The following is a 109909-nucleotide window of genomic DNA, read 5'->3' on the forward strand; positions in this document are numbered from 1 at the left end:
GCAGCTCCATCAGGCGATCGGCGTAGTACATCCAGGACACCGAGCCGGCCGCCAGGAAGGAGGCGAAGATGGTGTTGATGATCAGCGAAATCTGGCTGACCGAGACCCCGAGGATCGCCGGCCCCATCTGCTTCATGACCCGCCAGACGCCGCTGTCACGCAGATTCAGTCGCGGCAGCACCAGCATGCCGATGCGCTTGAGATGCGGCAGCTGATAGAGGAACTGCGCCAGGCCACCCACCAGGGTCGCCCAGGCCATGGCCATGATCGGCGGATCGAAATAGGGGGTCAGGAACAGCGCGAAGACGATCATGCTGACGTTGAGCAGGGTCGGCACGAAGGCCGGCACGCTGAACCTGTTCCAGGTGTTGAGCACGGCCCCGGCCAGGGACGCCAGGGAGATCAGCAGGATGTAGGGAAAGGTCACCCGCAGCAGGCTGGAGGTGAGGGCGAATTTCTCCGGGGTATCGGCGAAACCTGGCGCGGTGATCCAGATCACCAGGGGAGCAGCCAGCATGCCCAGCAGCGTGACCACCGCCAGCACCAGGGTCAGCAGGCCACTGACGTAGGCCAGAAAGGTGCGGGTGGCCTCCTCGCCCTGCTGGGCCTTGTACTCGGCGAGGATGGGGACGAACGCCTGGGAAAAAGCCCCTTCGGCGAAGATGCGGCGCAGCAGGTTGGGCAGCTTGAAGGCGACGAAAAAGGCGTCGGTGGCCATGCCGGCGCCAAAGGTGCGGGCGACGATGGTGTCGCGCACGAAACCCAGCACGCGGGACAGCATGGTCATGGAGCTGACGGCGGCCAGGGACTTGAGCAGATTCATGGCAGGGAGAGGACTCGGTGAACGCAGCGGGACGTGACAGAGGATGCGCGTGAGCGCAGTCGCGCGATGGGCACAAGCGATCGAGTGTAACGAGGCCCTTCATCGGCGACCAGCCGGATATCCATCCAGACAGCCTTGACAGGCGCCGCCAGGGACGTCAAGATTCGCGACCTTAATTTAGCTCTGTACTTGCTACAGAGTTCGCTCTGTACCCAATACAGTCTTTTTCGAAGGAGCTCCACGGTGGCTAACTCCCCCTCCGCCAAAAAACGCGCCAAACAGGCTGAGAAGCGTCGCAGCCACAATGCGAGCCTGCGCTCCATGGTGCGTACCTACATCAAGAACGTCGTCAAGGCGATCGAAGCCAAGGACCTGGAAAAAGCCAAGTCCGCTTATGTTGCTGCCGTTCCGGTCATCGACCGCATGGCCGACAAGGGCATCATCGACAAGAACAAGGCCGCTCGTCACAAGAGCCGCCTGAACGCTCACATCAAGGCCCTGGCTACCCCCGCCGCTGCCTGATAAGCGTTCAAGTAAAAAACCGGCTTCGGCCGGTTTTTTATTGCCTGGGATTCGGGAATCCAACGCCTCCGGAGAGGCGCCAGGATCGACGATCGTCAGACCAGGACGAGGTTGTCCCGGTGAATCAGCTCGGGCTCGTAGACATAGCCCAGCTCAACCACGATGGCATCCGAAGGCCGCCCCAGGATGCGCTGCGCCTCGGTCGCACTGTAGTTGACCAGGCCACGCGCCACCTCGCGCCCGTCCGGACCGACGCAGGCAACCATCTCGCCGCGCCGGAAGTTGCCTTCCAGCGCTCGCACGCCCACCGGCAGCAGACTGCGATGACCGCCCACCAGGGCCTCCACCGCACCGGCATCCAGGCGCAGGGTGCCACGCACCTGCAGATGCCCCGCCAGCCACTGCTTGCGCGCCGCCACCAGGCCACGCTCGGGTGACAGCAGGGTACCCAGCTGTTCGCCCCGCTGCAGGCGACTGAGCACCTGCTGGATCCGCCCGCCGACGATGACGGTATAGGCGCCGGAGCGCGCCGCCAGACGCGCAGCACGCAGCTTGGTCTGCATGCCGCCACGCCCCAGGACACCGCCGGTACCGCCGGCGACCAGATCCAGGGCCGGATCGTCGGCGCGCGCCTCGCTGATGAGACTGGCGTCGGGATTGTTGCGCGGATCGGCATCGAACATGCCATCGCGATCGGTGAGGATGACCAGCAGATCGGCTTCGACCAGGTTGGCCACAAGGGCAGCCAGGGTGTCGTTGTCGCCGAAGCGGATCTCGTCGGTGACGACGGTATCGTTCTCGTTGATCACCGGCACCACACCCAGGCTCACCAGGGTGCGCAGGGTGCTGCGGGCATTGAGGTAGCGCTTGCGATCGGACAGGTCGTCATGGGTGAGCAGGATCTGCGCGGTCTGCACCTGATGCTCGGCGAAACTGGATTCCCAGGCCTGCACCAGCCCCATCTGCCCTACCGCCGCGGCCGCCTGCAACTCGTTGATGGCGGTCGGACGCTGCGCCCAGCCGAGCCGACTCATACCGGCCGCCACCGCACCCGAGGACACCAGCACCAGCTCGATGCCCGCCTGGTGCAGGGCCACCATCTGCTCGACCCAGCCAGCCATGGCCCCGCCATCCAGACAACGCCCGTCGTCGGTCAGCAGGGCACTACCGATCTTCACTACCCAGCGCTGGGCGCCAGACACCTGATCACGCATGGGCAAGCTCCTTTCTTACCGTACGTAGAAGATTTCCGGACCGTCGCCGTCGTCTTCGTCATCATCGAAGTCGTCGTCTTCGTCCACCGCCTTGACGCCCGAACGGCGCAGGGCCCGCTGGTCGTCCAGCGCCTGCAGACGCGCCCGCGCCTCGTCCTCGATGCGCTGATCGAGTTCTTCCAGCGCCTCGGCATAGGCCGGGTCCTCGGCGAGACGCAGGGTCCGCTCGTCGAGATACTGCATGATGGCCTGACAGAGCTGCTCGGTGCCTTCCCGCTCCAGGGCGGAGATGACGAAGACCGGACCCTGCCAGTCCAGACGCTCGACCACCGCCTTGAGGCGCTCTTCGCGCTCGTCATCGAGCAACTGGTCGGCCTTGTTCAGCACCAGCCAGCGGTCACGCTCGCCCAGCGCCGGGCTGAACTTGGTCAGCTCGTTGATGATGGTCTCGGCAGCCTCGGCCGGATCGCTTTCATCCAGGGGCGCCATGTCGACGAGGTGCAGCAGCAAGCGGGTCCGCGCCAGGTGCTTGAGGAAGCGGATTCCCAGGCCGGCGCCTTCGGACGCTCCTTCGATCAGCCCCGGGATGTCGGCGACCACGAAGCTCTTGAAGCGCCCCACGCTGACCACGCCCAGGTTGGGCACCAAGGTGGTGAAGGGATAGTCCGCGACCTTGGGCTTGGCAGCCGAGACCGCGCGGATGAAGGTGCTCTTGCCGGCATTGGGCAGGCCGAGCAGACCGATGTCCGCCAGCACCTTGAGCTCCAGCTTGAGATCGCGCTCTTCGCCGGGTTTGCCCGGGGTGGTCTGCCGCGGTGCGCGGTTGGTACTGGACTTGAACCGGGTGTTGCCCAGGCCGTGCCAGCCGCCCTGGACGACGCGGATGCGCTGACCGGGCTGGGTCAGGTCACCGATGATCTCCTGGGTCGCCGCATCGATCACCGTGGTGCCCACGGGGACCGGCAGCACCAGGTCTTCACCCTTGGCGCCGGTGCACTCGGTGCTCCCGCCCTTCTCACCGTTCTGCGCGGTGAAACGTCGGGTGTAACGGTAATCGACCAGGGTGTTCAGGTTGATGTCGGCTTCGAGCCAGATCGACCCGCCATCGCCGCCGTCACCGCCATTGGGACCACCCTTCTCGATGAATTTCTCCCGGCGGAAACTCATCATGCCGTTGCCGCCGTCACCCGCTTTTACGTGTATGGATACTTCATCGACGAATTTCATCTGGACCTCCCGCGCTCGCGGGCCGCTGCAAACAAGGAAATAGCTTAGCTACAAACGAAAAAGCCCCGTCGGGTAGACAGGGCTTTTCTTTCGTCACGGGCCTTAGGCGGCGGCGACGATGCTCACGTAACGACGGCCGAAGGCGCCCTTCACGTCGAACTTGATCACGCCGTCCACTTTCGCGAACAGGGTGTGATCCTTGCCGAGGCCCACGCCGTAACCGGCATGGTACTGGGTGCCGCGCTGACGCACGATGATGTTGCCGGCCTTGACGACCTGGCCGCCGTACAGCTTCACGCCAAGGCGTTTGCTTTCGGAATCGCGACCGTTACGAGTAGAACCACCCGCTTTTTTGTGTGCCATGAGTCAATTCTCCGTTAGAGGCGAGATCAGGCCTGGATGCCAGTGATCTTGATTTCGGTGAACCACTGACGGTGGCCCTGACGCTTCATGTGATGCTTACGACGACGGAATTTGATGATGGTGACCTTGTCGTGACGGCCCTGGGCGGTCACTTCGGCGGTCACTTTGGCACCATCAACGACCGGCAGACCGATCTTGACGTCGTCACCGTTGCCAACCAGCAGAACCTGGTCGAAGGTGACGGTTTCACCGGTGGCGATGTCGAGCTTCTCGACCTTCAGGTATTCGCCTTCGGCGACCTTGTATTGCTTGCCACCGGTAACGATAACTGCGTAGGACATGGTAAATCTCCGTTAAACCTGCTCACCCGGTGCTTTATAGGAGGTATCGTCGACCGGCATGGCTGCACGGGACCGGAAGGACCACCGCGCAATTGCGTAAGACAGGGGGTTAACCCTAGGAATGTTCAGGGCCCGCGATTCTACGCAAGCCGGGGCCGGGAGGCAAGAGCCGCCCGCCCGCGCCTTGACAGCCCCCCACCCCACCCCTAGCATGCCGCGCAACCTCGTTCAGCGGCCATGCCGGGCCGGTGCCCAGCCGAATCGGCATGAGCGGCGAGCCGCGGGAGCGCGATGGCAATCCCTGGGCATGGCACTTGTGCCGGTCCCTAGGGCATAGTCTGGCGGTCATGCGCCATCCGGCCGCTTGAATATTGCCCGGACCTCCAGTGGACACCTCTCAATGACGCAGCAATCCCAGTCCTTCTATCGCGTGGTGACGGACGATTTCGCCGCCGTAGACGGCATCATCCGCCAGCAGCTGACCTCGCGCGTGCCGCTGGTCGAGAAGATTGGCGACTACATCGTCTCCGCGGGTGGCAAGCGCCTGCGTCCGCTGCTGGTCCTGCTGGCCGGCAAGGCGCTCGGGCGCGCCGATCACGATCTGCAACTGCTGGCGGCGACCATCGAATTCCTGCACACCTCCACCCTGCTGCACGACGATGTCGTCGATGCCTCGGGAATGCGCCGTGGTCGCTCCACCGCCAACGCCCTCTGGGGCAACGCCCCCAGCGTCCTGGTGGGCGATTTCCTCTATGCCCGCTCCTTCGAGATGATGGTGGCGCTCGGCTCCATGGAAGTGATGCGCATCATCTCCCAGGCCACCCGCGTCATCGCCGAGGGCGAGGTGCTTCAGCTGTCGAAGATCCGCGACGCCAGCACCACCGAAGAGATCTACATGGAAGTCATCCGCGGCAAGACCGCCATGCTCTTCGAAGCCTCCACCCACAGCGCGGCGATCCTGGCCGGCGCCAGCGCCGAACAGGCCGACGCCCTGCGCCGCTATGGCGATCATCTGGGCGTGGCCTTCCAGCTGGTCGACGACCTGCTCGACTACCAGGGCGACGCCGTCGCGTTGGGCAAGAACGTCGGTGACGATCTGGCCGAGGGCAAGCCGACCCTGCCGCTGATCGTGACCATGCGCGAAGGCACTGCCGAACAGGCCGCCCTGGTACGCCAGGCGATCCGCCAGGGCGGCAGCCAGGACCTGGAAGGCGTGCGCGCCGCCGTCGAAGCCGCTGGCGCCCTCGACTACACCGCACGCAAGGCCCAGGAATTCGCCGAGCGGGCGATCGCCTGCCTGGACGCCCTGCCCGCCAGCGAATATCGCGATGCCCTGGCCGACCTGGGTCGCTTCTCGGTGGCCCGTACCCACTGACGCCTGCACCGTTCGATCAAGCCCGCCGTCGCCAGACCGCGGGCTTTTTCATGTCCGACCAAAAAAGTCAGGTAATCCCTTGCTATTTATTGAATAAGAATTATTCTCATAAATAGCACAGCAGGAGCCCTTGCCATGACTTATCTAATCGACGCCTGGCTGGACCGGCCGCACCCCTATCTGCGCATCCTCAACCGGGAAACCGGCAAGGTCTGCGCGGAGCTGGACGAGACGGCCCTGGAAGAACTCAAGGACCTGGGCGAGCTGGATCTGCACAGCCTCACCTCCAGCGAGCCGCGGGTGGTGAAGGAGCAGATCCGCCAGGTCTTCCTGTTCAGCTACGCCCTGGCGCTGCGCCCGGACAACGAGGCGCTGCGCCTGGACTGCTAGCCTCAGAGGACGTCGAGCAGCTCGACGTCGAACACCAGCACGCTGTGCGGCGGGATGCCGCCGACGCCCTGGGCGCCATAGGCCAGTTCGCTGGGCACATGCAAGCGCCACTTGCTGCCGGCAGGCATCAGTTGCAGGGCTTCGGTCCAGCCGGCGATCACGCCGCCCACCGGAAACTCGGCCGGCTGGCCGCGCTGGTAGGAGCTGTCGAACACGCTGCCGTCGATGAGGGTGCCGTGGTAGTGGGTGCGCACCTGGTCTTCACGGGTCGGCGTGGCGCCCTCCCCCTGGGTGAGCACCTCGTATTGCAGACCGGACGGCAGCACCACGACGCCAGGGCGCTCGGCATTGGCCTTGAGGTAGTCGACGCCTTCCTGGGCCGCCGCAGCAGCCTTGGCCTGGGCTTCCGCCTGCATGCGCTCGCGGATGACGCGGAAGCTGGCGTTCAGCGACTCGACGTCCACCCGGGAATCCTGGCCGTCGAAGGCCTCGGTCAGGCCGGCGAGCACGGCCGCCAGTTGCATGCCGGGGACCGGATTCTGGCGCAGCTGATCGCCCAGCTGGCGGCCGATGCCGTAGCTGACGCGGGCTTCGTCGGTGTCGAGCAGGATGTCGTTCATAGCAGCCTTTCCATCGTGAAAAAAGGAGCCGAGCCTAGCACATCAGGGTCCCGGCTCGCCGCCGAGGCTGCCGCGCTGCCGCGCTGCCGCGCTGCCGGCGACAGCGCTCGGAGCAATAGCGCACCTCGTCCCAATTGCGCTCCCATTTCTTGCGCCAGGCGAAGGGCCGCTGGCAGACCGGACAGACCTTGGTGGGCAGATCGCCCTTCTTCATAGGGATTCTCCCGCGTCGAGACGCGCCAGCAGGGTTTCGCCACGCTGCCAGAGGGCCTGCTGGCGCTCCGGGGCCTGGCGATCGAGATTGCGATAGAGATTGAGCATGCGCGGATAGTGGGCGAAACGCTCGCGATGGCGGATCAGGAAGTGCCAGTAGAGGGCATTGAAGGGACAGGCCCTGTCGCCTAGCGCTTCCGTGACCTGATAGTGGCAGCCCTTGCAGTAGTCGGACTGGCGACGGATGTACTGGCCGCTGGCGCAATAGGGCTTGCTCGCCAGATAGCCGCCGTCGGCATGCATCACCATGGCCTGGGTATTGGGCAGCTCGACCCACTCGAAGGCATCCAGGTAGACCGCCAGATACCACTGGCCGATGGCCTGGGGCGCGATGCCGGCCAGCAGGGTGAAGTTGCCGGTGACCATCAGCCGCTGGATATGGTGCGCATAGCCCAGCGCCAGGGTCTGGCCGATGGCCTCGCGCATACAGGCCATGCGGGTATCGCCGGTCCAGTAGAACTCCGGCAGCGCCCGGGTATTGCCCAGTGCATTGAGCTCACGGTATTCGGGCATGCGCAGCCAATAGACGCCATGGACGTACTCTCGCCAGCCGATCAGCTGACGCAGGAAGCCCTCGGCACTGTTGAGCGGCACCCTGCCCTCGCGATAGGCGGCATCCACGTCGGCGCAGAGCTGACGCAGGTCCAGCAGCCCGATATTGAGCGCCGCACTGATCCGGGCGTGATGCAGATAGGGCTCGCCACGGGCCATGGCGTCCTGATAGCTGCCGAAGTCGCGCAAGCCCGTGCCCAGGAAGTGCTGCCAGAGGCGCTCGGCATCCGCCCGGGTCACCGGATAGTCGAAGCCTTCCAGCCGGCCATAGTGATGAGCGAAGCGCTGCCCGACCAGCTCGAGCACGTCCCGGGTACAGGCATCGGGCGGACAGCTGAAGGGCTCGGGAACAGGCTGGTCTTCAGGCAGCGCCTTGCGATTGTCCTTGTCCAGATTCCAGACGCCACCGCAAGGCTCGTCTGGTCCCGCCATCAGCCAGCCGTGTCGCCTGCGCATGCCGCGGTAGAAGGCCTCCATGCGCAGCTCGGTGCGCGACCCGGCCCAGCGGGCAAAGGCGGCGCGACTGCAGAGGAATCTGTCATCGCCATGCCAGCGTACCGGTATCGCCAGGTCCAGCGCCCGCAGCGCCTGCTCCAGTCGCCACTCGCCGGTCTCGGTCAGCCGAATCTCACGCGCGCCCGTCGTCTTTGCCCAGAACGCGATCTCGGCCGGCAGCGAGCCCTGGTTGTCGGGGTCGTCCAGGGTGCGATAGAGAACCCGGAAGCCGCGCGCGCGCATCTCGCTGGCGAAGTGGCGCATGGCGCTGAAGATCAGGGCGATCTTGCGCGGATGATGAGGGACATAGCTGGCTTCGCCCATCACTTCGGCGAGCAGCAGCACGTCCTGCGCGGGATCGGCGTCGCGCAGGGAGGCCAGGCGAGGCGAAAGCTGATCGCCGAAGACCGGCAGCAGGCGCCGAACGGCGCCTTCGCTCAAGAGGCGTTCCGGTAGTTCAGCGGGATCTTCAGGGGTTCGGCCGAGCGTGGCGCCATGCCGACCATCTCGTCGTAGGCACTGTGCTGGATGAGAAAGCACGGGAGTGCCGGCAGATCGGCCAGCAGGCGGCGGGCCTGGGCGGCCGAGCCCAGCCGGTAGAAATGCCCATCCCGTCCGGTCAGGCGCGTGCGACCGCTCTGGGTGAGCACCTCGAGCACATAGAAACCGCCCTCGATGGAAAGCAGATTGAGTTCACGAACCTCACCGGCCTGGGCGCGCTGGGTCAATTCCGGCAATTGCATGGAAACCTCCGGGTCGAGATCGACGCCGGGGATGGCGTCGATAGGCAGCTGGGAGCCTTCGACAACCTAGGACAAGCAAGCGCAGCGGTGCAATCCACAAAGCGTAAGCGAAAGCTGCCGGCGGCAGACGAGTGGCCGCCCGGCCCATCAGTGCTTGGTCAGGCGATCCAGATAGCCCATGGCAAAGGCCGAGACCACGAACACCAGATGGATGATCACGTACCACTTGAGGTACTCGGGATTGGTGTTCTGGGCATCCATGAAGATGCGCAAGAGGTGAATCGAAGAAATGGCGACGATGGACGCGGCCACCTTGTTCTTCAGCGAGCCCGAATCCATCTTGCCCAGCCAGCTGAGCTTTTCCGAGCCCTCGTCGATATCCAGCTGGGAGACGAAATTCTCGTAGCCGGAAATCATCACCATCACCAGCAGGCCACCCACCAGCGCCATGTCGATCAGCGACAGCACCAGGAGGATCAGCTCGGCCTCGGTGGATTCGAAGATGTGCGGCAGGACGTGGAAGACTTCCTGAAAGAACTTGAGCGCCAGCAGGACCAGGGCCAGGGACAGACCTAGATAGATGGGTGCCAGCAGCCAGCGGGAGGCGTAAAGGGCTTTTTCGATCAGACGTTCCATGCAGACTCGCTCGGATTACCAGGGCCGGGCGAGTATACCGGGGCGGTGCAGGCGGACCAATGCGGCAGGTTGTACCTGACTCAGGCGTCGGGGCCGACTTGGAAACGCACCTGCTGATGGGCACGCTCGCCATTCATCTTGCGCAGTTCGCTCTGCATGTGCAGGCGCCAGATCTGGGTCTCTTCGACCTGGATATAGCCCTGCTCGACCAGGTTCTCGGCGATGGCGGTCATGACGCCTTCGGCCGCCTTGGGACCATGGAAAGGTCCCTGGGCCTTGATGGCGGTGGGCTGCTGACCGTTCAGGCCGGCGGCGCACAACAGGGTCCACAGGCCCTGCTCCTGACCGAGCGGCTTGATTTCGCATTCGATACGGGTGACGAGGCCCAGGCAGGGACGGATCAGGGTAATGGTGCGGGACATGGCGTCATCCTCTCGAAGCGCTCAATGCTCGCCGGTCCTAGGCCAGAGGTATCCACAAAGGCTGTGGACAACCCTGTTGGTCAACAGGGGGCAAGCGGGTCTGGGCGCCGTGCTACTTGGGCTGCGGCACCTTGTACAAAATCCGACCTGCCCCCTGGACCTCAGTTCTCCGCCGCTTGGTTGTTTTTCCCTTTTGCCTTGGAGTTATCACTGAGTTTGTCGGCCAGTTCATCTTCCAGCTCGAGCTCGGCGATTTCCTTGAGACGCTGCACCACGCGCGCATTGACGCTGCCGTCGGGGAAGCGACCCTTGGCATCCGGCGCCCCGGCGGGCTCGCCCACCAGCAGCGACAGGGCCTCGTCCGCCTGACGTACGGCATAGACATGGAACAGCCCCGCGCGGACCGCTTCCAGCACGGTTTCGTCGAGCATCAGGTTGGTGACGTTGGCACGCGGGATGATCACCCCCTGCTCGCCGGTCAGGCCACGGGCCTGGCAGAGACGGAAGAAGCCTTCGATCTTCTCGTTCACGCCCCCGACCGGCTGCACCTCGCCGAACTGGTTGATGGAGCCGGTGATGGCGAAGCACTGCTTGAGCGGGGTGCGCGACAGCGCCGAGATCAGGGTGCAGGCCTCGCCGAGGGAGGCGCTGTCGCCATCGACATAGCCATAGGACTGCTCCAGGGCGATGCTGGCCGAGATCGACAGCGGGAATTCCTGGGCATAGCGACTGCCCAGGTAGCCGGTCAGGATCATCACCCCCTTGGAGTGGATCGGCTGACCCAGGCTGACTTCGCGCTCGATATCGAGGATGCCGCTGGCGCCCGGGTAGACGGTGGCGGAGATGCGCGCCGGCATGCCAAAGGCGGAGTCGGCGACCTCCAGTACGGTGAGGCCGTTGCACTTGCCCACCGCCGCGCCCTGGGTGTCGATGAGGATCAGCCCGGTGAGCATGTCGTCCAGCACCCGGGCGCAGACGCGACCAGTGCGGGTCTCCTTGGCCTTGAGCGCGCGCTCGACATGGCCCTTGTCGGTCCGCTCGTCGCCCGCCAGGTGGCGAATGAAGTCGGCTTCGCTGACCAGCTGGAACAGATCGCCGATACGCGCCGACAGCCGCCCCTGGTGTTCGGCTAGGCGGGCGCTGTAGGTGGCCAGGCGGGCCACGGCCGCCGAGGTCAGGGGCGCCATGCCCTCCTCCGAGGTACGCGTCTTGAGCAGCTGGGCGAACTGCTCCAGGCTCTCGTCGCGCAGCGGCAGTTCTTCGTCGAAGTCCACCAGCACCCGGAACATCTCCTGGAAGTCCGAATCCAGCTCCTGCAGGGTGTAGTAGATGTTGCGCGAGCCGATGATGATGACCTTGAGCTGCAGCGGGATCTGCTGCGGCGCCAGGCTCATGGCGGTGAGCCGCCCCAGCTCGGCCAGTGGCGATTCCATCTTCAGCTGACGCGAATGCAGGGCGCGCTTGAGCGCGTCCCAGACGAAGGGCTCGGTCAGCAGCTTGTCCGCCTCGACGATGAGGAAGCCGCCATTGGCGCGGTGCAGCGCCCCCGGGCGCAGCTGGCGATAGTTGGTGTAGAGCGCGCCCTGATCGGACTGGTACTCGATGCGCCCGAAGAGGTTGTCGTAGGTCGGGTGGGACTCGAACACCACCGGTGCACCGCCGGTGACGTGGTGACCGATGATCAGATTGGGTTCGTACTGCTCGCGCAATTCCTTGCGTCGCTGCATGTCGGGCTTGGCGTCGTCGGCCAGCTGCTCGACCACCGTCTTGAGCAGATCCACCTGCATGGCCTGCAGGTAGGCGCAGACCCCGGGATTGTCGTTGTACTTCTCCGACAGCGGCGCCAGCAGCGGCTGCAGGGCCTGGATGATGGTGTCTTCATTCAGGGCACGCAGCTGGTTGCTCGATTCGCGCCGCCACTGCGGCAGGCTGGCCAGCTCTTCGTTGAGGCGCTCTTCCAGGCTGGAGATGTCGGCGTGGAAACGCTCGCGCTCGGCCTCGGGCAGCTGGGCGAAGTCGGCCTCATCCAGCGCCTTGCCCTCCTTCATCGGGGTGAAGGCGACATTGTTGGCATCGCGATAGAGGGCGATCTCCTTTTCCAAGGCGAGCTTTTCCACCACGTCCAGCGCCTGGTCGTAGCGCTGGTTGAAGGCGCGCTCGATGGCGCTCTTCTTCTGCTGGAAGGCCGGGTGCTCGAACACCGCCGGAAAAGTCGCCAGCAGGTTGTCGATGAAATGCGCCATGTCGGCCACGAAAGCCTCGCCTTCACCAGGCGGCAACTCCAGGGCGCCCGGGGCGCGGGGCTCTTCGAAGTGATTCAGGTAGACCCAGTCGTTGGGCGTCGGTTGGCGCTTGGCCTCGGCCTTGAGATAGCGCTGGACGAAGGAGAAGCGACCGGTGCCCGGCTCGCCCATGACAAAGACGTTGTAGCCGGGCCGCGGCATGGCCACCCCGAACTGCAGGGCTTCCACCGCGCGTTCCTGACCGAGGATGCCGCGGAAGGGTTCGAGCTGATCGGTATCGGCAAAGGAGAATTGTTCGGGAGCGAAGGGGCGGGTCAGCTCATCGGGAGCGAGCCGGAGACCGGCCGCGACGGGATCGTGCATCGTAAGTCCTTGTCAGGCATGCAAGCAGTGTCCGCATTCTGCGACCGGGATGACAGCCGAAGCAAGGCAAGCGGCGCACCCCTGCGCATTTAAGCGCAGCGGTGCGCGGGGTTAGCGCAACGTCTGTCGGTATTTTCCGGCGCCCGCGTTTTTTGACGAAATTCTCACCAGACGCCTACTAAGCTCTCTACATGGGGATCAGGCGTAGGATCCCGTGAGGAGGCCCCATGGCTGGCTCTCGTCGTTTCATTCCGCTGTTGTTTCTGCTGTCCGCGCTCGCGGCCTGCACCAGCTATCACGACCAGTTGATCGCCAAGGGCTATCCGCCGGCCTATGCCGACGGCTTCAGCGACGGCTGCCAGACCGGCAAGCAGGCGGTCAACGGGATAGGTTACGAGCACAAGGACGCCCGTCGCTTCGCCGCGGAAAAGCCCTATCAGCTGGGCTGGGACGCGGGCTATGCGCAATGCGTGCAGGTGGCCCAGCGCGAAGAGCAGCAGCGGTTCCTGGACCAGGTCCGGGAAAATCGCGAAGGCGCCGAACAACTGCACCTGCGCTCCAAAACACGTTGAGGTCGTAGCCAACCTTGCGGCGCGGATAGGATGACCTATGCTGGCGGGCCCGCTTGTCGAGCCCTGCCGATGTCTGTCCGTTCGCCGCTGTTCGCCGTTGCCCTGCTGCTGGTCGCCATGACCTCGATCCAGACCAGCGCCAGCCTGGCCAAGACCCTGTTCCTGCGTCTCGACCCGGTGGGCGTCACCACCCTGCGATTGATCTTCGCCGCGCTGGTCCTGCTGCTCGTGCTGCGCCCCTGGCGCAACTTTCGCCGCGAGGCGCTGGGCAGTCTGCTGGGCTATGGCATCGCCATGGGCGTGATGAACCTGACCATCTACCTGGCCATGCAGCGGCTCCCGATCGGCATCGCCGTCGGCCTGGAATTCGTCGGCCCCCTGGTGGTGGCACTATGCGCCCTGCGCCGCTGGCTGGACCTGCTGTGGATCGTGCTGGTGGTGGCCGGCCTGGCGGTACTCCTGCCGTTCGGCCACAACGCCTCGGCGCTGGATCCACTGGGCACCGCTCTGGCCCTGGGCGCCGGTGCCTGCTGGGCGCTGTACATTGTGCTGGGCAAGCGCGCGGGAGCGGTGCACGGCACCGGCACGGTAGCCTTTGGCGCGACCATCGGCGCCCTGGTGATCCTGCCCATCGGCATCGCCCACAGCGGCAGCAATCTCTTGCAACCGGAAATCTGGCCACTGGCACTGGCCCTGGCGCTGATGTCCACGGCCATTCCCTACGCCCTGGAGATGGTGGTGCTGACCCGCCTGCCGGCGTCCACCTTCGGCACCCTGATGAGTCTGGAGCCCGCGCTGGGCGCTCTCTCCGGCTGGGTGTTCCTCGGCGAAATCCTGGGCATCTCCCAGTGGTTTGCCCTCGCCTGCATCATCGTCGCGTCCATCGGCGCCACCTGGAGCAGCCGCCTGACCCCGGAGCAAACGCCGCTCTAGGCACTCTATAGCGAGGCGAATCCTCACGCGGAGTACCGACGATGATCTATCTGATAATGGGCGTCTCGGGCAGTGGCAAGACCACCCTGGGCGAACTCCTGGCCAGCCGGCTTGGCTGTCGTTTCGACGATGCCGACACCTTTCACAGCCAGGCCAACAAGGACAAGATGGCCAAGGGTATCGCCCTCACCGACGAGGATCGCTGGCCCTGGCTGGACGCCATCCACGATGCCATGCAGCAGGCGCAGGCCGAGGGCACCACCCGGGTGTTCGCCTGCTCGGCGCTGAAAAAGATCTATCGCGACCGCCTGCTGAGCGGCCTCGAAGGGGTCCGCCTGCTGTTTCTCAAGGGCTCGCCGGAGCTCCTGGCCGAGCGCATCGGCAGTCGCCGCGGACACTTCTTCGATCCCAAGCTCCTGCAGAGCCAGCTCGATACCCTGGAGGCGCCCGATCACCTGGAAGCCCAGGTGCTGGACGTGCGCAAGTCGCCGGAGCAGCTGGTGGACGAGGTGCTGGCGTCTGGCCACGGCGCCTGAGCGCTGCGGCCAGCGCTTCAGACCGCGACGGGCGCCTTGATGTGCGGATGGGCCTGGTAGCCTTCCAGCTCGAAATCCTCGAAGCGGAAGGCGAACAGGTCGGTGACCGCCGGATTGAGCTTCATGGTCGGCAGCGGCAGTGGCTCGCGGGTCAGCTGCAGATCGGTCTGCTCCAGGTGATTGGCATAGAGATGGCAATCACCGCCGGTCCAGATGAATTCGCCCGGCTGCAGCCCGGTGACTTGGGCCACCATCAGGGTCAGCAGCGCATAGCTGGCGATGTTGAAGGGCACGCCGAGGAAGATGTCGGCGGAGCGCTGATACAGCTGGCAGCTCAGGCGACCATCGGCGACATAGAACTGGAAGAGCGCATGGCACGGCGGCAGCGCCATCTCGTCCACCAGGGCCGGATTCCAGGCCGAGACGATCAGGCGGCGCGAGTCGGGCTTGGCGCGGATCATGTCCACCACCCCGGCGATCTGGTCGATATGGCGACCATCGGGTGCCGGCCAGCTGCGCCACTGGTAGCCGTAGACCGGACCCAGCTCGCCATTCTCGTCGGCCCATTCGTCCCAGATGGACACGCCATTGTCCTTCAGGTAGCGGATATTGGTCTCGCCCTGCAGGAACCACAGCAGTTCATGGATGATGGATCTCAGATGGCACTTCTTGGTGGTGACCAGGGGAAAGCCCTCGGCCAGGTCGAATCTCATCTGGTAGCCGAAGACGCTGTAGGTCCCGGTGCCGGTGCGGTCGCTCTTGAAGGTGCCGTGTTCGCGCACGTGGCGCATCAGGTCGAGGTACTGTTTCATGGCGGAAGCGCTACCTGGCAAAAGGCAAATGGTATCAAATCGTGCCCCGTTGCAGCGGTCGCACTTGTCGCAGGCTTGATCATCGGACATAAAAAAGCGGCCCTGAGGCCGCCCTTTTCTTCCCGTCCTCAGCTGTTGGCTGGCGGCGCCGTGAGGGTCGCCGTTTCGCGCTCGCGCTGGGTGATCTCCGAGGCCGTGGCATCCATGGCTTCCTGCAGCCCCTGCAGGCGCTTCTTCTCGGCGCGGCGGGTGAAGTACCAGGCGAAGAAGGTGAACAGCGAGACCGCCAGCAGGATCAGGCTGGCGATGGCGTTGATCTCCGGCTTCACACCCAGGCGCACCGCCGAGAACACCTCCATCGGCAGGGTGGTCGAGCCGGGGCCCGACACGAAACTCGCCAGCACCAGGTCGTCCAGCGACAGGGCGAAGGACATCATGCCGCCCGCCGCCAGCGACGGCGCGATCATGGGAATGGTGATCAGCAGGAACACCTTCCACGGCCGGGCGCCCAGGTCCATGGCCGCCTCTTCGATGGACAGGTCCAGTTCGCGCAGCCGCGCCGACACCACTACCGCCACATAGGACGAGCAGAAGCTGGTGTGGGCAATCCAGATGGTGGTCACGCCGCGATCCTGCGGCCAGCCGATCAGCTGGGCCATGGAGACGAACAGCAGCAGCAATGACAGACCGGTGATCACCTCGGGCATCACCAGCGGCGCCGTGACCATGCCGCCGAAGACGGTGCGGCCGCGGAAGCGCGGGATGCGGGTCAGCACGAAGGCCGCCAGGGTTCCGAGGATCACCGAGGAGATGGCCGTGTAGAAGGCGATCTCCAGGGAGCGGAACACCGCGCTCATCAGCTGGCTGTTGTCCAGCAGCCCGACGTACCACTTCACCGACCAACCACCCCAGACGGTCACCAGGCGCGACTCGTTGAAGGAGTAGATGACCAGGATGACCATCGGCAGGTAGATGAACAGCAGTCCGAGCACCAGCATCAGGTTGGTGAACTTGAGGCCTCTCATAGCTTGCCCTCCAGTTCCTTGGCTCGGCTCCAGATTGGAGAGCCGGTTGAACAGCACGATGGGCACAGAGCGGCTTTCTGGCTCACAGCTTGCCCTCCAGTTCCTTGGCTTGGTTTCTGTTGAACAGCACGATGGGCACGATGAGGATCAGCAGCATCACCACCGCCAGGGCGGACGCCACCGGCCAGTCACGGTTGTTGAAGAATTCCTGCCAGAGCACGCGGCCGATCATCAGGGTCTCCGGGCCACCCAGCAGCTCGGGAATGACGAACTCGCCCACCGCCGGAATGAACACCAGCATGCAGCCGGCGATGATGCCGTTCTTGGACAGCGGCACGGTGATCTTCCAGAAGCTGGTGAAGCGACTGGCGCCCAGGTCGCCGGCGGCTTCCAGCAGGGTCAGGTCATGCTTCACCAGGTTGGCGAACAGCGGCAGGATCATGAACGGCAGATAGGAATAGACGATCCCCAGGTACACCGCGAAGTTGGTGTTGAGCATCTGCAGCGGACTGCTGATGATCCCCAGATTCATCAGGAAGCTGTTGATCAGACCGTTGGTGGACAGCAGCCCCATCCAGGCATAGACGCGGATGAGAATGGCGGTCCAGGTCGGCATCATGATCAGCAGCAGCAGGACCGTCTGCTTCTCGCGACTGGCCCGGGCGATGGCATAGGCCATGGGATAGCCGATCAGCAGGCAGATCAGGGTGCTGATGCCGGCCATCTTCAGCGAACCGAGATAGGCATCCAGATACAGCGGATCGTCGGCGAACATCAGGTAGTTGCCGAAGTTGAGCGCGATATCCAGTTGCTGGTCGGCGTAGCTGAACAGCTCGGTGTAGGGCGGGATGGCCACGTCCGCCAGCGAGAAGCTGATCTTGAGCACGATCAGGAACGGCAGCAGGAAGAACAGGAACAGCCAGACGAAGGGCACGCCGATGGTCAGGCGGCGGCCATCGAGCAGGCGCTTGAGCAAGGGAGGTCTGGTCATGCTTGCAGTACCACGCCGCTGTCGTCTTCCCAGTACACCACCACGGCGTCGTCCCAGGTGGGTCGCTTGCCGAGGCGCTCGGCGTTGGCGATGAAGCACTGGACCAGATGGCCGGAGGCCAGGCGCACGTAGTACACCGAGTGACCGCCCAGGTAGGCGATGTCCTGCACGGTGCCGCTGCACCAGTTGTAGTCGGGATGCTCGTGATCCGCCGGCAGGCTGGTGCCCATCAGCAGCTTTTCGGGACGCAGGGCGAAGGTGACCTGCTTTTCCTGAGCCCGGGTACTGATGCCGTGGCCGATGTAGATCGGCCGTTCCAGTTGCGGACTCTGGATGATGGCGTGGTCGGCACCGTCGTCGGTCAGCTCGCCGTCGAAGACGTTGACGCTGCCGATGAACTCGCAGACCAGCCGGCTCGCCGGGGTCTCGTAGATGTCCATCGGGCTGCCCACCTGGGCGATCCAGCCCAGGTGCATGATGGCGATGCGCTCGGCCATGGTCATGGCCTCTTCCTGGTCGTGGGTCACCATCACGCAGGTCACGCCCACGCGCTCGATGATCTCCACCAGCTCCAGCTGCATCTGCGAGCGCAGCTTCTTGTCCAGCGCGCCCATGGGCTCGTCGAGCAGCAGCAGCTTGGGTCGCTTGGCCAGGGAGCGCGCCAGGGCCACGCGCTGGCGCTGGCCACCGGAGAGCTGGTGCGGCTTGCGCTTGGCGTACTGGGTCATGTGCACCAGCTTGAGCATCTCGGCCACGCGGGCCTCGATCTCGGCCCTGGGCAGCTTGTCCTGCTTGAGCCCGAAGGCGATGTTCTGCTCCACGCTCATGTGCGGGAACAGCGCATAGGACTGGAACATCATGTTGATCGGCCGCTCGTAGGGCGGCATGTCGGTGATGTCCACGCCATCGAGGAAGATGCGCCCTTCGCTCGGCCGTTCGAAACCGGCCAGCATGCGCAGCAGGGTTGACTTGCCCGAACCCGAGCCGCCGAGCAGGGCGAAGATCTCGCCCTTGTTGATGGTCAGGGAGACGTCGTCGACAGCGACGGTTTCGTCGAACTTCTTGGTGACCCGGTCGATCTTGACCAGGACTTCCTTGGCTTTCTTGTCGCCGGTGGCGGCTTTCTTGAAGGCACTGGTGGCGGTCGCCATGTACATCTCCCCAGGAAAATCGGGGACCGGCCGGGCCGGTCCGCTTAGCGTTGGTTATTTGCCGGACTTGACCCGCGTCCAGCTGCGGGTTTCCAGGCGCAGGAGTTGCGGGGGCAGCTCCTTCATGACGTACAGCTTGTCCATCACCGCCTGTGGCGGATAGACGGTCTCGTCCTGCCGCAGCTCGGCATTCATCAGCTCGCCCGCCTTGGGATTGGGGTTGGCGTAGCCGACATAGTCACTGACCTTGGCGATGACCTCGGGCTGCAGCAGATAGTTGATGAAGGCATGGGCCTCCTTCACGTTCTTGGCATCCTTGGGGATGGCCAGGAGGTCGAACCAGAGGTTCGCGCCCTCCTTGGGAATCGCGTAGCCGATGTTGACGCCCTTCTTCGCTTCCTCGGCACGCGAACGCGCCTGAAAGACATCGCCGGAATAGCCGAAGGCCACGCAGATGTTGCCGTTGGCCAGATCCGAGATGTACTTGGAGGAATGGAAATAGGTGATGTACGGCCGCACCTTGAGCAGCTGCGCCTCGGCCTTCTTGTAGTCGTCGGGGTTGGTGCTATTGGGATCGAGTCCCAGGTATTGCAGTACTGCCGGATAGACCTCATCGGGCGAATCCATGAAGGAGACGCCGCACTTGCTCAGCTTCTTGAGGTTCTCGGGTTCGAACAGGATGGCCCAGGAATCGAGCTTGTCGGTGCCCAGCGCGGCCTTGACCTTGTCGACATTGTACCCGATGCCGTTGGTGCCCCACAGGTAGGGAACGCCGTATTGGTTACCCGGATCGCTCTTTTCCAGCTGCTTGAGCAATGCCGGATCGAGATTCTGCCAGTTCGGCAGCTGGCTCTTGTCCAGTTTCTGGAAGGCGCCCGCCTTGATCTGCTTGGCCAGGAAGTTGCTCGAGGGCACCACCACGTCATAGCCGGTATGGCCAGCCAGGAGCTTGCCTTCGAGGGTTTCGTTGGAATCGAAGACGTCATAGACCGGGGTGATGCCGGTGGCCTTCTGGAAATCCTCGAGCGTGGTCTCGCCGACGTAATCGCTCCAGTTGTAGACGCGTACCGTCGGCTCGGCGACGGCGGTTCCCATGACGGTCAGGGTGGTCATGGCCAGCAGGGTTTTACGCAACGAAAGCACGGGCGGCTCCTTTCATGGTGGGCATCGGCGACGACACCCTTTCAGCGGTCCATACAGACGTACGGCACGCCGGAGTGACTCCGGCGTGCCGTCCTGTCAGCCGCACGCGGCGGCAGAACTCACTTGCCGGACTTAATGGTGGTCCAGGTACGAGTCATCAGACGCTGGGTTTTGGCCGGAAGATCCGGGAAGGCGTACAGCTTGGCCATGGTTTCCTGGGTCGGATAGATCCCCGGGTTGGTGCGGATCTCTTCGGCCACCAGCGGGGTCGCCGCCTTGTTGCCGTTGGGATACTGCACGTAGTCGCTGACCGCCGCGATCACCTTGGGCTCCATGATGTAGTTGATGAACTTGAGCGCCCCCTCGGGGTTCTCGGCATCCTTGGGAATGGCCATGGTGTCGAAGAAGGTGCCAGCGCCTTCCTTGGGAATGTTGTAGGCCACGGTCACGCCGTTCTTGGCGTCGGCCGCGCGGGCCTTGGCCTGGGCGATGTCGCCGGAATAGCCGACCGCCACGCAGACGTTGCCGTTGGCCAGGTCCGAGATGTACTTGGAGCTGTGGAAATAGGTGATGTAGGGACGCACCTTGAGGAACAGGTCCTCGGCCGCCTTGATCTCCTTGGGATCCTGGCTATCCGGCTTGTAGCCGAGGTAGTGCAGACCGGCGGGAATGATCTCGGTGGGCGAATCCAGCACCGCCACGCCACAGCCCTTGAGCTTGGAGAGGTTCTCGGGCTTGAAGATCAGGTCCCAGGAATCCACCGGGGCATTGTCGCCCAGGGCAGCCTTGACCTTGGCCGGGTTGTAGCCGATGCCGATGGTGCCCCACAGGTAGGGGATGGCGTACTGGTTGCCCGGATCGCTGACTTCCAGGGTCTTCATCAGCTGCGGGTCCAGGTTGCTGTAGTTGGGCAACTTGGACTTGTCCAGCGGCTGGTAGACGCCGGCCTTGATCTGCTTGGCCAGGAAGGAGTTGGACGGCACCACCACGTCGTAGCCGGAACGGCCGGCCAGCAGCTTGGCCTCGAGGGTCTCGTTGCTGTCGTAGACGTCATAGACCACCTTGATCCCCGACTCCTTCTCGAAGTTGGCGATGGTGTCTTCGGCAATGTAGTCGTTCCAGTTGTAGACGTGCAGGACCTTGGGGTCCGCCGAGGCGTTACCGGCAAAGAGGCCGGCCAGGCTCAGCGCTAGAAGAGTCTTGCCAAAAACATTCATGCGGTGGTGCTCCTCAAGTCATCGTTGGTCTTTTGATTCGGTGCGCGGCCAGCGCCCGCGCGCAGTCTGGCAAGGTCCGCCGCCGCGCTCAAGCCTTGCCGGCCATTAGCCACGCTGGCGCAGCAGCTCATGGGTCTGATCGAGGCTCAGGCGCGCCAGGGTAACCAGCTCGTCGATGGACTCGGGCGTGATCACCAGCGGCGGCGCGATGATCATGGTATCGCCCACCGCGCGCATCACCAGGCCATTGCGGAAGCAGTGCTCGCGACAGAGCATGCCCGCCCCACCCTCGTACCGCGACCGCGTCTTCTTGTCGCGCACCAGCTCCAGCGCCGCCACCATGCCGACGCCACGGGTCTCGCCCACCAGCGGGTGGTCGGCCAGCTCCGCCCAGCGTTTCTGCAAATAGGGTGCCGTGGTGCTGCGAACCCGGTCGACGATGCCTTCGTCGCGCAGGATGCGGATGTTTTCCAGGGCCACGGCGGCCGCTACCGGATGCCCGGAATAGGTGAAGCCATGATAGAACTCGCCGCCCTCGTCGAGCACCCTGACCACCTCGTCGCGCACCACCACGCCGCCCATGGGCACGTAGCCGGAGGTGAGCCCCTTGGCGATGGGCATGAGGTCCGGAGCGTTGCCGTAGTACTGGCTGCCGAACCATTCGCCGGTACGGCCGAAGCCGCAGATGACCTCGTCGGCGATGAAGAGGATGTCGTACTTGGCGAGGATCTGGCGCACCCGCGGCCAGTAGCTTTCCGGCGGCACGATCACCCCGCCGGCGCCCTGGATGGGCTCGGCGATAAAGGCGGCGACGCGCTCTTCCCCGACCTCGAGGATCTTCCGCTCCAGCTGATCGGCCGCCCAGATGCCGAATTCCTCCGGGCTCATCTCGCCGCCTTCACCGAACCAGTAGGGCTGCGGGATGTGCACGATGTCGGGCAGCAGGCCGCCCTGCTCGTGCATCGCCGCCATGCCGCCCAGGCTGGCCCCGGCCATGGTCGAGCCGTGGTAACCGTTCCAGCGCCCGATGACCACGCGCTTCTCCGGCTGGCCCTTGGTCGCCCAGTAATGGCGCACCAGGCGCAGCACGGTGTCGTTGGCCTCCGAGCCGGAACCGGTGAAGAACACGTGGTTCATGCCCTCCGGCGCCAGCTCGGCGATGGTCTTGGCCAGCTCCAGCGCCGGCGGGTGGGCGGTCTGGAAGAACAGGTTGTAGTAGGGCAGTTCGCGCATCTGGCGGCTAGCCGCCTCGACCAGCTCTTCCCGGCCGTAGCCGACGTTGACGCACCAGAGTCCGGCCATGCCGTCGAGGATGCGCTGACCCTCGCTGTCCCAGAGGTGCACGCCCTCGGCGCGAGTGATGATGCGCGCGCCCTTTTCGTTGAGTTGGCGATAGTCGGTGAAGGGCGCCAGCAGATGCCGGCGACTCAGGTCCTGCCAATGGGCGGTGGTAAAGGTGTTCACGAAGCCTCTCCTCGGATCGCGGTCAGACGCTGAGCAGCAGGAATTCCCGCTCCCAGGAACTGATCACGCGCTTGTAGTTCTCGTGTTCGGCGCGCTTCACCGCGACATAGCCGCGGGTGAAGCGACTCCCCAGATAGCGTTCCAGGGTGGCCGACTGCTCCATGCGCTCCAGGGCGGCTTCCAGGGTCAGCGGCAGGCGCAGGTTGCGACGTTCGTAGCCACGCCCCTGCACCGGCGCGCTGGGCGAGACGTTCTCGATCATGCCCAGATAGCCGCACAGCAGGCTGGCCGCCAGGGCCAGGTAGGGGTTGGCATCGGCGCCCGCCAGGCGATTCTCCACCCGGCGATTCTGCGGATCGGAATCCGGCACCCGCAGGCCCACGGTACGGTTCTCCTCGCCCCACTCCACGTTGACCGGCGCCGAGGTGTCGGGCAGGAAGCGGCGGAAGGAATTCACGTTTGGGGCGAACAGCGGCAGCGCCTCGGGAATGTACTTCTGCAGACCACCGATGTGGTGCAGGAAGAGTTCGCTCATGCTGCCATCGGGGTTGGAAAACACCGTCTTGCCGGTCTTGAGATCCACCACGCTCTGGTGCAGGTGCATGGCACTGCCGGGCTCGCCGGTCATGGGCTTGGCCATGAAGGTGGCGGTGACGTTGTGCTTGAGCGCCGCCTCGCGCAGGGTACGCTTGAAGACGAAGATCTGGTCGGCCAGGTGCAGCGGATCGCCGTGGCGGAAGTTGATCTCCATCTGTGCGGTGCCTTCCTCGTGGATCAGGGTATCCAGATCCAGTTCCTGGGCCTCGCACCAGTCGTACATGTCTTCGAACAGCGGATCGAATTCGTTGGCGGCATCGATGGAAAAGGACTGGCGCCCGGTTTCCTGGCGCCCGGAGCGGCCTACCGGCGGCTGCAGCGGATAGTCGGGGTCGTCGCTGCGCTTGGTCAGGTAGAACTCCATTTCCGGTGCGACGATGGGTTGCCAGCCATGCTCGGCATAGAGCTTGAGCACCTTCTTGAGCAGGTTGCGCGGCGACAGCTCGATGGGGATGCCGCGCTTGTCGTAGGTGTCGTGGATCACCAGGGCGGTGGGCTCCAGTGCCCAGGGCACCAGGAACACCGCGCGATCGTCCGGGCGACAGTGCATGTCGATGTCGGCCGGGTCGAGCAGTTCGTAGTAGATGTCGTCGTCGACATAGTCCCCGGTCACGCTCTGCAGGAGCACGCTCTCCGGCAGGCGCATGCCCTTTTCGTTGAGAAACTTGGCAGTGGGGGAAATCTTGCCGCGGGCGATGCCGGTCAGATCGGCGACCAGGCATTCCACTTCGGTGATCTTGCGTTCTTTCAACCAGGCGGTGAGCCGGTCAAGCGGGGTGCTCATAAAGACCTCGAAGGTTCGAGCGGGGTGAACAGCATCAGCGCTCGGCAGCGCGCGCCTTGCAGGCCTTGCCGAACGCCTCGAATAAGGCGAGATAGACCGGGTGACTGCGCACCTTCCATTCCGGGTGCCACTGCACGCCGCAGGCGAAGGCGCGGGCCTCGCGGACCGAGACGGCTTCGATCAGGCCGTCGGGGGCCAGCGCCTCGGCGCGCAATCCTGGCGCCAGGCGGTCGATGCCCTGGCCATGGATGGAATTCACCTCGAAGCGCGCCGGCAGGCCGAGGGCCTCGAACAGGCCGCCCGGCTGGACCTCGACCGGATGGTGCAGGCCATAGTGCTCCTCCAGGGTCTCGCCGCGTTCGCGGTGGTCCATGAGGGAACCGACCTCGTGCACCTTCTGGTGCAGGCTGCCGCCAAAGGCCACGTTCATTTCCTGGAAGCCACGGCAGATGCCCAGCACCGGCACGCCTGCCGCCACGGCGGCGCGCAACAGCGGCAGGGTCACGGCATCGCGGGCCGCGTCATGCAGGGTGCCGGGCTCGCTGGGCGCGCCCTGGTAGTGATGGGGCTCGACATTGGAGGGCGAACCGGTGAACAGCAGACCGTCCAGACGCTCGAGCAGCGCCTCGGTGGCGATGAGGTCGGCCAGGGCCGGAATCACCAGCGGCATGCCCTCGGCGCCCTCCACCACCGCGCGCAGATATTTGTCACCGGCGATGTGAAAGGGATGCAGGCCTAGTTGCCTGGTACAGGCTGTGACACCTATGAGGGGCAGCGCGGACATGGGGCACCGGGTTGAACAGGAATCATCCGAGCCTAGTCTTGTTCGTTATTTTTCACAACCACCGGCAAAAAGTTTCGAGATTCTGCACAGAAGCGGCGAAACAGAGGTGTTTCAGCCCCTCCAAATGCGCCAAAAACAGGCGCCTGCGCACCACCTCCGAGCAGGGCTGCCTCCAGTTGACTTTGGTCCGCCTTTCGGATTGACTCCAGGGTGGTAACTCCGCTGATTGATATTTTTAACAGGGGCGCTGACAAAGCGTCGGAGCGCAGGCGAGACCGTACTCTCAGGTCGCTGTCGGATCGACAGCGGGCACTCGTGCCCTCACTGCGGTTGGCCCACTGGGCAAACAGGCGCATCAGGCGCTAACCGTTTTGTCGAGCGCAGCCAAAAGCAAAGGTGTTTCATCATGTCGGTACCCCCGCGTGCCGTTCGTTTGGATGAAGCGACCGACTTCCTCAGGGAACACCCTGAGGTCCAGTTCGTCGATCTTCTGATTGCGGATATGAATGGCGTGGTGCGTGGCAAACGCATCGAGCGCAACAATCTGCCCAAAGTCTTCGAGAAAGGAATCAACCTCCCCGCTTCGCTCTTCGCCCTCGACATCACCGGCTCCACCGTCGAAAGCACCGGTCTCGGCCTCGACATCGGCGACGCCGACCGCGTCTGCTTCCCCATCACCGACACCCTCTCCATGGAGCCCTGGCAGAAGCGCCCCACCGCGCAGCTGCTGATGACCATGCACGAGATGGAAGGCGAGCCCTTCTTCGCCGACCCCCGCGAAGTGCTGCGCCAGGTCGTCCAGCGTTTCGACGAGCTCGGCCTCACGGTCTGCGCCGCCTTCGAGCTGGAGTTCTATCTGATCGATCAGGAGAACATCAACGGCCGCCCGCAACCGCCGCGTTCGCCCATTTCCGGCAAGCGCCCCCAGTCGGTCCAGGTCTACTCCATGGACGATCTGGACGAATACGCGGACTGCCTGCAGGACATCATCGACGGCGCCCGCGCGCAGGGCATTCCGGCCGACGCCATCGTCGCCGAATCAGCTCCGGCGCAATTCGAGGTCAACCTCAACCACGTCGCCGATCCGATCAAGGCCTGCGACTACGCCGTGCTGCTCAAGCGCCTGATCAAGAACGTCGCCTATGACCATGAGATGGACACCACCTTCATGGCCAAGCCCTATCCGGGCCAGGCGGGCAATGGCCTGCACGTGCATATTTCCCTGCTGGACAAGGAAGGCCGCAACATCTTTGCCGGCGAGGATCCCGAGCAGAACGCCGCATTGCGTCATGCCATCGGCGGTGTGCTCGAGACCCTACCCGCCTGCATGGCCTTTCTCTGCCCCAACGTGAACAGCTATCGCCGCTTCGGCTCACAGTTCTTCGTGCCCAATGCGCCGAGCTGGGGCCTGGACAACCGCACCACCGCCCTGCGCGTCCCCACCGGCACGCCCGAGGCGCACCGCATCGAGCATCGGGTGGCCGGCGCCGACGCCAACCCCTACCTGCTGCTGGCCGGCGTCCTGGCCGGTGTGCACCATGGCCTGACCCGGCAGATCGAGCCTGGTCCGGTCACCGAGGGCAACTCCTACGAGCAGCACGAGCAGAGCCTGCCGAACAACCTGCGCGATGCCCTGCGCTACCTGGACGACAGCTCGGTGATGGCGGAGTACATCGATCCGAAGTACATCGACATCTTCGTCGCGTGCAAGGAACACGAGCTGGAGGAGTTCGAGCACTCCATCTCCGACCTCGAGTACAACTGGTACCTGCACACCGTATAAGCGCCAGCCTGCCGACCGGTCCCGCACCGGTCGGCAGCTGTTCTGCAGTACCTCTGGCGCCCTGCGCGTGTTCACGCCGGCGGCGCCCTTTCGATCTTTCCCTTATCAGCCCACGACGACTCTGGACGGAGAGCCTCGCCATGACCACCCTCACCACGCCGCGTGCCGACGGCTTCCACATGCCGGCCGAATGGGCCGACCAGCGCCAGATCTGGATGGTCTGGCCCGAGCGCCCGGACAACTGGCGCCTGGGCGGCAAACCCGCCCAGGCCGCCTTCACTGCCGTCGCCCAAGCCATCGCCCGTTTCGAGCCGGTAACCGTCGGCGCCTCGGCGCAGCAATACGAGAATGCCCGTGCCCGCCTGCAGCATCCGCATATCCGCGTGGTGGAAATCAGCAATGACGACGCCTGGTGTCGTGACACCGGCCCGACCTTCGTCAGCGATGGCCAGGGCGGCGTGCGCGGGGTGGACTGGAGCTTCAACGCCTGGGGTGGCCTGGATGGCGGCCTCTATTTCCCCTGGCAGCGCGATGACCAGGTGGCGGGCAAAATCCTGGCGATCGAGAATCTGCCGGGCTACCGCACCCCGGACTTCGTCCTCGAAGGCGGCTCCATCCATGTCGATGGCGAAGGCACCCTGATCACCACCGAGGAATGTCTGCTCAACGCCAATCGCAATCCGCACCTGGATCGCGAGACGATCGAGCGCTACCTGAGCGACTACCTGGCGGTGGACAAGGTCATCTGGCTGCCCCACGGTCTCTACAACGACGAGACCAACGGCCACGTGGACAACTTCTGCTGCTACGTGCGCCCGGGTGAGGTACTGCTGAGCTGGTGCGACGATCAGGCCGATCCCAACTACAGCCGCTGCCGCGAGGCCCTGGCCGTGCTGGAACGCGAAACCGATGCTCGCGGCCGCACCTTCAAGGTGCATCGGATCGTTACTCCGGGCCCGCTGTTCGCCAGCGAGGAGGAATGTCGTGACGTGGATGCCTGCCTTGGCACCCAGCCACGCCGGGCCGGCGAGCGGTTGGCCGCGTCCTACGTCAACTTCCTGATCGTCAACGGAGGCATCATCGCCCCGACCTTTGGCGTCCCCGAGGATGCCGAGGCCCTTCGCACCCTGCAGGCCTGCTTCCCGGAGCACGAGGTGGTGCAGGTTCCCGGCCGCGAGATCCTGCTCGGCGGTGGCAACATCCACTGCATCACCCAGCAGCAGCCGACCGGTCGCTGATTTCCGGCGGAAACGAAAAAGCCCGTCTCGCGACGGGCTTTTTCTTGACCTGAGCGCGGCTTAGAGCAGCGGCAGGGTGTAGCTGACGATCAGACGGTTTTCGTCAACGTCACGCTGGCCCGGTACACCGGCTTGAGAAACGGCCGGCAGGTCGGAACGCAGCATGGCGTTACGCCAGGTGAAGCCCAGACCTTTCAGCTGGCCTTCTGGGATGACGTAGCTGACGGTCAGGTCGCGTTCCCATTCCATGGCGTCGCCAGTACGGGTACGGATGTTGTCACCGCGCTGATAGATGACGCCAGCGGTCAGACCCTTGACGCCCAGCTGAGCGAAGTCATAAGAGTAGCGAGCCTGCCAGGTGTCTTCGCCGGAACGGGTGAAGTTGTTGATCTGAATATCGGTGATGGCATAGGTCGAAGCGCCACCGTTCTCGTTCAGGTAGGGGAAGGCGCTGTTGCCGTTGCTGCCCTGATAACCCAGACCAAAGGTGTGGCCGTAGATCGAGTAGGTGAACAGGCCGCTGTAGAGGCGGTTGTCGATCTCGCCAGTGGTACGGGTACCACCGTAGTAGCCGCTGGACACGTAGAGGCCGGTGCTGTCGGCCTTGCGGTTTTCGCCCTGGCTGTTGCTATCGAAATAGCGCAAGTCGGTCTTGAAGGTACCGTCGCCCAGCTTGACGCTGTGCACCAGACCCAGGAAGTGCTGGTTGTAGAAGTCTTCCAGCTGACCGAAGTAGTACTGCAGGGTCAGGTCTTTGGTGACCTTGTAGTCGGCACCGACGAAGCGGAAATGATCGCTGTTGCGACGCAGGGCGGCATTCGCGGCACCGTTGGAACCGGCGATGGACAGATCGTCTTCGTCGGTGGAGTTACGGTTCTTGGCACGCTCGAGCTGGCCGGCGGTCAGGGTCACGTTCTTGATGTCCTTGGACGTGACTTGAGCACCTTGGAAGGTCTGCGGCAGCAGGCGACCGTCGTTGGAGACCACGACCGGCAGCTTCGGCATCAGGGTGCCGTAGCGGAACTCGGTTTCGGAGATCTTCATCTTGGCAGTAGCGCCGACATTGGAGAACTCGTCAACGGCGCTGTTATCGGTATCACGCGGGAACATGGTGCCGTTCTGCACGCTGCCACCGCTGGCGCCGTTGGCCTTGCCACCGCTGTCCAGACGCAGACCCAGCATGCCGATTGCATCAACACCGAAACCGACGGTGCCCTGGGTGAAGCCGGACTGATAGTTAAGCAGGAACCCCTGACCCCAATCCATCACGCGGGAAGGATTGGCAGTACCGTTGCGGTTGTCTGTGTTGATGTAGAAGTTACGCAGACTGAGGGTGGCTTTGCTGTCTTCGACGAAGCCGGCAGCGTGGGCAGCGGCGATGACGGACAGGTTCAGACAGGCCGCGGAGACCGCGACCACCAGTGGCTTCTTGACCATGTGTGCTCCAGGGGTGAATCGTTGTTATGCGGCCACCAGAGGTGTCAGCGCCTGCTGGTGGTATGCCCGACGGGCCGTGCGGAAGGGAAAGCTAGAGGGCTTTTGTTTCAATTTGGAGAATTATCCCGGGCCTGGTCGACTTTTAAGTTGCGACCTCCAGCACAGGGTCCCTGCCACCGTCTTCCACGTTGCGAAAGCTAATTGCAAAAAAGCATTTCGTCTAGCGATACCTGGTTGAAAACCCGCCCTGTGGTCTTCCGCTCTGACTGTTCGGTCATGACCCGAGGGAACCTGCGCTGCCCACCCCCTGGGAAAGGTTTGCCTTTTGCTGGGAAACCAGCCCTCCCAACCCAGCGCCGTGACGCTCTAGAGCGGGCGTTTCGAGGGATATTCGGCAACCTTCCAGCCAGCTACTTTTGCCCCGCGAGCCCTGAATTCAAATGAATTTCCGTTCTTCTTCAAGGACTTGTAATTTTTTGCGACTGACCTGCCAGCCGATTTCCGCAGCAATCGAGCGCTTTCGTTGCTAACTGGGCGCCACCTGCCTTGCAACAAAAGTCTTTCCAATCGGCGCGGTGACCCTTTTCAGGCTGCAGGCCAGGCGATGGCGGCACACTGAAGCGAAAGATCGGCGAATGAAGGAGACGATGGCGTGAACTTTGGAGAGGCCGGGCAGCCGCCCGGCTGGTAGGACAGCGGGGACGCGACGCGCGCAGCCGGCTGAATCGGCGGCCAGGCCATCCGGGATGTCGCCGGGCCGCCTGGCAGAGGGACTTCAGCCCTGGACGATCTGATCCTTGCCCTGGCGCTTGGCCCGGTACATGGCTTCGTCAGCCCGGACATAAAGGGTGTCGAGGGACTCATCGCCCTCGCGCAGGACGGTGACGCCCTGACTGATGGTGACCTTCAGCGGCCCCTCGGCAGTGGGCACCGCCAGTTGCCGCACGGCCCGTTGCAGGCGTCCGCCGATCTGCAGTGCCAGGTCGCTGTCGCAACCCGGCAGCAGCAGGGCGAATTCCTCGCCCCCGATACGGCCGAACAGATCGCCCCGGCGCGTGGTCTGAGCACCGCATTCGGCAACACGCTGTAACACTTGATCACCCATCTGGTGACCGAAGCGGTCGTTGATCTTCTTGAAGTCGTCGATATCGAGCAGCAGGAAGGCCAGGGGCTCGCCTTCGTTCTGGGCGAATTCGAAGGCGCGCTGGGCGCTTTCGAAGAAATGCCTGCGGTTGCTGCTGCGCGTCAGCACATCGGTGGTGGCGAGCCGCTGCAGCTCTTCCTCCATGCGTTTCTTGTCGGTGATGTCTTCGGCGATGCCCACCACCAGCAGCGGCATGCCGGCTTCGCTGCGCTGGCTGACAAAGCACTTGTCGCTGAGCCAGCGAATCTCGCCGTCGGCGCGGATGATGCGGTACTCGCGCGACTCCACGGCGCCCTGCTCGATCACCTGTTCCAGGGTGCGCTGAGCGTATTCCAGATCGTCGGGATAGATGTTGTTGAGCCAGGTGCTGTAGTCGCTCAGTACCAGCGACTGGGATCGACCAAAGATCTGTGCGTAGGCGGGGCTGACATAGATGATCTGGCGGTTGCGCCAGTCCAGCGCCCAGAGTACGGCGTTGACGCTTTCCAGCAGGGCGCTGAAGAGCTGCTCACGATCACGCAGGCGATCTGCCTCGGCCCGCGAGTGCAGGAGAGCCAGAAGATTCTCTTCCGGGGTGGGAAGAGCAGACAGTGGGGGTTGTTCATCCATATACAAATGCGCCTACGCGGGGTCCTGAGGGAGTTAGAGACAGCTGAAACCAGCCTGGTTCAATCCCCGCATAGGGCAGCCCACCGCTTCGGTGGGCTTTTGTGAAGCCTTTCTCAGGCGGTTCCGGCCGGCCGCAGGGAATAGGTTTTCAGCTGTTCGGCGAATTCGCGCAGGGACTGGATACCACTGGCTTCGGCCTCGCCGATCCACTGCCTGGTCGCGGCCAGCATGTCATGGCCATTGGCACTCGTCCGGGCCCAGATCTGCTGCAGCGCCAGGCGCTTTTCGTAGATCAGCTTCAGCGCCTGGCTGTGTTCGAGCAGCTCGTCGATGCGCACCTGATGGCGGGCCTTGAGCAGGCTGGTCTCGCGGGCCAGCAGCCCCCTGGCACGGCGGAACAGCGGACGTTGGGAGGGCGTGGCGCTGACCCGCTCCTGCCGCAGCAGCGGGCCGATCACCTGCTTGCGATACTGGGCCATGATCTGGAAGCGGTTGTTGAGGATGGCCATGGCGGTGTCCATGTCCAGCTGCCCCTTGCCTTCGATGCGATGGGCGATGGGGGCGACGCGATTGACCTTGGCCAGGCGCAGCCAGGTGAACAGCTTGATCCAGGCCCAGCCCATGTCGAATTCCCAGCGCTTGACCGACAGCTTGGCCGAGTTGGGATAGGTGTGGTGATTGTTGTGCAGCTCTTCGCCACCGATCACGATGCCCCAGGGGATGAGGTTGGTGGCGGCGTCGCGGCATTCGAAGTTGCGATAGCCCACGGCATGGCCGAGGCCATTGACCACGCCCGCAGCCCAGAAGGGAATCCAGACCATCTGCACCGCCCATACGGTGAGACCCAGGGCGCCGAACAGGGCGATGTCGATCATCAGCATCAGCACCACGCCCATATTGCGGGTGCGCGGATTGGAATAGAGCTTGCGCTCGATCCAGTCGTCCGGACAGTTCTTGCCATAGATGCGCAGGGTATCGGCGTTGTTGGCCTCGGCCTTGTACAGCTCGGCGCCGCGGCGGACCACGGTGGCCAGGCCCTTGTGCACCGGACTGTGCGGGTCCTCTTCGGTTTCGCACTTGGCGTGGTGCTTGCGGTGGATGGCGGTCCACTCGCGGGTGTTCATTGCCGTGGTCAGCCACAGCCAGAAGCGGAAGGCGTGCTTGAGCGCGGGATGCAGCTCCAGCGAGCGGTGGGCGGAGTAGCGATGCAGGTAGACGGTGACACTGACAATGGTCAGGTGGGTCAGCAGCAGGGTAACCACCACCAGTTGCCAGACCGACAGGTCGAGCAGGCCGTTGTAGCTCATGGACGCAGAGGACCTCGCGCGAGTTGTGTAGTGCAACTGTCACGGAAAGTTCAGTGAACAGGCGTTCGCGCATTATTGCCGGGGCGGGCGATAAATCCAGCCCTCCCTTTTGCTACACAACGTGTCCTTCACAGACTGCTAATTCTAAAAGTGAATAAACAAAGCATTATTAGCAATTTTAAGAAATAAAGATCGGCATCCTAAGATGGCCCACCTCTTCGCCCATCTCTGCCTCCGAGGACGCCATCCCATGAGCTCCGTTCCGTTCCGCAGCCTGGAAAACCAGGACGAAACCGCACTGCTCCGCGATATCCAGCAGGCTTTGCGCGGACTCAGGTTCGGCGCCATCGAGATCACCGTGCACAACGGGCAGGTGGTACAGATCGAGCGCAAGGAAAAATTCCGGCCCCAGAGCGGCCACACCAACAAGCACTGAGTTCTCGAGGTCAGCGGACGAGCGGGCAAGGTGCCCGCCAGACGGTGTCCGGCATTCTCACGTCAAGGAGCCTTTTCATGTCGATTCGCCGTTTCGCCCTGGCCGCGCTGGCTGGTGCCCTGTTCGCCACCCAGGTCCACGCCGTTGAATTGCTCAACGTGTCCTACGATCCGACCCGCGAGCTCTACCAGCAGTACAACGCCGCCTTCGCCAAGCACTGGAAGGCCGAGACCGGCGAAGACGTGACCATCAAGAATTCCCATGGCGGCTCCGGCAAGCAGGCGCGCTCGGTGATCGATGGCCTGCAGGCGGATGTGGTGACCCTGGCGCTATCCGGCGATATCGACGCCCTCAACCTGCGCCAGCAGCTGGTCGACCCCAACTGGCAGAAGCGGCTGGCGGACAACAGCACCCCCTACACCTCGACCATCGTCTTCCTGGTACGCAAGGGCAATCCCAAGGGCATCAAGGACTGGGACGACCTGGTGAAGAAGGACGTCCAGGTCATCACCCCCAATCCCAAGACCTCCGGCGGCGCCCGCTGGAACTTCCTCGCCGCCTGGGCCTATGCCAAGGCCAAGTACGGCAGCGATGCCGAGGCGCTCAAGTTCGTCACCGAGCTCTATCGCCACGCCCCGGTGCTGGATACCGGCGCACGCGGCGCCACCGTCAGCTTCGTGCAGCGTCAGCTGGGCGACGTGCTGATCGCCTGGGAGAACGAAGCCTATCTGTCGCTCAAGGAAGAAGGCGGCGACCAGTTGGAGATCGTCACCCCGTCGCTGTCGATCCTGGCCGAGCCCCCGGTAGCGGTGGTGGACAAGGTGGTCGACAAGAAGGGGACCCGCAAGCAGGCCGAGGCCTATTTGCAGTATCTCTACAGCCCCGAGGGCCAGCGCATCGCCGCGCAGAACTTCTATCGTCCCCGCGATGCCAAGGTGGCGGCGGAATTCAAGGATCAGTTCAAGCCGGTCAAGCTGGTGACCATCGACCAGGAATTCGGCGGCTGGAAAGAGGCGCAGCCCAAGTACTTCGCCGACGGCGGGGTGTTCGACAAGATCTTCGCCGACATCAACAAATAGCGCCCTGGCCGGGACGGCTCACGCTGACCGGCCCGGAACAGGTATCGTTCCACCCCTCTGCGCCCTGGCGAATGCATCGCCGGGGCGCCTTGCAGAAGGACGTCTCATGTCTCGCCGTCTCTCCCCGGTCATACCCGGCTTCGGGTTGACCCTGGGATTCTCCCTGACCTACCTCGCGCTGATCGTGCTGATCCCGCTGGGCGCCATGTTCCTCCATGCCAGCCAGCTGACCCTCGGGCAGTTCTGGTCGCTGATCACCGGGCGCCAGGTGCTGGCCGCCTTGCAGCTGTCCTTTGGCACGGCCCTGCTCGCCGCCTTCGTCAATGGCATCCTCGGCACCCTGCTGGCCTGGGTGCTGGTGCGCTACGAGTTTCCCGGGCGCAAGTTGATCGATGCCATGGTCGATCTGCCCTTCGCTCTGCCCACCGCGGTGGCCGGCATCGCCCTGACGGCCCTCTATGCGCCCAACGGCCTGATCGGTTCGCTGTTTCCCTTCAAGATCGCCTATACCCCGATCGGCATCACCCTGGCGCTGATCTTCGTCACCCTGCCCTTCGTGGTGCGCACCCTGCAGCCGGTGCTGGCGGACATCCCCAAGGAGATCGAGGAAGCCGCCACCTGCCTGGGCGCCCGCCCCTGGCAGGTGTTCCGCTACGTGCTGGTGCCGACCCTGCTGCCGGCCTGGCTGACCGGCTTCGCCCTGGCCTTCGCCCGCGGCGTGGGCGAGTACGGCTCGGTGGTGTTCATCGCCGGCAACATCCCGTTCAAGACCGAGATCCTGCCGCTGCTCATCGTCTCCAAGCTGGACCAGTACGACTACACCGGCGCCACCGGCATCGGCGTGTTCATGCTGCTGGTGTCCTTTGTCATGCTGCTGCTGATCAACATCCTGCAGCGCCGCATCCAGCCCAACATCTAAGGACGTCCGCATGAGCCTCATGACTTCCACCAAGGCCGATGCGCGCGCCAACAAGCAGCGCACCCCGGTGGCCATCGCGCTGATCGCCAGCGCCTGGCTGATCTTCCTGCTGGTCCTGGTGCTGCCGCTGTACATGGTGCTGAGCCAGGGCCTGGCCAACGGCATCGGGGCCTTCTGGGACGCCATCAGCGAACCGGATGCGATCTCGGCGCTCAAGCTGACGCTGTTCGCCACCGCCATCTCGGTACCTCTGAACCTGGCCTTCGGCCTGGCCGCGGCCTGGTGCGTCACCAAGTTCGAATTCACCGGCAAGAGTCTGTTGATCACCCTGATCGACCTGCCCTTCTCGGTCTCGCCGGTGATCGCCGGTCTCATCTATGTGCTGCTGTTCGGCGCCCAGGGGCTGCTGGGCCCCTATCTGCAGAGCGTCGATGTGCAGATCGTCTTTGCCGTCCCGGGCATAGTGCTGGCGACCATCTTCGTCACCTTTCCCTATGTGGCCCGCGAATTGATCCCGCTGATGCAGGAACAGGGCACCCAGGAGGAAGAGGCGGCGCGCCTGCTGGGCGCCAGTGGCTGGCAACTGTTCTGGCACGTGACCCTGCCCAACGTGAAATGGGCGCTGATCTATGGCGTGGTGCTCTGTACCGCCCGGGCCATGGGCGAGTTCGGCGCGGTGTCGGTGGTCTCCGGCCATATCCGCGGCCTGACCAACACCCTGCCGCTGCACATCGAGATTCTCTACAACGAATACAACATCGTCGCCGCCTTCAGCGTGGCGATCCTGCTGCTGATGATGGCCCTGGTGATCCTGCTGCTGCGGCAGTGGAGCGAGAGTCGCCTGAGCCGCCAACTGCAGCACCGTGACGAGGAATAAGGCGCCATGAGTATCGAGATCCAGGGCATCAACAAGAGGTTTGGCGCCTTCCAGGCGCTCAAGGACATCAACCTGCACATCGAGAGTGGCGAGCTGGTCGCCCTGCTCGGCCCCTCGGGCTGCGGCAAGACCACCCTACTGCGCATCATCGCCGGCCTGGAAGCGCCGGACACCGGCAACATCGGCTTCCATGGCGAAGACGTCTCCGGGCGTGACGTGCGCGATCGCAACGTCGGCTTCGTCTTCCAGCACTACGCGCTGTTCCGCCACATGACGGTGTTCGACAACGTGGCCTTCGGCCTGCGCATGAAGCCGCGCCGCGAGCGGCCGAGCGAGGCGCAGATCGCCAGCAAGGTGCACGAACTGCTGAACATGGTGCAGCTCGACTGGCTGGCCGATCGCTATCCCGAGCAACTCTCCGGCGGTCAGCGCCAGCGCATCGCCCTGGCCCGAGCCCTGGCGGTGGAGCCCAAGATCCTGCTGCTCGACGAACCCTTCGGTGCCCTGGATGCCAAGGTGCGCAAGGAGCTGCGGCGCTGGCTGGCACGGCTGCATGAGGAGATCCACCTGACCTCCGTGTTCGTCACCCACGACCAAGAAGAAGCCATGGAGGTGGCCGACCGCATCGTGGTGATGAACAAGGGCCAGATCGAACAGGTCGGCTCGCCCGGCGAGGTCTACGAGCAGCCGGCGAGCGACTTCGTCTATCACTTCCTCGGCGACTCCAACCGCTTGGCCCTGGGCGAGCAGGAAGTGCTGTTCCGTCCGCACGAGGTGGAGCTGGAGCGTGAGCCGCGACCGGGTTACCACGCCGCCGAAGTGCGCGACATCCGGCCGCTGGGCGCCACCACCCGGGTCACCCTGAGGGTGCCGGAGCAGAGCGAGGTGATCGAGGTGGAACTGGTCAAGGACCACCCGGTGCTGGCCGGGCTGCAACGGGGTGCGCCGCTGCATTTCCTGCCGCGTACGCCCTGACCCGCCGCAGGCGGCTAAGACCAAAGTCGTAGCCGCCGGGACCAGACAGCGGTTGCAACCTCCGGAAAGCCGGCTCCATGATCGACGAAGCTGACAGCCGTCACACTTCGTCCTCGATCGAGCAGAATAACAAGGAGGTCGCATGCCCAGGCGCTGGCCCGTCGTGTTGTCGCTTCACCTGGCCAGCCTCGTGGCGGCCTTGCTGCTCTGGCAGGGGCTGGCGCTATCCACCGTTACTGGCATGGGGCTGGTCCTGATGGCCGCCCTCTGGCCCTGGTTGCTGCTGCGCAAGCCCGAGGCACCACCCGCTTCCACCCAGTCTTTCGATGAACTGACCGGCGATCTCTCGCGCAGCACGGCGCGCAACGCCGTGGCCATCGCCGGCGTGGCCTTTGCCGCCCAGCAGCTGGCGGCTCGGGTCCAGTCCCAGGCCAGCACGGCCGCGCAGATTTCCAGCAGTGCCTCAGCCCTCACCCAGACCGAGCACGACAGCGCCGCCAGCGCCCGCCAGGCCCTGGCGGTGGCGCAGCAGGTGCACCAGCGCAGCGAGGCCGGTCAGGACGCCCTGAGTACGGCGATCGCCGCCATCCGTGCCCTCAGCGAGCACGCCCGCCAGAGCCGCGAACTGATCGCCGGCCTGAGTGCCCGCACCGACAAGATCCAGCAGGTCACCGAGGTCATCCAGGGCATCGCCAGCCAGACCAACCTGCTGGCGCTCAATGCCGCCATCGAGGCCGCCCGGGCCGGCGAGCACGGGCGCGGCTTTGCCGTGGTCGCCGACGAGGTCCGGGGCCTGGCGGCGCGGACCTCCAGCGCGACCGGCGAGGTGGGGCTGATCGTTGCCGACATCAGCCAGCAGACCGACGCCGTGGTGGCGCAGATCCAGCAACTGGCCCAGGCGCTGGAAGACGGCGTGCGCCAGGTCGAACGTACCGGCGAAGGCCTGCAGGAGATCGCCGAGCTGGCGCAGACCGCCGAGCGCCAGGCCGCGGACATCGCCCAGGGCACCTCGGCCAATCTCGCCCAGCTGGAAAGCCTGGCCCAGGCGGTGGAGCAGGTGCACAGCGATCTGGCCGACAGCGAGCGCCAGACCAGCCGGCTCAGCAGCGCCGCCGACGAACTGGTGGACATGGCCGAAGCCAGCAGCGAACGTCTGGCCGAGGTCGGCCTGGACAGCTATCACCAGCGCATCTTCGAACTGGCGCGCCAGGGCGCGGATGCCATCGGCCGGCGCTTCGAGGAAGACCTGGCCGCCGGGCGCATCACCCAGGATGCCCTCTTCGACCGCCAGTACCAGCCGGTGCCCGGCAGTCAGCCGGCCAAGTACCGCACCCGTTTCGACAGCTATACCGATGGCGTGCTACCGGCGATCCAGGAGCCGCTGCTGGACCAGCATCCCGGCCTGGTCTTCGCCATCGCCTGTACCCCGGAAGGCTATGTGCCCACCCACAACCGCGCCTTCGCCCATGCGCCCACCGGCGACGTGGCGGTGGATACCGCGCGCAGTCGCAGCAAGCGCCTGTTCAGCGACCGCACCGGCAAGCGCTGCGGCAGCCATCAGCGCCGCCTGCTGTTGCAGACCTACATGAGAGACACCGGCGAGGTGATGCACGACCTTTCGGTGCCGATCCTGGTGAATGGCCGCCACTGGGGTGGACTGCGCCTGGGCTATCGCCCCGATACCGCGCGCTAGCCTAGCTTGAGCTGGGTGACGGCCAGCTGCCAGACCGCCGCCTCCAGCCCCAGCATGCGCCCGGCCTTGTGCTCCAGCAGGGCTTCGAGGGACTCGCCCGGGGCGGGATTCGCCGCCTGCGCCGCCAGGTGCAGGATCAGCGACGGCTTGGGCAACACGCCCTGCAGGCTGTGCACCGCGGCCACCAGCTCGCGCAACTCCAACGGCAGTCGCCAGTGTCGCTGCAGTTCCGCGGAGAATTCCAGGCTGTAGCTCAGCAGCGCGCGCTCCAGCGCGGCTTCGTCGAGGGCACCACCGCCGTCGCACCAGCGCTGCACGCCCTGCAGCACGGCCAGCTCACCCAGGCGATGCAGCAGGCCGGCGGTATAGCAGCGTTCGGCGTCTTCGCGCACATAGCGCAGCGCCAGCAGCCGGGCGCAGTCAGCAGCGCGCTGAGCCAGGTGCAGATAGCCTTCGGCGCGTCCGGCCAACAGCGGCTCGGCCAGGCGGGTTGCCCGCCGCAGGCTCAGGCCCAGGACCAGATTGAGGGTGAAGCCGACGCCCAGCCGCGGCAGGGCCTGGCCGAGGGTCTGGCAGGACTGGCCGACGCGCTGGGAGGCGCTGTTGGCCGCGGCGATCAGGGTCGCCGTGACCAGCGGATCCTGGCCGAATTCGGTTTCCAGTTCGCCCAAGCTGCAGCTCTCGCTCTCGCGGCAGCGCTGGATGATGGCGGGCAGGTCGGCGAACAGCGGCACGGCGTCGATTTCGGCGGCCATGCGCTGCAAATGATCGTCCAGGGAGCCCAACGCCGGGGCACTGGCTGCCTGAGAGGCGTCTCCGGCCGGCGGCAACAGACTGTGCAGGCGGCGCAACACCTCTTCCGCCGCATAGGGTTTGACCAGATAGGCCGTTGGTGCCAGACGCAGGGCGGCGCGCACATAGGCGGCATCGGAATGGTCGGACAACAGGATCACCGGCTGCAGCGGCTGGGCGCCGCGCTGGCGAATGCGCCGCAACAGGTCGAGGCCGTCGCAATCGGCCGGTCGCTCGACGATGATCAGGGCGCATCTCTTGCGCTGATCCAGTTCGGCGAGGGCCTGATAGCCATGGCCGTATTCATGCACCAGGGCATCGGCACGCACGGCCAGCACCAGCGACTTGAGCAGGTCACGGGTCCAGGGATTGGCGTCTACGATGAGTATCAGGGGCGGCATCCCAACCCACTCCTGCTTGAGGAAAGCGAAGCGGCGGATGATGCGGCAAAGCGAGGTTTGTGCCAAGCGTGTCACAAAAAAACCGCCCTCCAGGAGGGCGGTTTAGGCAGGACTCAGGCCAATTCGGCAAAACACTCGCCGATAATGGCCAAGCCGCGATCCAGCTCTTCGTCGCTGGCGGTCAGGGGCACCAGGATGCGCAGCACGTTGCCGTAGCTGCCGCAGCTGAGCAGGATCAGGCCCTTTTGACGCGCCCGGACCACGATCTGACTGGTCAGCTCGGCATCGGGCTGCTCGATGTCGCCGCCCTTGCCCAGCTCCATGGCGATCATGGCGCCCAGGCCACGGACGTCGCAGATCTGCGCGTGCTGGGCGGCCAGTTCGCGCAGACCGGCGGTGAGGCGCTCGCCCACGGCCTTGGAGCGATCCAGCAGGTTCTCTTCCTTGAAGGTCTCGATCACCGCCAGGGCTGCGGCGCAGGCGATGGGGCTGCCGGCGTAGGTGCCACCCAGGCCGCCGGGGGTGACGGCATCCATCACCGTGGCGCGACCGGTCACGCCCGACAGCGGGAAGCCGCCGGCGATGGACTTGGCGAAGGTCACCAGGTCGGCGTCGACGCCCATCTGCTCCATGGCGAAGAAGGTGCCGGTCCGGCCGGCACCGGACTGGACTTCATCGGCGATCAGCAGGATGCCGTGGGTGTCGCACAGGGTGCGCAGGCGCTGCATGAATGCCTTGGGCGCGGCATAGAAGCCGCCCTCGCCCTGCACCGGCTCGAGGATGATGGCGGCGATGTCGCCGGGGGCGGCATCGTTCTTGAAGATGCGCTCGACGCTGGCGATGGCGTCATCGACGCTGATGCCATGCAGTTCGCAGGGGTAGAGCGCGCGATAGACGCCGCCGGGCATCAGGCCCATGCCGGCCGAATAGGGCGCGACCTTGCCGGTCAGCGACAGGGTCATCATGGTGCGACCGTGGTAGGCGCTGGAGAAGGCGATGACGCCGGCACGCTGAGTGGCGGCGCGGGCGATCTTGACCGCGTTCTCCACGGCTTCGGAGCCGGAGTTGAACAGCGCGGTCTTTTTCGGGAAGTTGCCCGGCACCAGTTCGTTGAGCTTTTCGCAGACCTCGACATAGGGCTCGTAGGCCAGCACCTGGAAGCAGGTGTGGGAGACCTTGGTCAGCTGTTCCTGCACGGCCGCCACTACGCGCGGATGCAGGTGGCCGGTGTTGAGCACGGCGATGCCGCCGGCGAAGTCCAGGAATTCGTTGCCCTCGACGTCCCAGACCTTGGCGTTCTCCGCGCGGGCGACGAAGATCGGGTGGGTCTGGCCGACGCCACGGGCGACGGCGGCGCTGCGGCGGTGCATCAGGGAATCATTGGTGTGGCTCATTGCAGTCCTCGATGGCCGCTCATCGTGGCGGCCGGCTACGGGAAAGGCGCGGACCGGATTCCGGGCAGCATACGATGATCGACTGCCAACGGCCCGGCGTCCGCGCCGGGGGAAAGCTTTGGGTCAGGCTGAGGGTCTGTCGGGCTTCGACGATAGAGCCGTCTCAACCCAACCTACGGGTGCTGGTAGGTTGGGTTGAGCGCAGCGAAGCCCAACGAGGGCGATCAGACGCCCAGGCAGAGGTACTTGATCTCCAGGTATTCCTCGATGCCGTACTTGGAGCCTTCGCGGCCCAGGCCCGAGGCCTTGACGCCACCGAAGGGGGCGACTTCGTTGGAGATCAGGCCGGTGTTGATGCCGACCATGCCGTACTCCAGCGCCTCGGCCACGCGGAACACGCGGGACAGGTCGCGGGCATAGAAGTAGGAGGCCAGGCCGAACTCGGTGTCGTTGGCCAGTTCGATGACCTCGGCCTCGTCCTTGAAGCGGAACAGCGGCGCCAGCGGGCCGAAGGTCTCTTCCTTGGACACCTTGGCGCTCTTGGGCACGTCGGCGAGGATGGTCGGCTCGAAGTAGCTGCCACCGTTGGCGTGGGCCTTGCCCCCGGCGATGACCTTGGCGCCCTGGCTCACGGCGTCGTCGATGTGCTCCTTGACCTTGGCCGCGGCCTTGGCGTCGATCAGCGGGCCGATGGTCACGCCCTCTTCCAGGCCGTTGCCGACCTTGAGCTTGGCCACGGCGGCCTTGAACTTCTCGGCGAAGGCGTCGTAGACACCATCTTGAATATAGAGGCGGTTGACGCAGACGCAGGTCTGGCCGGCGTTGCGGTACTTGGAGGCAATGGCGCCTTCCACGGCCTTGTCCAGGTCGGCGTCGTCGAAGACGATGAAGGGCGCGTTGCCGCCCAGCTCCAGCGACAGCTTCTTGATGGTGGGCGCGCTCTGCTCCATCAGCTTGGCACCGATCTCGGTGGAGCCGGTAAAGGAGATCTTGCGCACGATGGGGCTTTCGGTCAGCTCGGCGCCGATCTCGGTGGCGGAGCCGGTGACCACGCTCAGCACGCCCTTGGGAATGCCGGCGCGCTCGGCCAGCTCGACCAGGGCCAGGGCCGAATAGGGGGTCTGGCTGGCGGGCTTGATCACCATGGTGCAACCGGCGGCCAGGGCCGGACCGGCCTTGCGAGTGATCATCGCGGTGGGGAAGTTCCACGGCGTGATGGCGGCGGTGACGCCGATGGGCTGCTTGATCACCAGGATGCGCTTGTCAGCCTGGTGGCCGGGGATGGTGTCGCCATAGATGCGCTTGGCTTCCTCGGCGAACCACTCGATGAAGGAGGCGGCATAAGCGATCTCGCCCTTGGCCTCGGCCAGCGGCTTGCCCTGCTCCAGGGTCATCAGCCGGCCCAGGTCGTCCTGGTTCTCGATCATCAGCTCGTACCAGCGACGCAGCTTGGCCGAACGCTCCTTGGCGGTCAGCGCCCGCCAGGCCGGCAGGGCGCGGTTGGCGGCGTCGATGGCGCGCTTGGTCTCGGCGCGACCAAGCTTGGGAATGGTGCCCAGGGTCTCGCCGGTGGCCGGGTTGTCCACGCTGACGGTGGCACCGCTGTCGGCGTCGATCCAGGCGCCGTCGACATAGGCTTGCTGGCGAAACAGGGAAGCGTCTTTGAGCTGCATTACGGTCTCCTTGGCTGAAAGGGCCGGAAGCAAGGGCATGACACCCCTGCGCCTGCGATAGGGTCAGGCCTGGAAACGCTGGCATCGCCACCGTTCAGTGCCCGCTCGAGCAACGTCCGAACCGCCCTGGGCGTTCGAAATATTGAACGCATCCTAGGAGAATATTGAACCCCCGCGCAAGAGCGCCGGAGCGGTTTTCGCGCGGACTTCCTCCTTGTTTATGCAGCCCTTGCCAAGCCCCGCGAAACAGTCGTTCAAAATCAACAACATCGTGCATCCGGGCATGGACGGTCGAGGGCAAGGTGAGTATGATGGCGACCGATTCAGCGTCACCGAATCGCTGCACTCGTAGCTCAGCTGGATAGAGTACTGCCCTCCGAAGGCAGGGGTCGTGGGTTCGAATCCCGCCGAGTGCGCCATCTCCCGTTCACCGTCGCGTGAACCTCAGCAAAGCCCGCCATCGCGCGGGCTTTGTTGTTTATGGCTGTCGCTCAAGCCGTTCCGAGACGCTCAAAACGTTCTGTAAAAGGCGATCGCCAGATCACCGGCGTGAATTATCTGACCATTATCCCTGGTGCTAACGCGATTCTGCTCTAAGCTCTGACCTCTAGACCCGCTCCAACAGGCCGGCCGGATGCCGATACCCTGGTGATCACCCTGCAAGGACGCCTTATGAGATACCTCCTGACCAGCTCGGTCACCCTCTTTCTCGCCGCTCCGCTCCTGACCGAAGACACCGCCCTGGCCCAGGCCGGCCATGCCATGCGTCCGGGGATAGAGGCAGCGGCGCACGCCCTCAACCTGTCGCTGCTGCAGAGCAGCGCGGTTGGCAGAGGGCCGGTGGCCGACGGCGCGCGGCTGCAGCTGGCGGCGCTGGAACGGCAGGCGCGGCTGGACGACTAGGGCTTCAAGGCGTTTGCCAAGGCCCGGCGCAGAGCCATTCTTGAACGAAGCGCCCGTCCCGGGCTCTCAAGGTCTCCACCACGGCCACTCCGAGGAGACCTGGATGAAATCCCTGATTCCCCTGTTGCTGCTGCCGCTCGCCCTGGGCGCCTGTACCAAGGAACAACGACCGCGCGACGATCTTGGCTTGCCCAGCTGCAATCTGCAGCAGCAGCGTGAACTCCCGGGTGAGCTGGGCGGCGCCATCACCGATCCGCGGCAGGCGCATGTATCCATGCGCGCCAATGTGCTGCTGGCGGATGTGAGCACGGCGCGCAAGGCGCAGCGGATCAGTCAGGAACAGGCGACCGCCTTCAGCGAGCGCATTGCCGCGATGCGCAGCCAGACCGATGCCCTGGTCGGGCAGCAGGGCTTTCTCAGCTCGGCCGAACGCGCCAGCTTCGACCGGGAATTCGACGGGATCGCCATGCAGATCTGCCAGCCGCGCTAGCGGGTGATGGGTAGCGACTGCCAGGCCGGGTCGAACGGCGCGGCCATGAACGGCTAGGATAGTAGAGCCGATCAGGCGGTGGAGCAGCCTGCCGCCCTTCTCTCTTGGCCCCCGGGGACGACCCCGGCGATCGGTGGGCAGCGTTCCGGGACGGCCCGGTTTTACAGGAGGCCGTCGTTGGCTTGGTTCTATCTGGTGTGCGCGGGACTGCTCGAGGTGGTCTGGGCGTTCTATATGAAGCAGTCCGCGGGCTTCACCCGTCTCACGCCCACGCTGATCACCGGGGTCGCCATGGTGGCCAGCGTGGCGCTGCTGTCGATCTCAATGCGCAGCCTGCCGCTGGGCACCGCCTATACGATCTGGACCGGCATTGGCGCGGTCGGCGCCTTCATGGTGGGCATTCTGGTGCTGGGCGAGGCGGCGAGTCCGCTGCGCATCCTGGCCGCCGCGCTGATCGTCAGCGGGCTAGTGCTGATGAAGCTGACCTCGTCCTAGGTTCTGTACGAAAACTGCCTGCGCTCGGTGATGCTTTGTTGAAAACCGCTTCGGAATGCTCATTTACCGCTCGTAAACTCCGCTTCCTCAGCGCTTTTCGCCTCGCCTGACCTTCGCTCGGCGACTTTTCGTACAGAACCTGAGCGCCCTCCCCTAGCGCGGGATCACCGAGCGCGCCAGCCAGATAAACAGCAGCCCGCCGAGCAGTCCACCCACGGCCATCGCCAGCAGCCCCTCCAGGGTGCGCGTCGCATAGATGAGCACCGGCATGGGCGCGAAGGCGTCGATCAGGCGGATGGCGGCGACCAGGCTGAGGCTGCTGGCCAGCGGCAGCAGGCAGGCGCGATAGGCACCGCCGTGACGACCGAGCCAGAGGGCCGCGGCAAAGGCTGGTAACCAAGCGGCGAGCACGATCGCGGCATAGACGGGTCCGAAGCCCAGCAGATCCTCCAGCGAGGTCCGCCAGCGCGTGGGCAGGTCGATCGGCTGGCCGAGCCCCTGGAGGGCGGCCAGGTTGTACTGGGTCTGCACCAGGCTGCCCCAGGCGGTGGCCAGCAGCAGGGCCGCGGCGAACGCCAGCAGGGTGCGCGGTTGCAACAGGGCGCGCCAGAGCGGTTGAGGCATGGTCGGAAGATCCCTTGGAGAGAGGCAGATGCTAGCGAAAGCGGGTACCCGGAGTAGACCTCAAGCGTTACCTAAAGCTTCCGGCCGCTGGGCCTGGCTGGCTTGGCTAGCCCTGCTGGCGGTTCCGCTGGCGCTGGCGACGCCGGCCTATCGGATCGAGACGGTGGCGACCGGACTGGACCGGCCCTGGTCGCTGGCCTTCCTGCCCGATGGCCGGGCGCTCCTGACCGAGGGCGCCGGGCGCTTGCGGCTGCTGGTACCCGACGGCGCAGGTCGCCTCGGGCTGCAGGCGCAAGCCATCACCGGACTGCCGGACCTCTACACCGAAGGCCAGGCCGGACTGTTCGAGGTGCTGCCGGATCCGGACTTCGCGCGTAACCAGCTGATCTATCTCTCCTATGCGACAGGTACGCGCCAGGCCAATCACTTGAGGGTGGTACGCGCGCGGCTGGAGGGCGAACGCCTGCAGGACGTCCAGCCGTTGTTCACCAGTCAGCCGGCCAAGGCCTTCGGCCAGCACTTCGGGGCGCGGATGGCCTTGCTCGGCGACGGCACCTTGGCCATCGCCCTGGGTGATGGCAACGTGGAACGTACCGACGCCCAGCGACTGGATACCCATCTGGGCAAGATCGTGCGCATCACCCGCGACGGCCAGGTGCCGGCGGACAATCCCTTCATCAAGCGACCCGGCGCCCTGCCGGAGATCTACAGCCTGGGCCATCGCAATCCCCAGGGCCTGGTCTGGGTGGCCGAGCGCCAGGCGCTGTACGAGCACGAGCACGGCTCCAAGGGCGGCGACGAACTCAATCTGATCCGCAGCGGTGCCAACTATGGCTGGCCGCTGACCACCGGCGGCGTGGACTACACCGGCGCGCGCATCTCGCCCTTCCGTGAATTGCCGGGCATCACTCCACCACTGCTGGAGTGGACCCCCTCCATCGCCCCGGCCGGCATGACTTGGTACGACGGCCAGGGCTTTCCCGCCTGGCGCGGCAGTCTGTTCGTGGCGGCGCTGCGGGAAAAATCGGTGCGGCGAATACCGCTGTTGAACGGCCAGCTTGGTCAGCAGGAGCTCCTGTTCCAGGAGCTGGACCAGCGTCTGCGCGACGTGCGCAGCGGACCGGACGGCAATCTCTGGCTGCTCACCGATGGTGAGGACGGGCAGCTGTTGCGGGTGTTGCCGGGGTAGGAGGGGCCACTGCGAGAGACCCCAATGGCCTGATCAGGCCGCGACGAAGGTGTTGCTGGTACCCAGCAGGGTCAGTTCGTCGCTGGGGTTGTTGTAGGCGTCGTAGACGAAGGCTTCGGGCAGGTAGACGCTGTATTGATGTCCCTCTACCAAATCACTCGCCAGGCGAATGTCCAGCTGGCTGGTCAGGTGTCTCACCGTGGTGACCAACTCGAAGCCGATCTTCGCGCCGGTGGTGACATCGAGCACAAAGGCTTTCTCCAGTACCGCCGGGTCCACGTTCACCGGTATCGGATAGGCTTCCGAGTAAAGATCCCGGGTGCCGCGATAAATGGAGCTGTCGAAAAACAGGTTGATGTGATTTTCAGCACCAGGGCTGTAGTAGGAATGCTGATCGATACCTGTCAGTAGCGGTGGAGTGAAGTCGGCAGGTAGCACCTCGAGGTCACGCGGCAGGGTCGTCACCAGGACGTTTCCGGCCGTATCGGTGGTCTCAACCTGGATCGAGCCCTGCGCATAGAAGCCCGGCTCCAGCTTAGGTGCAGGCCAGCGTCCCTCCCCCTGCTGCAAGGTCTGGCCGCCATCGCTGGAACTGCGCCATTGCTCTACGTCGTTGTCGATGTAGAAGTGGAATCGCAACAGATTCTCGGTGGTAGGGCCATGAGTGCTGAGCAGATAGAGCGCGGCTCCCTGGTTGTCGACCTGCCAGGGTGTTTCATTAGTAAGGATCCGCGTGATGCCCCCGTCTTCCCGATAGCTGACCTGCAGCTGATCCGCCTGGTAGTAGCCCGCGACCAGTTGCAGGGTATGGCTGCCGGCACTCGCGGCGGTCCAGCTCTGCCCGCCATCCAGGCTGTAACTCCAGGCCGTCACCCCATCCGGCAGGGTCACGTCCACCTGGCCGTTGCGGGTGATGCCATCGGTGGCCGACACCCCGGTGTCCTCGTGCAGGGCGACGCCCGGCGTGAGCGGCTCCCATTGCGCGAGGCGCGTCTGGAACAGCTGCTGATCGACGCTCTGGCCATCCGGGCGGCCGAGGTAGTCGATCATCTCGACGATGACCGCGGCGCGGGCATCCTGGTGGGTGCTGCCGAGCGTCTCCAGCCGGCCCAGCCAGAAGGCCTTGCCACCGGCATCGGCGCTGCGGCCAAGCAGATCGCCATAGCAGCCGTCGATGAAGGCGCTGGCGCTCTCGTCGGCGGGTTGCGCCTGCAGGCGCTCGGCACCATTGAGGAACAGGCGGACCAGTTGGGCGTTGCTCAAGCCCTCGTCCAGCTTGGCGACCCAGAAGCGAAAGCCTTCCGCATCCGGGGCACGGCCCAGCACGCCCCAGTAACAGGCGTTTACCCATGCTGCATTGTCCACGACCATGGTCTCTCCTCCTTGAAGCGGCCACCCGCTGTGGCCGATTCCCTGGCTTATAGAAGGCGGCGGTACGCGGCGCCGACCTGTATCCAGATTCCTGTGGCGTGCTCGACAGCCTTTCGCCTAGGGCGATAAGCAAAAAGCCAGATGAAACGAGCACCTCCATCGAATCGTCGAAACCCCCGACGATTCGTCAAATAAGAGGCGACAGTTCGACGCTCTGACGCTCACATCTGACAGCGCCACTTTTTAAGCTGGAGCCTCAACCACGGAGGATCCGCCATGAAAGTCACCCTGCTCGGCGCCGGCCATATCGGCTACACCATTTCGCAATTGCTGCACGCCAGTGGCGACTATCAGGTGACGGTGGCGGATCGCGACGAGCGCGCCCTGGCGGCCATTGCGGCCCTGGGCGTCAAGACCCGGACCCTGGATACCGCCGACGCCAGCGCCCTGGCCGCGGCCCTGGACGACCAGGACGTGGTGCTCAATGCGCTGCCCTATCACCTGGCGATTCCCGTGGCCCAGGCGGCCAAGGCCACCAATACTCACTATTTCGACCTGACCGAAGACGTCAAGGCGACCAAGACCATCCGCCAGCTGGCCGAAGGCGCGAGCAATGCCTTCATGCCCCAGTGCGGTCTGGCGCCGGGCTTCATCGGCATCGCCGCCCACTCCCTGGCCAAGCGCTTCGACAGCGTGCGCGAGGTGAAGATGCGCGTCGGTGCCCTGCCGGAATTTCCCACCAACGCCCTCAAGTACAACCTGACCTGGAGTGTCGACGGCCTGGTCAACGAGTACTGCCACCCCTGCGAAGCCGTGCGCAACGGCGAGCTGCAACTGGTGCAGCCGCTGGAAGGCCTGGAGCACTTCTCCCTGGATGGCGTGGAATACGAGGCCTTCAACACCTCGGGCGGCCTGGGCACCCTCTGCGAGACCCTGCAGGGCCAGGTAGAAACCCTGGACTACAAGACCGTGCGCTATCCCGGTCACCGCGACCTGATGAAGTTCCTGCTGGAAGACCTGCGCCTGGCCAGTGACCAAGAGCAGCTCAAGACCATCCTGCGCGGCGCCGTGCCCACCACCATGCAGGACGTGGTGCTGGTGTTCGTCACCGTCAGCGGGATGCGCGGCGGCAAGCTGGTGCAGGAGGTGTTCAGCCGCAAGATCTTTGCCGCCGAGCGCGATGGTCGCCTGACCAGCGCCATCCAGATCACCACCGCCGCCGGCATCTGCACCGCCCTGGACCTGTTCCGCGAAGGCAAGCTGCCGCAGCGCGGCTTCATCGCCCAGGAGCAGGTGGACATGGAGGCCTTCCTGGCCAACCGTTTCGGCAAAGCCTACCAGCCGGTCTGATCGGCGAAGCTTAGCGGCAGACCAGGGGTCCCATAACGGAACAGTTGCCGTTAGAGGACCCCTCGTCATGCTCAGCGTCGCCATCGTCGGTTGCGAACAGATCCACGCCCAGGACTACCTGGACACCAGCCTGGCCGATCCGCGGGTGCGGGTGGTGGCGGTGGCCAGCGAACGCGATCCCGCCCGCGCCCGGCGCCTCGCCGCGCCCCACAGTCTGCCCGTATTCGACGACTTCACCCGGCTGCCCGAAGTGGACCTGGCCTTCGTCACCACCGCGATCGAGGATCACGAGGCGGCGGTGAGCGCCCTGCTCCCGCGCGCTCGTCATCTCTTCGTGGAAAAGCCGCTGGCCGTCTCGGCCGCCCGAGCCACCGCCCTGGCCGAACAGCTTGCCGGACGGTCCTGCTTCAGTGGCTTCTATCTGCGCACCGATCCGGCCCTGCAGCTGTTGCGCCAGCGGGCTCGGGACGGCGCCATCGGTGATCTAAGTCACCTGTCGCTCACCGCCGGCCACCCGGGGCTGCTGGAGGGCTGGCTCAGCGACTGGCCGGCGCACCTGGACGAGCGCCGCATGGGTTACGGCGCCTTTGGCGATCTGGCGGTGCACCTGCTGGATTTCAGCGCCTGGCTAAGCGGTGAGGCCCTGACCGTCACGCACAGTCGGCTGGACCGCGATCCGCGCTGGCCACTGGATCATGGCGGCGAGGCCCTGCTCCAGGCCGGTGCTCTGCCGATTCATCTGCGTGCCAGCGCCACCCTGCGCGGTCCGCGCCTGGCCATTCGACTGGACGGCAGCGAGGGAACCCTGGAGCTCTCCGCGGGACGGCTGGTGCTGCACGACGCCAAGGGCCATCGCCAGGTGCTGGTCGAAGGGGTGGACCCCGGCGTACCCCAGGGCGCCCAGGCGGTGTTCGATCAGTTGCTCGGCCAGCCGCGGCCGGAACTGGCCAGCCTGGCGGAGGCGCTGGCGGCCAATCGGCTGCTTGATGAGCTCTATGGGCGCGTTGAAGGCGGATTCGAACGCTCCGGGGCCACCTAAAGGTCGGACTGTTGGTGCCGATAGCGAGGGTATCCAGCGCAACTTGCTGATACCCACCTCGCAGAAAGGAAGGCTCCATGGTCTGGTTCAACAATCTGGCGCTGGCGAAGAAACTCGCCGTGGCCTTTGGTCTTTGCACGGCGATCACCCTGGGCATTGGCGCAGTGGGCATGAATGGACTCAACAGCCTCAATGCGCTGCTGAATAACCTGCTGGGCGACAATCTGCGCTCCATCGTTCTGCTCAACGATGCCAAGAGCAATGTCATCGGTCATAACCGCGACCTCTTCCGCCTGCTGTCCATGGCCTATGGCGAGGCACCCCAGAACGACCAGGAGGCCGTCATCGCCTCCATGAAGAGCAACCAAGCCGATGCCGAAAAGCCCTTCGCCGCTTACCGGGCCACCCCGCTGGAAGACGATGAAAAGCAGGCTGGCGATGCCTTCGAGCGTGACTGGAAGACCTATATCGCCGGTGTCGACAGCATCCTGGCGCGCTTGGCCGCCAAGGACGTAGCCGGTGCGGCCAAGCTGCTGAACGAGCAGGTGCAGCCCACCTATCGCAAGACCATGGCCTCCTTCAAGATCATGGTGGAATCCAACAAGCGCCAGAGCACCGAAGCCGGGGTCGAGGCAAAGACTACCTATGACAAGGCCTTCTGGACGCTCGCCGGCGGTCTGCTGCTGGCCACGCTCTGCGCCCTGGCGCTGGGCATCGTCATCACCCGAATGATCGTCACGCCGATCCGCCAGGCGGTGACCAGCGCCGAGCGCGTCGCCCAGGGCGACCTGACCCAGGCGATCCAGAGTTCGCGCCGTGACGAGGCCGGGCAACTGCTGCAAGCGCTGGGTGGCATGCAGCGCAGCCTGAAAGACACCGTGCAACAGATGGCCGGTGCCTCCAGCCAGCTCGCCGCGGCCGCTGAGGAACTGCACGCCGTGACCGAGGAGACTTCCCGAGGTCAGGTCCGCCAGCACGATGAACTGCAGCAGGCTGCCACCGCCGTCAACCAGATGACCGCGGCCGTGGAAGAGGTGGCGCGCAATGCGGCCTCCACCTCCACCGCCTCCCAGGACACCAGCCGCGAAGCCCAGCAGGGTCGCGAGCAGGTGCAGCAGGCGGCCCAGGCCATGGCGGTGATGACCGGCGAGATCACCGATTCCACCCAGAAGGTGCAGACCCTGGAAGGCCAGGTGCGCGAGATCGGCAAGTTGCTGGAGGTGATCCGTGGGATCGCCGAGCAGACCAACCTGCTGGCGCTCAATGCCGCCATCGAGGCCGCCCGGGCCGGCGAACAGGGCCGTGGCTTCGCCGTGGTGGCGGATGAGGTCCGCGCCCTGGCCCATCGCACCCAGGGTTCCACCGGTGAGATCGAACGCATGATGAGCGCCGTGCGCAGCAGCGCCGAAGAAGCGGTGAGCGCCATGCACAAGAGCCAGTCCCTGGCCGACAGCACCCAGGCGCGCGCCAACCAGGCGGGTGAAGCCCTGGACCGCATCGCCGCCGGGGTCGCCCAGATCGAGGAACGCAACCTGGTGATCGCCAGCGCCGCCGAGGAGCAGGCCCAGGTCGCCCGCGAAGTGGACCGTAATCTGGTCAATATCCAGGACCTCTCCACCCAGACCGCCACCAGTGCCCAGCAGACGGCCGCCTCCAGCCAGGAGCTGTCGCGACTGGCCACCTCGTTCCAGGGCCTGGTGGCGCAATTCCGTTATTGATCGGCCGTTCAGGAAACTTCCGACCAGCGGTCAGCGTGCCCTCGCCCCTGCGAGGGGCAGGCTTTCGGCATGGCCATGGACCGGCTGACCCGGCGCGCCCATGTTCGCAATTGAACATTGCGCGCCCGCGCGGCTCTGAGCTGAAACACCTGAATGGATGCTCCCATGCGCTTTACCTACGATGCCCGTCGCAGCTATCGCCTGATCGGCCTGGACGATGGCCGTCTGGCAGGCCAGTTGCTGTGCGGGCAGCTGTACATCATGGTCGCCGGGGATGGCAGGCAGCCAGAGTCCTATGCCCAGCTGGAAGACGACCAGCTGCGCACCGCCGAAGGCCGGCTGATCGGCTGTCGCGAGGCGGATATCCTCACCCTGCAACGGACCGGTGTCGCCCTGCGGCTGGAGCCGCTCGACGCCTGAACGAGCCCCCTAGCGCGGCCCCCTTTCTTCCGGGCCACCGCCTGGCCCGCCGTGGCCGCCATGACCACCCCCACCAGGCGGTGGCATGAACAGCCAACAACCGGACAGGGACAACAGGGCCGCCAGCACGGCCACCTTGACGCCTTTCATCACCACCTTTACCTCCACTCCAGAAGAGCCTTTCCCTTCTTGTCGTCATTGGACGCCAGGGCGGGCCGGAAAAGGCGTAGTCGTGGGTAAAAACGGGGTAAGAAAGCTGTCCAGCTCGATACAACCCCTATGAATCGGCGGGAACCTCTCCTGCGCATCGCGGCTCCATTTCCTTGAACGTCATCGAAAAGATGCCAAACGGGCGCCTTTTGGCCCCCTTCAGGAGATGTCATGTCCAGCGACAACCAGTACACCATGCAGAACCCCCTCACCCAGTATCCCCAGCCGGAATTTCCCAAGCAGCCCCAGGAGGCTCCGGGTCTGGCTCAGGTCATGGAGCCGCGCCCCGATCATGGCGAGACCAGCTACAAGGGCTTCGGTCGTCTGGCCGGGCGCAAGGCACTGATCACCGGTGCGGATTCGGGGATCGGTCGGGCCACGGCCATCGCCTATGCCCGGGAGGGTGCCGATCTGGTGCTGAACTACCTGCCCGAGGAAGAGGCCGACGCCCAGGAAGTGGTCAAGCTGGTGGAAGCCGAGGGTCGCAAGGCCGTCTGCGTACCCGGTGATCTGAAGGACGAAGCTTTCTGCACCCAACTGGTCAGCAAGGCCAAGGAGGCTCTGGGCGGTCTGGACATCCTGGTCAACGTGGCCGGCAAGCAGACCGCGGTGCAGGACATCGCCGAGCTGACCACCGAGCAGTTCGACGCCACCTACAAGACCAACGTCTACGCCCTGTTCTGGCTGTGCAAGGCCGCCCTGCCGCATCTGCCGGCCGGCGCAGCCATCATCAACACCACCTCGATCCAGGCCACCCAGCCTTCCGAATTCCTGCTCGACTACGCCTCGACCAAGGCGGCCATCACCAACTTCACCAAGGCCCTCGCCAAGCAGGTCGCCAGCAAGGGCATCCGCGTCAACGCCGTGGCCCCCGGTCCCTTCTGGACCCCGCTGCAGCCCAGCGGCGGCCAGCCCCAGGAAAAAATCCCCACCTTCGGTGGCGAGACGGTGTTCAAGCGTCCCGGCCAACCGGCGGAACTGGCACCCATCTATGTGCTGCTGGCTTCCCAGGAATCGAGCTATGTGACCGGTGAGGTCTATGGCGCCACCGGAGGCATGGGCTGACGGCCGTGGCGGCCTTCGACCCCGCCCGCCAGGACGGCTACGCGCCCCTGGCGGGCTATGCCGCCCTCTCCGACGGCCGTTCGGTCGCCCTGGTGGCGCCGGACGGCTCGCTGGATTGGTGGTGCGTACCCAACATGGATTCCGCCCCGCTGTTCGACCGCCTGCTGGACGCCCCGGCCGGCGGTTTCTTTTCGATCGCCCCGGTGGCCGACTATCGCGTCGAGCGGGCCTACCGGGAAGACAGCAATGTGCTGGAAACCTGTTTCCACACCGTTGATGGCAGCGTGCGTCTGACCGAGTCGCTCAACAGCGGCTCGGCCGGTCGCCTGCCCTGGTGCGAACTGGGGCGCCGGGTGGAAGGCCTGTCCGGACGGGTCGAACTGCGCATCGAACTGGTGCCCGGCACCCAGGGCCAGACCGTCTCGCCCTGGATGCGCAGCACGCCCAATGGCGAGGTCATGCACGTCGACGGGGTCATGGCCACCCTGAGGTATTGCGAGCGGCTGGAGATCCTCCAGTGCGACGACCGCCGACTGGTGGCACGCCTGGTGCTGGAAGCCGGGCAACGCAGCGTCCTGGCGCTGACCGCGACCGAGAACGAACCGCTGGTGGTGCCCTCGCTGGACGAGGTGGACCAGCGCATCGACCGCAGCGACCAGGCCTGGCGCGAGTGGGCCCAGGGTTTTGCCTATCGCGGCGAATTCCTCAGCGAGGTGAAGCGCTCGGCGCTGGCCCTCAAGCTCTTGCTCTACTCCCCCACCGGCGCCATCGTCGCCGCGGCCACCACCTCGCTGCCGGAACGCATCGGCGGCGACAAGAACTACGAATACCGCTATGCCTGGGTGCGCGATGCGGTCTTCACCATCAAGGCCTTCCTGCGCCTGGGTGCCCTCGGCGAGGCCCAGGCGGCCCTGGCCTGGATCCAGAACGTCATCCGCCGCCACGGCAATCGCCTGCACACCTGCTTTACCCTGCAGGGTGAGCTGGCACCGGCAGAGCGCACCATTCCCGTGCCGGGCTATCGCGACTCCCAGCCGGTCCGCGTCGGCAACCGGGCCAGCGCCCAGTGCCAGCTGAGTCTCTATGGCGACTTGCTGGAGACCTTTCGCCTCTATGCCAGCAAGGGCCATGTGCTGGATTTCGCCACTTCCAGCCTGCTCACCGACCTGGCCAATCTCTGCGCCGATGGCTGGCGCCAGCCGGATGCCGGCATGTGGGAGCTGCCCGAAGAGCGCCACTACACCCTGTCGAAGCTGGGCTGCTGGTTCGCCCTGGATCGCGCCGTGACCCTGGCCCGCGAAGGGCACATCCCCGACGCCATGTGTGGCCGCTGGGAGCGCGAGCGCGATCGCATCCGCGACTGGGTCAACGAACACTGCTGGAGCGAGCGCAAGCAGGCCTATACCTTCTATGCCGGCACCGAGCGCCTGGACGCCGGCTTGCTGCTCGGTATCCGCTTCGGCTTCGACGGGGGTGAGCGGTCGGTGAGCACCCTGGCGGCCATCCGCCGCGAGCTGGCCCGCGGTCCGCTGGTCTATCGCTACAGCGGCGCCGAACGGGAGGAGGGGGCCTTTCTCGCCTGCTCCTACTGGATGGTCGAGGCGCATGCCGTGCTGGGCGAGGTGGATCAGGCGCGCGAACTGATGCGCGAGGTGCTGGCCGCCAGTCTCAACGGCGTCGGCCTGATGACCGAGATGCGCGATCCCCATGACGGCGCAGCCCTGGGCAACTTTCCCCAGGGCCTGAGCCACCTGGCCATGGTGCATGCGGCGCTGATCCTGGAAGAACCGGAGCCCGAGGCGTGAGCCACCTGGATTTCAGCCGTCCGGTGGACGAGGTCGCCCGGCAACTGGTCGGCGCCACGCTCAGGGTCGCGGGCGTCGGCGGCCTCATCGTCGAGACCGAGGCCTACGACGGCGAAGACCCGGCCTCCCACAGCTTTTCCGGCCCGACTCCGCGCAACCGCGCCATGTTCGGCCCGCCCGGCCATGCCTATGTCTATCGCTCCTATGGCATCCACTGGTGCTTCAACCTGGTGTGCCGCGAAGCCGGGCATGGCGCCGGCGTGCTGATCCGCGCGCTGGAGCCCCTGTGGGGGCTGGAGGTGATGCGCGAACGCCGGGGCGGGCTGGCCGATCGCCTGCTCTGTGCCGGTCCCGGCCGGCTGTGCCAGGCCCTCGCCATCGACGGCAGTCACGATGGCCTGCCGCTGACCGAGCCGCCCTTCCTGCTGGAGCCGGCGGCTGCCGAGGTGGCGGTGCTCGCGGGCCCGCGTATCGGCATCAGCCGCGCGCGCGAGGTGCCCTGGCGCTTCGGTCTGGCCGGTTCGCGCTATCTGAGTCGTGGCTTTCCTGGCTGAGCACCACCGTGCGGTGCTGGCGCCGGCCGCGACACAGATCGACGATCAGGGTCAGGAGGCCGAAGGCCAGAATCGCCAGGACGATGCCCAGGCCGAGTAGCTGCTTTTCCATATTGTCCTCTATGCTGTCTATGAAGTGCGCTAGGCCGCGCGCGCGGCGGATTCGGCCCGACGCCGCAACGAGCGGCGCAGGATCCAGGTCAGGGCTAGACTCAGGGCGGCCATGGCCACCAGCAGCAGCGAATAGGACAGCCACCACGGATGACCGGCGGTCATCATGCTGAATTCGGACATGCCGCCGATGCCGGCGATGAGGTTGAGCGGCAGGAACACCACGTTGATCAGCGTGAGGTTGCGCAGGGTCAGGTTCATGCTGTTATTGGCCAGGTTGCCGCGGGCATCCATGAGGCGGGCGAACACCGTGGCGTAGAGGTCGGCCTGGCGGCGGCACTGGTCGTTCTCGATGATGAGGTCTTCCAGGCGCGCCCGCAGCGCCTCGCCCAGTTCGCGCCTTTCGGCGACCTGCCGCAGTCGGTCGAGCACCGCGCCGTTGCCCTGCAGGGCGTTGATGTAATGGATCAGGCTCTCGCTGAGATTGAACATCTGCAGCAGATGCTCGTTACCCAGGGAGCTGTCGAAGCGCTGCTGCAATTCGCGGCCAACCAGCCTGATGACCTTGAGATGCCCCTGGTAGTGATGGACGCTGCGAAACAGCAACTCCACCAGCACATCCAGCGGATCGTGCAGCGGCTGCAACGGCCCCTCGCCGGCCAGCAGCGACGGGCCGGCGGAGATGACCACCAGCCGCTCGGGATGCCAGAGCAAGCCGAAGGAAGACACCTCGAAGGCGAAGCGCGCCCCGCCGGCATAGCGTTCCGGACGCTTCCAGATCAGGAAGAGTTCGTCGCCCTGCACTTCCAGGCGCGAGACCTCGTCCGGGTCGAGCGCCGAGGCCAGGCGGTGGCTGTCCAGGGGAAAGGCCTGCTTCAGCCAGGCGCGCTCCCGGGCATCCGGATCGCTGCACAGCAGCACCGGCGCCGAGCGGTCGCCCGCCGGCAGCAGGCCACCCTCCCGCAGGGTGAAGGCTTCGATCATGGCGTGCTCCTACCAGCCCTGGCGCCGCTGCTCCAGGCGCCGGACAAAATCCTCCAGCACCCGTCGATAGAGGCCCTCGCCCAGCAGGCCGTCTTCGATGCCGGCGTCCAGATTGGGGTTGTCGTTGACCTCGATGACCACCAGCCGATCCCGATCCTGCTTGAGATCGACGCCATAGAGGCCATCGCCGATCAGGGCGGCGGCCTGCACCGCCAGCTCCACCACCGCCGGAGGCACCGCGGCGATGGCCACCGCCTCGCAGCGCCCTCCGGTACTGCCGGATTCCGCCTTGTGGTTGTAGATCTGCCAGTGACCGGCGGACATGAAGTAGCGACAGGCATAGAGCGGTTCGCCGGCAAGCACGCCGATGCGCCAGTCGAATTCGGTGTAGAGGTACTCCTGGGCCAGCAGCAGCACCGAGCGCTCGAACAGCTCCGCCGCGGCCTGGCGCAGTTCGGCGGCGTCGGCCACCTTGAGCACGCCGCGGGAAAAGCAGCCGTCGGGAATCTTCAGCACCAGCGGATAGCCCAGGCGCCGCCCCACCTCTTCCAGGTCCTGGGGTCGTTCGCGATAGAGGATTTCGGTACGCGGCATGCCCAGGCCGTGCTGGGCCAGCAGGTCGCTGAGAAACACCTTGTTGGTGCAGCGCAGGATGGAGGCGGGATCGTCCAGCACCACCAGGCCTTCGCTCTCGGCCTTGCGGGCGAAGCGATAGGTGTGGTCGTCGACCCGGGTGGTGGCGCGGATGAACAGGGCGTCGTATTCCGCCAGCCGGCCGTAGTCCTTGCGCTCGATCAGCTCCACGGCCACCCCCAGATCACGCCCGGCGGCGACGAAACCGGCCAGGGCCGCGGCATTGGAGGGCGGCAAGGACTCCTCCGAGTCATGCAGGATGGCCAGGTCGTAGCGCGCCTGGCGCCGCGAGGCCGGTTGCCGCCAGATGCGTCGGTTGAACGCATCCAGGGCATCGGCGAAGGCGTATTGCTGGGCGTCCTGCAGGCGGTGCAGGGCGCCGCTCTTGATCCCGGCGATGTGCCAATGGCGACTGTGGCGCAACTCCACCTGCAGGATCGGGCACGGGAAGGCGTCGAACAGCTGCCTGGCCAGCGCCTGCAGCGGCGCGAACTCGGTGCGGCCAAAATAGAGGTTGAGGGTGAAGCCCTCGGTGGCGCCCAGTGGGTGCTCGGCCAGCGCCTGGTCCACCAGGGCGTCGAGGTCTTCCAGCAGCAGGCCGTAGAGCGCCTTGCGATTGAGTTCGCTCAGGGTCCGCACCGAGGGGATGACGCGATGACCGCGCGCCTCCGCCAGCAGCGAGCAATAGTAGCCGTGGCCCAGATAGCGGTAGTTGCGACAGAGGTTGAGCACCTGGATGCGGCCACCGCCCGCGGTGAGACGGCGGTCTTCCAGATACTCCTGGGCCGTGACGATGCTTTCGCTGGGCAGGTAGTCCGACCAGTCTTCCTTGCGCTCGACGATGATCAGCAGGGTGCTGCTGGCCGGCAGGTGCAGCACGGGTTCGGGACGGGGAACGGGGGTGGCGACGGGCAGGCGGGCTTGAATCGCGACCATGATGCGGACCGGGCTCTGGCGGAAGGGGTGTCCAGCAATACGCCTTCCGCCGGCGGCTGTCCCGCGACGTTACGCAGGCTTTATGCCACGGCAGCGGAGTTGACCGAGACTTTGCGCCGGGCACGTCGTTCGGCGGTTGGCTAAGCTTGGCGAACGTCCTGCCCTGGAGTCCTCATGAAGCCCCGTCAGCTGCTGCCGATCGTCCTGCTGTGTCCCCTCCTCGCCCAGGCCAGCCTGCGCTGTGGCCAGAGTCTCGTCGAGGAAGGCGACAGCGTCGAACAGGTCCTCGCCGCCTGTGGCGCTCCGGCCGAGCGCAAGATCAATCCGCCGGCACTGCGCAACAACAACGTGCCCAAATTCAATGCCGCCGAGACCCAGTTCTGGACCTATGCCCCGGAGAACGGCGCCTCGCGTCACCTCAAGTTCATCGACGGCAAGCTGGTGGAGATCAGGGTGGAGCGTTAGTGGGCGGGAGCTTCCCTCACCCCAACCCTCTCCCAGAGGGAGAGGGAGAAAGCAGCGGCTCCGGCGTAGGTTGGATTGAGCGCAGCGAAGCCCAACAGGTGCCAGGCGAGTCTCTCCATCGCGCAGGCAAAAAAGAACCGCCCGAGGGCGGTTCAAGCGGAGCACGACCTGAGGGCCGTGGTTAGAACTTGGCTTCCAGGTCCAGCTGCAGGGTCTTCACATCGGCATCGGTGCGGAAGCGGCTGGCGGTGTCGGACTCGGCGAGGAAATAGGTCAGGCCGACGCCGAAGTTCTTGTCGATGTCGTAGCCGAGCTTGAGCTTGTGGCCGCGGGCGCCGGTCGAGCCGTTGCCGAAGTCGGAGTCGGTGAAGGCGCCCACCACGGCGTTGCGCTGGACATCGCGGTAGTTGTATTCCAGGCCGACCCGCTGCATCAGCTTGGTCTTGGCGCCCACCAGCCAGGCGGTGTCCTCGCCGTCGTCGGCCTTGTCGTTGACCACGTACTGGCCATAGAAGGACAGCGGCACCCACAGCTTGGTCAGGTCCAGCTGGGCGAAGCCTTCGTAGAGCTGGAAGCGGTCGGTGGTGTTGCCATTCACCGCCAGGGCGCAGGGCGAGGTGACCGAACCGGTGGTCGGGCAGGTGCTGTCCTGGTCCTTGTCGTAGGCGTAGACGCTGCCGCCGACCATCAGCTTGGCGGCATCGCCCAGGTTGAAGCGACTGCCCAGCTGGCCGGCGTAGAGGCGCAGGTCGTGCTTGAACTCATAGCCCTCGCCGTCGACGTTGTCCTTGAGCACATAGTAGCCGGTGCTGCCGAACAGCTCGGCGCCGCCGCCCAGGTCGTATTTGTAGGTGCCGGCCAGGCCTTCGGGGTTGATGTCGGCGTCCCAGATGACGTCGCCGGTGCTGACCCACTGCTGGCCCATCTTGCCGCCCACCAGGTGCAGATTCGGCAGCGCCGTGGGGTGGTAGTCGATGTAGGCCTGATCCAGCCAGAGCTGCTTCTTGTTGAAGTAGCCGTTGAGGTCCTGGTTGGTGGAGCGGGCATCGTCGCCGCCGCCGGTGGCGATGCGGATGCCGGTGTCCACCTGCGGATTGATCTCGCTGTAGGCGCCCAGTCGCGCCCGGATGCGCTGGCGGTCGCGGTCGCGACCGTTGTCCGGCTCGCCGCTGATGTCGATGCTCTCGTGGCGCACCCGCACATCGCCCTTGATCTGGGTCTTGGCGGCCCAGGCCAGTTTCTTCTCGAAGTCGGAGGTCTTCTGCTGCTGGGCGACCTGGGCGGCGCGCGCCTGCTGCTCCTGCTGCAGGTCGCCGCGCAATTCGGCGTACTGGGCGGGGGTGATGGAGCCGTTGGCCTTGAGCATGTCGAGCAGCTTCTCATCGACAGCGGCACTCGCCGTGGCCGAGCAGGTGGCCAGGAGCACGCCCGAGAACAGCGCCGTGAATCGATAAGGGTTAACAGACATCGGCAGATCTCCTTTCAAGACAATCCAGGGGTGTTGGCTGGCAGTGCAGCCCGTCACGAAGCTGGCTCAGTCTCGGCAGAAGAGATGTCGTTTTGCCTTCAATAAAGTAAAACTTTTAATACAAGCCTTTGAAATTAAATGAAAATTTCACGGTAACGCCATGCGTTGCCAGCTCGGAAAAAGTCTTTCTCGGACGTGAAGACAATTTTCTCCGCCGAGAAACCAGGCGACCGCCCTGCCCCGCCCCTTTCCGCTCGCCCATGAAAAAGGCCACTCCGGGGAGTGGCCTTGCCGAGAGCCGGCGAAATCCTCAGCCGAAGCGACCGGTGATGTAGTCCTCGGTCTGCTTCTTGTCCGGCTTGGTGAAGATCTTGTCGGTCTTGTCCACTTCGATCAGCTCGCCCAGGTACATGAAGGCGGTGACGTCGGAGCAGCGCGCCGCCTGCTGCATGTTGTGGGTGACGATGACCACGGTGAACTCCTGCTTGAGTTCGGCCAGCAGCTGTTCGATGCGCGCGGTGGAGATGGGGTCCAGGGCTGAGGTCGGCTCGTCCAGCAGCAGCACCCGCGGACGCAGGGCGATGGTACGGGCGATGCACAGGCGCTGCTGCTGACCGCCGGAGAGACCCAGGGCGCTCTGGTTGAGCTTGTCCTTGACCTCGTCCCACAGCGCCGCGCCGCGCAGGGCCTGCTCGACGCGATCCTGCAACTCCACCCGGGACAGCCGCTCGTGGTGGCGGATGCCGTAGGCGACGTTGTCGGCGATCGACATCGGGAAGGGCACCGGCTTCTGGAACACCATGCCGATGGTGCTGCGCAGGCGGCTTAGCGAGTACTTGGGATCGAGGATGTTCTCCCCGTCCATGAGGATCTCGCCGGTCGCTTCCAGCCCCGGGTATTCCGAGTAGATGCGGTTGAAGATGCGCAGCAGCGTGGACTTGCCGCATCCGGACGGGCCGATGATGGCGGTGATCTGCTTGGCCGCGATGTCCAGGTTGATCGACTTGAGCGCCTGGTGGCCCTTGTAACGGAAGCCGACGTCGCGCGCCTGCAGTTCCGGTATCTGCGTCTGCATGGTAGTCACTTGGAATCCCGGTTACGAAAGAAGAAGCGAGAGGAGAGGTTCAGGAACAGCACGAACAGCGTCAGCAGCAGGGCGCCGGCCCAGGCCAGGTGCTGCCAGTTCTCGAACGGACTCATGGCGAACTGGAAGATGGTCACCGGCACGGTGGCCATGGGCTTGAGCACGTCGGCGTTCCAGTACTGGTTGCCGAAGGCGGTGAACAGCAGCGGTGCGGTCTCGCCGGTGATGCGGGCGATGGACAGCAGCACCCCGGTCACCACGCCGGCGCGGGAGGCGCGCAAGAGGATCTGCAGGGTCACCTTCCACTGGGGGATGCCCAGGGCCAGGGCCGCTTCGCGCATGGCCGGCGGCTGCAGCTGCATCATCTCGTCGGTGGTACGGGTCACCACCGGCACCACCAGCATGGCCAGCGCCAGGGAGCCGGCGAATCCGGAGAAGCCCAGGCTGCCGCCGGAGTACTGGTTCAGGGTCACCACCACGGCGGTGTAGATGAACAGGCCGATGACGATGGACGGCGCCGACAGGAGGATGTCGTTGACGAAGCGCACCACCAGGCCCAGCTTGGAGTGGCGGGCGTATTCGGCCAACCAGAGTCCGGCGAGGATGCCGATGGGCGCGCCGATGGCGGTGGCCAGCAGGGTGATCAGCACGCTGCCGAACAGGGCGTTGGCCAGACCACCGTCGGCGGCGCCGGGCGGCGGCGTCATCTCGACGAAGATGGCCGGGCTCAGGGCGCTGACGCCCTTGATCAGGGTGGTACCGAGGATCCAGGCCAGGAAACCCAGGCCGAGCACGGCGGCGGCGCTGCCGAAGATCAGCGCGATGCCGTTCTTGATCCGCCGCTTGCGATAGAGATAGGCGTCGATGTGCATCAGTTACCTGCCTTGCGCGACAGTTGCGTCAGCATCAGCCGTGCCGCCAGCAGCACGAAGAAGGTCACCACGAACAGCAAAAAGCCCAGGGCGATCAGCGAAGAGCGGTGCAGATCGGTATAGGCCTCGTTGAATTCGTTGGCGATCACCGAGGCGATGGAGCTGCTCGGCATCATCAGCGAGAGGGAGAACTGGTGGGCGTTGCCCAGCACGAAGGTCACCGCCATGGTCTCGCCCAGGGCACGGCCCAGGCCGAGGAAGGCGCCGCCGACCACCGCCGAGCGGGTGTAGGGCAGCACGATGTCCCAGCAGACTTCCCAGGTGGTGGAGCCCAGCGCATAGGCCGATTCCTTGAGCTGCGCCGGCACGCTGCGAAACACCTCGTACATCACCGAGGTGATGAAGGGCAGGATCATGATCGCCAGGATGATGCCGGCGGTCAGCATGCCGATGCCCAGCGGCGGCCCCTGGAACAGCACCCCGATCACCGGGACGGCGCCGAGGTAGTCGTTGATGAAGGGCGAGATGTGCGCGGCCATGAAGGGGCCGAAGACGAACAGGCCCCACATGCCGTAGATGATCGAGGGGATACCGGCCAGCAGTTCCACCGCCGTGGCCACCGGACCGCGCAGCCAGGTGGGGGCGATCTCGGAGAGGAACAGGGCGATGCCGAAGGCGGTGGGCACGGCCAGCAGCAGGGCGATGAAGGAGGTCATCAGGGTGCCGTAGATGGGCACCAGGGCGCCGAACTTCTCGGCCCCGACATCCCATTCGGCCGAGGTGATGAAGTCCAGGCCAAAGGTCATGAAGGCGTGGCGACCGCCCCAGAGGGTGGACGCGGCGGCGCCGACCAGTACCAGCAGTACCAGGAGCGCGGCGGAAAACAGCAGCCGGCGGAACCAGACATCGGCGCGGGTATCCCGGCGGATGCGCTGTTCCTGAGCGGCGGAGAGGGGCAGGGTCTGGTCGGTCATGGAGCTTTCCGTCTACCTGGAAGGACGCGCGAAACCGCCTGGACCCCAGGGGATCCAGGCGGCGGGACAGGCGTGCTTACTTCTTGAAGTCGGACGCCCAGTAGCCTTCGATCTGCTTGACCAGGGTGTCCGGGACCGGGACGTAATCCAGGGCCGCGGCATCCTTCTGGCCATGCTCCAGGGACCACTTGAAGAAGTCGAAGGCGACCTTGCTGCGCTCTTCGTTCTTGGGTTCCTTGTACATCACGATCCAGGTGGTGGCGGTGATCGGCCAGGCGTCGGCGCCCGGGGCGTTGGTCATCAGCAGGTTGAAGTCCTTGGCGCTCTTCCAGTCGGCGGTAGCGGCGGCGGCCTGGAAGCTCTTGGCTTCGGGCTGCACGAAGTTGCCGGCGGCGTTCTTCAGCTGCACATGGGTCATCTTGTTGGTCAGCGCATAGGCGTACTCGACGTAGCCGATGGAGCCCTTGATCTGCTTCACGTAGGCGGCGATACCCTCGTTACCCTTGCCACCCACACCGACCGGCCAGTTGACGGTGGTGCCGAAGTTGTACTTCTCCTTCCACTCCGGGCTGACCTTGGCCAGGTAGTTGGTGAAGTTGTAGGAGGTGCCGGAGCCGTCGGAACGACGCACCACGGTGATGGCGCCTTCGGGCAGCTTCATGCCGGGGTTCAGCGCGGCGATGGCCGGGTCGTTCCAGGTCTTGATCTCGCCCATGAAGATCTTGGCCATGGTCGGGCCGTCGAGCTTCAGCTTGCCGGGCTCGATGCCATCCACGTTGATCACCGGCACGATGCCGCCGATGATGGTCGGGAACTGGCCCAGACCGCCCTTCTGCAGGTCGTCGGTGCTCATGGGGGCGTCGGTGGCGCCGAAGTCCACGGTGCCGGCCTTGATCTGGGCGATGCCGCCGCCGGAGCCGATGGACTGGTAGTTGATACGGTTGCCAGTCTTCTCGCTGAAGCCTTGCGACCACTTCGACAGAACGGGGAAGACGAAGCTCGAGCCGGCGCCCGTGACATCCACGGCGTGAGCGGCGGTGCTCAGGCAAAAGGCCGACAACAACAGAGAGAGGCTGAACGTGCGTTTCATGGTGGCTCCATTACCTAGTGAGGGCTGGCGCTAGGCTATTGCCGAAATGTGACAATTAAGTGTCAGCGGCATGACGAAACGGGGACGGCAGAGCGCCATCATGGGCGACGGGCTGGCGCTCGGCCTCGCGACCAGCAAAGGCACGCTTCCCGCCCTGCTCGGCGGGAGCAAGCGACCTCCGGGCATCCCTGGGCGACGTCCGCGCAGGGTACCGGTAGCCGCTAGCCGTCTCTCACAGCATCCTGTGCCGAGCCTCCAATCCAGTGCCAGCGCGGTCTGCAGAGGATCCGCCACCGCGTTCGGGACGCTCGACGGCAGAAGATTTAGCCAAGGCTATATATATTAGAACTATCTACAAGATAGACTTTCTCTATCCGGATGGGTAAGGTGGCGGCCTCTTTGGGGAGTAGCCTGCTTCCACCGCGGTGGAAAGCGTCCTGATCAACATACTCGGCAACCGCCGTGGTCAGGACAGCCAGTCAGGGTTGGCGAGACCAGAGGCATCACCGCGCCACGCCGGGCGTGCGGGGATGTCTTGTGGATCGAGCCCGGCCGGCGCTGTCACGATGAACCCCGCTTCCCTGATGTTTCTGGCCTTCGCCATGTCCACCGATGCCTTCGCCGCCGCGGTCGGCAAGGGTGCCAGCCTGCACAAGCCCTGCCTGCGCGAAGCCCTGCGCACCGGCGCCATCTTTGGCGTCATCGAAGCCATCACCCCGGTAATCGGCTGGGCCGTCGGCCTTACCGCCGCCCAGTACGTCCAGCCCTGGGATCACTGGATCGCCTTCACCCTGCTCACCGTGCTCGGCCTGCGCATGATCTGGGCCGGCTTCGGCGCGCCCGAGGCCGAGGAAGAAAAGCCCCGCCAGCATTCCTTCATGCTGCTGGCCCTGACCGCCGTGGCCACCAGCATCGATGCCCTCGCCGTGGGCGTGGGCCTGGCCTTCATCGACGTCAACATCATCACCGCCGCCCTGGCCATCGGCCTCGCCACCATGATCATGGTCACCACCGGGGTGATGCTGGGCCGGGTGATGGGCAATCTGGTCGGCAAGCGCGCGGAGATGCTCGGTGGGGTGGTGCTGATCGTGATCGGCGCGGCCATCCTGCATGAACACCTGGCCGCCGTTGCCAGCTGATGGCTCGCCTCTGGCGTAGCGCCCTCCTCGTCCTGGCCGCCCTGCTGCTGGCCGCCTTGGGCTTTCTCACCTGGCAGCGCTTCTGGCCGGCCCAGGCCGCTCCCGGCTGGCGCTACGAAGTGGCCCATGCCGACATCGCCAAGGCCAGCGCCCTGGCCTGGCAGGGCGATGCCCTGCTCACCGCGGAAGAACTCAAGGATGGCAAGGGCCGGCTGCTGCGCATCGATGCCCAGGGCCGGCGCAGCGTGCTCAGCGAAGGGCTGTACAAGCCCGACGGCCTGGTGCCCTACCAGGACGGCTTCGCCTACAGCCAGGAAGGCGGCACCCATCCCATCCGCTGGTTCGACGCCGCCGGCAGTCGCGATCTCTTCACCGGTATCAACGCCCAGGGGCTCTGGGCCGAAGGCAAGCGGCTCTATGCCGTGGAAGACCGCAAGGGGGCCGGCCGCCTGCTGCGCTACGACGCCGCCGATGGCAGCCTGACCGTGCTGCGCGACCACTTGGACGAGGCGGAGTCCTTTACCCGCTGCCCGGACGGCAGTGCCTTCTATACCGAGAAATCCCGCGGCCTGGTGCGCCAGCTGAGCGACGATGGCCGGGATCCGCCGGCGCTGCGCGATCTGCGCGAGCCGAGCTTTCTGCTCTGCGACCGCCGCGGCCTGTGGATCAGCGAAGACTCCACCCACCGCGCCCGTCTGCTGCTCTGGGATCGCCAGTCGGCCCCGCGCGCCATCCTGACCTTCCTGCGCGCGCCCCAGGCCTTGCTGCCGCGGGGCGACGGCTATCTGCTGGCCGAAGGCGGTCGCGACCGCATCATCGCCCTCGAACCGCGTTAAAGCATGCGCTTCAGGGTGTCGTCCTTGCGCACCAGGTGATGCCAGAGCGCGGCCAGCAGGTGCAGGCCGATCACCCAGTAGAAGGCCTTGCCGAGCCAGAGGTGCACACCCTTGAGCGTCTTCGCCAGTTCCGGGTCCACCGGGAAGGGCGAAGGCAGCGCCCAGGTGCTGGACGGGATCTTGACCGCGCCGATGGTCAGCCAGACGGTGAACAGCCCGAGCAGCGGCTGGGCCAGCAGAAAGGCATAGAGCGCGTAGTGGGTCAGTCGGCCGACGGTCTCCAGGCTTCGCGTCAGCGGTGGCGTGATCGGCGGTACCGGATGGCGGTGGCGCACCAGCAGCCGCGGCAAGACCAGCGCCAGGACCAGCAGGCCCACCCAGAAATGGCTGAGCGTCACCCACTGGCGCTCCAGGGAGCCCCGCTCGAACTGCCCGCGGTTGAGGATCAGCACATAGGCCAGCAATACCAGCAGGGCCATGAGCCAGTGCAGCAGCCGGGCGCTGCGCGCATAGCGGGAGACAGAGGAAGCGGAAGACATGACGGGATCCTGCGACTGAGATGAAGAGGCGCCGGCAGTGTAGCGGCGCCTCGGAGCCAAGGGTAAGACGGCCGCAGCGCTAACCGCAGGGCGCCGCCGTGGTATCCAGCAGCAGGGTGCTCAGCTGCTGCGGCGGCTGGTGCACCAGGCCGGTGGGCGATTCGCAGACGCGCTGCACGAAATTGTCGCTGAACAGCAGCTTGCCATGGACGAAGTGCTCGTCGGGGCGGCGATTGGGATTGTCGATACGGGTCCCCAGCCGCTCCGCCAGCCAGCTGCCGGCCTCGTAGTGGCTGATCCAGCGCTCGCCCTGCAACTCGGCCAGGGGTTGGGGCGGTGCGTCCCGCGCCACCACGATCACCGGCACGTCGCTGACCTCGGGCACCAGGTCGTTGTGCCCCCAGTGACCGCCCTCCCCCAGCCGCTGGCCATGGTCGCCGGTGATGATCAGATAGCGCTCGCCGTCCAGGCGGTCGAAGTCGGCGAGGATCTCGGCGAGCAGGCCGTCGAGATAGTGCAGGGAATTGTCATAGGCATTGGCCTGGCCCTCGGCCCCGCTATCCGGCCAGGGCGCCGGGGTGCGCTCGTGGCGATAGTTCTGCGCATAGGGCAGGTGCGCGGTGCGCAGGTTGAGCACCACGAAGTTGCGCGGCGCCCACCGCTGTTCGTCGAGGATCTCCAGCAGGGCACGGTCCTGGCGTTGCAGGAAGCGCAGCGGATGGTCCTCGCGGGTGATGGCGACGTCCAGATGGCGACTGCCCAGGTGCGCCAGCAACTTGGATTCCTGGGACGACAGCCAGTGGGTGCGAAAGCCGGCGGCCTGGGCGAAGCGAAACAGGTTGATCTCGCCGCTGCGCAGGCGTCCGTCCTGGCCCGGTTCGCGGATCGGATTGAGCAGGTAGGGCAGGCTCACGTCGGTGGCCACCCCTGCCGCCACGCCGGGGCGGATCAGCGTTTGGGGATTGGCCGCCAGATAGGCCGACAGCTTTGGCGTGGTATCGCGCGCATAGCCAAAGGCGCCCAGGCGATCGCTGCGCAGGGAATCGGCCACCACCAGCCAGACGTGCCGCGCGCTGCTGGGCACCTGGGCCAGTCCATAGGGCGCATAGGCGGTGGGCGGCAGGACAACGTCGTCACGCCCGGCCAGGCGCACCGCCCAGGCGGAAAAGGCGTTGAGGCTGTTGTGCAAGCCGCTGCGCGCGGGGCTGGGCACGAAGGCATCGAGATTGCGATAGGTGGCGCGATAGGGTTTGGACAGCAGCACCGCGGCGATCAGGATCAGCGCCCAGCGACTGGCCGGCAGCGGCACCCGGCCGGGCAGCTGAAGATGCAGGGCGATCAGCAGTCCATAGGGCAGCCCCACGCACAGCAGCACCGGCCAGTGTTCGGGCAGGCTGAGCCACAGCGTCTGGCGCACCTCCGCGGTGTCGCCCAGCAGGGCCTGGATGTCGATGGCGCTGAGCGGCTCGCCGAAGAAACTCAGGTTGCCCAGCTGCAGCAGCTGCATCAGGGCGAACCCCAGCAGGATGAACGCCGCCAGGCGCGGCAGATTGCTCAGCCAGAGCGCCAGGCTGAACACCCAGAGCGCGGCCACATAGCCCGCTTCCAACTCGGCGCGGTTGTTTGGCGTGAAGCTTTGCTGCAGGAAGTCGTCGGCCAGCAACAGCAGGCAACTCAGACTGCTCAGTAGCAGCAAATTGCGCCAGGGTCGCCAGCCCGAAGCGCGGGGGCGGGAGAAGGCAGCGAGCAGCATCAGGGCGCCCGGCGCCTGCGCGAAGGGAGACTGGGGAAGGCGATCATGAGCGGGCTCCGGCGACAGGGAGCCGCTACCCTGAGGGGCGAACCTTAATGAAGTCTTAGCAACTCATGCCCGGTAACAGATGACCAAGGGGTCAGCTGACTGCTCGATCCGCTTGACCCTGAAGTCACTTCAGGCTTCAGGATCGTCAGCGAAGGGCCCGTGCCCACTGCCTCCTCAATGCTCCGGAGACCTGTAGATGAGTGGCTCCACCTCTCACCACGATCACGACCACGACCACGACCACGACCACGACCACGACCACGACCACGATCATCAGCATGGCCACGACCAAGGCCATGGCCATGGTCATTCCCACGCCCCGCGGGTGACCGCCGACAACGAGCGCAAGCTCAAGCTGGTCTTCGCCCTCACCTTTGGCTACGCCATCGTCCAGGCCGTGGGCGGCTGGTGGTCCGGCTCCCTGGCGCTGATCGCCGATTCCGGTCACATGGTCTCGGATGCCGCGGCCCTGCTGCTGGCGCTGGTGGCCTACCGGGTTGCGGCCAAGGCGGCCAATGCGCGCTTCACCTATGGCTTCCACCGGGTGCGCATCCTCGCCGCCCTGACCAATGGCGTCGCTCTGCTGCTCTTGGTCCTGTGGATCGGCTGGGAAGCCATCATGCGGCTGCGCGAGCCCACCGAGGTGCTGTCCGGCCCCATGCTGGCGGTGGCGGTGATCGGCCTGGTGGTCAATATCGTCGGCTTCGTGGTGCTCAACGGCGGGCACAAGGACGATAGCAACCTGCGCGGCGCCCTGCTCCATGTGGCCGGCGACCTGCTGGGTTCGGTGGGCGCCATCGTCGCCGCCCTAGGCATCCTCTGGACCGGCTGGACCTGGCTGGATCCGGCGCTGTCGATCCTGGTCGCCCTGCTGATCGTCAAATCGGCCTGGACCCTGGTGCGCGATGCCGGCGCGGTGCTCCTGCAGGCGGCGCCGCGGGAATTCGACACGGCCGGTGCCACGGCGGCAGTCCGCGCCCTGCCGGAGGTGGCCGAGGTGGGCCACCTGCACGTCTGGACGCTGACCGACGAAACCCGCATCGCCACCCTGCACATCACCCCGGCGCCGGGCAGCGATCCCCTGCGCTTGCCGACCCTGGTGGGCGAGCTGCTGCGCAGCCGCCATGGCCTGCAGCACGTGACGGTGCAGGTGGATCCGCCGGGTACCCTCGACGGGCACTGCGCCTAGTCGCGCGGGGACGACTCCTCCAGCGGGCGGCGGCGACCGGTCAGCATCGACAACGGCAGGTTGTCGCCTACCCTCAGGCTTTCCACCACGGCGGCCACGGCATGCAGGCAGACCAGCGCCAGCAGGCCGTTGGCGAAGCAGGCGTGCAGGTCCTCGGGCCAGTCGGCGCCCCAGAGGGCATCCACCTCGCGCATGAGGAAGCCGGTGACGCCCAGGCCGCCGATGGCGGCCATCATCAGCAGCATCACCAGGGCGCCCAGCGGCGAATGGCCGAGACGATGATGGGGCCGCCCCTGCCAGAGATCGCGCAGATGGGCGCCCAGCCGCGCGCGGGTCGGCCAGCAGTCGCTCCAGCGCGCGCTGCGCGGGCCGACGAAACCCCAGACCAGGCGCACCAGCAGCCAGGCGCTGGCGTAGTAGCCGATCCAGCGGTGCCAGAAGGCGCCCTTCTCGTTGAAGAAGTAGTTGGCGAAAAAGGCGGCGGCGACCGACAGGTGGAACAGCCGCACCAGGGGATCCCAGAGCCGCACGGTCGCCGTCTTCATCAGCTGCCGATCTCGCTCTTGACCGCCTTGCCGCTCACCGGATCGTGATAGATCTCGACCTTGCGCCTGTCCTTGTCGAAGCCGTAGATCTCGTAGCAGTTGCCCTTGGTGATCTTGAACTTCTTGATCTCGTAGCCCTGGTCACGCAGCTGCGCCTGGAATTTCTCGGCGTCCTGCCAGGTGGACTTGTCCGCCTGGGTGCACTGGGGTTCGGCGGCGAGGGCCAGGGGACTTGCGAACAGCAACGGCAGCAACAGGCGGCGCATGGCGACACTCCTCGTGGTGGGAGTGACCAGACTCGACGGCGAAGCTTAATGCAGTCTTAGGATGCAACGCCCGGTAACAGTTGCCCCTGCCGCTGCGCCAGGACGCCAGCGATGATGGCGGGCTAGAGCCATCAAAACGAGAGGAAGGCGGTCGTGCGGGTACTGCTGGTGGAAGACGATGCGGCCCTGGCCCAGGGCATCCGCATGGCCCTGCGCGGCGAGGGCTATACCCTGGACTGGGTGGCCGACGGCCTGGCCGCCGAGCACGCCCTGGCCGCCGAGCGCTTCGACCTGGTGCTGCTGGACCTGGGCCTGCCGCGCCTCGACGGCCTCGACCTGCTGCGCCGCCTGCGCAGCCAGCCCGACGGCCAGGTGCCGGTGCTGGTGCTCACCTCCCGCGACGCCAAGGCCGATCGTATCCAGGGCCTGGATGCCGGCGCCGACGACTACCTGGTCAAGCCCTGCGACCTGGACGAACTCAAGGCGCGCCTGCGCGCCCTGATCCGCCGCAGCTGTGGCCGCGCGCAACCACTGCTGGAGCACGCCGGCATCAGCCTCGACCCGGCCAGCCAGGTGGTGCACTACCGCGGCGCCGAGGTGGTGGTGACGCCCATGGAATACCAGCTGCTGCACCAGCTGCTGTTGCGGCCGGGCACCGTCATCACCCGCGAGCGCCTGAGCAATACCCTGTATGGCTGGCAGGAAGCCGCCTCGGGCAACACCCTGGAAGTGCTCATCCACAACCTGCGCAAGAAGCTCGACAGCGGCCTTATCCGCACCGTGCGCGGGGTGGGCTATCTGCTGGAGCGTCAGCCATGATCGCCATCCGCACCCGCATCCTCGCCCCCACCCTGGCCCTGGTGCTGGCTGGCAGTCTGGCCCTGGCTCTGCTGGCGCTGCGCGACAGCCATCGCGAGATCGAGGGCATCTACGACGCCCAGCTGGTCCAGGGCGCGCGCCTGCTGGAAGGCCTGCTGCAGGCCGGCACGCCGGCGGCGGATCGTTGGCCGGAGCTGATCCGGGTGTTCGATCGGGCCATGCAACCCGTTCCCGGTAGCGTACCGGCGCACCCCTACGAGAATCAGCTGACCTTCCAGGTCTGGACCGCCGATGGCCGGCTGCTGGCCCGCTCCGGCAATGCGCCGCGGCTGACCGAGGTGCCGCCGGAGGGCCTGCACGAGGTGTTCGAGAACGGGCGCGAATGGTGCGGGATGCTGGTGCGTACCGCCGATGGCGGCCTGCGCATCTGGGTCGGCGAGCGCGAGGACCTGCGCCAGGACCTGATCCAGCGCATCGTCAGCCATACCCTCTGGCCGACGCTGGTGGGCCTGCCGCTGCTGGTCGGGGTGCTCTGGCTGCTGCTGGGTTGGGGCCTGCGACCGCTGCAGGATTTCGCCCGCGGACTGCGCGAACGCGATCCCCACAGCCTGGCGCCGCTGCCGACCGGCCCGCTGCCGCCGGAGTTGCAACCCATGCGCGGCGCCCTGGATCACCAGCTCGCCCAGTTGCGCGCCCTGCTCGATCGCGAGCGGCGCTTCATCGCCGACGCCGCCCATGAATTGCGCACGCCCCTGGCGATCCTCGACCTGCATGCGCAGAACGCCCAGCGCGCCGAGACGGCCGCGGAGCGCGACGAAGCCCTGGGCTATCTGCGCCAGGGCGTCAGCCGGGCCACCCGCCTGGCCAGCCAGTTGCTGACCCTGGCGCGACTGGAACCCGGTGCCACCCAGGTCCAGCCGCTGGCCCTGGAGCCCCTGGTGCGCGAAGAGCTGGCGGAATTGACGCCGCTGGCGCTCAGGCAGCAGGTGGAGCTGGTGCTGGCGGCCCAGGCCGGCCCGCCGGTGCTCGGCGATCCGGACGCCATCGCCATCGCCCTGCAGAATCTGGTGACCAACGCCCTGGCCTTCGCCCCCGCCGGCAGCGCGGTGGAAGTCGGCATCGAGGCCAGCCAGGACCAGGGCGTCTTGCTGCGGGTGGAGGATCGCGGCCCCGGGGTGGACGAGGCCGAGCTGGCGCGGTTGTGCGATCGCTTCTACAGCGCCGGCAACCCCCAGGGTGCCGGGCTGGGGCTGGCCATCGTCGAGACCATCACCCGCCGCCTGGGCGGTGCCCTGACCTTCAGCAATCGCGCCCGGGGCGGCTTCTGCGTGGAGTTGCGCCTGCCGCGCGCCGGCTAGGTTCAAACAGCTAGGCCCGCTGGTAGCCGCGCGCCACCACCGGGCGCTCCGGGCGGGTCAGGCGCAGGCCGAGGCCCATCAGCAGCACCACGCCGACCGCCATCAGCAGCCAGGCGTTGGCCAGGCTGTCCAGATGGTCGCGCAGGATGCCGGCGGCCAGCGGCGCCAGGCTGGCGATCAGGTAGCCACCGCCCTGGACGAAGCCAAGCAGCGCGCCGGCGTCGGCGGGATCGCGCACCTTGTCCATCGCCAGGATCAGCGACAGCGGAAACAGCGCGCCGATGCCCAGGCCGAGCAGGATGGCGGTGGGCACCGCCAGGGGCAGCGGCGCCAGCGCCAGGCACAGCAGCCCCACCAGAACCACGCCGAGCACCCCCAGCACCAGTGGCCGGCGATTGCGCAGGCGGGCGATGGTCGCCGACAGCAGGAGACCGGCGCTGACCTCGGCGAGACTCACCCCGCCCAGCAGCAGGCCGCTGTCAGCCGGTTGCCAGCCGAGGCCGGTGTAGTACGGCGGCAGCCAGGCCAGCACCAGGGTGTAGGCCGCGGTCCCGATGCCGAAAAAGGCCAGCAGCAGCCAGGCCTGGCGCTGCCGCCAGGGTTGCGCGCGGGGTGCCGCGTCCTGCACTGGCGCATCCGGGCGGGCCAGGGCCAGCCAGGTGCCGAGCGCCAGCAGCACCGGCAGGGTCCAGAGCGCCAGACCCTGGGCCCAGCCCCACCGCTCGGCCAGGGGCGCGGCGGTGGCCGCCGCCACGGCCGCGCCGCCCATGATGCCGGTGGTGTAGAGGCCCATGAGGGTACTGGTGCGCTGCGGATGGCAGCGGCGGATATAGGCGGGGATCAGCGCCTGGACCAGGGCGATGCCGACGCCGCCAAGCCCGGCGGTGAGGATCAGCCCCAGGCCGCTCGGCTCTTCCCAGCGCAGGGCATTGGCCAGGGCCAGCAGCAGCAGGCCGAGGGCGATGCCACGGCGTTCGCCGAGCCAGGCCTGCAGACGGGCGCCGCCCAGGGCGCAGAGGCCCATGGCGGCGATGGGTAGGGTGGTCAGCGCCCCGGCGCCACTGCCTTCCAGGCCGGTCGCGGCCTGGATGCCATCCAGCAGCGGACCGATGGCGGCCAGGATGGGTCTGAGGTTCAGGCCGACCAGCAGCACCAGCAAGACGGCCAGGAAGGCATCCTGGCGCGGTGCCGGCGTGTTCGGGGATGAAGGTGACGCGGAAAGCATGGACAATCTCCGGAGTGACGCGATATTTCTCTTGATGAGAAGTATCTTAACATCAAGATATATTTCCGAGGTAAGCCGGATGGCCGATCGCGCCGAATTCGCCGTGGACCAGTGGCACCGCGAGCGCCCCGACCTGGATGCCCTGCCCATGCGCCTGGTCGGTCGCCTGGGCGAGATGGCCCAGGTGCTCAATCGCGACGTCCTGCAGCCCTTCTTCGACGAACACCGGCTGCACTATGGCGAATTCGACGTCCTGGCCACCCTGAGGCGCGCCGGCGAGCCCTATGCCCTGAGTCCGACGGTGCTCTATGAATCGGCCATGATCTCCTCGGGCGGCATGACCAATCGCCTCGACCGCCTGGAGCGCGCCGGGCTGATCGAGCGGCGCAAGAATCCCGAGGATCGCCGCAGCACCCTGGTGGCCCTCACCACGGACGGCTTCGCCCTGATCGACGGCCTGATGGCCGCCCACGTCGACAACGAACGCCGCGCCCTGGCCACCCTCAGCGAGGCCGAGCAGCGGCAGCTGGATGCCCTGCTGGGCAAGTGGCTGGCCGGCCGCGCGCCGTCCTGACGGCCATGTACCTCGACTTCAGCTCGTGCAATGGCCTCCACGCCGTGGCCCAGGACTATGCCCATGGCGAGCGGGTGCCGCCCCATCGCCATCGCCAGGCACAGCTGATCCATGCCCTCTGCGGCATCGTCATCGTCAACACCGCCCAGGGGCGCTGGGTGGTGCCGCCCGGGCGCGGCGTCTGGGTGCCCGCTGACGAAGAGCACGATCTGCACCTGCTGGGCCGGGTCGAGGTGCGCACCCTGTTCGTCGATCCCCAGGCGCGCGCCGAGTTGCCGACGCGCTGCCAGCTGATCGCCGTCTCGCCGCTCCTGCGCGAACTCATCCTGGCCGCCCTGCCCCTGCCTGCCGATCGACCGGCCGAGGGGCGTGCCCGCTATATCCTGCAGCTTATGCTCGACGAGTTGCAGGGCTCGCCCACCGCCGGCCTGCACCTGCCCTGGCCGGTGGATGCCACCCTCGCCGCACTCTGCCGCCACCTGCGCCAGCACCCGGGCGAGCGCTGGACGCTGACCCGCGCCGCCGCGCGGCTGGCGGTCAGCGAGCGCACCCTGAGCCGGCTGTTCCTCAAGGAAACCGGCCTGACCTTCGGCCAGTGGCTGCAGCGGGCGCGGCTGGATTCCAGCCTGACCTCCCTGGCCGCCGGCCACGCCATCGTCGACGTCGCCCTGGACCATGGCTATGCCAGCCCCAGTGCCTTCGCCACCCGCTTCCGCCAGGTGCTGGGGGTGTCCCCTTCCGCCTATCGCGGCCAGACGGAGTTGCCCCCCGTCCCTAGCCCGCCACCCGGCCCAGATCGGCCGGATCTATGATCCCCAGCGGCGCGGCCTGCGCTGGGTAGGCGGCCAGGGCCAGGCGACCGCCATAGGGATGGCGCGGATGGATGGTCAGTTGGTTGCAGGCCTCCACCACGCTGGCCACCTCTTCCAGGCGGGAGAAGTCGATGCCCGGCGTGATGCCCTGGCTGTAGAGATTCAGCGCCAGGGTCACCAGATCGACGTTGCCGGTGCGCTCGCCATTGCCGAACAGACAGCCCTCCACCCGCGTGGCCCCGGCCAGCTGGGCCAGTTCGGCGCAGGCGACGCCGGTGCCGCGGTCGTTATGCGGATGGACGCTGATGGTCACATGGGGCGCCGGACCCAGGCCGCGGATGAAGCCCTCGATCTGGTCGGCATAGACATTGGGCGTGGCCACTTCCACCGTCGCCGGCAGATTGAGGATCAGCGGGCGCTCCGCCGAGGGCTGCCAGGCCTCGCGCACCGCCTGGCAGATCTCCAGGGCGAAGTCGGCTTCGGTGAAGCAGAAGGTCTCGGGCGAATACTGATAGGTCCAGGCCGTCTCCGGCTGGGCGTCGCACAGGGCGCGCACGCGCTGGGTACCGGCCACCGCCATGGCCAGGGTGGCGGCGCGATCCTGGTCGAAGACCACCCGGCGAAACAGCGGCGCAGTGGCGTTGTAGAGGTGCACGATGGCGCGGGGGACGCCCTCCAGGGCCGCGAAGGTGCGCTCGATCAGCTCGCTGCGCGCGGGTGTCATCACCTGCAGCCAGAGATCGTCCGGCAGTCCGTCCGCGGTGACCAGTTCACGCACGAAATCGAAATCGGTCTGGGACGCCGCCGGAAAGGCCACCTCGATTTCCCGGTAGCCGATCGCCAGCAACAGAGCGAAGAAGCGCCGCTTGCGCTCCAGCCCCATGGGCTCGATCAGCGCCTGGTTGCCATCGCGCAGGTCGGTGGAGCACCAGCGCGGTGCCTGGGTCAGCTGGCGGCCCGGCCATTGGCGGTCGGGCAACGGGGGCGCGGCAAAGGCGCGGTACTTGGTCTGGGGTTGCTTGAGCATGGGGGACTCCAGGACTGGGTCCCCGAGTCTGAGCGCCCCGCCGGTCCGCTGCGCTCGCGAGCAGGACAGCCCCCTGCGCGATCCGGACAGCCCGCGGCATGCAAAAAGCCGCCGGGGATGACCCGGCGGCTTGCTTGTCAGCGACCCGCGGTCAGCCCACCGAGATGCGCTCCAGCGGTACCGGCTTGAGCCGCGGCGTGAGCACATGGATGACCACGATGGCCACCAGGTAGGCACTGCCGGCGACGATGAAGATCGGCTGGTAGGACTTGAAGATCTCCAGGATGTAGCCGTTGTAGGTGGTCATCAGCATGCCGCCGATGGCGCCGGCGGTACCGCCGATGCCGATCACCGAGGCCACGGCTTCCTTGGGGAAGAGGTCCGACGGCAGGGTCATCAGGTTGGCCGACCACGCCTGGTGGGCCGCGGCGGCGAGACCGATGATGCCCACCACCAGCCACAGGCTGGAGACGAACTGGGCGGTGACGATGGGCACGACCGCCAGGGCGCAGAGCAGCATGGTGGTCTTGCGCGCCAGGTTGGCGCTGCGGCCGAGCTTCATCTGCTTGGAGGAGCCCCAGCCGCCCATCACCGAGCCGATGTCGGCCAGGATATAGATGGCGATCAGCGGCGGACCGAAGGATTTCAGATTCAGGCCGTAGGTCTTGCCGAGGAAGTCCGGCAGCCAGAACAGGTACAGCCACCAGATCGGATCGGTGAGGAACTTGCCGGCGGCATAGGCCCAGGTCTCGCGGAAGGTCAGCAGCTTGAACCAGGAGATCTTGGCCGCGACGGCCGGCTTGGCCGATACCGGGGAGCCATCGTCGGCCTGGATGTAGGCCAGCTCTTCGCGACTCACCTTGGGGTGTTCGTGGGGGCGGCGATAGATCAGCAGCCAGGCGATCAGCCACAGGGCGGTGACGATGCCGATGGAGATGAAGGCCGCGCGCCAGCCCCAGGCCAGGGTGATGGCCGGCACCAGCAAAGGTGTGATGATAGGGCCCATGGCGGTGCCGGCGTTGAACAGCCCGGTGGCCTGGGCGCGTTCCTTTTGCGGAAACCATTCCGAGACCGCCTTGAGGCTGGCCGGAAAGCTGCCGGACTCGCCGAAGCCGAGGGTGAAGCGCACCAGCACGAAGTGGGTGACGGTATGGGCGATGCCGTGACCGATGCTGGCGATGGTCCAGATGGTGAAGGCCAGGGCGTAGCCGATGCGCACCCCGACCTTGTCGATGATGCGGCCAAAGGTCAGGAAGCCGATGGCGTAGGCGCACTGGAACCAGAACACGATCTTGGCGTAATCGGTCTCCGTCCAGCCCAGGTCCGCCTGCAGCGTGGGCTTGAGGATGCCGATCATCTGGCGGTCGATGTAGTTGATGCCGATGGCGATGAACAGCAGGGCGCAGATCAGCCAGCGGTAGCGGGTGAAGCGGGAGACTTGCGGGGTAGCGGCGACGGGCGTGTCCTGCGGCCGCAGGGCGGACTCCGTCTCGGGAGTGACCTGGATAGTCATCGAATAGGCTTCCTGACTTGTTGTTATTGACCGGTGTGAACCGGGGTCGTTGGAAAGCTGTTACCAGATATTCATATGACATCGTATGAGTGACTTTGGCAGGTGTCAATCCACCCAAAGCAGAGTGGTCAGACATCTCTCAAGTAGCTAGTCCCTGGCCACCCGACTCGGTCTTCGCGCTCACCTCAGCCTCTCTGACCGGCCCCTGAACCCTACCTTAAAGAATCTGTGACGCGCCCGGCACTTTTTCGCCCCAAGCCGTCTAATGCCGGTCTTTGAGGCGAAGCCGTCGTCTCATCTCTTCTCGCCGAGCCTGCCGTGCCTGTCGCCGACATTCCTTCCCTGCTGGCGCGCCTTGCCGAGCTGGAGCAACGCAATCAGCAGCTGCGCCAGCAGCTCGATGCCCGCGCCGTGCCTGCGGAAAACAGCGCGACCCTGACCAGCGAACGCTACCAGTTCCTGTTCAACGCCATGGACGAGGGCTTCTGCATCATCGAATTCCTCGACGGGCCCCACGGCCCCTTGAGCGACTACATCCACATCGAGGCCAATCCGGCCTATGCGGCCCATGCCGGTATACCCAATGTGGTGGGCCAGAAGCTGCGCGACATGGTCGGCGACGAGGCTCAGGCCTGGCTCGACCGCTATGGGCACGTGCTGCGCACCGGCGAAGCCATCCGCTTCGAACAGGAACTGGTGGCCACCGGGCGCTACCTGGAGCTGGCCGCCTTTCGCATCGAGCCGGCCAGCCGCCGCCAGGTCGCGGTGCTGTTCCAGGACATCACCGCGCGCAAGCGCGCCGAAATCGCCCTGCGGCAACTCAACGAAACCCTCGAAGAACGGGTGCAGGCCGCCCTGGCCGCCAACCGCATCCTGGCCAGGGTGGTGGACGCCGCCAGTGCAATGATCCATGTACTGGACTTCGATTTCCGCTGGCTGGCGGTCAATGGCTCCGGCGCCGACCTCTTCGAACAGGTCTTTGGCGTCCGCCCGCAGTTGGGGGCGTCCTACCGCTCGGCCCTGGACAGTCGCCCGGAGATCAGTGAACGGCTGTCCGCGCAGTGGCAGCGCGCCTTTACCGGCGAAGCCTTCAACGAGATCGTCTCGGTCGGCGAGGCACCGCTGCAGCGCCACTACGAACTGCAATTCAGCCCGCTGCTCGATGCCGACGGCCAGCGCATCGGCGCCTATCAGTTCGCCTACGACGTCACCGAGCGCCTCAACGAGCAGGAGCGCATCCGGCTGATGGAAGAAGCCCTGCGCCAGTCGCAGAAGATGGAGGCCGTCGGCCAGCTCACCGGCGGCATCGCCCATGACTTCAACAACCTGCTGACCGGCATCCTCGGCTCGCTGGAGATGCTCGACCTGCGCCTGCGCCAGGGCCGGCTGCAGGACCTCGAGCGCTACACCGGCACCGCCCGCAGCGCCGCCCAGCGCGCCGCCGCCCTGACCCACCGGCTGCTGGCCTTTTCCCGGCGCCAGACCCTGGATCCGCAACCGGTGGCGCTGGAGCAACTGGTCATCGGCCTGGAAGACCTGATCCAGCGCAGCATAGGTCCGCAGATCGCCCTGGAGCGCGAAGCCGATCCCCGGCTCTGGCTGACCCACATCGACGGTCTGCAGCTGGAAAACGCCCTGCTCAACCTCTGCCTAAACGCCCGCGACGCCATGCCCGACGGCGGGCGCATCCGTATCGTCCTGAGCAACGAGCGCCTGGACGCGACCCAGGCCGAGCGCCAGGCCCTGCCCGTGGGCGACTTCGTGCGCCTGAGCGTGGGCGATACCGGCAGCGGCATGAGCGACGAGGTCCTCGCCCGGGTATTCGATCCCTTCTTCACCACCAAGCCCATTGGCCAGGGTACCGGCCTGGGACTGTCCATGGTGCATGGCTTCGTACTGCAGTCGGGTGGCGAGATCCGCATCGACTCCGCGCCCGGCGCCGGTACCTGGGTACACCTCTATCTGCCGCGTCATCACCTGGCGCCGCTGGCCGACAGCGCCTTGCCGGCCGAACCGGAGCCTCACGCCCCAGGCCACGGCGAGACCATCCTGGTGGTCGACGACGAACCCACCATCCGTACCCTGCTGGTGGAAGTCATGCTCGCCCAGGGCTACCGGGTACTGGAGGCGGCCGATGCCGCCACCGCTCTGGCCCTGCTCTCGCCCGATACCCCGCTGGACCTGCTGATCACCGATGTCGGCCTGCCCGGCGCCCTCAACGGCCGCCAGCTGGCCGACGCCCTGCGCGGACTGCGACCGGAGCTGCCGGTGCTGTTCATCACCGGTTATGCGGAAAGCCAGGTTATCGACGACGCCCATCTCGAAACCGGCATGCGGGTGCTGACCAAGCCCTTCACCCTGGATACGCTGGAGCGGCGGATCCAGGCGATGCTGCAAAGGGCCTGAGTCGCGAGCAGGTCAGGCGTGCCGTGATGTCTCTTTGCTATCATCGGCCCTCCGCGTCGCTACCCGTGCCCTCGCTCATGGACAAGCTCTCCCTGCTGCACCTCCTGCTGATCTTTACCGCCATCGCCTGCATGGCCCTGCTGGCCTCGCTGATCCGCTAGCGACGTTAAGCCAGCCATAAGCCGGGCGGTGGCAAGCTCTCTTCCATGCCGAAAGGCATCGTAGAAGCTGACATCTGCGCTTTTAGCCCGGGAGGATCCCGGGCTTTTTTTCGCGCCGACAAAATGCGCAACAGTCCACGGGTCCGCGTTTTGCCACTCCAGCGCTCTCCGCCGGGCCTGGCATGATGGGGCTCTGGTCCAGGAGGGACAGCCATGATCACCAGGATGCCGTCAGCCCACGCTCAGTCGCTTGCCTTCGATGTCTGCCCCCTGGGCGCCGAGGTCCCGTCCCTGTCCATCGAGATCCTCCAGCAGGGCTTTCTGGCCCTGGATCATCATGGCCAGCTCGACATGAGTCGCGCGCTCAAGCGCCAGTTGCGCGAGCGCCTGGTCGAGCAGCTGGATGCCCAGCTGCCCGTGGTCGCGGCCGCCGCGCTGGAGCTCTCCGCTCCGCAGGTGCAGGCCGTGCCCCAGCGCCGCAGCCACGGCGGCTGACCGCCCCGCTCAGTCCCGGTAATCCGGCTCCAGCCGCAGCAGCTGGCGCTTCACGCTTTCCAGGTGCAGTCGCGCGCTGTCGGCGTTGCCCTGCAGCATCTGCTGGCAGGCGGCGTGCGCGATGGCCGGTGCCACCGGCTTCAGCGGCCGGCCGCTGGCCATGGCCTTGAGTTGCACCTCGGCGGCGCGCTCCAGGTAGTAGAGGTCGTCCCAGGCCTCGGCGATGCTCGGCCCCAGCACCAGGGGTCCGTGATTCTTCAGCATGACCACCGCCGCGTCCCCCGCCGCCCGGGCGATGCGTTCGCCTTCCGTGGCGTCCAGCGCCAGGCCGTTGTAGTCCTCGTCCACGCGCAGACGGTCATAGAATTTCAGCGCGGTCTGCCCGGCCCAGACGAAGGGCTCGCCCTCCAGCAGACAGAGCGCCGTGGCATTGGGCATATGGGTATGGAAGGCCGCCCGTGCCCCGGGATTGAGGCGGTGCAGCTGGGCGTGGATATGGAAGGCGGTGGCCTCGGGGGCGCCCTCGCCCATGACCACGCCACCGGCGAAGTCGCAGATCAGCAGCGAGGATGCCGTGACCTCGGCGAAGGCCAGGCCATAGGGATTGACCAGGAACAGCTCGTCGTGGCCGGGCACCACGAAGGAGAAGTGATTACAGATCCCCTCGCCCAGGCCCAGCCGGGCAGCCATGCGGAAGCAGGCGGCGAGATCGATGCGGGCCTGGCGGATGGCCGGGGTGTCCAGATCGAGGTGACGGGCAGCGGCAGTAGTACTCGCGAAGGCGTGGGCCATAGGGGTGCTCCTTGGAAAGAGGCCGGAGTGCTGCACAAAGGATGCCGCCCCCTGTCATGGCGCTGTCATCATAAAATTGCAGCAATCTCTTGTTACATCTCTGCCATCTTTCCTCCATGCAGAGAGTTTTCCATGGCCTTCCTTCCCACTCGTCTCGCCCGTGCCTGCAGCCTCGCCCTTCTCGCCAGTTCGGCCGTTATGGCTGCGGAGCCGGCGCGCAACGTCATCCTTTTCATCCCCGATGGCCTGCGCGCCAACATCGTCGACGCCCAGACCGCGCCGAATCTGGCCCAGTTGCGCCGCGAGGGCGTGAATTTCCAGAACAGCCACTCGCTGTTCCCGACGTTCACCACGCCCAATGCCTCGGCCATGGCCACCGGGCACTACCTGGGCGATACCGGGGATTTCGGTAACACCATCTACACCGGCTTCCCGGTGCCGGGCGCCAACAACAGCGTCACGCCCTTCCTGGAGAACGACGAGGTGCTGGGCGACGTCGACGAGCATTTCGCCGGCAACTACCTGGACGAGGAAACCCTGCTGGCCGCCGCGCGCCAGGCGGGCCTGTCCACCGCCGCCGTCGGCAAGCTCGGTCCGGTGGCCATCCAGGACGTGACCGCCCGCGACGGCGAAAAGACGGTGATCGTCGACGACTCCACCGGTCACCCCACCGGCATTCCCCTGAGCGCGGCCATGCAGGACGCCCTGAAACAGGCCGGTCTGCCGCTGGAAGCCCCGAGCCGGGGCGCCAACGGCAAGGCCGGCAACGCCACCACGCCCGGCACCCTGAGCGCCAACGTCGAGCAGCAGCGCTACTTCCTCGACGTCACCAACCAGGTGCTGCTGCCGCGCTTCAAGGCGAGCGGCAAGCCCTTCGTGCTGGTGTTCTGGTCGCGCGACCCCGATGGCACCCAACACAACCAGGGCGACAGCCTGGGCAAGGTCACTCCGGGCATCAACGGCCCCACCAGCCTGGCCGCCATCCGCAACGTCGACGCCAACCTCGGCGCCCTGCGCGCCCGGCTCAAGGAGCTGGGCCTGGACGGCAACACCGACATCTTCGTCAGCGCCGACCACGGCTTCTCCACCATCTCCAAGGAGAGCAAGACCAGTCCGGCGGCCAAGGCCAGCTACCCCGACGTGCCCAAGGGGCAGCTGCCGCCCGGCTTCCTCGCCCTGGATCTCGCCGCCGCGCTGAAATTGCCGCTGCTCGATCCGGACGCCAAGGGCGCCGCGGTGGCGATGGACCAGGGCCAGCACCCGAGCAAGGCCAATGGCCTGATCGGCCCGGACGCGGCCAAGCCGGAGGTGGTGGTGGCGGCCAACGGCGGCTCGGACCTGGTCTATCTGCCGCAGGGCGATGCCAAGACGCTGGCGCCCAAGGTGGTCGCGGCGCTGCTCAAGCAGGATTACGTCAGCGGCCTGTTCGTCGACGACGACCTGGGCAAGATCCCCGGCACCCTGCCGCTCTCGGCGATCAACCTCAAGGGCTCGGCGCTCACCCCCTACCCGGCCATCGTGGTCAACTTCCGCTCCTATGACAGCGGTTGCGGCAAACCCGACGTCTGCGCCGTCGAGGTGGCCGACACCGGGCTGCAGCAGGGCCAGGGCATGCATGGCAGCTTCAGCCGCGGCGACACCCACAACTTCATGGCGGCCATCGGCCCGGACTTCCACAAGGGCTTCGTCGACCTGAGTCCGGTCAGCAACGCCGACGTCGGCCAGACCCTGGCGCACCTGCTGCACCTGGAGATCCCGGCCAAGGGGCAACTGGTCGGCCGGGTGATCGGCGAGAGCCTGGAAGGCGGCAAGCCGGTCAAGGCCAGCCACCGGGTGCAGCGCTCGGCACCGGCGGCGGGCGGGCTGGTCACCGAACTCAAGACCCAGAACGTCGGCGACACCCGCTACTTCGATGCCGCCGGCTTCAAGGGTCGCTCGGTCGGGCTGTGATCCGCGCCTAGAGGCTGAGGGTGCCGCGGATGCAGTCCTGCACCGCGCCGCCCACCCAGATCTGGTCGGCGATGCGGGCTACCCGCACCCGGCCGCGCCGGCCGAGAACCGTGCCCTGGCTGGCCAGATAGCGCTCCGGCGCCAGGCCCGCCGGGATCAGCCACTGCGCCAGGCTGGCGTTGAGGCTGCCGGTGACGGGGTCTTCGGCGTATTCCTCGCCCATCAGGGCGCGCACCTCGAATTGCGCCTCGGCCGCGCTGCCCGTCCAGGGGGCGATCAGGCCGACGTTGAGGCCTTCCAGGGCGGCATAGTCCGGGCGGAGCTCCAGCAATTCCTCACGACTCTCCAGCAGCACCGCCACCCAGCCGGGGCCGTTGTCCGCCCACTGGCTGGCCTGGATGCGCTCAGGTGCCAGGCCGGTGCCCCGGGCGATGCGCACCAGTATCTCGGGCTCCACCGCACCGCCTCGCACCAGCGGCGGCGCGGCAAAGGCCAGCTCCTCCCCGGCGGCGCGGATCGGCACCAGGCCGGCGCCGCATTCCTGGATCACTTCGCCGCCCTTGGGCCGCCCGCCTTCGCGCAACCAGACATGGCAACTGCCCAGGGTCGGATGGCCGGCGAAGGGCAACTCGCGCTGCGGGGTGAAGATACGTACCCGGTAGTCCGCCGTCGGATCGGTGGGCTGCAGCAGGAAGGAGGTTTCCGACAGATTGGTCCAGCGCGCCAGGGCGGCCATCTGCTCGGTGGACAGCGCATCGGCGCCACAGACCACCGCCAGGGCATTACCCTCCAGGGGGCGCTGGGCAAAGACATCGACCTGATGGAAGACGAGGGACATGGCGGCGGACTCCTTGGGCAAAGCGCCGATTGTCCGCGGTCGGGCGCCGGTGGGGCCAGCCACAGCCGGGTCGCTAAATGGCCGTACAGACGGGCGTTGCGCGGGGTTTGGGTGGAAAACGCTGCGTGGTTTTCCACCCTACGGTGTCGCCCTACGGCATCGACGCGAGCTTGCCCTCACCCCAGCCCTCTCCCAAAGGGAGAGGGGGCGGGTCTGCGCGGGGTCAGCGCCCTGCGTAGCGTGGACAACGGCGCAGCCTTGTCCACGAACCTGCCGCCCACCCGTAGGTTGGCGCTGAGCGCAGCGAAGCCCAACGGGCACTAGCCACCCTCACCCCAGCCCTCTCCCCAAGGGAGAGGGGGCGGTTCCGCGCGGGGTCAGCGCCCTGCGTAGGGTGGACAACGGCGCAATCTTGTCCATGAATCATCGCTCACCCGTAGGTTGGCACTGAGCACAGCGAAGCCCAACGGCCGGGCTACCCACCCTCACCCCAAACCTCTCCCAAAGGGAGAGGGGGCAGCTCCTCACTCCACCGCCGGCCGCGCGAAGATGCGGGTCACGGCATCGAGGTGCGCGGCCATGGCCTGGCGGGCGGCGTCGGGGTCGTGGGCTTCCAGGGCTTCGAGGATGGCCAGGTGCTCCTGCTGGGAGCGGTCGGGCATGTCTTCGGGGGTGTAGCGGCGCTGCAGCAGCTGGAACATGCTGCCGTAGCGATGGCCGAGCAGATGGCGCAGCAGCAGCGCATAGGCCGGATTGCCGCTGGCCTGGGCGATGCGGATATGGAACAGCCGGTCGCCGGGATGGGTGGTCGACCCCAGGCGATTGTCCTCGACGTTGCGCCCATAGGCCGCGCGGATGCCGGCCAGTTCGCTGGCGCTGGCATGGCTTGCGGCCAGAGCGGCGGCCTCCGGCTCCACCAGGCGGCGCGCCTGCAGCAGGGCGAAGGGCGGAATCTCGGCGTCCAGATCCAGCGCCAGGCTCAGCTCCGGATCCATCTCCGCCCACTGGCCGCGCCCGGCCAGTTCCAGCACCGGGGTGTCCGGCGGCGGCGGGGCGCTGGGCGCGCAGACCCGCACGCCGTCGCCGACGCGCACGTCCACCAGGCCGATCACCTCCAGGGCGATCAGCGCCTCGCGCACCGAGGCACGACTCACCCCCAGCTGCTTGGCCAATTCGCGCTCGGCGGGCAGGCAACTGCCCGGCGGATATTCGCCGCCGTCGATGAGGGCGCGCAGCTGGTCGGCGATCTGCCGGTAAAGCCGTGGTTTTTCAATCACCTGAAGGGGCATGGCGGTCTCGTCTCATGCAGGTCGCGCAGTCTGCCGCGAAAAAATCCTTGCCTGAGAGCCTAGCAGGGTCTAAACAATAGGACCAATGGCCTGACCATTGACCGCTGGCGGTCAGGCGACTCACAACAATAATCAGCCAAGAGGTCTCCCGCATGAGTCATGCAGGCAAACGCGTCCTCGTCACCGCCGCCGGCCAGGGGATCGGCCGGGCCACCGCCCTCGCCTTCCATCGCGCCGGTGCCGAGGTCATCGCCACCGACATCAATGCCGCCGCCCTGGACAGCCTCGAAGGGCTGCGTACCCGGGTGCTCGACGTCACCGATGCGGCGGCGGTTACCGCCCTGGTCGCCGACCTGGGCAGCCTGGACGTCCTGTTCAACTGCGCCGGCTACGTCCACGCCGGCAGCATCCTCGACTGCGACGAAGACGCCTGGCGCTTCTCCTTCGAACTCAACGCCACCGCCATGTACCGCATGATCCGCGCCGTGCTGCCCGGCATGCTGGCCCAGGGCGGCGGCTGCATCATCAACATGGCCTCGATCGCCTCCAGCCTCAAGGGCGTGGCCAATCGCTGCGCCTATGGCGCCAGCAAGGCGGCGGTGATCGGCCTGACCAAGTCGGTGGCCGCCGACTATGTCGGCCAGGGCATCCGCTGCAACGCCATCTGCCCCGGCACCGTGGATTCCCCCTCGCTGCACCAGCGCATCGCCGACCAGGCCGCCCGCGAAGGCCGCAGCGAAGCCGAGGTCCAGGCCGCCTTCGCCGCCCGCCAGCCGATGGGTCGCGTGGGCCGGCCGGAGGAGATCGCCGCCCTCGCCCTGTATCTTGCCTCCGACGCCGCCGCCTTCGTCACCGGGACCGCCCAGGTGATCGATGGTGGCTGGAGCGTCTGACGCCGTTTTTCGTCCGCACCCTTTTCCCCTCATAGGAGCTCCGATGAAACTCTTGCGCTACGGCCCCCAGGGCCAGGAAAAACCCGGTCTGCTGGATGCCCAGGGCCAGCTTCGCGATCTCTCCGGCCAGGTGGCCGATCTCGCCGGCGAGGCGCTCGGCGCCGAATCCCTGGCCCGGCTGCGTCAGCTGGACCCGGACAGCCTGCCACTGGTGGACGGCACCCCGCGCCTCGGCCCCTGCGTGGGCCGGGTCGGCAAGTTCATCTGCATTGGCCTCAACTACGCCGACCACGCCGCCGAATCCGGTCTGGACGTGCCCAAGGAGCCGGTGGTGTTCAACAAGTGGACCAGCGCCATCTGCGGGCCCAACGACGCCGTGCAGATCCCCCGCGACTCGACCAAGACCGACTGGGAAGTGGAGCTGGGCGTGGTGATCGGCAAGGCCGGGCGCTACATCGACGAAGCCAACGCCCTGGATCACGTGGCCGGCTATTGCGTGGTCAACGACGTCTCCGAGCGCGAGTGGCAACTCGAACGCGGCGGCACCTGGGACAAGGGCAAGGGCTTCGACACCTTCGGCCCGCTCGGCCCCTGGCTGGTGACCGCCGATGAGGTGGCCGATCCGCAGAACCTCGACCTCTGGCTGGAGGTGGACGGCCACCGCTACCAGAACGGCAACACCCGCACCATGATCTTCACGGTGGCCCAGATCATCGCCTACCTCAGCCGCTGCATGAGTCTGCAACCGGGTGACGTCATCTCCACCGGTACCCCGCCGGGCGTGGGCATGGGCGTCAAGCCGCAGTCGGTGTACCTCAAGCCCGGCCAGGAAATGCGCCTGGGCATCCAGGGCCTGGGCGAGCAGCACCAGCGCACCGTCGCCGCCGACTAGGGCAAGCCACCCCCGCCCAAACCTGGCAAACCCCCGTGCCCGCTTTTCATCGAGCGGGCACGGGGCCGGGTTCGCTCAGCCCGTGAAAACCCTCGAGGACAGCGCCATGCCAACAACAATTACCGGCCTGCAGATCGAAGACATCCGCTTTCCCACCAGCCAGGCGCTGGATGGCTCCGATGCCATGAATCCGGATCCGGACTACTCCGCCGCCTACGTCATCCTGCAGACCGACCAGCCGGGGCTGGAGGGTCACGGCCTCACGTTCACCATCGGCCGCGGCAACGAGATCTGCTGCGCCGCCCTGCGCGCCCTGGAGCCGCGGGTGCAAGGCCTGACCCTGGAGTGGATCCAGGAAGACCCGGGGCGTTTCTGGCGCCACATCACCGGCGACAGCCAGCTGCGCTGGATCGGCCCGGACAAGGGCGCCATCCACCTGGCCACCGGCGCGGTGGTCAACGCCGCCTGGGACCTCTGGGCGCGCGCCGTGGGCAAGCCGGTGTGGCGCCTGGTGGCGGAGATGAGTCCCGAAGAGCTGGTGCGCTGCATCGACTTCCGCTATCTCACTGACTGCATCACCCCCGAGGAAGCCCTGGCCCTGCTGCGCCAGCGCGCCGAGGGCAAGGCCGAGCGCCTGCAGCGCCTGGAAGCCGAGGGCTATCCCTGCTACACCACCTCGGCCGGCTGGCTCGGCTATCCCGACGACAAGCTGCGCCGCCTCTGCCAGGAGGCCATCGACGCCGGCTTCTCCCACATCAAGCTCAAGGTCGGTCGCGATCTCGCCGACGACATCCGCCGGGTGCGCATCGCCCGCGAGGTGATCGGCCCCGAGCGCCACCTGATGATCGACGCCAACCAGGTGTGGGAAGTCGGCGAGGCCATCGACTGGGTGCGCGAGCTGGCCTTCGCCCAGCCCTGGTTCATCGAGGAACCCACCAGCCCCGACGACGTGGAGGGCCATCGCGCCATCCGCGAGGCGGTGGCGCCGGTCAAGGTGGCCACCGGCGAGATGTGCCAGAACCGCATCCTCTTCAAGCAATTCATCATGCGCGGCGGCCTGGACGTGGTGCAGCTCGACGCTTGCCGCCTGGGCGGCCTCAACGAGGTGCTGGCGGTGCAGCTGATGGCCGCCAAGTACGACCTGCCGGTCTGCCCCCATGCCGGCGGCGTTGGCCTCTGCGAATACGTGCAGCACCTGGCGATGATCGACTACCTCTGCGTCGCCGGCACCCAGGAGGGCCGGGTGGTGGAATACGTCGATCACCTCCACGAACACTTCGAGGACCCCTGCCGGGTGCGCGGCGCCGCCTATCTCGCGCCCCAGGCGCCGGGGTTCTCCATCGCCATCAAGGCCGCCTCCCGGGCGCGTTATCGCCATGCCGGAGGGCAGCCGTCATGAGCCCGCGCCTGGATGCCCACCAGCACTTCTGGCGCTATCGGCCGGCCGAATTCGCCTGGATCGACGGGCGCATGGCCGGGCTGCAACGCGACCATCTGCCGGCCGATCTGCAACCGCACCTGCAGCGGGCCGGTTTCGACGGCTGCATCGCCGTGCAGGCGCGCACCCAGGAAGAGGAGACGGACTTTCTGCTCGACCTCGCCGCCCAGACGCCCTGGGTGCAGGCGGTGGTCGGCTGGACCGATCTGCGCGCCGCCGACCTGGTGGCGCGCCTGGAACGGCGCCAGGGCAGTCGTCACCTGCGCGGCTTTCGCCATCCGGTGCAGGACGAGGCCGATCCAGGCGCCTGGCTGGCCGATGCCGCCGCCAACCGGGGCGTCGCCACCCTGCAGCGGCATGGCTATCTCTATGAACTGCTGATCCACGCCGAGACCCTGCCCGCCGCCACCGCCTTCGCCGCCCGCCATGACCACGGCGTGCTGGTGCTGGACCACCTGGGCAAGCCACCGGGCCGGGTCGCGCCCGCCGACTACGCTCGGCTGCTGGCGCCCCTGGCGCGGCTGCCCCATGTGCATTGCAAGCTGTCTGGGCTGGTCACCGAGGCCGACTGGCAGGGCTGGCAGGCGGAGCAATTGCTGCCCTATGCCCGTATCGCCCTGGAGGCCTTCGGGCCGGAGCGCCTGCTGTTCGGCTCGGACTGGCCGGTCTGCACCCTGGCCGCCAGCTACGCCGAGGTGGTCGACCTGGCCGAGCAGGCGCTGCTGGAGCTCACGACGGGTGAACGCGCCGCGGTCTTTGGCGGCAACGCGGCCCGGCTCTATGGCCTGGGCACCCAGCCGCGGGAGGCCGTGGCATGAATCTGCACCTGACCGACAAGGTGTTCCTGGTCAGCGGCGGCGGCTCCGGCATCGGCGCCGCCATCTCCCTGGCCCTGGCGGCCGAGGGCGCCGTCCCGGTGATCCTCGCCCGCGAGCCGCTGGCAGCCGACTTCGCCGCGCAACTGGCCGAACGTCAGCCCAGGGCTCGGGCCTTCACCGTGGAGCTGTGCGACGAAGCCGCCTGCGAGCGGACCGTGGTCGCCGTACAGGACACCTATGGGCGCATCGATGGACTGGTCAACAACGCCGGGGTCAACGATGGCGTCAGTCTCAGCGCCGGTCGCGCCGCCTTCGTCGCCTCCCTGGAACGCAACCTGGTGCATTACTATCACCTGGCGCACCTCTGCCTGCCGGCATTGCGCGCCAGCACCGGCGCCATCGTCAACATCGCCTCCAAGACCGCCCTTTCCGGCCAGGGCGACACCAGCGGCTACACCGCGGCCAAGGGCGGCGTGCTGGCCCTGACCCGCGAGTGGGCCGCCTCGCTGCTGGACGACGGCATCCGCGTCAACGCGGTGATCCCCGCCGAGGTCATGACCCCGCTCTACGAACGCTGGCTGCAGGGCTTTCCCGACCCGGCTGCCAAGCTCGCCGCCATCACCGCGCGCATCCCCCTCGGCCGCCGCATGACCACCCCGGAGGAGATCGCCGACACCGTGGCCTTCCTGCTCTCGCCACGCTCCAGCCATACCACCGGGCAGTGGCTGAGCGTCGATGGCGGCTATCTGCATCTGGATCGGGCGTTGACGTGAGGGAATGAGGCGGAGGAGCAGGAAGGCGCCCTCACCCCAGCCCTCTCCCGGAGGGAGAGGGGGCGGTATTATGGTGACGGCAGGGTTTGGCGTTAGCCGAGATCATCGATACGTGGAAAACGCTGCGCGGTTTTCCACCCTACCCATCCGCCGTAGGTTGGCGAGAGCGAACTCCCGTAGGGCGGACAACCGCGCAGCCTTGTCCACGCGCAGGGCACCAAAACCGCCGTTGGAGTGCAGGCCTGCCGCTGTGGCCACCCTCACCCCAGCCCTTTCCCCGGGGGAGAGGGGGCGGTATCGGAGTTAGCGGTTGGATCATCGATACGTGGAAAACGCTGCGCGGTTTTCCACCCTACCCATCCACCGTAGGTTGGCGAGAGCAAGCTCCCGTAGGGTGGACAACGGCGCAGCCTTGTCCACGCGGCAGGCACCGCTAGCGCTTCGGACTCAACGGGCTGTCGTCCAGATCCTCGCGCTCTTCGGTGGTGCTGGTGTTGGCCGAATCCGGCACGTCGCCGTATTCGTCGTAGTCGTGGGGGGTCTGCTTATCATCCGCGGGTTCGGGATTCATGGGGTACTCCGCTCGTAGAGGCACCCTTGGTGGAGTCCGCCGGCCCCGGTGGCGTTCCCGCTAGACCAGCACCACCAGACGTTCGGCCACCCGGTCGAAGGGTTCGATGCTGCGCTGGGCGCGGCACAGCGGGATCACCCCCTGCACCGCCGCCACCAGCAGCGTCGCCAATCCCGCTGCCGCCTCTTCCGCATGGCCATGCTCGACCAGCGCTACCTGCAGCCGGGCCTCCCAGCGGCGATAGATGCCCGCCGCCGCGTCCAGCTCGCGCTGGGCGATCTCGTCCACCGGTTCTTCCACCGCCACCGCCATCACCGGGCAGCCGACGCGAAAGTCCGAGTCCAGCAGGATGTCGCGCCAGAGTCGCAAAAAGCCCTGGATTCCCGCCAGGGCCCCGGCCTGCAGCTGGCGCTCCAGATCGCGGCTGACCTGGGCGCCGGCCAGCTCCACCGCCTCCACCACCAGCTGGTGCTTGCCACCGGGGAAGTGATGATAGGTGGACCCCAGCGGCGCCTCGGCGCGCTTGATTGTCTCGCGGATGCTGGTGGCATTGAGGCCGTGCTGCGCCAGCATGGCCGAAGCCGCCACCACCACCCGTTTCCGTACCGTCGACTGCTCGGTCATCCATTCTCCTTGCTATGACAGTCGTCATAATCTACCGTCCAGGCATTATAACAACTGTCATAGGGACCACCCCATGCCCAGCGACGCCCTCGTCGAGGAGCTGATCACCGCGGACGGTTATCGCCTCAGCACCAGTCGCTATCCCGCCCAGGGGCCGCTGCAGGGACGGCTGATCGTCGCCGGCGCCACCGCCGTGCCCCAAGGCTTCTATCGACGTTTCGCCCAGCACGCCGCGGCCCGCGGTTTCGAGACCCTGACCTTCGATTACCGCGGCATCGGCCGTTCGGCGCCGGCCTCGCTCAAGGGCTTTCGCATGGACCTGCTGGACTGGGCGCGCCAGGACCTCGCCGCCGCGGTGGACAGCATGGCCCAGGGCGACATCCCCCTCTACCTGGTCGGCCACTCCTATGGCGGCCATGCCTTCGGCCTCCTGCCCAACCACGCCAAGGTGGCCGGCTTCTATGTCTTCGGCACCAGCGCCGGCTGGTACGGCTATATGCCGCCGCTGGAAAGACTCAAGGTGCTGACCATGTGGAAACTGGTTCTGCCGGTGCTGACCTGGTGGAAGGGCTACTGCCCCTGGAGCGCCCTGGGCCTGGGCGAAGACCTGCCGCGCGACGTCTATCGCCAGTGGCGCCACTGGTGCAGCTATCCCCACTACTTCTTCGACGATCCGGCCATGCAGGGCATCGAAGCCGGCTACGCCGCGGTGCGCACCCCCATCGTCGCGGTCAACGCCCTGGACGATCTCTGGGCCACCCCGCAATCGCGCGATGCCTTCATGCAGGCCTATCGCAACGTCGACCTCCAGCGCGAAGACCTCGACCCCCGCCAGCACGGCGGCGCCATCGGCCACATGGGCTATTTCCGCGCCAGCGCCCAGCCGCTGTGGGATAGGGCGCTGGATTGGTTCGCTGCCCTGCCCCGGATGCCCAACCCCGGTTGAGTGGTGGCTGGGCGCATGGCGTAGCGCTCATAGTCAGAGCTGCACGGGCCGACATCGCCAGCCTGCACAACGTTAAGTCAGCGGATTAAGCCCTGACTGCTGTGACCGTCTGAATGGTGGTGGTGACAGCTCGTCGGCTCCAGTAGCCGCGTCTTAGGCTGTGACCACCACCTTGCCACAAGCCGACCCCTGGCCACTCGCGGGTTTCAACCCTATCCCACGCAAAATCGTCCGACTTAACTACGCGAACGGACGCAATCCGGCACTTCGCCAGCCTTGACGCTCCGCTACCTGCCACCTAACGTGAAGTCCATCACAAGGAAGCAGCCGTCACGATCCCTCGTCTCGGCCCCGGCCAGGACGCCGCCATGCCACCCAAAGACCGTCACGGCAAGACCGCGCAAGACTACCGCGCCGCGCTCATCGCCGAACTCGACGCCGTTCCCGACTACCACCGCCGCCGCAAGGCTCAGCGCTCTCCTCTGCTATTCGTCTGGCTACTGGTGCCTATCGCCCTGCTCTGGCTCAACTGGCCTGGGGTGCAGCGCTGGTTGCATCCTGCGCCTGTGGCTGAACCTTCCGTTGAAGTCGCGGAAAGCCAAACTCCCGCACCTCCGCCTGTTTCCTCTGCGCCTGTTCCGCGCCAAGTCATAGCCACCTCTCAGCCGCTGGATGCCTGCCTCAAGCAAGGCAACGTGGTGGATGAAGATGTACTGCGGTGCCGCTATGGCGCTGTGCCTCGCGCCCAAGAGCCGACTTCGGCTCCGCAGGGAATGGTGTCGGCAGCCTATCTCGCTCAGTACAAGGCGGGGCGGGAGTTAGCTCCCGTGCATACCTCTTCCTCACCCTCTTTCAGCGAAAGCCACTGGGTTCGTAAATGGGACGGCAATGGTTCGTATTTGGCTGCGTGGGAAGTGCAGGACAACCGGATTGATTATGGCAGCGTTTGTGGGAATCACCGCAGGGGTTCGATTGAGTATCGGGAATGTAGGAAGGGGGCGAAGCAGTGGTTCAAGGGCCAATGTGTAGCATTAGATAAGGCCAGGGGGCAGGAACCGACTCGCGAGAGGTATTGCTCAGCGGCTGAAGAGTTTGGGCCGATGAGATGATCCATTTTTAGCAAAATACTATCGAATCCGCCAATTCCAGTCCGTTCAAATCCATTTCTACTGCCCAACGCTTTGGCAGAGAGCGGTCTATACTGAAAACCTTCCCTTATATATTTTATACAACTTTTTTATTAAAAGAGGGCATATGGCAAAAAGAAGCGGCTTTGAGAAAGTGATTCGAGCCATAGCACGTGAAACAGCCAAACAGCAACGACTGCGAGCCTCTGAGCAACGCGCTCTAGAGCGTGAGACCGATCGCGAGCAGCGTCAACAAAGAAGAGATAGGGCTATAAAAGAACGCGAGCAAGCTCGCTATAGTCGCGAATCCGAGCGACTTGCAAAGCAAAACTATTTAGAATTTCAAATGCAAGAAGCACGCGACAAAAATGATAACATTACACTTTTACTAAACGAACTTGAGAATATCTTATCCGCAACATTAACGGTTGATGATACAGTTACCTTTGACTCGCTTAGGGTTCTAGAAAACCCATCGCCATTCGCTCCAGCAAAGTCCTTAACAACTGCAATAAAAGGCCCCTCTTTAGAGTCATTTACGTCAAAACTGCCCTCCTTGCCTTGGTATGCTTTTTTGATACCGGGCTACAAATCCAAACACTCCGAAAAACTAAGACTTGCCAATGAGCAATACATTGCTAGCGAGCAGCAAGTCAACATTCAGAATACGCAACGTTTAGATCTATTGAAGAAAGCTCGCGAGGACTATGAAGCAAGGGTGTCGGCTTTTCTAGAAAAGAAAGCGCTTCGCGATTCTGAAGTCGATGCGTTTCGATACTCTTATTATGAGGGTGACCCGGAGTCTATTATAACTTACTGCAGCATGGTTCTCGAAAAATCTGTCTACCCAGAAGGTTTTCCGCAAAATTTTTCTTTGGCCTACCAACCTGACTCAAAACAACTGGTAATTGAGTACGAAATCCCTAGAGTAGAGATAATTCCGAGCGTAGCTGAGTATCGCTATATCAAAACCAGGGACGAAATCGTTGAGAAACTGCGCAAACCTGCAGAAATAAAAGCATTATATTCAGATCTTGTAGCGAGCATAGCACTAAGATGCTTACATGAAATCTTCGAGGCTGACCAAGGCGAGTTTCTTGAAACCTGCTGTTTTAGCGGATACGTGAGCACAATCGACCCCGCAACCGGCCGCGAGATACAGCCACATCTTGTTTCTGTCCGAACGACGCGCAAAACTTTTACAGAGATAGACTTAGCGCGGGTAGACCGCGCCGTGTGCCTGAAAAACCTAGGCGCCCATGTTTCTAGATCCCCAAGCGAAGCTCAACCCGTCAGACCCATTATTGAGTTTCACATGATAGACAAACGTTTTGTTGACCAACAGGACCTTACGTCACAGTTGAGTTCTGCCACCAACCTGATGGACCTTAACCCATACGAGTTTGAAACTCTTGTAGCAAACCTTTTCTCAAAGATGGGACTGGAGTCAAAACTTACAAGATCCTCACGAGATGGCGGTGTTGATTGTATTGCTTACGACCCTCGCCCAATTTTAGGAGGGAAAGTAGTAATCCAAGCAAAACGCTATAGGCACACCGTGGGAGTTTCGGCAGTTAGAGATCTTTATGGAACGATGATGAACGAAGGTGCAAACAAAGGCATCCTAGTAACCACTAGTGGCTATGGACCAGACGCTTTTGAATTTGCTAAAGACAAACCTATAGAGCTGATCGAGGGTGGCGGATTGCTTTTCCTCCTCCAAGAAATAGGAATCGAAGCACGAATATTGATGCCAGAGAACTAGGAAAGGCACAGCAATTAAAACACAATAAAAACATTCCTGATTGCGAGACTATAAAACATCACCCCAGAATAACTACCGCAAGATCTAAATAAATACCAACACAAAGCCACACCGTAAAACCATCACGCGCACTAGAGAACAACCCCTCAAAAATCAAACCACATTAACCCTATCTGGGTATCACATATCAATCCATTGGCCGATTGCAAGTCCTGCATCGTCAATTAAATTATTCCCTAATAAAGCCCACACCTCTGTCCATTTCTTATCAATTAGTACGCTCGGCCAATCACTCACAAGGACCGTCCCCATGCAAACCTCCCGCTCCCTCATGGTCGCGTTGCTGCTGGCCAACACCGGTGCCGCCTGGGCCGCGTCCAATACGGCCAACGTTCAGCAGAATGGCGGCTTCAATGTGGTGAACCTGAACCAGGGCAGCGAGCTGTCGGCGCGCAACCAGGCGGATATCCAGCAGAGCGGCAGCTTTCTCAATGCCCAGGTCACCCAGCAGAACGATGCCGATGACCGCGTGCGGGTGGTGCAGACCAACGCCAGGAGCGTGGTCGAGGTCAATCAGGTCTGGGGATCGCAGCGCCTGGTGGATATCGAGCAGCGCGATGGCGGCTATGACCGGGTGCAGGTCGATCAGGGACCGGGCAGCGGCAACGCGACGGTGGTGCGCCAGAGCGGCTTGCGGCAGGACACCTCTGTCCATCAGGACGGTGGCTATCATCGGATCGACATCGAGCAGGACAGCTACGCCGCGGGCCAGAACACCCTGACGGTCCGCCAGGATGGACTCAACGGCAAGCTGGACCTGGCTCAGCACGGTGACCGCCAGGACCTGCAGGTGACCAGCTTCGGCCTGCGCAACGAGGCCTGGGTGAGTCAGAACGGCGAGGACTCGACCACGATCGTCGAGCAGCGCGGCAATGACAACTATATCGGCCTCAAGCAAGGCGGCGAGCGGGTGGATTCCAGGGTGGTGCAGGAGGGCAACGGCAACGATGCCCGCGTTCGGCACTCCAGCAGCTACTCGCGGCCCAGTACCGTCGACATCGCCCAGCGCGGCGATCTCAACCGCGCGGACGTGAATGTCTATGGCGTGGGCAGCAAGCTGACCCTGGCGCAGACAGGTAACGGCAATGGCGCCTCTGCCACCGTCTCCGGCGAGGGTAATCAGCTGGATCTGGCGTCCAATGGCGACGCCAATGGCATCACCGCCTATTACCTGGGCAACGACGGCCAGCTGAAGGTCGATCAGCAGGGCGACAATCTTGGGGTGACGGCCTACGTGACCGGTAATGCCTCCAGCATCACCGTCGCCCAGAGCGGCAGCCAGCACACCGCCGACCTCACCCAGAGCACCGCGGGCAATGCCATCAACCTGACCCAGAGCGGCTTCTCCAACCACGCCGTCATCAGCCAGTAGCCAGGCATCAGCGGGGCCCCTCCGGCAGCCGCCGTGGGCCCCGCCGCCACTCTTGCTCAATCTTTGCCCTTCGCGGCCGTTACCCTTGAGATGTACCTTTCAAGGAGTCCGCGATGTCCAGCACGCTGTCGGTGAATGGCATCGGCCACGGCATCTTGCGCGCGCCCACGCTCAGGCTGGGTGGCGCGACGGCCAAGCCCACCGCCGAGGAAGAGGCGGCCAAGGTCGAGCAATCCAAGAAGCCCAAGGGGATCGGCAAGCCCAATCCGCTGAACCAGATCAAGGACCAGGCCGAAGCCGACGCTGCCCCTGCCAGCGAGAAGGGCAGCACCGGCAACAAGACTCTGGATACCCTGCAGAAGGCCATCGACATGGCCAAGCGGCAACTGGAGCTGGCGCAGAAGCAATTGCGCGCGGTGGAAGCCCAGAGCAAGGGCGGCAGCAAGGCCGAGCAGGAAGCCAGCAAGACTGCGCGCGAAGCCGCCCAGGCCAATGTCGCCGCCGCCAGCCAAGCCCTGACGACGGCCTACGCCGCCTATACCGAAGCCCTGAAGAAAGCCGGCGAAAGCACTGGCGGAGTGAGCGCCAAGGCGTGATGCTGGCCCCCTGACCCGACCGGCTGGACTACCCTCGGATGCCTGTCACGATCTGGAGGGCGTATTCCCATGGCAGCCAAACTCAAGGAAAAGACCGCCCTGGTCACCGGCGCGGCCCAGGGCATAGGCGCCGCCATCGCCCGGGCTTTCGTGGCGGAAGGCGCCTTCGTCTATGTCACCGACCTCAACGCCGAGCTCGGCCACGCCGTCGCAGCCGAACTGGGCGACCGTGCCTGCTATCGGCCCCTGGATGTGCGCCTGGAGGCTGACTGGCGGCGGGTGACCGGGCAGATCCTCACCGAGCGCGGTCGGCTCGACGTGCTGGTGAACAACGCTGGTATCACCGGCTTCGAAGAGGGTGTGGCGGCCCACGATCCGGAACACGCCCGGCTCGAAGACTGGCACGCGGTGCATCGCACCAACCTCGATGGCGTCTTTCTCGGCTGCAAGCATGGCATCCGCGCCATGCGTCCGGCCGGGGCCGGGTCCATCATCAATATCTCGTCGCGCTCCGGGCTGGTGGGTATCCCCGGCGCGGCGGCCTATGCCTCGTCCAAGGCGGCCGTACGCAATCACAGCAAGACGGTGGCGCTCTATTGCGCGGAACAGGGCCTCGCCATCCGCTGCAATTCGATCCACCCCGCCGCCATCCTCACGCCGATGTGGGAGCCCATGCTGGGCGATGGCCCGGATCGCGCGGCACGCATGGCGGCGCTGGTACGGGACACGCCACTGCGACGCTTTGGCCGCCCCGAAGAGGTGGCGGCCGTGGCGCTGCTGCTGGCGTCCGATGAAGCCGCCTACATGACCGGCAGCGAGCTGAATCTGGATGGCGGCCTGCTGGCCGGTTCGGCGGTGACGCCGGCGGTGGTCGAGGCCCCCTAGCCCTTCACCCTGAAGCTCAACTGCAACTCTGTGCCGCGCTCGCCGGCGCGGGACCATTGGGCGTGGGCGCCGATCTGGCCGGCGAGGCCCTCGATCAGCTTCATGCCGGTGCCCGAGCCGGGCTTGCGGGCGGAGGTCTGCAACGGCAGGCCCTTGCCGTCGTCCTGGATGCGCACACGCCAGGTGTCGTCCTCGGCGAGATCGATGTCCACCGCCAGCAGGCCGCCCTCGCCGTCGAAAGCGTACTTGAGGCTATTGGAGGCGAATTCGGTGAGGATCATGCCCAGGGGCACGGCGGTGTCCGGGTCCAGGTCGACGTCGGCGATGCCGATCTGCAGCCGCACCTGGCCGGAGTGCTCCTGGTGCAGGTGGCAGAGATTCTCCAGCAGCTGCATGACGAAGGGCCGCAGCCGCAGTTGCTGGGCGGTGTTGGCCGCATAGAGCTGCTCATGGACCAGGCGCAGGGCGTCGATGCGCGCGCCGATGCCCTGTAGCTCCTGGCGGGCCTCGTCGGACTGGGCCGCGCGGGATCTCAGCCAGACCAGCCCGGCGATGATGGCGATGTGGTTCTTGATGCGGTGCTGCATCTCCTGCATCAGCCGGGTGTTGGCCTGTAGGGCGTCGTTGAGGTCGCTGGTCTTGAGCAGACGGTCGATCACCGGACCGAGGATGGTGGCGTAGGTGCGCAGGAATTCCACATCTTCTTCGCCGAAGTCCCGCGGCTCGCGGGCATCGACCTGCAGCAGGCCATAGGGCCGGCCGCCGGGCAGGAAGATCGGCACGTTGACCAGCGCCTGGACGCCGTGCTCGCGCAGGAAGTCGGCAAGATCGAAACGCTCTTCCTGGTGGATGTTCGGGGTGATGACCGGGCGGCTGACCTTGATCGAATAGGCTTCGGAGGAGCGCTCGCCGAGGGACACCTTTGCCTGGCCCACCACCCCGGGTTTCCAGCCGACCCCGGCGCGGACCAGCGCCTGGTGCTCGCCGCGCTCGATCTCCAGCACCTTGGACAGCTCGGTGCCGAGGGCATCGCCCACCAGGTGGCAGGCGCGCATGAGGATCTCGTCCAGGTCCTCGCAGCGCAGCGCGAAGTCGCCAAAGTCCGCCAGCAGCTTTTGCCGCTGGGTAAGGGCCTGGACCCGCTGTTCATCGTTCATCGAAGGCTTTCCTTCTGGCATGGACAAGGCACCGGGATAACGGCGTCAGCGGGCGCTGACCCGGGCCGCCCGGCGTCGCTAGTCGTCCGGATAGATCTCGTCCGCCGTGATGGCCGGCAGGCTGCCGATGGCGCGCAATTCGTTGATGGCGTCGCGGATCACCTCGTAGAGCAGCGCGGTGTTGCGCACCAGGGTCTGGTTAAGCACGCGCGACACCCGCGCCGGCCGGGCGGGATCGATGAGGGTGATCAGGAGGTTGTCACCCTGGGACTGGATCTCGTGCTTGATGGGCGGGTCCAGCGCCGCCAACTGGCTTTTCAGTGCTTGCATGCCGTCTATCCACAGAAGGTCGTTTCTGAATAGTCGGACTGGAAACAACGATCGGGCGTTCAGTGCGTCGAGGGTGACGCACCGAACGGCTGGCGCAGCGCCTCAGAGGGGCGCGTCTTCCTCGCGATAGATCCGCATTCCACGCGCCTGGTAGTTGGCCAGCGCGGCGGGATGATCCAGGGTGCAGGTGTGCACCCAGACGCGCTCGGTGCCAGGCCACTCCCAGGCGGAACGGAGGGCATGGCTGAGCAGCGGACCGCCGAAGCCCAGGCCCATGAAGGCGCCGGCCAGGCCGAAGTAGCGGATCTCGACATTGCGGCCGTCCGGGCGGTACAGCTCGTAGTAACCGGCGATGGCGCCGCGGTGATAGGCGACCCAGGTGCGGTGCCCGTCCTGCTCCACGAGCGCGCGCCACTGGGCGTCGCTCCAGCCGTTCAGATCGCTCCAGTCCCAGGCCTGGCCGACCAGGGCATAGAGAAAGCGGTTGAGTTCGGGTTGCGGCACCTCGCACTCGACGATCTGCAGGTCGGGCCGTGGCGGCTTCTCGCGCAACTCGGTCGAGGCCGTCATTTCGAGGTAGAAGGTGGTGCAGGTCCGGTCCATCGCCAAGACTCCCTGGGAAAGGTCAGACCCGATTGTGACCAGAGCGACAGGGGTGGTGCCAGTCTGATTGCGACGCCCGCGGAAAGCGGATCGCCGCAGGTGACGTGGCTACCCGGCTACCGCGGCCCCGGCTGCCCGACCACGCCAGGCCAGCGCCAGGGTCATCAGCAGGCCCAGGGCGGCCATGCCGGCGCCGGCCAGGGAGATCGCCGGATAGCCGAGACCGGCGTCGATCACCGCGCCGCCCAGGGCCGCGCCGAGGGCATTGCCCAGGTTGAAGGCGCCGATGTTGACCGCCGAAGCCAGGTTGGGGGCGTCCTTGGCGGCTTCCATCACGCGCATCTGCAGCGGCGGCACCAGGGCGAAGCTGGCGATGCCCCAGACGAGGATGGCCACGGCGGCCGCCAGCGGCCAGCGCATCAGCACGCTGAAGGCCAGCAGCACCACGATGAGCACGCCCAGGGAGGCGATCAGGGTGCGGTCGATGGATTTGTCCGCCGCCTTGCCGCCCCAGAGATTGCCCAGGGTCAGGCCGACGCCGAACAGCACCAGCATGGCGGTGATGAAGGCCGTGGAGCCATGGGTCTCGCGGGCGAGGATCGGCGCGATATAGGTGAAGACGGTGAACATGGCACCGGAGCCGACCACGGTCAGACCCAGGGCGGCCAGCACCGGCGGGCGACCCAGCACGCGGATCTCGGCCAGCACGCCATCGCTCGGTGGCAGGGCCACGTTGGGCAGGGCGAACCAGAGCGCGGCCATGGTCAGCAGGCCGAGTCCGGCGATGCCCCAGAAGGCCTGGCGCCAGCCGAGCAACTCACCGAACCAGGTGGCCAGGGGCACCCCGCCGATGGTCGCCAGGGTCAGGCCCATGAACATGGCGGCGACCGCCCCGGCGCGCTTGTCCGGGGCGACCACGCTGGCCGCCACCAGGGCGCCGACGCCAAAGAAGGCGCCATGGTTGAGCGAGGTCACCACCCGGGCGATCAACAGGCTGGTGTAGTCGGTCGCCAGCGCCGACATCAGGTTACCGAGGGTGAAGATGGCCATCAGGCCGATCAGCAGATGACGGCGCGGAATGCGGCCGGTGGTCAGGGTCATCAGGGGCGCGCCGATCAGTACGCCCAGGGCATAGGCGCTGATCAAGAGACCCGCCGCCGGAATGGACACGCCAAGATCGGCGGCGATGCCCGGCAGCATGCCCATGGGCGCGAATTCGGTGACGCCGATGCCGAAGGCACCGGTGGCCAGGGCCAGCAGGGGTGGATTGATACGCATGGGAAAGGCTCCTTATCTATGCTGCGAATGCTAAGCTCCCCGCTCAAGCGCCGGTAGATGGCGGTTTTGGCATGCACCTTTGCCCTGGAGTCACAAGTGGATCTGAATGGTCGCTCGGGAGAGATGGCGGTATTCGCCCAGGTGGTGGAGGCCGGCAGCCTGTCCGCCGCCGCCAGAGCCCTGCGCCTGACGCCTTCGGCGGTGAGTCGCTCCATCGCCCGTACCGAGCAGCGCCTCGGCACGCGACTGCTATTGCGCACCACCCGGGCCATCACCCTCACGGCCGAGGGCGAGGCCTATCTGCGCGCGGCGCGACGGATCCTGGCGGACCTGGCCGAGGTGGAAGACGCCATCGCCGACCAGGGCGTACCGCGCGGGCGCCTGCGCGTCAGCGCCGCCCTCGGCCATGGCCGCATGACCATGGTGCCGCTGGTGGCGGCCTTCAGCGCCCGCTATCCGGACATCGTCGTGGACCTGGCGCTGGGCGACGAGGTGGTGGACATCCTCGCTGGCCAGGCCGACGTGGCGATCCGCTTCGGCCAGCTGGCCGACAGCCCCCTGAGCGCCCGCCCCATCGGCGTCACCGGGCAGGTGGTGGTGGCCTCGCCGACCTATCTCGCCCGCCACGGCACGCCCCAGGTGCCGGAAGACCTGCTCGAGCACAATTGCCTGAGATTCAACTTTCGCCGCGCCCTGCCCGACTGGCCCTTCGTCCGTGATGGCCAGGCCTTCGCCCTGAAGATCAGCGGCAACATCGAGTGCAACAGCGGCGAGGCCTTGGCGCTGCTGGCCCGCGAAGGCGCCGGTATCGCCCGCATCGGGGAATTCAGCGTGGCCGAGGACCTGCGCAGCGGCGCCCTGGTGCCTTTGCTGGAGGCCTGGAATCCGGGCGATCTGGAGCCCATCCACGCGGTCTTCGTCGGCGGCTCGACCATGCCGGCGCGGGTACGGGTGTTCGTGGATTTCCTGGTGGAGCGGCTGGGCCACTGAGGCCCTCAGGCAAAGCGCCCGTCACTCTTGAAACGCTCCGTGGCTTCAATCAGGGCACTGGTAGTGCCGGGCTCCGTGGGCGCGTGCCCGGCGTCGTTGACGATCTTGAGCACCGAGCCGGGCCAGGCCTTGTGCAGCTGGTAGGCGGAATTCGGCGTGGCGATCATGTCGTGGCCGCCCTGGACCAGGTAGCAGGGCAGTTGGCGGATGCGCGCCAGGCCCTGGATCAACTGGTCCTCTTCGAGAAACAGCTGATGCTTGAAGTACCAGGCGTCGAGCACGGCCATGCCCAGCGTGGTCTGCTCGTCGGCGGCCTGGGCTTCCACGCCTTCCGGATCGTGGCGCAGCAGGGAGCAGCTGGCCGAGTACCGCACCCAGGCCCGGGCGGCGTCCAGGCGCGCCTGCGGATCTTCGCCGAGCAGACGTTCGAGGTAGGCGTCCAGAGCCGCATCGCGCCGGTCTTCCGGAATCCAGCTGACGAAATCCTCGTAGGCACGGGGGAAGAAGCGGCGCATGCCGTGCAGGTACCAGTGCACCTCGTCGGAGGTGCCGAGAAAGATGCCGCGCAGCAGGAAACCCAGGCAGCGCTCGGGGTGGGCCTCGCCATAGGCCAGCGCCAGGGTGGTGCCCCAGGAGCCGGCGGTGAGCAGCCAGCGCTCGATACCCAGGTGCTCACGCAACCGTTCGAGGTCATCGATGAGGTGCTGGGTGGTGTTGTCGCGGGTTTCGGCCAGGGGGGTGGATCTCAGGGCGCCGCGCTGATCGAACAGCACGATGCGGTAGTGATCCGGATCCCAGAAGCGCCTCTTGCTGGGCTCGGCCCCCTCGCCCGGTCCGCCGTGCAGGTAGACCACCGGCACGCCCTGGGGATTGCCGCATTCCTCCCAGTAGAGTTCGTGCAACGCGCTCACCCGCAGCCGACCGCTGCGGTTGGGCTGCTCGATTTCCGGAAAGGGCTGGTAGGTGACGGCGCAGGGTGCATCCATGGTCGTTTCTCAGGTGGGCTTCGAGGTAGCTGAGCCAGCGCCGGCCGCCCGAGTTCCAGTCGAAGCGGCGCCGCAAAACGACTGCCCGCCGCACCCGCGCCGGGCTGCACGCCCAGCGCCGGTGGGCTTGCGGGGCTCAAGGCGGGCCCTTCGCGAAAACCCCTCGCGCCGCGCCTGCGGCGCGGCCCGTTGGTCGGAACGGGACTGCCACGCGCCCTGGGGAACTCCAGCCGGCATCCCCGCCCTAATCCCCCACGCCTGCACTCGTGGCGCCCCTTCGCTGACTCGAAACGTTGCATTCGTTCGCTTCGCTGGCCTGGGGGCGCCCGCTGCCGGCCCCCTTCGTGTCTTGCCAGGATCCCGCTCTGCCATGTCCGCTTCCGCTTCCCCCGCCGTCGACCCCGACCAGAAGGCTTCGGCCCGCCGGCTGATCTTCATTACCGTGCTGGTCGCCACCATGGGCGCCCTGGCCTTCGGCTACGACACCGGCATCATCGCCGGCGCCCTGCCCTTCATGACCCTGCCACCCGACCAGGGCGGCCTGGGCCTCAATGCCTATACCGAGGGGCTGGTTACCGCCGCCCTGATCGTCGGCGCGGCCTTCGGTTCGCTGGCGGCGGGTTATCTCGCCGATCGCTATGGCCGCCGCACCACCCTGCGCCTGCTGTCGATCCTCTTCGTCGTCGGCGCCCTGGGCACCGCGGTGGCGCCCTCGGTGGAACTGATGGTGGTCGCACGCTTCGTGCTCGGCCTGGCGGTGGGCGGCGGGTCGGCCACGGTGCCGGTGTTCATCGCCGAGATCGCCGGCCCCAAGCGCCGCGGTCGCCTGGTGAGTCGCAACGAACTGATGATCGTCAGCGGTCAGCTGCTGGCCTATGTGCTCAGCGCCCTGCTCGCCTGGCTGGTGCACGACAACGGCATCTGGCGCTACATGCTGGCCATCGCCATGGTGCCGGGCATCCTGCTGTTCGCCGGTACCTTTCTCTTGCCCACCTCGCCGCGCTGGCTGGCGGCCAAGGGTCGGATCGAAGAAGCCGAAGCCGTGCTGGAACGCCTACGCGACACCCCCGAGGAGGTGCAGCGCGAGGTCGAGGAGATGCGCGAGAGCGAGGAACAGGCCAGGCATCGCCCGCCATTGCGCGAATTGCTGAGCCAGGGCTGGGTGGTCAAGTTGCTTCTGCTGGGCATCGGCCTGGGCTTCGTCGCCCAGTTCACCGGGGTCAACGCCTTCATGTACTACACGCCGATCATCCTCAAGAGCACCGGCATGGGCACCAGCGCGGCCCTGACCGCCACCATCGGCAACGGCGTGGTCTCGGTGATCGCCACCCTGCTCGGCATCTGGGCCATCGGCCGCGCCGGACGCCGTACCCTGCTGCTGATCGGCCTGGTGATCGTGGTCGTGGCGCAACTGGCGCTGGGCAGCGTGCTGCTGTGGCTGCCGCCAGACCTCACCCAGAGCTACCTGGCGCTGGCCTGCATCCTGGTGTTCCTGTTGTTCATGCAGATGTGCATCGCGCCGGTCTACTGGCTGCTGATGTCCGAGCTGTTTCCCAACCAGGTCCGCGGCCTGCTGACCGGGGTGGCGGTGGCCGTGCAGTGGCTGTGCAACGCCACCGTGGCCTTCAGCTTTCCGGTGGCCCTGGAAGCCATCGGCAACTACACCTTCTATGTCTTCGCCGCCATCAACCTGGGTTCGCTGCTGTTCGTCTATTTCTGCCTGCCGGAGACCCGCGGCAAGTCCCTGGAAGAAATCGAACGTCATCTGAAGAAAGAGTTATAGCGGGTCGTTAGCCGACCGATCGGCGATTTTCCGGCTTGTTACGGACCAAATGGAATAATTTCTCATCCCGTATCAAGTCGGACTTATCCGGGCCGATGCAGAGTGAAGGCATGTCGCCGTCATTCTTCGCGCCAGGGCGCGACCGGGGCTTTCGATGAACATCAAGCAGAAACTCACCTCGCTTTTCGCGGTAACCGCCTGCCTCCCGGTGATCCTGGTGGCGGGCGTGGTCATCATGAACGTGCGCAGCCAGGCCACCGGCGATTTCCTCGACGGCAGCGGGCGCGAAATCCGCCAGATCGATCGCAACATCCAGCAGTTTTTCTCCGGCATCCAGCAGAACGTCGACTTCCTCGCCAAGGAGCCGAACATCGTCGCGCTGCAAGGCCTGAAGAACTACAGCGGCGCCGACGCCGCCCAGTTGCCGCAGCCGGAAGCCGGCCAGCAGGCGCTGGCCTATTTCACCCGCTTCGCCAAGACCCACCCCACCACCGCCTACCTGTCGGTCGGCCTGGCCGATGGCGGCTATGTCAGCTGGCCGGACGACGCCAAGCTGGCCAACTACGATCCGCGCGTGCGCCCCTGGTACCAGGCGGCCATGAACAATCCCGGCAGGGTGGTGCGCACCCCGGCCTACTACTGGGCCACCGACGACGTCTCGCTGATGGGTGTGGTGCGGACCATGGAAGACGCCAGCGGCAAGGTCCGCGGCGTGGTGGGCCTGGACATCTCGCTCAAGCAGCTCACCGATCTGGTCAAGAGCATCACCCTGGGTCAGAGCGGCTACCTGCTGCTGGTGGAAGACAGCGGCAACGTGCTGGTCGACCCGCGCGACCCCAAGCACAACTTCAAGCAGCTCAAGGAGCTGGGTGACGCCTACCAGACCCTCAGCGGCATCCAGAGCGGCCTGGGTGAGGTCAATCTCAACGGCACCGACTACATGGTCAACGTCTATCCGGCCAAGGATCTGGGCTGGAAATTCATCGGCCTGATCGAGCGCAGCGAAGTCATGGGCAAGGCCACCGCCCTGACTTGGCAGATCGCCGGCATCACCGCGGTGCTGGCGCTGCTGTTCGCCGTGCTCGGCGCCGCCTTCGCCGGCATGATCGTGCGGCCGATCCGTGGCGTCTCCGCCGGCCTCGAATCCATCGCCCAGGGCGAAGGCGATCTGACCAAGAGTCTCAGCGTCCAGGGCAAGGACGAAACCGCCACCCTGGCCGGCTGGTTCAACCAGTTCCTCGCCAGCATCCGCCAGCTGGTGCAGCGCATCGGCCAGGCCTCCAACGACCTGCAACAGGCCTCGCAGACCACCACCCAGGCGGCGGCCAGCATGAATGAAGTGGCCGGGCGCCAGCGCGAAGCCGTGGAGCTGGTCTCCACCGCCTTCAACGAGATGGTCGCCACCTCCAACGAGGTCGCGCGTTCCTGCAGCCAGGCCGCGGCCTCCGCCGACGCCGGTCATCACAAGGTGCAGGAAGGCTACGGCCAGATCGAGAAGGCCACCGGCAACGTCAACCAGCTCAGCGGCAGCCTGGCCCAGTCGGCCCAGGCCATGGCGGTGCTGGAGCAGGACAGCCACAACATCAACACCATCCTCGACACCATCCGCGGCATCGCCGAACAGACCAACCTGCTGGCGCTCAACGCCGCCATCGAAGCGGCGCGGGCCGGTGAGCAGGGGCGTGGCTTCGCCGTGGTGGCCGACGAGGTGCGGGCCCTGGCCAAGCGCACCGCCGACTCCACCGGCGAGATCGACGGCCTGCTCGGCAGCCTGGCGCGGCGCACCCAGGAGGTCACCCGCCAGATCGAGACCAGCCTGGAGCTGTCGCAGACCAGCGTGGCCTCCATCAGCGAGGCGCGTGGCAGTTTCGAAGGCATCCGCCAGTCGGTGGACGAGATCCGCGACCAGGCCCTGCAGATCGCTGCGGCGGCCGAGGAACAGCACCAGGTGGCCGAGGACATCAACCGCCACATCGCCCAGATCCACGACGACGCCCAGCAGGTGGAAGGCCTGGCCCAGTCCACCACCCGCGATTCCTCGCGCCTGTCGCAGCTGTCGGGCGAACTGGACGGCCTGGTGCGGCGCTTCAAGGCCTGATGACTGTTTGGCGGTAGCAGAAGCCCCGCGGGTGATCCCCCGGGGCTTTTTGTTGGCCGGGATTCCGGGACGCGTGGATAAGGCTGCGCCGTTATCCACCCTACGGACGTTGAACCTCCCTGCTACGCCGGACAGCCCCCTCTCCCCTGGGAGAGGGTTGGGCTGAGGGTGCCTTCAGCCAAACCGTAGCGTGGAAAACGGCGCAGCCTTTTCCACTGGCGGATCGAATACCCCTCCTCAAGCCCCGGACGGCAAACCCTGGTCGCGATCGCCACGCAGGTTGCTGTGGGCGGCCTTGCAGATCTCGCGCAGGCCGCTCTTGAGGCCCTCTTCGAGAGTGGGGTGGTAGAAGGGCATGTCCAGCAGCGAGCTGGCGGTCTCGCCGTGGATCAGCGCCAGCACCAGCAGATGGCCGATATGGTCCATGCCCGGTCCGACCATGGCCGCGCCGGTCAGCTTGCCGGTACCCGGTTCGGCATAGAAGCGGGCGATGCCCTGGTTGCGCGCCTCGACCCGGGCGCGGCCCTGGTCGTGGTAGGAAGAGGTGCCGATCAGACTGCCCTGGTCGGGCGGACTGCCCAGCACCGCCACCGGCGGATCGGTGAAGATCAGCGAAAACAGCGGCGATCTCGGGGTCGGTCGGACCTCGGGATAGCAGGCGGCATTGTGCCCGGCGATGGCCCCCTCGTCGGAGGCCTCGTGGAGGATCGGCCGGTCATGGTCGGCATCGCCGGCGATAAAGATCGACGAGGAGCCACACTGCATCGTCTCGGGGTCGTAGACCGGGGTGCCATGGTCGTCCAGCTCGATGCCGGTGGTCTCCAGCCCCAGGCCCTTCAGCCGCGGCGGTCGTCCGGCGGCCACCAGCACGTAGTCGAAGTCGCCCTCGCCGCTCGCCGCGCCGGACCAGGACAGTCGCACGCCCTCGCCCTCCCGCCGGGCATCCACCTCGACGTTCAGGTACAGGGTCAGGTCCTGTTCCAGGATCTTGCGCAACTCGGCCTTGACCTCCAGGTCCTCCAGCGCGCCCAGGCCATCGTCCTGGCCGAACAGGGTGACGGCCACGCCGAGGCGGGCCATGGCCTGGGCCAGTTCCAGGCCCACCGGACCGGTGCCGATCACCGCCAGCGAACGCGGCAGATCGGGGAGTTCGAAGATCGTCTCGTTGGTCAGCGCCCGCTCGCCGAGGGCGTCGAAGGGTTCCGGTACCAGGGGGTAGGAGCCGGTGGCGATGATCACGCTACGGGCGCTTATCGTCTTACCATTACTAAGTTGCAGGCGATCTGGCGCCACGAAGCGCGCCGTCGCCTGCTGGGCCACGCCCTCGGGCAACTTGGCGAAACCCTCCTTGGTGGCGGCGACGAAATGATCGCGCTCGCGCCGCACCCGCGCCATGACCGCCGCGCCATCGACGCCGACGCTGCCCACCTCGATGCCAAAGGTGCCGGCGCGGCGGACGGCATGATGAGCCTCCCCGGCGACGATCAGCAGCTTGGAGGGCATGCAGCCCACGGAGGCACAGGTGGTGCCGGCCCAGCGGTCGTCGATCAGCAAGGTGCGCGCGCCCTGGCGGCGGGCGGCGCGTTCGGCGGCGAGGCCGGCGGTTCCGGCCCCGATCACGGCGACATCACACTCGAGATCGGCGGGGGGCGTAGCGGCTGCAGGGTCACTCATCTCATCACCTGACGTTGCGAAGGGTTACCCGACTCGCGCCAGGGCTCCAGCAAGGGACCCCAAGCGCAACGTTGAGGTTGCATCCCCAAGGCGTGATCCACTTCGACAAAAAACCGACAATTCTTGTCAGGACCGTCAAATTCCATGCCACTCGTCACCTTATACTGGCCATCTGGAACCATTGAGGGTGTCCTATCCTCAATTAGCCAACTTAAATGGACGCAGGCACTCACATGGAACGTGACATCAGCAAGATTCCGCTCATCAACGATTGGTCCTATCTGATCGCCCTGGAAACCGGCCTGTTCACCCGGGGTGAACTCAGCGGCGCGGTGCTCAAGGCCCTCAATGACCAGGCCCGCCTGCTCTCCCGTCGCTACCTGGTGCAGAAGTCCAAGCTGGACGTACGCAAGCTGACGCCCGCCGAGAGCGAGATCCTCGATACCCTCAGCGACACC

General features: G+C 65.8%; 106 protein-coding genes, 1 tRNA gene, 2 pseudogenes and 1 riboswitch (2 of these 110 running past the window's edge). Of the genes and pseudogenes, 55 read left to right on the top strand and 54 right to left on the bottom strand.

Annotated features, from left to right (window positions below):
• Nucleotides 1–823, bottom strand: partial view of a murein biosynthesis integral membrane protein MurJ gene (murJ, locus tag QKY98_RS00510; protein WP_027600860.1) — the 5' portion only. It extends 716 nt beyond the left edge of the window; 823 of the gene's 1539 nt are visible here — the first part of the coding sequence; the start codon lies at nucleotides 821–823; its stop codon lies off the left edge, out of view.
• A gap of 243 nt (nucleotides 824–1066) precedes the next feature.
• Between murJ and rpsT the strand changes: the two genes are divergently transcribed.
• A complete protein-coding gene (gene rpsT / locus QKY98_RS00515) occupies nucleotides 1067–1345 on the top strand; it encodes a 30S ribosomal protein S20 (protein WP_007160795.1) in 279 nt (92 codons plus the stop codon).
• 95 nt (nucleotides 1346–1440) lie between these two features.
• Here rpsT and proB read toward each other — a convergent pair whose 3' ends face one another.
• The 4 genes from proB to rplU all read right to left on the bottom strand — a co-directional run bounded on the left by proB (nucleotide 1441) and on the right by rplU (nucleotide 4490).
• Nucleotides 1441–2559, bottom strand: coding sequence for a glutamate 5-kinase (gene proB / locus QKY98_RS00520; protein ID WP_284670151.1), 1119 nt, complete (start codon nucleotides 2557–2559; stop codon nucleotides 1441–1443).
• 15 nt (nucleotides 2560–2574) lie between these two features.
• A complete protein-coding gene (gene cgtA, locus QKY98_RS00525) occupies nucleotides 2575–3786 on the bottom strand; it encodes an Obg family GTPase CgtA (RefSeq protein WP_042137070.1) in 1212 nt (403 codons plus the stop codon).
• 102 nt (nucleotides 3787–3888) lie between these two features.
• Nucleotides 3889–4149 (bottom strand): 50S ribosomal protein L27, encoded by a 261-nt coding sequence (rpmA, locus tag QKY98_RS00530; RefSeq protein WP_007160792.1) that lies wholly within the window; start codon nucleotides 4147–4149, stop codon nucleotides 3889–3891.
• A gap of 26 nt (nucleotides 4150–4175) precedes the next feature.
• Entirely contained in the window at nucleotides 4176–4490 is a 315-nt protein-coding gene (rplU, locus tag QKY98_RS00535) for a 50S ribosomal protein L21 (protein WP_007160791.1), read from the bottom strand.
• Between the two features lie 400 nt (nucleotides 4491–4890).
• Here rplU and QKY98_RS00540 point away from each other — a divergent pair, with 400 nt between their 5' ends.
• The gene (locus QKY98_RS00540; RefSeq protein WP_027600172.1) at nucleotides 4891–5865 is read left to right on the top strand and encodes a polyprenyl synthetase family protein; all 975 of its coding nucleotides are present in this window, start codon (nucleotides 4891–4893) and stop codon (nucleotides 5863–5865) included.
• A gap of 135 nt (nucleotides 5866–6000) precedes the next feature.
• Nucleotides 6001–6255: a PA4570 family protein gene (locus tag QKY98_RS00545; protein WP_007160789.1), complete on the top strand. Its 255-nt coding sequence runs from the start codon at nucleotides 6001–6003 to the stop codon at nucleotides 6253–6255.
• A 2-nt stretch (nucleotides 6256–6257) separates the two neighbouring features.
• On the opposite strand, the gene bamJ is transcribed toward QKY98_RS00545, so the two are convergent.
• The 7 genes from bamJ to QKY98_RS00580 all read right to left on the bottom strand — a co-directional run bounded on the left by bamJ (nucleotide 6258) and on the right by QKY98_RS00580 (nucleotide 12602).
• Nucleotides 6258–6875 (bottom strand): BamJ family beta-barrel-assembly machinery protein, encoded by a 618-nt coding sequence (gene bamJ, locus QKY98_RS00550; protein ID WP_017640861.1) that lies wholly within the window; start codon nucleotides 6873–6875, stop codon nucleotides 6258–6260.
• Between the two features lie 34 nt (nucleotides 6876–6909).
• Nucleotides 6910–7089, bottom strand: coding sequence for a DUF2256 domain-containing protein (locus tag QKY98_RS00555; protein WP_284670152.1), 180 nt, complete (start codon nucleotides 7087–7089; stop codon nucleotides 6910–6912).
• A complete protein-coding gene (locus QKY98_RS00560; RefSeq protein ID WP_284670153.1) occupies nucleotides 7086–8636 on the bottom strand; it encodes a cryptochrome/photolyase family protein in 1551 nt (516 codons plus the stop codon). Before QKY98_RS00560 ends, QKY98_RS00555 begins: the two co-directional genes overlap by 4 nt.
• Nucleotides 8633–8938 carry a DUF6482 family protein gene (locus tag QKY98_RS00565; protein WP_027600864.1) on the bottom strand — a complete coding sequence of 102 codons (306 nt, stop codon included), beginning with the start codon at nucleotides 8936–8938 and terminating at the stop codon, nucleotides 8633–8635. Before QKY98_RS00565 ends, QKY98_RS00560 begins: the two co-directional genes overlap by 4 nt.
• Before the next feature lie 147 nt (nucleotides 8939–9085).
• Complete coding sequence (locus tag QKY98_RS00570) at nucleotides 9086–9574, bottom strand: TIGR00645 family protein (RefSeq protein ID WP_017640865.1); 489 nt, start codon at nucleotides 9572–9574, stop codon at nucleotides 9086–9088.
• A gap of 80 nt (nucleotides 9575–9654) precedes the next feature.
• Nucleotides 9655–9996: a PA4575 family protein gene (locus QKY98_RS00575; RefSeq protein WP_007160783.1), complete on the bottom strand. Its 342-nt coding sequence runs from the start codon at nucleotides 9994–9996 to the stop codon at nucleotides 9655–9657.
• 161 nt (nucleotides 9997–10157) lie between these two features.
• Nucleotides 10158–12602, bottom strand: a complete 2445-nt coding sequence (locus QKY98_RS00580) for a Lon protease family protein (protein ID WP_027600169.1) — start codon at nucleotides 12600–12602, stop codon at nucleotides 10158–10160.
• A 227-nt stretch (nucleotides 12603–12829) separates the two neighbouring features.
• Here QKY98_RS00580 and QKY98_RS00585 point away from each other — a divergent pair, with 227 nt between their 5' ends.
• The 3 genes from QKY98_RS00585 (at nucleotide 12830) to QKY98_RS00595 (ending at nucleotide 14643) form a co-directional block, all read left to right on the top strand.
• Nucleotides 12830–13174 (top strand): hypothetical protein, encoded by a 345-nt coding sequence (locus tag QKY98_RS00585; RefSeq protein ID WP_284670154.1) that lies wholly within the window; start codon nucleotides 12830–12832, stop codon nucleotides 13172–13174.
• Between the two features lie 69 nt (nucleotides 13175–13243).
• On the top strand, nucleotides 13244–14107 hold the full coding sequence (locus QKY98_RS00590) for an EamA family transporter (protein WP_144961733.1): 864 nt from the start codon (nucleotides 13244–13246) through the stop codon (nucleotides 14105–14107).
• A 41-nt stretch (nucleotides 14108–14148) separates the two neighbouring features.
• Nucleotides 14149–14643, top strand: a complete 495-nt coding sequence (locus QKY98_RS00595) for a gluconokinase (protein ID WP_108582514.1) — start codon at nucleotides 14149–14151, stop codon at nucleotides 14641–14643.
• 17 nt (nucleotides 14644–14660) lie between these two features.
• Here QKY98_RS00595 and QKY98_RS00600 read toward each other — a convergent pair whose 3' ends face one another.
• From QKY98_RS00600 to QKY98_RS00640, 9 genes are all read right to left on the bottom strand, one after another.
• Complete coding sequence (locus QKY98_RS00600; RefSeq protein ID WP_027600165.1) at nucleotides 14661–15455, bottom strand: thymidylate synthase; 795 nt, start codon at nucleotides 15453–15455, stop codon at nucleotides 14661–14663.
• Nucleotides 15456–15583: 128 nt separating this feature from the next.
• Entirely contained in the window at nucleotides 15584–16480 is an 897-nt protein-coding gene (locus QKY98_RS00605) for an ABC transporter permease subunit (protein ID WP_044341586.1), read from the bottom strand.
• 82 nt (nucleotides 16481–16562) lie between these two features.
• Nucleotides 16563–17471, bottom strand: coding sequence for an ABC transporter permease subunit (locus QKY98_RS00610; RefSeq protein ID WP_037006730.1), 909 nt, complete (start codon nucleotides 17469–17471; stop codon nucleotides 16563–16565).
• Nucleotides 17468–18622: a polyamine ABC transporter ATP-binding protein gene (gene potA / locus QKY98_RS00615; RefSeq protein ID WP_027600163.1), complete on the bottom strand. Its 1155-nt coding sequence runs from the start codon at nucleotides 18620–18622 to the stop codon at nucleotides 17468–17470. Before potA ends, QKY98_RS00610 begins: the two co-directional genes overlap by 4 nt.
• A gap of 54 nt (nucleotides 18623–18676) precedes the next feature.
• Nucleotides 18677–19735, bottom strand: coding sequence for a polyamine ABC transporter substrate-binding protein (locus QKY98_RS00620; RefSeq protein ID WP_169853377.1), 1059 nt, complete (start codon nucleotides 19733–19735; stop codon nucleotides 18677–18679).
• 149 nt (nucleotides 19736–19884) lie between these two features.
• A complete protein-coding gene (locus QKY98_RS00625) occupies nucleotides 19885–20982 on the bottom strand; it encodes a polyamine ABC transporter substrate-binding protein (protein WP_007160773.1) in 1098 nt (365 codons plus the stop codon).
• A gap of 105 nt (nucleotides 20983–21087) precedes the next feature.
• Nucleotides 21088–22446 carry an aspartate aminotransferase family protein gene (locus QKY98_RS00630; RefSeq protein ID WP_284670155.1) on the bottom strand — a complete coding sequence of 453 codons (1359 nt, stop codon included), beginning with the start codon at nucleotides 22444–22446 and terminating at the stop codon, nucleotides 21088–21090.
• A gap of 22 nt (nucleotides 22447–22468) precedes the next feature.
• On the bottom strand, nucleotides 22469–23827 hold the full coding sequence (locus QKY98_RS00635) for a glutamine synthetase family protein (RefSeq protein WP_027600160.1): 1359 nt from the start codon (nucleotides 23825–23827) through the stop codon (nucleotides 22469–22471).
• Nucleotides 23828–23861: 34 nt separating this feature from the next.
• Nucleotides 23862–24611: a gamma-glutamyl-gamma-aminobutyrate hydrolase family protein gene (locus QKY98_RS00640; RefSeq protein WP_150339551.1), complete on the bottom strand. Its 750-nt coding sequence runs from the start codon at nucleotides 24609–24611 to the stop codon at nucleotides 23862–23864.
• Between the two features lie 406 nt (nucleotides 24612–25017).
• On the opposite strand from QKY98_RS00640, the gene QKY98_RS00645 reads away from it, so the two are divergent.
• Entirely contained in the window at nucleotides 25018–26394 is a 1377-nt protein-coding gene (locus tag QKY98_RS00645) for a glutamine synthetase family protein (RefSeq protein WP_007160769.1), read from the top strand.
• A gap of 140 nt (nucleotides 26395–26534) precedes the next feature.
• Nucleotides 26535–27632, top strand: coding sequence for an agmatine deiminase (aguA, locus tag QKY98_RS00650; RefSeq protein WP_144947887.1), 1098 nt, complete (start codon nucleotides 26535–26537; stop codon nucleotides 27630–27632).
• A gap of 60 nt (nucleotides 27633–27692) precedes the next feature.
• On the opposite strand, the gene QKY98_RS00655 is transcribed toward aguA, so the two are convergent.
• The 3 genes from QKY98_RS00655 to desA all read right to left on the bottom strand — a co-directional run bounded on the left by QKY98_RS00655 (nucleotide 27693) and on the right by desA (nucleotide 32129).
• Nucleotides 27693–29069: an OprD family porin gene (locus tag QKY98_RS00655; RefSeq protein WP_027600872.1), complete on the bottom strand. Its 1377-nt coding sequence runs from the start codon at nucleotides 29067–29069 to the stop codon at nucleotides 27693–27695.
• Nucleotides 29070–29844: 775 nt separating this feature from the next.
• Nucleotides 29845–30822 carry a GGDEF domain-containing protein gene (locus QKY98_RS00660; RefSeq protein WP_027600156.1) on the bottom strand — a complete coding sequence of 326 codons (978 nt, stop codon included), beginning with the start codon at nucleotides 30820–30822 and terminating at the stop codon, nucleotides 29845–29847.
• A 113-nt stretch (nucleotides 30823–30935) separates the two neighbouring features.
• Complete coding sequence (desA, locus tag QKY98_RS00665; RefSeq protein WP_042137057.1) at nucleotides 30936–32129, bottom strand: delta-9 fatty acid desaturase DesA; 1194 nt, start codon at nucleotides 32127–32129, stop codon at nucleotides 30936–30938.
• Nucleotides 32130–32379: 250 nt separating this feature from the next.
• On the opposite strand from desA, the gene oscA reads away from it, so the two are divergent.
• From oscA to QKY98_RS00695, 6 genes are all read left to right on the top strand, one after another.
• The gene (oscA, locus tag QKY98_RS00670) at nucleotides 32380–32565 is read left to right on the top strand and encodes a sulfur starvation response protein OscA (RefSeq protein WP_027600154.1); all 186 of its coding nucleotides are present in this window, start codon (nucleotides 32380–32382) and stop codon (nucleotides 32563–32565) included.
• 77 nt (nucleotides 32566–32642) lie between these two features.
• The gene (locus QKY98_RS00675; protein WP_284670156.1) at nucleotides 32643–33644 is read left to right on the top strand and encodes a sulfate ABC transporter substrate-binding protein; all 1002 of its coding nucleotides are present in this window, start codon (nucleotides 32643–32645) and stop codon (nucleotides 33642–33644) included.
• Nucleotides 33645–33750: 106 nt separating this feature from the next.
• Nucleotides 33751–34563 (top strand): sulfate ABC transporter permease subunit CysT, encoded by an 813-nt coding sequence (gene cysT, locus QKY98_RS00680; RefSeq protein ID WP_027600152.1) that lies wholly within the window; start codon nucleotides 33751–33753, stop codon nucleotides 34561–34563.
• A 10-nt stretch (nucleotides 34564–34573) separates the two neighbouring features.
• Nucleotides 34574–35440, top strand: coding sequence for a sulfate ABC transporter permease subunit CysW (gene cysW / locus QKY98_RS00685; RefSeq protein WP_027600151.1), 867 nt, complete (start codon nucleotides 34574–34576; stop codon nucleotides 35438–35440).
• A 6-nt stretch (nucleotides 35441–35446) separates the two neighbouring features.
• Nucleotides 35447–36415 carry a sulfate/molybdate ABC transporter ATP-binding protein gene (locus tag QKY98_RS00690; protein WP_027600150.1) on the top strand — a complete coding sequence of 323 codons (969 nt, stop codon included), beginning with the start codon at nucleotides 35447–35449 and terminating at the stop codon, nucleotides 36413–36415.
• Between the two features lie 256 nt (nucleotides 36416–36671).
• Nucleotides 36672–38108, top strand: a complete 1437-nt coding sequence (locus tag QKY98_RS00695; protein WP_231500983.1) for a methyl-accepting chemotaxis protein — start codon at nucleotides 36672–36674, stop codon at nucleotides 38106–38108.
• Here QKY98_RS00695 and QKY98_RS00700 read toward each other — a convergent pair.
• The 3 genes from QKY98_RS00700 to gabD form a co-directional block, all read right to left on the bottom strand.
• Nucleotides 38105–39301: an HDOD domain-containing protein gene (locus QKY98_RS00700; protein ID WP_027600876.1), complete on the bottom strand. Its 1197-nt coding sequence runs from the start codon at nucleotides 39299–39301 to the stop codon at nucleotides 38105–38107. The two genes, QKY98_RS00695 and QKY98_RS00700, sit on opposite strands and share 4 nt — an antisense overlap.
• A 113-nt stretch (nucleotides 39302–39414) precedes the next feature.
• Nucleotides 39415–40695: a 4-aminobutyrate--2-oxoglutarate transaminase gene (gabT, locus tag QKY98_RS00705; RefSeq protein ID WP_027600877.1), complete on the bottom strand. Its 1281-nt coding sequence runs from the start codon at nucleotides 40693–40695 to the stop codon at nucleotides 39415–39417.
• Between the two features lie 224 nt (nucleotides 40696–40919).
• On the bottom strand, nucleotides 40920–42368 hold the full coding sequence (gene gabD / locus QKY98_RS00710; protein ID WP_027600878.1) for an NADP-dependent succinate-semialdehyde dehydrogenase: 1449 nt from the start codon (nucleotides 42366–42368) through the stop codon (nucleotides 40920–40922).
• Nucleotides 42369–42710: 342 nt separating this feature from the next.
• Between gabD and QKY98_RS00715 the strand changes: the two genes are divergently transcribed.
• The 4 genes from QKY98_RS00715 to sugE all read left to right on the top strand — a co-directional run bounded on the left by QKY98_RS00715 (nucleotide 42711) and on the right by sugE (nucleotide 44256).
• Nucleotides 42711–42787, top strand: a tRNA-Arg gene (locus tag QKY98_RS00715).
• 253 nt (nucleotides 42788–43040) lie between these two features.
• A complete protein-coding gene (locus tag QKY98_RS00720) occupies nucleotides 43041–43271 on the top strand; it encodes a hypothetical protein (protein ID WP_284670157.1) in 231 nt (76 codons plus the stop codon).
• 103 nt (nucleotides 43272–43374) lie between these two features.
• Entirely contained in the window at nucleotides 43375–43761 is a 387-nt protein-coding gene (locus tag QKY98_RS00725) for a hypothetical protein (RefSeq protein WP_284670158.1), read from the top strand.
• Nucleotides 43762–43938: 177 nt separating this feature from the next.
• On the top strand, nucleotides 43939–44256 hold the full coding sequence (sugE, locus tag QKY98_RS00730) for a quaternary ammonium compound efflux SMR transporter SugE (RefSeq protein ID WP_007160753.1): 318 nt from the start codon (nucleotides 43939–43941) through the stop codon (nucleotides 44254–44256).
• Between the two features lie 153 nt (nucleotides 44257–44409).
• Here sugE and QKY98_RS00735 read toward each other — a convergent pair whose 3' ends face one another.
• The gene (locus QKY98_RS00735) at nucleotides 44410–44880 is read right to left on the bottom strand and encodes a hypothetical protein (protein ID WP_042137040.1); all 471 of its coding nucleotides are present in this window, start codon (nucleotides 44878–44880) and stop codon (nucleotides 44410–44412) included.
• Nucleotides 44881–44908: 28 nt separating this feature from the next.
• Here QKY98_RS00735 and QKY98_RS00740 point away from each other — a divergent pair, with 28 nt between their 5' ends.
• Nucleotides 44909–46069 carry a PQQ-dependent sugar dehydrogenase gene (locus QKY98_RS00740; protein WP_284670159.1) on the top strand — a complete coding sequence of 387 codons (1161 nt, stop codon included), beginning with the start codon at nucleotides 44909–44911 and terminating at the stop codon, nucleotides 46067–46069.
• A gap of 33 nt (nucleotides 46070–46102) precedes the next feature.
• Here QKY98_RS00740 and QKY98_RS00745 read toward each other — a convergent pair whose 3' ends face one another.
• A complete protein-coding gene (locus tag QKY98_RS00745; protein WP_284670160.1) occupies nucleotides 46103–47440 on the bottom strand; it encodes a DUF4214 domain-containing protein in 1338 nt (445 codons plus the stop codon).
• 276 nt (nucleotides 47441–47716) lie between these two features.
• Here QKY98_RS00745 and QKY98_RS00750 point away from each other — a divergent pair, with 276 nt between their 5' ends.
• The 8 genes and pseudogenes from QKY98_RS00750 (at nucleotide 47717) to QKY98_RS00780 (ending at nucleotide 55601) form a co-directional block, all read left to right on the top strand.
• On the top strand, nucleotides 47717–48790 hold the full coding sequence (locus QKY98_RS00750; RefSeq protein ID WP_027600140.1) for a saccharopine dehydrogenase family protein: 1074 nt from the start codon (nucleotides 47717–47719) through the stop codon (nucleotides 48788–48790).
• Between the two features lie 67 nt (nucleotides 48791–48857).
• Nucleotides 48858–49829, top strand: coding sequence for a Gfo/Idh/MocA family protein (locus QKY98_RS00755; protein WP_284670161.1), 972 nt, complete (start codon nucleotides 48858–48860; stop codon nucleotides 49827–49829).
• A 77-nt stretch (nucleotides 49830–49906) separates the two neighbouring features.
• Nucleotides 49907–50689, top strand: a pseudogene (locus QKY98_RS23810) (MCP four helix bundle domain-containing protein); the annotation flags it as partial.
• A gap of 27 nt (nucleotides 50690–50716) precedes the next feature.
• Nucleotides 50717–51547, top strand: coding sequence for a methyl-accepting chemotaxis protein (locus QKY98_RS23815; protein ID WP_502945077.1), 831 nt, complete (start codon nucleotides 50717–50719; stop codon nucleotides 51545–51547).
• Nucleotides 51548–51712: 165 nt separating this feature from the next.
• Complete coding sequence (locus QKY98_RS00765; RefSeq protein ID WP_027600137.1) at nucleotides 51713–51967, top strand: hypothetical protein; 255 nt, start codon at nucleotides 51713–51715, stop codon at nucleotides 51965–51967.
• 381 nt (nucleotides 51968–52348) lie between these two features.
• The gene (locus tag QKY98_RS00770) at nucleotides 52349–53242 is read left to right on the top strand and encodes an SDR family oxidoreductase (RefSeq protein ID WP_284670163.1); all 894 of its coding nucleotides are present in this window, start codon (nucleotides 52349–52351) and stop codon (nucleotides 53240–53242) included.
• A 5-nt stretch (nucleotides 53243–53247) separates the two neighbouring features.
• Nucleotides 53248–55047, top strand: coding sequence for a glycoside hydrolase family 15 protein (locus tag QKY98_RS00775; protein WP_145250010.1), 1800 nt, complete (start codon nucleotides 53248–53250; stop codon nucleotides 55045–55047).
• On the top strand, nucleotides 55044–55601 hold the full coding sequence (locus QKY98_RS00780; protein WP_284670164.1) for a DNA-3-methyladenine glycosylase: 558 nt from the start codon (nucleotides 55044–55046) through the stop codon (nucleotides 55599–55601). Before QKY98_RS00775 ends, QKY98_RS00780 begins: the two co-directional genes overlap by 4 nt.
• A 141-nt stretch (nucleotides 55602–55742) precedes the next feature.
• Here the strand turns inward: QKY98_RS00780 and QKY98_RS00785 are convergent, their stop codons facing one another.
• Together QKY98_RS00785 and QKY98_RS00790 are read right to left on the bottom strand one after the other, a co-directional pair.
• Nucleotides 55743–56696, bottom strand: a complete 954-nt coding sequence (locus tag QKY98_RS00785) for a magnesium transporter CorA family protein (RefSeq protein ID WP_284670165.1) — start codon at nucleotides 56694–56696, stop codon at nucleotides 55743–55745.
• A gap of 9 nt (nucleotides 56697–56705) precedes the next feature.
• Complete coding sequence (locus QKY98_RS00790) at nucleotides 56706–58265, bottom strand: RimK family ATP-grasp domain-containing protein (RefSeq protein WP_284670166.1); 1560 nt, start codon at nucleotides 58263–58265, stop codon at nucleotides 56706–56708.
• A gap of 174 nt (nucleotides 58266–58439) precedes the next feature.
• On the opposite strand from QKY98_RS00790, the gene QKY98_RS00795 reads away from it, so the two are divergent.
• Nucleotides 58440–58730, top strand: a complete 291-nt coding sequence (locus QKY98_RS00795) for a DUF2845 domain-containing protein (RefSeq protein WP_042137026.1) — start codon at nucleotides 58440–58442, stop codon at nucleotides 58728–58730.
• 181 nt (nucleotides 58731–58911) lie between these two features.
• Here QKY98_RS00795 and QKY98_RS00800 read toward each other — a convergent pair whose 3' ends face one another.
• The 5 genes from QKY98_RS00800 to pstS form a co-directional block, all read right to left on the bottom strand.
• Complete coding sequence (locus QKY98_RS00800; protein ID WP_007160739.1) at nucleotides 58912–60198, bottom strand: putative porin; 1287 nt, start codon at nucleotides 60196–60198, stop codon at nucleotides 58912–58914.
• Nucleotides 60199–60508: 310 nt separating this feature from the next.
• Nucleotides 60509–61273 carry a phosphate ABC transporter ATP-binding protein PstB gene (gene pstB, locus QKY98_RS00805; protein ID WP_017638707.1) on the bottom strand — a complete coding sequence of 255 codons (765 nt, stop codon included), beginning with the start codon at nucleotides 61271–61273 and terminating at the stop codon, nucleotides 60509–60511.
• A gap of 5 nt (nucleotides 61274–61278) precedes the next feature.
• On the bottom strand, nucleotides 61279–62154 hold the full coding sequence (gene pstA / locus QKY98_RS00810; protein WP_064308109.1) for a phosphate ABC transporter permease PstA: 876 nt from the start codon (nucleotides 62152–62154) through the stop codon (nucleotides 61279–61281).
• Nucleotides 62154–63128 (bottom strand): phosphate ABC transporter permease subunit PstC, encoded by a 975-nt coding sequence (gene pstC / locus QKY98_RS00815; protein WP_284670167.1) that lies wholly within the window; start codon nucleotides 63126–63128, stop codon nucleotides 62154–62156. Before pstC ends, pstA begins: the two co-directional genes overlap by 1 nt.
• A gap of 76 nt (nucleotides 63129–63204) precedes the next feature.
• A complete protein-coding gene (gene pstS, locus QKY98_RS00820; RefSeq protein ID WP_027600129.1) occupies nucleotides 63205–64218 on the bottom strand; it encodes a phosphate ABC transporter substrate-binding protein PstS in 1014 nt (337 codons plus the stop codon).
• Nucleotides 64219–64612: 394 nt separating this feature from the next.
• A riboswitch (yybP-ykoY riboswitch) is annotated at nucleotides 64613–64775 on the top strand.
• A 9-nt stretch (nucleotides 64776–64784) separates the two neighbouring features.
• Here pstS and mntP point away from each other — a divergent pair.
• Both mntP and QKY98_RS00830 read left to right on the top strand, forming a co-directional pair.
• A complete protein-coding gene (gene mntP / locus QKY98_RS00825) occupies nucleotides 64785–65357 on the top strand; it encodes a manganese efflux pump MntP (protein WP_007160734.1) in 573 nt (190 codons plus the stop codon).
• Complete coding sequence (locus QKY98_RS00830; RefSeq protein ID WP_108582460.1) at nucleotides 65357–66193, top strand: SMP-30/gluconolactonase/LRE family protein; 837 nt, start codon at nucleotides 65357–65359, stop codon at nucleotides 66191–66193. The genes mntP and QKY98_RS00830 overlap by 1 nt, the downstream gene beginning before the upstream one ends.
• Here the strand turns inward: QKY98_RS00830 and QKY98_RS00835 are convergent.
• Both QKY98_RS00835 and QKY98_RS00840 read right to left on the bottom strand, forming a co-directional pair.
• Nucleotides 66190–66732, bottom strand: coding sequence for a cytochrome b (locus QKY98_RS00835; protein ID WP_284670168.1), 543 nt, complete (start codon nucleotides 66730–66732; stop codon nucleotides 66190–66192). The two genes, QKY98_RS00830 and QKY98_RS00835, sit on opposite strands and share 4 nt — an antisense overlap.
• A 79-nt stretch (nucleotides 66733–66811) precedes the next feature.
• On the bottom strand, nucleotides 66812–68485 hold the full coding sequence (locus QKY98_RS00840; RefSeq protein ID WP_284670169.1) for a phosphoethanolamine transferase: 1674 nt from the start codon (nucleotides 68483–68485) through the stop codon (nucleotides 66812–66814).
• Between the two features lie 244 nt (nucleotides 68486–68729).
• Here QKY98_RS00840 and QKY98_RS00845 point away from each other — a divergent pair, with 244 nt between their 5' ends.
• Nucleotides 68730–69722 (top strand): cation diffusion facilitator family transporter, encoded by a 993-nt coding sequence (locus QKY98_RS00845; RefSeq protein ID WP_284670170.1) that lies wholly within the window; start codon nucleotides 68730–68732, stop codon nucleotides 69720–69722.
• Here the strand turns inward: QKY98_RS00845 and QKY98_RS00850 are convergent.
• Both QKY98_RS00850 and QKY98_RS00855 read right to left on the bottom strand, forming a co-directional pair.
• Nucleotides 69719–70267, bottom strand: a complete 549-nt coding sequence (locus tag QKY98_RS00850) for a cytochrome b/b6 domain-containing protein (RefSeq protein ID WP_284670171.1) — start codon at nucleotides 70265–70267, stop codon at nucleotides 69719–69721. The two genes, QKY98_RS00845 and QKY98_RS00850, sit on opposite strands and share 4 nt — an antisense overlap.
• Entirely contained in the window at nucleotides 70267–70533 is a 267-nt protein-coding gene (locus tag QKY98_RS00855; RefSeq protein ID WP_042137015.1) for a PepSY domain-containing protein, read from the bottom strand. Before QKY98_RS00855 ends, QKY98_RS00850 begins: the two co-directional genes overlap by 1 nt.
• A 153-nt stretch (nucleotides 70534–70686) precedes the next feature.
• Between QKY98_RS00855 and QKY98_RS00860 the strand changes: the two genes are divergently transcribed.
• Together QKY98_RS00860 and QKY98_RS00865 are read left to right on the top strand one after the other, a co-directional pair.
• Nucleotides 70687–71352, top strand: coding sequence for a response regulator (locus tag QKY98_RS00860; RefSeq protein WP_284670172.1), 666 nt, complete (start codon nucleotides 70687–70689; stop codon nucleotides 71350–71352).
• On the top strand, nucleotides 71349–72710 hold the full coding sequence (locus QKY98_RS00865) for an ATP-binding protein (RefSeq protein ID WP_284670173.1): 1362 nt from the start codon (nucleotides 71349–71351) through the stop codon (nucleotides 72708–72710). The genes QKY98_RS00860 and QKY98_RS00865 overlap by 4 nt, the downstream gene beginning before the upstream one ends.
• A gap of 10 nt (nucleotides 72711–72720) precedes the next feature.
• On the opposite strand, the gene QKY98_RS00870 is transcribed toward QKY98_RS00865, so the two are convergent.
• On the bottom strand, nucleotides 72721–73935 hold the full coding sequence (locus QKY98_RS00870; protein ID WP_284670174.1) for an MFS transporter: 1215 nt from the start codon (nucleotides 73933–73935) through the stop codon (nucleotides 72721–72723).
• A 79-nt stretch (nucleotides 73936–74014) separates the two neighbouring features.
• Here QKY98_RS00870 and QKY98_RS00875 point away from each other — a divergent pair, with 79 nt between their 5' ends.
• A complete protein-coding gene (locus tag QKY98_RS00875; RefSeq protein WP_042137007.1) occupies nucleotides 74015–74509 on the top strand; it encodes a MarR family winged helix-turn-helix transcriptional regulator in 495 nt (164 codons plus the stop codon).
• A gap of 5 nt (nucleotides 74510–74514) precedes the next feature.
• Nucleotides 74515–75321, top strand: coding sequence for an AraC family transcriptional regulator (locus QKY98_RS00880; protein WP_284670175.1), 807 nt, complete (start codon nucleotides 74515–74517; stop codon nucleotides 75319–75321).
• Here QKY98_RS00880 and QKY98_RS00885 read toward each other — a convergent pair.
• Together QKY98_RS00885 and QKY98_RS00890 are read right to left on the bottom strand one after the other, a co-directional pair.
• Nucleotides 75284–76348, bottom strand: a complete 1065-nt coding sequence (locus QKY98_RS00885) for a 2-isopropylmalate synthase (protein WP_042137006.1) — start codon at nucleotides 76346–76348, stop codon at nucleotides 75284–75286. The two genes, QKY98_RS00880 and QKY98_RS00885, sit on opposite strands and share 38 nt — an antisense overlap.
• A gap of 151 nt (nucleotides 76349–76499) precedes the next feature.
• Nucleotides 76500–77861, bottom strand: a complete 1362-nt coding sequence (locus QKY98_RS00890) for an MFS transporter (protein ID WP_284670176.1) — start codon at nucleotides 77859–77861, stop codon at nucleotides 76500–76502.
• 318 nt (nucleotides 77862–78179) lie between these two features.
• On the opposite strand from QKY98_RS00890, the gene QKY98_RS00895 reads away from it, so the two are divergent.
• From QKY98_RS00895 to QKY98_RS00905, 3 genes are all read left to right on the top strand, one after another.
• Nucleotides 78180–80267 (top strand): PAS domain-containing protein, encoded by a 2088-nt coding sequence (locus tag QKY98_RS00895; RefSeq protein ID WP_284670177.1) that lies wholly within the window; start codon nucleotides 78180–78182, stop codon nucleotides 80265–80267.
• 26 nt (nucleotides 80268–80293) lie between these two features.
• Nucleotides 80294–80428 (top strand): hypothetical protein, encoded by a 135-nt coding sequence (locus QKY98_RS00900; protein WP_256204021.1) that lies wholly within the window; start codon nucleotides 80294–80296, stop codon nucleotides 80426–80428.
• 213 nt (nucleotides 80429–80641) lie between these two features.
• Nucleotides 80642–80923 carry a hypothetical protein gene (locus QKY98_RS00905; protein WP_027600116.1) on the top strand — a complete coding sequence of 94 codons (282 nt, stop codon included), beginning with the start codon at nucleotides 80642–80644 and terminating at the stop codon, nucleotides 80921–80923.
• Between the two features lie 9 nt (nucleotides 80924–80932).
• On the opposite strand, the gene QKY98_RS00910 is transcribed toward QKY98_RS00905, so the two are convergent.
• On the bottom strand, nucleotides 80933–81715 hold the full coding sequence (locus tag QKY98_RS00910; protein ID WP_284670178.1) for an aldolase: 783 nt from the start codon (nucleotides 81713–81715) through the stop codon (nucleotides 80933–80935).
• 132 nt (nucleotides 81716–81847) lie between these two features.
• Here QKY98_RS00910 and QKY98_RS00915 point away from each other — a divergent pair, with 132 nt between their 5' ends.
• On the top strand, nucleotides 81848–83665 hold the full coding sequence (locus tag QKY98_RS00915) for an alkaline phosphatase family protein (RefSeq protein WP_284670179.1): 1818 nt from the start codon (nucleotides 81848–81850) through the stop codon (nucleotides 83663–83665).
• A gap of 7 nt (nucleotides 83666–83672) precedes the next feature.
• Here the strand turns inward: QKY98_RS00915 and QKY98_RS00920 are convergent, their stop codons facing one another.
• A complete protein-coding gene (locus QKY98_RS00920) occupies nucleotides 83673–84503 on the bottom strand; it encodes a PhzF family phenazine biosynthesis protein (RefSeq protein WP_284670180.1) in 831 nt (276 codons plus the stop codon).
• A gap of 524 nt (nucleotides 84504–85027) precedes the next feature.
• Nucleotides 85028–85792: a FadR/GntR family transcriptional regulator gene (locus tag QKY98_RS00925; protein ID WP_027600112.1), complete on the bottom strand. Its 765-nt coding sequence runs from the start codon at nucleotides 85790–85792 to the stop codon at nucleotides 85028–85030.
• Between the two features lie 152 nt (nucleotides 85793–85944).
• Between QKY98_RS00925 and QKY98_RS00930 the strand changes: the two genes are divergently transcribed.
• The 5 genes from QKY98_RS00930 to QKY98_RS00950 all read left to right on the top strand — a co-directional run bounded on the left by QKY98_RS00930 (nucleotide 85945) and on the right by QKY98_RS00950 (nucleotide 90606).
• Nucleotides 85945–86685, top strand: a complete 741-nt coding sequence (locus tag QKY98_RS00930; protein WP_007160714.1) for an SDR family oxidoreductase — start codon at nucleotides 85945–85947, stop codon at nucleotides 86683–86685.
• Between the two features lie 43 nt (nucleotides 86686–86728).
• Nucleotides 86729–87577 carry an ureidoglycolate lyase gene (locus QKY98_RS00935; RefSeq protein ID WP_284670181.1) on the top strand — a complete coding sequence of 283 codons (849 nt, stop codon included), beginning with the start codon at nucleotides 86729–86731 and terminating at the stop codon, nucleotides 87575–87577.
• A gap of 106 nt (nucleotides 87578–87683) precedes the next feature.
• Complete coding sequence (locus QKY98_RS00940; protein ID WP_284670182.1) at nucleotides 87684–88976, top strand: L-fuconate dehydratase; 1293 nt, start codon at nucleotides 87684–87686, stop codon at nucleotides 88974–88976.
• Entirely contained in the window at nucleotides 88973–89833 is an 861-nt protein-coding gene (locus QKY98_RS00945) for an amidohydrolase family protein (protein ID WP_267401052.1), read from the top strand. Before QKY98_RS00940 ends, QKY98_RS00945 begins: the two co-directional genes overlap by 4 nt.
• Entirely contained in the window at nucleotides 89830–90606 is a 777-nt protein-coding gene (locus QKY98_RS00950; RefSeq protein WP_284670183.1) for an L-fucose dehydrogenase, read from the top strand. The genes QKY98_RS00945 and QKY98_RS00950 overlap by 4 nt, the downstream gene beginning before the upstream one ends.
• Nucleotides 90607–91039: 433 nt before the next feature.
• Here QKY98_RS00950 and QKY98_RS00955 read toward each other — a convergent pair whose 3' ends face one another.
• Together QKY98_RS00955 and QKY98_RS00960 are read right to left on the bottom strand one after the other, a co-directional pair.
• On the bottom strand, nucleotides 91040–91177 hold the full coding sequence (locus QKY98_RS00955) for a hypothetical protein (RefSeq protein WP_169887044.1): 138 nt from the start codon (nucleotides 91175–91177) through the stop codon (nucleotides 91040–91042).
• Nucleotides 91178–91237: 60 nt separating this feature from the next.
• A complete protein-coding gene (locus tag QKY98_RS00960) occupies nucleotides 91238–91801 on the bottom strand; it encodes a TetR/AcrR family transcriptional regulator (protein WP_284670184.1) in 564 nt (187 codons plus the stop codon).
• Nucleotides 91802–91874: 73 nt separating this feature from the next.
• Here QKY98_RS00960 and QKY98_RS00965 point away from each other — a divergent pair, with 73 nt between their 5' ends.
• The 6 genes from QKY98_RS00965 to QKY98_RS00990 all read left to right on the top strand — a co-directional run bounded on the left by QKY98_RS00965 (nucleotide 91875) and on the right by QKY98_RS00990 (nucleotide 98552).
• Nucleotides 91875–92747, top strand: coding sequence for an alpha/beta hydrolase family protein (locus QKY98_RS00965; protein WP_284670185.1), 873 nt, complete (start codon nucleotides 91875–91877; stop codon nucleotides 92745–92747).
• Nucleotides 92748–93115: 368 nt separating this feature from the next.
• Nucleotides 93116–93856: a hypothetical protein gene (locus QKY98_RS00970; protein ID WP_284670186.1), complete on the top strand. Its 741-nt coding sequence runs from the start codon at nucleotides 93116–93118 to the stop codon at nucleotides 93854–93856.
• A 145-nt stretch (nucleotides 93857–94001) separates the two neighbouring features.
• Entirely contained in the window at nucleotides 94002–95639 is a 1638-nt protein-coding gene (locus QKY98_RS00975; RefSeq protein ID WP_284670187.1) for a restriction endonuclease, read from the top strand.
• A gap of 310 nt (nucleotides 95640–95949) precedes the next feature.
• A complete protein-coding gene (locus QKY98_RS00980; protein WP_284670188.1) occupies nucleotides 95950–97071 on the top strand; it encodes a hypothetical protein in 1122 nt (373 codons plus the stop codon).
• 113 nt (nucleotides 97072–97184) lie between these two features.
• Nucleotides 97185–97667 carry a hypothetical protein gene (locus QKY98_RS00985; protein ID WP_284670189.1) on the top strand — a complete coding sequence of 161 codons (483 nt, stop codon included), beginning with the start codon at nucleotides 97185–97187 and terminating at the stop codon, nucleotides 97665–97667.
• A 69-nt stretch (nucleotides 97668–97736) separates the two neighbouring features.
• The gene (locus QKY98_RS00990) at nucleotides 97737–98552 is read left to right on the top strand and encodes an SDR family oxidoreductase (RefSeq protein WP_027600101.1); all 816 of its coding nucleotides are present in this window, start codon (nucleotides 97737–97739) and stop codon (nucleotides 98550–98552) included.
• Here QKY98_RS00990 and QKY98_RS00995 read toward each other — a convergent pair.
• From QKY98_RS00995 to QKY98_RS01010, 4 genes are all read right to left on the bottom strand, one after another.
• Complete coding sequence (locus tag QKY98_RS00995) at nucleotides 98549–99709, bottom strand: sensor histidine kinase (protein ID WP_284670190.1); 1161 nt, start codon at nucleotides 99707–99709, stop codon at nucleotides 98549–98551. The two genes, QKY98_RS00990 and QKY98_RS00995, sit on opposite strands and share 4 nt — an antisense overlap.
• A 78-nt stretch (nucleotides 99710–99787) precedes the next feature.
• The gene (locus QKY98_RS01000) at nucleotides 99788–100039 is read right to left on the bottom strand and encodes a hypothetical protein (protein WP_042136971.1); all 252 of its coding nucleotides are present in this window, start codon (nucleotides 100037–100039) and stop codon (nucleotides 99788–99790) included.
• A gap of 102 nt (nucleotides 100040–100141) precedes the next feature.
• Complete coding sequence (locus QKY98_RS01005; protein WP_284670191.1) at nucleotides 100142–100642, bottom strand: GNAT family N-acetyltransferase; 501 nt, start codon at nucleotides 100640–100642, stop codon at nucleotides 100142–100144.
• A gap of 108 nt (nucleotides 100643–100750) precedes the next feature.
• Nucleotides 100751–101920, bottom strand: coding sequence for an MFS transporter (locus QKY98_RS01010; RefSeq protein ID WP_027600916.1), 1170 nt, complete (start codon nucleotides 101918–101920; stop codon nucleotides 100751–100753).
• Between the two features lie 96 nt (nucleotides 101921–102016).
• Between QKY98_RS01010 and QKY98_RS01015 the strand changes: the two genes are divergently transcribed.
• Nucleotides 102017–102910, top strand: a complete 894-nt coding sequence (locus QKY98_RS01015; protein ID WP_284670192.1) for a LysR family transcriptional regulator — start codon at nucleotides 102017–102019, stop codon at nucleotides 102908–102910.
• Nucleotides 102911–102915: 5 nt separating this feature from the next.
• On the opposite strand, the gene pip is transcribed toward QKY98_RS01015, so the two are convergent.
• Nucleotides 102916–103896: a prolyl aminopeptidase gene (pip, locus tag QKY98_RS01020; protein WP_284670193.1), complete on the bottom strand. Its 981-nt coding sequence runs from the start codon at nucleotides 103894–103896 to the stop codon at nucleotides 102916–102918.
• Between the two features lie 370 nt (nucleotides 103897–104266).
• Between pip and QKY98_RS01025 the strand changes: the two genes are divergently transcribed.
• The 3 genes and pseudogenes from QKY98_RS01025 to QKY98_RS23825 all read left to right on the top strand — a co-directional run bounded on the left by QKY98_RS01025 (nucleotide 104267) and on the right by QKY98_RS23825 (nucleotide 107777).
• Entirely contained in the window at nucleotides 104267–105679 is a 1413-nt protein-coding gene (locus QKY98_RS01025; RefSeq protein WP_267401033.1) for a sugar porter family MFS transporter, read from the top strand.
• A 235-nt stretch (nucleotides 105680–105914) separates the two neighbouring features.
• A pseudogene (locus QKY98_RS23820) lies at nucleotides 105915–106922 on the top strand (cache domain-containing protein); the annotation flags it as partial.
• A gap of 87 nt (nucleotides 106923–107009) precedes the next feature.
• Nucleotides 107010–107777, top strand: a complete 768-nt coding sequence (locus tag QKY98_RS23825) for a methyl-accepting chemotaxis protein (RefSeq protein ID WP_371099676.1) — start codon at nucleotides 107010–107012, stop codon at nucleotides 107775–107777.
• Between the two features lie 237 nt (nucleotides 107778–108014).
• Here the strand turns inward: QKY98_RS23825 and QKY98_RS01035 are convergent, their stop codons facing one another.
• Nucleotides 108015–109451, bottom strand: a complete 1437-nt coding sequence (locus QKY98_RS01035) for a dihydrolipoyl dehydrogenase (RefSeq protein ID WP_284670195.1) — start codon at nucleotides 109449–109451, stop codon at nucleotides 108015–108017.
• Nucleotides 109452–109684: 233 nt separating this feature from the next.
• On the opposite strand from QKY98_RS01035, the gene QKY98_RS01040 reads away from it, so the two are divergent.
• On the top strand, nucleotides 109685–109909 hold the 5' end (the start) of the coding sequence (locus QKY98_RS01040) for a hypothetical protein (RefSeq protein WP_027600084.1). 297 nt of this gene lie beyond the right edge of the window; the window shows 225 of its 522 coding nt (coding positions 1–225); its start codon is at nucleotides 109685–109687; its stop codon lies beyond the right edge, outside the window.

The organism is Pseudomonas sp. HR1, assembly GCF_030175875.1.
GTDB classification, from domain to species: Bacteria; Pseudomonadota; Gammaproteobacteria; order Pseudomonadales; family Pseudomonadaceae; genus Chryseomonas; species Chryseomonas oryzihabitans.

What these genes read in the sequence shown, in the direction of transcription:
- proB (WP_284670151.1), bottom strand. Translation starts at nt 2,559, where the DNA reads ATGCGTGATCAGGTGTCTGGCGCCCAGCGCTGGGTAGTGAAGATCGGT.
- cgtA (WP_042137070.1), bottom strand. Translation starts at nt 3,786, where the DNA reads ATGAAATTCGTCGATGAAGTATCCATACACGTAAAAGCGGGTGACGGC.
- rpmA (WP_007160792.1), bottom strand. Translation starts at nt 4,149, where the DNA reads ATGGCACACAAAAAAGCGGGTGGTTCTACTCGTAACGGTCGCGATTCC.
- rplU (WP_007160791.1), bottom strand. Translation starts at nt 4,490, where the DNA reads ATGTCCTACGCAGTTATCGTTACCGGTGGCAAGCAATACAAGGTCGCC.
- QKY98_RS00540 (WP_027600172.1), top strand. Translation starts at nt 4,891, where the DNA reads ATGACGCAGCAATCCCAGTCCTTCTATCGCGTGGTGACGGACGATTTC.
- QKY98_RS00545 (WP_007160789.1), top strand. Translation starts at nt 6,001, where the DNA reads ATGACTTATCTAATCGACGCCTGGCTGGACCGGCCGCACCCCTATCTG.
- bamJ (WP_017640861.1), bottom strand. Translation starts at nt 6,875, where the DNA reads ATGAACGACATCCTGCTCGACACCGACGAAGCCCGCGTCAGCTACGGC.
- QKY98_RS00555 (WP_284670152.1), bottom strand. Translation starts at nt 7,089, where the DNA reads ATGAAGAAGGGCGATCTGCCCACCAAGGTCTGTCCGGTCTGCCAGCGG.
- QKY98_RS00565 (WP_027600864.1), bottom strand. Translation starts at nt 8,938, where the DNA reads ATGCAATTGCCGGAATTGACCCAGCGCGCCCAGGCCGGTGAGGTTCGT.
- QKY98_RS00570 (WP_017640865.1), bottom strand. Translation starts at nt 9,574, where the DNA reads ATGGAACGTCTGATCGAAAAAGCCCTTTACGCCTCCCGCTGGCTGCTG.
- QKY98_RS00575 (WP_007160783.1), bottom strand. Translation starts at nt 9,996, where the DNA reads ATGTCCCGCACCATTACCCTGATCCGTCCCTGCCTGGGCCTCGTCACC.
- QKY98_RS00580 (WP_027600169.1), bottom strand. Translation starts at nt 12,602, where the DNA reads ATGCACGATCCCGTCGCGGCCGGTCTCCGGCTCGCTCCCGATGAGCTG.
- QKY98_RS00585 (WP_284670154.1), top strand. Translation starts at nt 12,830, where the DNA reads ATGGCTGGCTCTCGTCGTTTCATTCCGCTGTTGTTTCTGCTGTCCGCG.
- QKY98_RS00590 (WP_144961733.1), top strand. Translation starts at nt 13,244, where the DNA reads ATGTCTGTCCGTTCGCCGCTGTTCGCCGTTGCCCTGCTGCTGGTCGCC.
- QKY98_RS00595 (WP_108582514.1), top strand. Translation starts at nt 14,149, where the DNA reads ATGATCTATCTGATAATGGGCGTCTCGGGCAGTGGCAAGACCACCCTG.
- QKY98_RS00600 (WP_027600165.1), bottom strand. Translation starts at nt 15,455, where the DNA reads ATGAAACAGTACCTCGACCTGATGCGCCACGTGCGCGAACACGGCACC.
- QKY98_RS00605 (WP_044341586.1), bottom strand. Translation starts at nt 16,480, where the DNA reads ATGAGAGGCCTCAAGTTCACCAACCTGATGCTGGTGCTCGGACTGCTG.
- QKY98_RS00610 (WP_037006730.1), bottom strand. Translation starts at nt 17,471, where the DNA reads ATGACCAGACCTCCCTTGCTCAAGCGCCTGCTCGATGGCCGCCGCCTG.
- potA (WP_027600163.1), bottom strand. Translation starts at nt 18,622, where the DNA reads ATGGCGACCGCCACCAGTGCCTTCAAGAAAGCCGCCACCGGCGACAAG.
- QKY98_RS00620 (WP_169853377.1), bottom strand. Translation starts at nt 19,735, where the DNA reads ATGACCACCCTGACCGTCATGGGAACCGCCGTCGCCGAGCCGACGGTA.
- QKY98_RS00625 (WP_007160773.1), bottom strand. Translation starts at nt 20,982, where the DNA reads ATGAATGTTTTTGGCAAGACTCTTCTAGCGCTGAGCCTGGCCGGCCTC.
- QKY98_RS00635 (WP_027600160.1), bottom strand. Translation starts at nt 23,827, where the DNA reads ATGAGCACCCCGCTTGACCGGCTCACCGCCTGGTTGAAAGAACGCAAG.
- QKY98_RS00640 (WP_150339551.1), bottom strand. Translation starts at nt 24,611, where the DNA reads ATGTCCGCGCTGCCCCTCATAGGTGTCACAGCCTGTACCAGGCAACTA.
- QKY98_RS00645 (WP_007160769.1), top strand. Translation starts at nt 25,018, where the DNA reads ATGTCGGTACCCCCGCGTGCCGTTCGTTTGGATGAAGCGACCGACTTC.
- aguA (WP_144947887.1), top strand. Translation starts at nt 26,535, where the DNA reads ATGACCACCCTCACCACGCCGCGTGCCGACGGCTTCCACATGCCGGCC.
- QKY98_RS00655 (WP_027600872.1), bottom strand. Translation starts at nt 29,069, where the DNA reads ATGGTCAAGAAGCCACTGGTGGTCGCGGTCTCCGCGGCCTGTCTGAAC.
- QKY98_RS00660 (WP_027600156.1), bottom strand. Translation starts at nt 30,822, where the DNA reads ATGGATGAACAACCCCCACTGTCTGCTCTTCCCACCCCGGAAGAGAAT.
- desA (WP_042137057.1), bottom strand. Translation starts at nt 32,129, where the DNA reads ATGAGCTACAACGGCCTGCTCGACCTGTCGGTCTGGCAACTGGTGGTG.
- oscA (WP_027600154.1), top strand. Translation starts at nt 32,380, where the DNA reads ATGAGCTCCGTTCCGTTCCGCAGCCTGGAAAACCAGGACGAAACCGCA.
- QKY98_RS00675 (WP_284670156.1), top strand. Translation starts at nt 32,643, where the DNA reads ATGTCGATTCGCCGTTTCGCCCTGGCCGCGCTGGCTGGTGCCCTGTTC.
- cysT (WP_027600152.1), top strand. Translation starts at nt 33,751, where the DNA reads ATGTCTCGCCGTCTCTCCCCGGTCATACCCGGCTTCGGGTTGACCCTG.
- cysW (WP_027600151.1), top strand. Translation starts at nt 34,574, where the DNA reads ATGAGCCTCATGACTTCCACCAAGGCCGATGCGCGCGCCAACAAGCAG.
- QKY98_RS00690 (WP_027600150.1), top strand. Translation starts at nt 35,447, where the DNA reads ATGAGTATCGAGATCCAGGGCATCAACAAGAGGTTTGGCGCCTTCCAG.
- QKY98_RS00695 (WP_231500983.1), top strand. Translation starts at nt 36,672, where the DNA reads ATGGCCGCCCTCTGGCCCTGGTTGCTGCTGCGCAAGCCCGAGGCACCA.
- QKY98_RS00700 (WP_027600876.1), bottom strand. Translation starts at nt 39,301, where the DNA reads ATGCCGCCCCTGATACTCATCGTAGACGCCAATCCCTGGACCCGTGAC.
- gabT (WP_027600877.1), bottom strand. Translation starts at nt 40,695, where the DNA reads ATGAGCCACACCAATGATTCCCTGATGCACCGCCGCAGCGCCGCCGTC.
- gabD (WP_027600878.1), bottom strand. Translation starts at nt 42,368, where the DNA reads ATGCAGCTCAAAGACGCTTCCCTGTTTCGCCAGCAAGCCTATGTCGAC.
- QKY98_RS00720 (WP_284670157.1), top strand. Translation starts at nt 43,041, where the DNA reads ATGAGATACCTCCTGACCAGCTCGGTCACCCTCTTTCTCGCCGCTCCG.
- QKY98_RS00725 (WP_284670158.1), top strand. Translation starts at nt 43,375, where the DNA reads ATGAAATCCCTGATTCCCCTGTTGCTGCTGCCGCTCGCCCTGGGCGCC.
- QKY98_RS00735 (WP_042137040.1), bottom strand. Translation starts at nt 44,880, where the DNA reads ATGCCTCAACCGCTCTGGCGCGCCCTGTTGCAACCGCGCACCCTGCTG.
- QKY98_RS00740 (WP_284670159.1), top strand. Translation starts at nt 44,909, where the DNA reads ATGCTAGCGAAAGCGGGTACCCGGAGTAGACCTCAAGCGTTACCTAAA.
- QKY98_RS00745 (WP_284670160.1), bottom strand. Translation starts at nt 47,440, where the DNA reads ATGGTCGTGGACAATGCAGCATGGGTAAACGCCTGTTACTGGGGCGTG.
- QKY98_RS00750 (WP_027600140.1), top strand. Translation starts at nt 47,717, where the DNA reads ATGAAAGTCACCCTGCTCGGCGCCGGCCATATCGGCTACACCATTTCG.
- QKY98_RS00755 (WP_284670161.1), top strand. Translation starts at nt 48,858, where the DNA reads ATGCTCAGCGTCGCCATCGTCGGTTGCGAACAGATCCACGCCCAGGAC.
- QKY98_RS23815 (WP_502945077.1), top strand. Translation starts at nt 50,717, where the DNA reads ATGGCCGGTGCCTCCAGCCAGCTCGCCGCGGCCGCTGAGGAACTGCAC.
- QKY98_RS00765 (WP_027600137.1), top strand. Translation starts at nt 51,713, where the DNA reads ATGCGCTTTACCTACGATGCCCGTCGCAGCTATCGCCTGATCGGCCTG.
- QKY98_RS00770 (WP_284670163.1), top strand. Translation starts at nt 52,349, where the DNA reads ATGTCCAGCGACAACCAGTACACCATGCAGAACCCCCTCACCCAGTAT.
- QKY98_RS00785 (WP_284670165.1), bottom strand. Translation starts at nt 56,696, where the DNA reads ATGATCGAAGCCTTCACCCTGCGGGAGGGTGGCCTGCTGCCGGCGGGC.
- QKY98_RS00790 (WP_284670166.1), bottom strand. Translation starts at nt 58,265, where the DNA reads ATGGTCGCGATTCAAGCCCGCCTGCCCGTCGCCACCCCCGTTCCCCGT.
- QKY98_RS00795 (WP_042137026.1), top strand. Translation starts at nt 58,440, where the DNA reads ATGAAGCCCCGTCAGCTGCTGCCGATCGTCCTGCTGTGTCCCCTCCTC.
- QKY98_RS00800 (WP_007160739.1), bottom strand. Translation starts at nt 60,198, where the DNA reads ATGTCTGTTAACCCTTATCGATTCACGGCGCTGTTCTCGGGCGTGCTC.
- pstB (WP_017638707.1), bottom strand. Translation starts at nt 61,273, where the DNA reads ATGCAGACGCAGATACCGGAACTGCAGGCGCGCGACGTCGGCTTCCGT.
- pstA (WP_064308109.1), bottom strand. Translation starts at nt 62,154, where the DNA reads ATGCACATCGACGCCTATCTCTATCGCAAGCGGCGGATCAAGAACGGC.
- pstC (WP_284670167.1), bottom strand. Translation starts at nt 63,128, where the DNA reads ATGACCGACCAGACCCTGCCCCTCTCCGCCGCTCAGGAACAGCGCATC.
- pstS (WP_027600129.1), bottom strand. Translation starts at nt 64,218, where the DNA reads ATGAAACGCACGTTCAGCCTCTCTCTGTTGTTGTCGGCCTTTTGCCTG.
- mntP (WP_007160734.1), top strand. Translation starts at nt 64,785, where the DNA reads ATGAACCCCGCTTCCCTGATGTTTCTGGCCTTCGCCATGTCCACCGAT.
- QKY98_RS00830 (WP_108582460.1), top strand. Translation starts at nt 65,357, where the DNA reads ATGGCTCGCCTCTGGCGTAGCGCCCTCCTCGTCCTGGCCGCCCTGCTG.
- QKY98_RS00835 (WP_284670168.1), bottom strand. Translation starts at nt 66,732, where the DNA reads ATGTCTTCCGCTTCCTCTGTCTCCCGCTATGCGCGCAGCGCCCGGCTG.
- QKY98_RS00840 (WP_284670169.1), bottom strand. Translation starts at nt 68,485, where the DNA reads ATGCTGCTCGCTGCCTTCTCCCGCCCCCGCGCTTCGGGCTGGCGACCC.
- QKY98_RS00845 (WP_284670170.1), top strand. Translation starts at nt 68,730, where the DNA reads ATGAGTGGCTCCACCTCTCACCACGATCACGACCACGACCACGACCAC.
- QKY98_RS00850 (WP_284670171.1), bottom strand. Translation starts at nt 70,267, where the DNA reads ATGAAGACGGCGACCGTGCGGCTCTGGGATCCCCTGGTGCGGCTGTTC.
- QKY98_RS00855 (WP_042137015.1), bottom strand. Translation starts at nt 70,533, where the DNA reads ATGCGCCGCCTGTTGCTGCCGTTGCTGTTCGCAAGTCCCCTGGCCCTC.
- QKY98_RS00865 (WP_284670173.1), top strand. Translation starts at nt 71,349, where the DNA reads ATGATCGCCATCCGCACCCGCATCCTCGCCCCCACCCTGGCCCTGGTG.
- QKY98_RS00870 (WP_284670174.1), bottom strand. Translation starts at nt 73,935, where the DNA reads ATGCTTTCCGCGTCACCTTCATCCCCGAACACGCCGGCACCGCGCCAG.
- QKY98_RS00875 (WP_042137007.1), top strand. Translation starts at nt 74,015, where the DNA reads ATGGCCGATCGCGCCGAATTCGCCGTGGACCAGTGGCACCGCGAGCGC.
- QKY98_RS00880 (WP_284670175.1), top strand. Translation starts at nt 74,515, where the DNA reads ATGTACCTCGACTTCAGCTCGTGCAATGGCCTCCACGCCGTGGCCCAG.
- QKY98_RS00885 (WP_042137006.1), bottom strand. Translation starts at nt 76,348, where the DNA reads ATGCTCAAGCAACCCCAGACCAAGTACCGCGCCTTTGCCGCGCCCCCG.
- QKY98_RS00890 (WP_284670176.1), bottom strand. Translation starts at nt 77,861, where the DNA reads ATGACTATCCAGGTCACTCCCGAGACGGAGTCCGCCCTGCGGCCGCAG.
- QKY98_RS00900 (WP_256204021.1), top strand. Translation starts at nt 80,294, where the DNA reads ATGTCTCTTTGCTATCATCGGCCCTCCGCGTCGCTACCCGTGCCCTCG.
- QKY98_RS00905 (WP_027600116.1), top strand. Translation starts at nt 80,642, where the DNA reads ATGATCACCAGGATGCCGTCAGCCCACGCTCAGTCGCTTGCCTTCGAT.
- QKY98_RS00910 (WP_284670178.1), bottom strand. Translation starts at nt 81,715, where the DNA reads ATGGCCCACGCCTTCGCGAGTACTACTGCCGCTGCCCGTCACCTCGAT.
- QKY98_RS00915 (WP_284670179.1), top strand. Translation starts at nt 81,848, where the DNA reads ATGGCCTTCCTTCCCACTCGTCTCGCCCGTGCCTGCAGCCTCGCCCTT.
- QKY98_RS00920 (WP_284670180.1), bottom strand. Translation starts at nt 84,503, where the DNA reads ATGTCCCTCGTCTTCCATCAGGTCGATGTCTTTGCCCAGCGCCCCCTG.
- QKY98_RS00925 (WP_027600112.1), bottom strand. Translation starts at nt 85,792, where the DNA reads ATGCCCCTTCAGGTGATTGAAAAACCACGGCTTTACCGGCAGATCGCC.
- QKY98_RS00930 (WP_007160714.1), top strand. Translation starts at nt 85,945, where the DNA reads ATGAGTCATGCAGGCAAACGCGTCCTCGTCACCGCCGCCGGCCAGGGG.
- QKY98_RS00935 (WP_284670181.1), top strand. Translation starts at nt 86,729, where the DNA reads ATGAAACTCTTGCGCTACGGCCCCCAGGGCCAGGAAAAACCCGGTCTG.
- QKY98_RS00940 (WP_284670182.1), top strand. Translation starts at nt 87,684, where the DNA reads ATGCCAACAACAATTACCGGCCTGCAGATCGAAGACATCCGCTTTCCC.
- QKY98_RS00945 (WP_267401052.1), top strand. Translation starts at nt 88,973, where the DNA reads ATGAGCCCGCGCCTGGATGCCCACCAGCACTTCTGGCGCTATCGGCCG.
- QKY98_RS00950 (WP_284670183.1), top strand. Translation starts at nt 89,830, where the DNA reads ATGAATCTGCACCTGACCGACAAGGTGTTCCTGGTCAGCGGCGGCGGC.
- QKY98_RS00955 (WP_169887044.1), bottom strand. Translation starts at nt 91,177, where the DNA reads ATGAATCCCGAACCCGCGGATGATAAGCAGACCCCCCACGACTACGAC.
- QKY98_RS00960 (WP_284670184.1), bottom strand. Translation starts at nt 91,801, where the DNA reads ATGACCGAGCAGTCGACGGTACGGAAACGGGTGGTGGTGGCGGCTTCG.
- QKY98_RS00965 (WP_284670185.1), top strand. Translation starts at nt 91,875, where the DNA reads ATGCCCAGCGACGCCCTCGTCGAGGAGCTGATCACCGCGGACGGTTAT.
- QKY98_RS00970 (WP_284670186.1), top strand. Translation starts at nt 93,116, where the DNA reads ATGCCACCCAAAGACCGTCACGGCAAGACCGCGCAAGACTACCGCGCC.
- QKY98_RS00975 (WP_284670187.1), top strand. Translation starts at nt 94,002, where the DNA reads ATGGCAAAAAGAAGCGGCTTTGAGAAAGTGATTCGAGCCATAGCACGT.
- QKY98_RS00980 (WP_284670188.1), top strand. Translation starts at nt 95,950, where the DNA reads ATGCAAACCTCCCGCTCCCTCATGGTCGCGTTGCTGCTGGCCAACACC.
- QKY98_RS00985 (WP_284670189.1), top strand. Translation starts at nt 97,185, where the DNA reads ATGTCCAGCACGCTGTCGGTGAATGGCATCGGCCACGGCATCTTGCGC.
- QKY98_RS00990 (WP_027600101.1), top strand. Translation starts at nt 97,737, where the DNA reads ATGGCAGCCAAACTCAAGGAAAAGACCGCCCTGGTCACCGGCGCGGCC.
- QKY98_RS00995 (WP_284670190.1), bottom strand. Translation starts at nt 99,709, where the DNA reads ATGAACGATGAACAGCGGGTCCAGGCCCTTACCCAGCGGCAAAAGCTG.
- QKY98_RS01000 (WP_042136971.1), bottom strand. Translation starts at nt 100,039, where the DNA reads ATGCAAGCACTGAAAAGCCAGTTGGCGGCGCTGGACCCGCCCATCAAG.
- QKY98_RS01005 (WP_284670191.1), bottom strand. Translation starts at nt 100,642, where the DNA reads ATGGACCGGACCTGCACCACCTTCTACCTCGAAATGACGGCCTCGACC.
- QKY98_RS01010 (WP_027600916.1), bottom strand. Translation starts at nt 101,920, where the DNA reads ATGCGTATCAATCCACCCCTGCTGGCCCTGGCCACCGGTGCCTTCGGC.
- pip (WP_284670193.1), bottom strand. Translation starts at nt 103,896, where the DNA reads ATGGATGCACCCTGCGCCGTCACCTACCAGCCCTTTCCGGAAATCGAG.
- QKY98_RS01025 (WP_267401033.1), top strand. Translation starts at nt 104,267, where the DNA reads ATGTCCGCTTCCGCTTCCCCCGCCGTCGACCCCGACCAGAAGGCTTCG.
- QKY98_RS23825 (WP_371099676.1), top strand. Translation starts at nt 107,010, where the DNA reads ATGAATGAAGTGGCCGGGCGCCAGCGCGAAGCCGTGGAGCTGGTCTCC.
- QKY98_RS01035 (WP_284670195.1), bottom strand. Translation starts at nt 109,451, where the DNA reads ATGAGTGACCCTGCAGCCGCTACGCCCCCCGCCGATCTCGAGTGTGAT.